Here is a 115343-nt window from a genome sequence, read left to right as displayed (position 1 = left end):
TCACTTATACCAATATTTGTATATAGATAAGATAATGTTGGTCTAACAATTTCTTTTAGTTCATCAATCTCTGAAGAGCGATATCTTTTTTTATTTGATGCCATCAACTTCATTAAGCGATCTTACTCTGACTTAATTATTTTTCCATCTCGTTTCATTAAATAAACAAATGTTCCAAATTCCATGTGCATAGAGGATTCATCATAATCCTTTTCCAATACTCTTCTGAAGCTAGGTAATTGTTTTTCCCAACCTTTGAGTGATTTTAAGATTCCGCCAGTCCATTCAAAAGGATTGTATAATGCTTTTTCTGTTTGTATTATAGCTGGCTCACGGCAAATATTTAAATATTTGTTAAAATCTAGAAGATCAAGAAATCCTTCTTCTTTTAAAATCCTTAATGATTCTTTGAGTGGTTTTAAATAGGTTTTGTCAGAAGAATTGATAAAATCATAATTGTTTTGGTCTATTATCGCTTTTTCAAAAAGCAGTAATGGACCAAAATCAAGATCTATTCCATCTTCTGTCATTCTATAAAGAGGTAGATGCCACCCAGGTTTTGTTATACCTTCTGGAACTTCAGGTACGTTTGATCTAAAAGCAGGTAATATTACTTTCTCCACAGGATTATATTATTTTACTATAAAGTTAACAAATACCTTTAGATTTAACTTCAATATGTAATTTTTCTTACATACGTACAAACTTCATGGTATTAATTAATTTATCAATAACTGATTTCTTGAAGAATATACCTTACGGTTTTCCGTAGTCAACTTAATTTAGCAATCTTGGTAAAGGGACTTCCCTTTTGTATTACCCTTCTAATAAAATAGTATGATATCGGTTAGAGTATATATTTTAATATAGCAACTTAATCCTTAATTACTTTTAAGTATTGTTTGATGTCTCCCATTTCTAATATAACAATATATAATCCACTAGGATACTCCACAAAATCTAATTTCTTTGTTTTTTGAATTTGTGTCTTTTCAAAAATTATGGGACTACTTATTAAAGTACCAATTGAAGAATATACAGTTACTTTTATTTGTCCAATAAAATTATTTTTGATTGTTATAAAGCTGCATTTATCTGTAGGGTTTGGATATATTTGAAAGGTCTCTTCAGAAAATTCAGGTGTACTTAAAGCCATAGACTCCGATTCATGTGCACCTATGTCAATGATAGTGTTGCTAAAAATTCTAAGATTATTGTAGAAATCAGTTTCCTCGGTAGTCGTACCCGCTAAATTTAAACTAGTTCCATAGTAACCATTCAAAAAGGAAGAGGTTATAATTGTTGTATTTGGCATTCCTACATTAATAGCCGAAGATGGGTCAGATATTGTAAAGTCATCATTTGTGGAATCAGCAAAATTTGGATCTCCAAATGAAGAATTCTGATTTTCATTACTTATATCTCCATTTTGTGAACCGTCAGAATCAAAAATCAAATTTTGTGAATTTAGATTGTCTCTGAAAAATAGATTATAGTCCATACTGAATGCTGAAAAGGGCTGATTATCAAAGACCACAAAAGCAAATGCAGGATTACTCATATAAAGAATATTATTATGAAAATCGTTGTTTTGTGACCTACCAATATATACTTCGCCCTGAGAACCGTTTTTATAAAACGTATTGTTGCGAATTAAACAATTCATGACTGTACTGGGAAACCTTCCCACATTACTAGGACTACTATTTAATGAAGAGCCTACATAAAGTCCCGCTCCTGAATTACCAATAATTTTATTATTTATCACCGTTACATTCGAAGCACTTAACTGATTTTCAAAATCCCCACCATTTTCACAACCAATAGAAATACCTACATCACCACCTTTTATAAAATTTTGTTCAATAACTACATCTCTACATCCATCACAATAAATACCTGCATCAGCAAATGTTGGTTGATTATTATTTAATATCGTATTCTTTCTTACGACACCATTTCGTGTTTGATTTTTACCAAAGTCCATAGGAACACAAGGAGGATTTACACTAAAATCACAATCTTGTACCTCCGGATAATGACCAGCAATTGCAATTCCTATATTCCCATTATTGGAAACAACATTATTTTGGATGGTAAAACCATCAATATACCCCGTCACAGTTATATTTTCAGCAAAGCCATTAATCAAATCTGTTACAGAATTATTTTCAACTACAAGATTGGTAATGGGGCCATCATTTTCATTTCCTACAATAAATATTCCACTGGAGCCAGCAGTAGGAGGAGTTTGTGGATTATCAATCCATCTCATTCTTGTAACACTACAATTTCTTATAGTAATGTTATCACCCATTCCGAATACATTTAAAGCTATTCCGCTTTGTCCATAGTTATCTTCAAACACACAGTTATCAATGGTCAAATTGTTATTATATCCTACATTAAGTAATGATAAACCCGAAGTATTGTAGTTGGTACTACCTTGGAATGTTAAATTTCTTATAGTTATATTTTCAGAATCATTTAGTGTAAACATTTGAGTAAAACTCAGTCCACCTGATGAATCTAAAGAAGAATCAGGTCTTATTACTGCGCCACCATCGCCGATGCCATCACCATCAATATCCCATGAATCAATGGTTAGATTATATTTTTTATTAGATCCTCCAATAAAAAGGCTTGTATCAATTTCAAAAGCTCCCTTTAAAAAAAGGGTAGTAGTAGTTCCATTATTAGTGGTTGCGAAAGAAAACCAAAGGTTATTATAAAAATAATCTAAACCATAGGGATTAGTTTGAGTTCCAGCATTTGATTCTGTTGTTGCTGTTCCGTTCTCATCAATATAATACTCAACTTGAGCATTAACCAAGGTAAACGATATTAAAAATATAATAATTAAGAAATAAACCTTACTCATAACTAGATTTTTTAATTTATACAATGATTCACAAATATAATATAAGATAAATTTTACATAAAAATATGTTTACACTTATTTGTTTGTAATTAAAATATTATGAATTTCTCATTTATTGTTCCTTATAAAAATATTCATAGTCGCCTGAATCTTCAACAAGATTGCAAGTTTCTACAAATTTTCATTTCATTACAATTTTTCAACACTTGCGATCTTGCCAAAGGAGACCTTTGGAATCCTCTAAACCTCAAAAAGCTATTCCTACATTTAGAAAAAGCTTTTTTCGTTATCGCTCCAATTCGCGATTGATATTTTTGTCTTTAGATTTTTTAAGACTTTCTAGTCGCTCCTGTTCTTTGGTGAGCTTTTTAAGATGTTCCTTTCCGACTCCAAGTGTGGAAAGTCGAAACTTTTTGTTTCCATACCAAACACCAGTTAATTTGCCGTATCTATAATACGGTTCGATATTATGATTAATTAACTTGGTATGGAGTTCCGTAAAGCTTTTACACTTCTTGGCAATCTTGGTTACCTGAATAGCTAGTAGTTCTTTTTTAGAAACAATACCACTCGATTGCTTCATGAGTTGTTCTTTCTGCGAAAGCTTGATGTTTAAACTTTTTTTTTGGCGTGGTCAACGATGGAATGAGAGAGTTGTGGATATTTCTGATGCTGAAATTCCTGTAACTTAATTTTAAATTCTTTGAATTGTTGTCGTGAAATTCTGGTTGACTTTCCATCTATGCCAATACCTGAAATGATAAAATGGATGTGGATAGCTTCATCATAATGTACACCACACACTCCTATAGATTTTGGAGAACGATGGTGTAAATAGTATTTACTAAAATCTTTTAGGATGTCGCGAGTTAGTAATTTGTTGTCTTGTGGTGCAAACGAAATAATTTCATGTCTTAATACGGTTCGCTTACTATGATTAAAACTCCGTTTGTCGTCATTCTCTATTAATTGATCTATCCATTTATCAATGTCATAACCGCGAATATATTTTTTAACTGTAAGTGATTTTCTTCCAAGATGATCATGTTCCATCTTCTTAGGATCAAATACGTAGTGAATCAATTTCTCAATATTCACTCGTTTTGTTGATGTATGTGAAATGGTTTTTACGATCATGGCAAAAGTTCATATATTATTGTTATGCGGTGTAATAGTTCTGTTACTGAAACTGATTCGCCTTCATATATTGCTTCTTCAAGAGAATCAATAATATTGAGAAGTGATTCCTTGATAATTCCTGTTTCATCAAAAGCTTGTTGCTGTTGTAAAGCACGTTGTTTGATAAGTGTAGTTGGTTTGATATTTTGTTGTTCAGCAATTCTTTTTAAATTTTCATATTCTTGTTTTTTAATTCTAAACGTTACCTGTATATAACGTTCCCGATACTGTTTGCGGTATCGGGATTGATATATTTTACGATACTCTGTCTTTGCTTTTGTAACCATTTCAGGTGTAACATCATCAATGTTTGAAAAACGATATTCCAAATACGCTTGCAGGCTTTCAAAATGTTGTGATTCTTGTATCATCGTTCACGTATTTGTTTCTTTTCAAGTCTATGAATTGTATTAAGTTCAATCAATCGCTGTTTCTTTCGTTCAATACTATATTTGATATGCTCAAAATCATGTAATGCATCGTGTTCTTTTGCAATTTCTTGCAACTCTTTTTGATGTGACTTTCTTTGTTTCTTTTTTACTTTCCTCTTTGTAATGAACTTTTCAGTTTTTTTAATAGACTTAGAAAGAATAGTCTCCATTCTCTTGATAATCTTAGTGTGCTTACCATCTATGATATCTTTAAAGACACTTCCGAATCCTTCAATAGATTTTGAGATTATTTTTTGATTCATCGTAATAAAGCGATCTATGAATTTGCGTATTTTCATTATTCTTCGGTATCATTTTGTGAAGTATCCAATGGTAAATATTGTGCTTGGTACTGTGCTTTCATGATTGGAATGTCCTCTTTGGGTAATTCCGTATTCAGAAAGCGCATATACTTTCCATTCTTGTAATACGGTTTGATTTTGCAGTAGAGTGGAAATAATCCCCCATTTGGTATAACAATAACACGATCTTTTGGCATCGTGCGGATTTCGTTGCTCGTCATCAGAGGTCGCGTGCGTAATACTTTTTTATCCTTATCCGTATAGTATTCGTACTCGCCAAGTGCTTTAGAAATGCGATCACATTCATCATTTAATCCAGTCATGTAGACGCGACATGCATTGTTAAGAATCGTTTTCGCATTGTACTCACCATAGTTTTGATAAAGCTGATTTTCACTTTGGAGGATTCCTAAGATGGAAAAGTACTTTCTCGCATTTGCAATCACTTTTGAAAGACTAGGAATTGGTATGGATGAAAGTTCATCAATTAATAAGAATAGATGATTATCAGAAGCTTTCGGAATCGAGCGGAACAATTCAGTAAATAGTTGCTCAAAGAACAAACCTAACAGTGGACTGTAATATTCCATTTCTGCTGTTCCACAATTCAAAAAAAGTACTGTTTTTTCCTTTGCTAGATTTGAAAAATCAAACGTATCTACTGATGTGAGATTACATAAGTTTGGATCGTTACCAATAAATGATAAATTTCCAATTGCGGAACTGATGATGCTGGCTTTCGTATTTTCACTATTTGCAATTAATGCTTTGAATTGTCGCCACTGTTTTTCGGTAGCTTTTTCTGCAAATAAACCACTTACTGCATCTTCATTCCCTGCTAGATTTTCAAGAAAATAATATACGTTAGCAATATTTTGATAGACTTTTGATGTATGTTCTAAGAGAAAGCTAATGATAAGGCTGATCACTTCAATAGATTTTAACTGCCAGTAATCTTGTGTTTCTTTACTACTTTTTGTGACTAGTAACGAGGCGACTTTGGTAATATCTGATGCATTTCGAATACGATGCAACGGATTATAGTAAATGGAATGTTCGAGATCATTTGGGTCAAAACGATACACCTTATATCCTTTGCTGATAAAAAAGTTCATCATTTCAAGATTTTCTTTAGATGGGTCGTTAATAATCATACTAGAATCAATTCCGTTTTTAGATTGTGCAATGTTCAAGGCACTAGGTACCATGCAAATCGTAGTCTTCCCCAATCCAGTCGGTCCAAAGTACAAGAGGTGTTCTTTTGACTTTTCAATACTTAAAAACTTTGTTCCAGTAATGGATAAACCACCGTGACGTGATGAAAGAAGCGACGATTCTTTACCAAATTTTGCTGATAAAGAAGTATCTTTTTTGGTCATACTTTCGATACCATCAAACAGGAAGTTAAAACCTCCTGTGATGACATCGCTGATTGTATTAAGTAATAGTTGTATCATTTCTGTAATTGTTTAATTCAACATTTTTTCTGTGAGCTTACTGAAGAATCCACTTATGGCTTCAATCAGTTTACTTATAATAAAGACTGCAAGTAGGAACAGTTTCCAGAGCGCTTTGACAATACTTCCAAGCGCATTAAAAAAGATGTGTCCTTTAGTTCTCATGGTTCAATGATATTTGTTTGTCCATGCCAATACGTATCTTTAATCCAGTATCCTTAAATACTGCCTTATAGATTTTACAGAAATCTGAAAAGCGTTGATTTTCAAGTGGCGTAGTAGGATAGTAGTTGATATAGAGTGTAATGCCGTGATAACTATTTGACGGTAATTGTGAACGAAATAAATCAACAATTGCATCAGCATTTTGTTTTTGTGAGTTTTTGTATCCGTTGAAAAGACTTGAATGTTCAACAAGATCAGAATATAGTAGTACAACCTTTTCCGTTGCATCAGATTGTTGCAATGTTTCTAGTTGCTGAATAAGCGGAACGAAAATGTGTGAACGATTGTATTCATATTGTATCGCTTGCTGTCTATGAAAGAGCGTGTCGATAGCATTAAAAAATCTGTTTACCTCAGATTTTCGTTTCAACGTATTTTCAAACATCGAATAAGGAGGAAGCGACAATGTATGTCGCTTATTAATATCCGTATTGCTTATGATTTGATATGAAAATGTTACAGCAGTCGTTACTTCTTTTCCATTTTCAAGAACTTGGTAAATGTCCTGTATAGTTGGCGAAGACATATTATCTGATGTCTTATCAGCCAAAACTGAAATGTATGTGGATTTCTCTGTTCCCTGTTTGCAAGAAACTAATGAAAATCCAATGTAGAGGTATATTAAAATCTTTTTCATGATTGCGTTGTGTTTTCGTTATTGTTTTGGTAATTGAATTTTAGTGCAGGAACATCTTCTGCATCGGTAGAAAAAAGATCAGCGCATTTCCCATTACTGAGAAGATGTAATTCACTTTTAAATTCGTGAAAGCACGCAAGCATGCGTGTTGAAATATCTTGTTCAATCTGCTGTCCAAGTAGCTGTAGATTATGATAATCCAGTAGCTTCTGCCGTAGCTTCGGTTCTAAACTATTTTTTTCAGCGAGATAGGTATCACGTTTCTGTTGTGCTTCTTCAATGCTTTTTAGATCATCACAGTATTTACTGTACGCATTTTTGATAGCAACATTTGGGCGGTATTCAAAAACAAGATACGTAGCGATTAAGTAGGCAAAGAAGTTAATCAGTGTCGGTACAATCGGATTGCTACTATATACGTCTTGCATTTCTGGAGATAGAGCGAGTAGATATGTAACGCGCATGGAACTGAAAAGATAGAATATCACAAAAATTGGAATCGACATTAGTAAGAAGATACCAAGTTGTTTTTTCCAATTCGAGTCACCGAAACGATGAATCAATTTCGCTGTAAGGTGCGCCCACCAGAACACAACAATACCGCTGATAATGGCGATAGAAATTGATGCTAGAATGCCGCCGCCAAGCATATTGTAAATTTCCATGTTCGCCAGAAGTTCAAATCCTGCTACGAAATACAATATCCATAATACTCTTTGCCATCGTCGTATGGTTGATTTATGTTTCTTCGCATCTGCATCAAACTTTGCATTAAGAATATTTAGTTCGTTTTGTGTTTCGTCAACTTTTCGATCAAGTTCTTCGCCTTCTGCTTCCATGTCTGCGGTGTCAGACTTCCCTTTGGCTTGGTGGAGTACACCATTTAAACGCTGATCGGTGTAATCAACTAATTTCTGGAAGTCCATTACAAGTCCCGTAATGTAATCGGTAATGCGTGCCGTCTTTGGTAGCTCGTTGAATTTCAACACACTTAATTTCTGTGCGTGTTTTTGATACTTATTGTGATATTCGATTTCTTTCGTATTAATGTATTCTGAAAGTTCACGATCTACAATAGTGGTAATCTTAGCTGAATTATCAGCTTTTTTGTTAAATAGTTTCATTTGTATAAATTTTTGAATGTTAAAAACGAAAAGCATCCAAAATTGATTTTGGACACTTTATTAAAGATTAATTTCTTGTAACTAATTTTTTGTAGAATAATTCTGCGATATTCAGATTAGCAGAATAGTAACTTTGGTTGGTAGCACCATTAAAAGCGATAAACATTTGACTATTATTAAAATCAAACAGAAGACGAACCTTGTTTTTAGATTCAAGAACCTTCATTTTTTTTAATAATACGGGAGTCATGACTTCCAATTTTCTTGGAAGTTTTTGTTTGTTTTTTCTCTTTCTACCCATTTTGAGTGATTGAGCGTTGTAGAAACCTTAATTTTAGATTTCTGAGTTAGTAAAGATTTATAATTGTAGTATAACTGAATATGTTATTAAACTAGATATGTGTTAACCTTTTTTAGATTCTTTTATTTCTAATAAACCATTAATAACATCTTCAGTGTTTGGTTGTAAGTAAGCTTTTTTGAGCTGATGGAAAAAGATGTTTTTTTGATCGAAATTTTGACTTACAATTAATGATTGAAAAGAAGCTTTAAAGTTTCTAACCAAACCATAGCATTCAATATCATCATCTAAATTGAATTGATGAAGTCCGAGTATATAGGTGTTAATTATTTTTTCTAGAGATTTCATATGACTGATTTTTGTTTGGTTATAGCTATATTTAGCATCCTTACCTGTTTGCAGGTAAGGATGTTAACGTTTTGCTACTGTTTTTAAAATCAACCTTCTTGTAGAACTCTAGTAGCATAAATTTTTTTGCTTCTGATTTTTCGGTAAATGTTTTAATGCATCCGTTAGGTTCGATGACTACAAATAAACCTTCCTCTGACTTATACAGATTCCAGTTGTCTAAAACTTTGATTAGGTGAAGTACTTGCGATTGGTTCATAATATTTTTTTTGAATTGTTAATACTTCAAAATTAGGCATAAAAAAAGTCACTTAAAAGCATAAGTGACTGATTATTAGTAAGTTGTGTAATATTACATGTATTGTGAAACGTAAGGTTACTTGTTACCTAATCGAATGTCTAGATCATTCAATAAAGCTTTAAAGGTATTAATGTGCTTTGCAACTCTAGGCCAAATTATACTTCCTTTCTCTAAAAGTATTTGTCTTACTTTTAATGCATTTTCATTAATGATGAATGTTTTACTTTCTCGATGATATACTCTTAAATACCTGTTGAGTGATGTACGTCCAATAAGCTTATATTCATTTCTCGAATCACTTATGTAAACTTTTTTATTTTTTATACATTTATCAATTTTTAGTATATTATTTTTAAGTTCTTCAATGGAAACTCCTTTTTGATGTAAATCTCCATAAACTACCGCATCTCCTAGTACTCTATAAGTATCTGCTTCTAAGACAGCTTCAATAGCATCGAACTTATCTTTCACATTTTGTAATTCATCTGTAGTAAATTTGCTTTTGATACGCTTTTGAGAATTAGCGACTCCAATATTTATAACATTTTTTAAATCTGAAATTCCCATTTGCAACGCTTCTATGTCTTTATCTAAATAGGCGTCAAAACCGACATGTATAAATTTCAGAATATTTTCTTTGCCGTAGCCAGTAATTAAAATTAAAGTTGCTAATGGGTATTCCTTTCGAATTTCTAATCCGATATCTGCACCAGTCATTGTACTATTATCAAACTTAAAATCGATTAACACTAGATCATAGGTGTGATCTACTTCGGCAATACCGTTTTTAGGATTCGTTTTTATGACAGGTTTATCATCTTCACGATAATTAAAAATTTCTTGAAGTGCTAATCGGACACCAGAAGCATATTCTTTTCTATCGTCTATTATTAGTGTTTTCATTTACAATTAGTTTAATTATTGTTTCTTTTACATTTGATTTAGCATCGATATCTATGTAATTTAACTTTTTTTCAGAATGTTTAATTTGTTTAAAGCCTTTATGGTAATTAAGATCAATCTCTTTTTTGCCATTAAGATAATCCACAAATGGTTTAGCCATATCTGATAAGGTTCTAAATTCTATAATTAACTTCTTCTTATCAGAACTATCTACAGTTATAAAAAACTCCTTGTCATCAGAGTGTTTTCTGGTGTTGCTATATAGATTACTTACAATGTTAAATACATCTAAAAAATCTCCAGAACTTATAGTGTTACACATGTGATTAGAAAATGATTCTAAGTCTAACTTTAAATGTTCTTCATCTTTAAAGGCTAAAGAGCTACTCTTGTGAATAGCCATTATTAAGCCACTTAAACTTTTAATCTTAAACTTCTCATAAACATCTTTAGAGTTTTGCCTATCAAAAGAATAAAAAAGTTGCGAAGCTAAATCGCGAATTATAAGAGTGTTATTAATATTCTCCAATAACTCCATTGCATATTGATCTTCTGATGGTAGATACTTCAGAAGTGTAGCTAGGCTATATCTGAACTCATAATTCTTAATAGTATGTTTATGAGAAGTTGCATAATCCTTAAACGATGTTAGTTCTTTTGTGGTTATTAAGAACTTTTTTATTTGTGATACTAATTCCTGAAGTCCATTGCTTAGTATATATTGTTCAAGTAATAACAGGATATGGTCACATTTATGCTTTGGTAAATCAACATTTAGTATTAAAAAACAGGATAGGTTTACCCGAATTTTATCAAACTGAAAGGTTTCATTAACCCAAAATGAAATCTTACCAAAACCGTTTGACTTTAAATATCGATTCCAATCCTCAAAACCGAATTGTATATTTTTCTGATTCTTATCTTTAGTTTCCTTACTAATGTCAATTTCGTATTGTGATAATTTTAAATTTTTACCTTTATAAAGTTTACAATCTAGTGAATCGTAATCTCTAAAACCTGTATCGTAATTTAAAAGTGATGGTTTTGTTTTCAAATACCCTTGAATAACATCTTGATAAGTATCAATAGCTCTACTTGTATTTTTTCCTACATTAATACCATGCTCTTCATTAAAAAGAGTAAATGCAAAATCAAAAGCAAGAATGTCATCTTTACTTTCATGACCATGACAGATTATTTTTTTTATTTGTTCAATTAAACTATCCTTGACAGTATTTTTATCCAGTTCTTTTTTTACGGAAATATTAGCAGTTGCTTCTTTAAAGTTAAGTTCAGAAGTCGTATCAAAAAATTGTAACTCTTCCATCTCTAATTTATCTTTCCAAAAAGAACTTACGTAAAGATTGTTAAAAAATAACCTTTTGTGATTCGGTGAAGGATATTTAATAACTTCTATGGCCTGTAGTATTTCATGGTAAGTCCCGTTAGAACCAGGCATTCCAAATAAAAAATCGCTAAGTTCAATTACTGTTTGAACACGTTCGCCAATAGAGGAGGTGTTTATTGTCTTGTCTAAATAACTGTTAGGACTTTCTGAAAAACCGCTATACAAGATCCCGTAAGTTTCCAAATAGACATCCTTATATTTAGAAGCTACTAGTTGTTTAGCTCTTTGGCAGATGGTTTTCATAAAACCATCATAGCCTCCAGTTATGATTCTTACGCTATTATGTTTTTGAAATATTTGAATAAGAATAGAATCTACCAATACATTATGCTTTAATGCTATGGAGTCACTACTGCTACCAAAAAATCCAAAAGTAATCATCGTTATTGTTTTTTAAATAAAAAATATTGATATACAGGTTCGCTAAGTTTACAACCTTTATTTAGCCCATCTTTAAAATCAATAAGCGCAAAATCATTTTCTTTAGCCAATCTTATATAATCATTAGGACTATACAAAATACGATGATAATCTGTATCCGAAATGGCACCTTTTGATTTAATAGTTTTTGATATGGATAGATTTGAATCAGTTGACTTATAGAGTTCTAAATAGTTTTCTAAATCATTTAGAGTTTTTGAAACTCTTAAAAGCTCTATTGTTGGATTAAGACCAACGATGATAACAAAACCATTTTCTTTTGTTAAAAGATTTATATTTTTAAATGCTTGATCTAAAAAAGGAGTTTCGATAAGACTTAAGCTGCATACTAATATATCTGATTGGAATTGTTGGAGTTTTTCAAGAGGATACTGCTTTTCAATATCTAATAAATGGAAACTATCTTCTTTTTCAGATAATTTTGAAATAAACTTGACGCAATTATCAACCCCTATATAACTTAATGTGTCTGGAATGATTTTTTTTAACCAACCAGTACCACAGCCTACATCTAAAACTCTAGATAGATTTTTATTCTTTTTATGTAGAGAATAAATTTCTTTAGATAATAGGTTTTCTATATCTATATGAGGAAATCCATTTTCAATGATAAAATCAGCATTTATTTTCCATGAATGCTGATTTAAATCTTTAAATTCATTTTTGTCATTTACTACTCTTACCATAACTATTTTGAATGATAGTTGTTTACAAACGTCATGTCAATTGACTCAGAAGCATTAAATGTTTTTATTACTTCTAATTGCTTCAATATATCTGCCATACCATTCCATGTTTGAGTATCTGAAAATAAGATTTTACCATTTTGACCTTTGAAATAATCCTTTCCTTTGATTAAAGACGCTAACTCACGTTTTTCACTGATTGCGTTATCGTATTGTTTTAAATACGCTATAGCTTGTGATGGATTATTTAAAGCCAATTCCCATCCTTCAGCCATTGCATTTACAAAAGCTTGAACCAATTCAGGTTTTTCTTTAACCATTTTTTTAGTCGTAAAGTAAACTGTCCCTAAAAAATTAATTCCATAATTTTTTGGCTCGATAACAGTATAAGCAACCTCTTGCATATCTAGTGATATCGTTTCATCATATATAAAAGCAGGTCTAACATCATAAGCATCACTTATAAAAGTTCCAAGGTCAAATGGGATTTCAACTTCTTTAATGGAATTATCATCTAATCCTAACTTGTTTTTAAGTGCTTTGTAAACATATTCCGTATTGGTACCAGTGAGAATACCGATGGTCTTACCTTTAAAGTCTGTCGGAGTTGTAATGTTTTTTTCTTTTTTAGCAATAAAACAGGTTGGAGAATTATAGTTTATAACACCAATAGCAACTAGTTCTGCCCCTTTTTGATTTGCTGTTAAGATTCTATCAGCACTTGCTACACCAAAGTCATTCGCTCCACTAATTACCAGCTTAATAGGATCTATATTGTCGGCTCCTGCTTCTAAAGTAATATCAAGGCCTTGCTTTTTAGCTGTTTCATTGATCGCCATAAGTTCTCCCGCATACCCTGCATATGGAAACCATTCTTGTCTTAACGAAATAGATGTAAGCGTATCTTTATCATCCGTCATTTTTTTATTTTCTTTATTATTACAGCCAATAAATACAATTGTTATGACTAAAATAATTGCGAGTTTTACTTTGTTTATTTGAGATACCATTTTCCAATTTTTTTTTCAATTAATACTATACTTGTATACAATAAACCTCCCAATAGAGAGGATAAGATTAAACTTGTCATCATGAGTTCAGGCTCTAGTCTTTTAGCAGCTAAAAATAAATTTTTACCTAGTCCAATATCAGCACCATTAAATTCAGCGACAATAGCCCCTATGATTGCTAATGTTGTTGCTATTTTTAAACCAGACATTATATTTGGTAAGGCTAAAGGAAAATACATCCTTTTTATTCTTTGCGTTATGGTTGCACCATATATAAACATCATTTCATGTATATTTTTATCAATCAACCTTATACCATTACTAAAATTTACGAAAATTGGAAAAAAGCATATTAATGTCGCCATCATAATTTTAGATTTTAGACCGATTCCGAATATAATAATAAATAAAGGCGCAAGTGTAATTAGGGGTATCACTTGGCTAAAAATCATAACCGGTAGGATATAAGACATTAATCGCTTATTATACAGGCATAAGACAATGATTAAAAAACTAAAGCTAGTTGCTATTAATAACCCTATAAAAGCTTCTATAAATGTAGTCCATGTAGCCATTAATAGGTTAAAGGTCTCATCTTGAAAAAACTCCCAAATTAATGATGGTGAGCTTAATAAGAGCCTAAACTCCTTGCTGTTGTTAGCTTGATATTCCCACAGCACTATCAAAACAATAATGAATATTAAATACACTATATTTCTAGTTAAGTATTTCATTAGTTCTCCATTATTAATTTTTTAATTTTTGAATAACTATCTTGTAATGAAAATATAGCATTATCATTAAATACCCTTGGTAATTTTTTGTTAATGTTTATTTTTTCTAAAAGCTTCCCGTTACTATTTAAAACTAAAATATCATTTGATAGTAAGAGTGCTTCTTGAATATCATGTGTAACAATCAAAAGTGTTGCATTAAACTCTGCTCGTAAAGTTTCTAATTCTCTATAAAGAGTAGTTTTCCACTTCACATCCAATGCGCCAAAAGGTTCGTCCAGTAAAATGAGTTTTGGTTTTATAACAAAGGTTCTTGCTAATGCAACTCTAGTTTTCATGCCTCCTGATAACTCAGATGGCAAATAAGCTTTATATGCTGTTAATCCAACTTTGTTTATTAAAACATTTGCGAAATCAAAATCTTTTATACCCTTTAATTTAAGTGGAAGTATTACATTTTCTTCTACGGTTAAGTTGGGCATTAATGTTGGTTCTTGAAACATAAAACCAATATTTCCGTTAAGTGTATTCTCTTTGGGAGTAATAGTATCGATAAGAATACTCCTTTTAATTGAAGTTATATTACCAGATAGTAATCGTAACAATGTGGATTTTCCACTCCCTGAAGCTCCAACGATTGCTATCGTCTTTGTATCTTTATATTCAAACGATATATCAGTTAGTACAGGTTTGTTATTTGTATAACTGTAATTTAAATTATCTACTTTAATAGTCATAATTAACATAATGATCTTTAACAAATATAACTAACTGATTTAATAGAATATACCTTTTTCTATTTCTAGGTGTAAAAAGTATGTAACCTCACAAAATTGTAATCATTATAAATATTTTCTTTTTATTCTAAGTAGTGATGAGTAAGCATCAGCGCAAAAGCATCAAAAATTCCCATTCGATAGTGTTCTGCATTGGGATACTTTCTAATATCTGGCATGTATCTTTTTAATTCGGGATACCATGATGTAATAGTCTTTGAAATGACGTATTTATTATTTCCGTCAAACTGACTAAATACTTCTTTAATGTCATCACGAGAGTATTTGAAAATGGGTAATTCGAGTTCTTTCGCTTCCCTTTCAAAAGCATCTATAACTTTCATTACCCGTTTACTAATTCGATTATCAGAATCAGTATAGTCACGTAGTAATATCAATGCTGGTCGGTATTCTTTAATGAATTTATGAAGTCTTTTTACATATTTATCTTTTGTAAGTGGGCGTATTTTTGCGATGCCGTAATTGATTAATTCTTTTGGTGTTTCGCTGATAACATAGCCCATACCAAATGCATTCGGGTAAAGAGTAACTACAAGAGGATTAGTTTTCATAGTTATTATCAAGTTCAACGAGTCGATCAATAATAGTATCAACAAGGATTAACCGCTTGTCTATGTGTGGTGCTTTCATTTCATTCAGTAATCTATCTTTCAAAGCCATTCCATTCCGTAAGCAGTTTTTAGTAACTTCTGGATAATAATTCTTAAAGAGTTTTTCAATCGGAATTTTTAAAATGATGTGATACGAAAAGAGGATAAGAGTATTAGCATCTAACTTATGATGTTCAATTTTTGATAGGTTTCCAGTATCAATGCCGATCATGGTTGCCATATCTTGGAGAGATACGCCGGTGCGTTCTCGATAACTTTTAAGTAAATGTAATTGTGATGCGTTTGTCATAAAAAATAAAAACGTTGGGATTAATTAAGAGTCCAACGTTGTAACTATTTTATAGCTTTTACTTGTAGAACCATAGATATACCATTTTGTAAATACTACAAAAAAATTTCGCGGTACTGTCATTTTTTGTGGACAGTTTGTGTATAGGTGGTAGTTATGGTTTTTGATGTTTAGAGAATTGTATTTTTTTAAATGCTTGTGAAGTATCTTCACGGTACGTATTTGTATGTTTAATTATTGTAGTGTGAAGTTTCTTCATTGGTTTTCTGCTTGTAAGTTCACTACTTTTTTGTTTAAGAGTACACGAGAAGTATAATTTTGATTCACGTTGACGTTCTATTTTATGAAAAAGCAGACTTCCCTGTTTATTTTTAACTTGTATCAATCGCTTGTATATCAATTTGGAAATGGCAGTCGAAACAGCTCTTGCTGAGAGACCTGTTTTTCTAACGAAAAACTGTTGTGATATCCAATCCCAATGTTTGTATGAATTAGTGCGTTTGTCTTTCCAGCCGTAGGTTTGACGTATGATAACCAGAAATACTTTTAATTCGGCATAGCCTAAATCTTTAAGATAAATATCGAATAGATTATTTGGAACATTGGTGTGATATATATAACTCATTAGTACAGTATAGTAATTTCCTTTGTTTGATTATAGATATACTTATTTGTATTAATCCATATTCAAAGGATGTTTAACGACTTGTGAACGTAAATGCTCTGCTGTTGTAGAAAGATAAATAGTTGTAGTTTTAATATCACTATGCCCCATCATTTTTGATAAACTAAAAATATCACAACCTCCTTCTAGCATTAATGTAGCAAAAGTATGACGAAGTGTATGAATGATAAAATAAATTCCTGATGCTTTTCGTAATTGATTAACAAGAAGTTTTAATCCATTTTCTGAATATCCCTTATTTCTATTTGATGAAACGAAAAATTCTGAACACGTTCTACGCTGTTTTTTACGCTCTAAGAGGTATCTTTTTAAAGATTGAGCCAAAGTATAACTCATAGGTACAATGCGATCCTTATTCCCCTTTCCTTGCCTTACAAAGACGGTTAAATTCTCTAGGTCTACATCTGTTAGTTTTAAATTCAACAATTCATTTTTACGAAGCCCTGTTAATAAGAACATGGAAAATATAGCATGGTTTCTATATTTCAAGGAACGGTGTGTGTATGGATAATTGTAAACCACTTCTAGTAACAATAATGCATCCTTTCTCTTCATCGCTTTTGGTAATGATTTCTCTAGTTTTGGAACTTCAAGAGTTTCGGCAAAATTAGTTTCTAAATACCCTTTTTTAATACACCAACGAAAAAAAACGATAAGTGTCATGTAGTACGTTCTATAAGTTGTCGTTTTCCATTTTTTATTCACTCTTCCCTGTAAAAAATAGTTGTGGACTATTTTTTCGCTGACTTCTTCTATGTTTTTGATTTCCATAGCTCTATAAAAAGCACCTATTTTTTCTCGATAACGTTTTACGGTCATTGGAGAAACTCCTCTGATATAGCTTGAGTAATAACAAAAATCCTCTAGTAATAATTCAATATTCATACTTGTTTTAAGAGCAGATATATCACTATTTCTAAAGGATTTTTGAACCACCTAAGTTGGGCAGGCAATAGGAAAATAATTGCTTCGAACGCCTTGATTGCTCTAAAACGTTAAAAAGTAAGGGGTTTGGTGGACCTGACAGGACTCGAACCTGCCACCTCGTCAGTGCAAGATAGGATATACAACCCCAATTCCCATATAACGTTATTTTATAAAGGTTTTACAGAGTTTTTTGTAGTATTGACAAGGTGATTTACTGCACCACCTCTCTACACAAATTTTATCCAAGAAATAGTAATACATCTACTATAATTATGCTTCTTTATTTTGATAATGAAGCGGTGTTTATAAATGTATCGACTTGAATATTATAGCATTTCCTATTCCTTTTAAAAGGTCATTTTTTCAATAAAACTTCTTGAATTTTCAGCTTTAATTGAGCGAAGATACTGTTCTGTCATTCTTGTTGTAGAATGTCCCATTACGTTCATAATACTTATAATATCAGCATTTTGTTTTGCTAGCTTACAAGCAAAAGTGTGTCTAAATCTGTGTAAATGGAATCGAACACCAGAGAGTTTCACATATTTTTTAACCCAACATTTCAAACCGTATACTGTGTATGGAGTATCAGACTTAGAAGAGACAATTAACATTTCGCATTTTGTTTTTCGTTTTTCTCGTTCTTTTAAATATGTTTTTAATTGAGTTAATAAAGAAAAATGAATAGGGATGTACCTGCTTTTTTTAGATTTTGAAGTAGCACCATTGATGAATAAAGTATTAGTCTGGAAATCAATATCACCAATACGCAAAGCCAAAAGTTCCCCTCTTCGAATTCCAGTATAAATAAGTAGACTAATGATTACTAAATCACGAGCATATATAAAATCATTTTTTCTGGAATATAATGTTATGGAGGCAATTATTTTTGCGATTTCTTCATCAGTTAATGCTCTTTCATCCTCATATACGGGCATTGGAGGTTTTATTATTTTTGGACTTAATTCTTCTTTTATATAATTATAATGTTCGAGCCAACGTATGAAAATAAGTAATTTGTTATAATAAGTTCGAATTGTTGAAGGTCTTATACCTACTACAGTTTTTTTTCCTACGATACGCTTTCTAATACTGATACGTTTAAAAAACTCTTGTAACATTTGAGGATGTAAATCTGAAAGTTCTTTTATCTCTGGCATTATTTTTTGAAAAGTGGAAAACACTTCTCCATAACTTTTAATTGTTTTGGAACTTAACTGTTTAGTGTATCTACACGCGGAAAGGTATTCTTGAAATAACGGTTCTAATTCAGTTAATTCTAATGGATTTTGAGAATATGACATGTCACTATCATATAATACTAGCTATCGATTAATAGGTATGCCTTTACAAAATCATATACCTATATTGTCAAAACATTCTGTACATCTTTTAATATTTTCTTTAAGTTTTTGAGAATACATATAGTATAAAAATTGTTCAGATTAAATGACTTTTAAATTATTAATCAACCGGTAAAAGTTAACTTTTATTAATTCCTCTACTGAATTTTTTTCAACATCATAAAGTTTTGATAAGTAATTAATTATCAATCCAATATTTATAGGCTTTACTGTCTTTCCGCTTAATTCTATAAATGGACCGTCACTTTCTGTTAAGAGAAGATTTTTTGGAATTCTCTCAATAATCTTTTTCCCTTTTTTTGAACTAATCATTGCCGTATTAACAGAAAAATAATATCCAGAACTTACTATTTCATCTATCAATTTTAAATCGCCTGAATACCAATGAAAAATCGCATTTTTAATTTCATAACTCTTCAATAATTCCAACACTTCTTTTTCAGCTCCTCTTGAATGAATACTTAAAATTTTTGGTTTATTCTGGACTGATCTTAAAATTCGCTTAAAACTATACATTTGAAGTTCTTTAGAATCTATTCCTTCTCTAGAGAAATCCAACCCAACTTCTCCGATATAAGATGTCATTTCTAAATATTTTAAGAATAGAGGTAACTCTTTCTTGTGTTCAATAGCCATTAAGGGATGCATTCCTAGAGCTAATCTAACTTTTTTATAACCTTTGACATGATTGATACCTAATTTAAAATGACTAGGTAGATTAGTCATTCCAATCGTTGTTATTCCTAATCTTTCAGATTCATCTATAATTTCTTTTGGATTTGTGTACAAATCGAAGTGACAATGTGTATCTATGAGCATTAAATTCCTAATTCGGTTTTTATAAATTGATTTCCTTTATCTTTAAATAATTGTAATACTTCATTTTTTGAACGAAGTACCATTTCTGCATATTCTTCTAACTCCTCAAGAGGGATACTGCCATTTATTAAGATATCTCTTTTCATTTGTTCGAGGTTAATATCTTTGTTCAAATAGTTTATTAATGCTGGTAAATCGGTATAACTATTTCTAGATAGAGGTTGTGTTATATCTCTACCATAAACTTGGTTGTCCTTTCCCGATTTATTTAGAGATGCTCTACGATATAAACAAGGCATACAGACTCCACAATGATTTGTATTTTTATTTAGCCAAGTTCTATTATGTCCAGGTTTCCCACAAGAAGTAGAAGAGTTTAAAATACCATTAAGAAAATTATTATTTAAACAATTCTCAATCATTTCCCCTTTTGTATAGAAGCTATATGGATTTTGAAGCTCAATATCAATACCTAAATTGTTTAATAATATTTGTAATTTAGATAATACATAAGGGTGAGTTGTTCTTGTACTAAGTGAACTTACTCTGGAAGGGGTCAATGGGTAGTTGATTGAAATTGTTCCATTTTCAGGAATGATTAAATTTGAAGATGGAGATAGGAAACAGCCTAGTCCAATAAAGAAAAAAGAACGACTTCTATAATTACCCTCAGTATAAAACTTTATTCCATTCATGTTTTTTCTATTTAAAGTTAATTTAGTTTGAATCCAATTCTTTTGAATCTTTTCAGGATACTCAATAACCAACGCATTAAATAACAAATTTTGATCTCTATTTGGTCCCGATGAATAGTAATCAAAGTGAGATACTAATAATATTTCTTCATCATTATTTAAAGTTTCTAGCTGGTCTATAACACCTATTAGAGAATCTAATCCTCCTGAGAATAGACTAGTTGTTTTTATATTTTCAGTATTAAAACATCTTCTATTTTTATCCCATCTACCTTTTGTTTCAATATAACAATTCTGCACTGTGTTTAAAACAAAATTAATAGTCCAATGATCACCTGTTAAAAATTTTAGGGCATCTTGTAAAACTTCTTCTTGACCTAACCAACTTTCAAGATTGTAAACAGGAAAGTTAGTTTCTATTTCTCTTGACCAACCGTCATCTGAACAGTATTCTCTATCTAATAAGTTATCAATACCATATACCAATGCTGACACTAAAAATAAATCAAACTTTATAGATTTTATATCCTTTGTTAAATCATAAGCATTGACAAAATTTAGAAGTGACAAACCTACTTTTTCCTCGTCATTGTTGTTTCTAGGGTTATCAAAAACTAAATTAATAGCTGAAAACCGCCCATTAGTTGCTTCGTTAATTTCAATTTTTATTTCCATAACTTATTCAAATACAGTTAAGATATCTTGTTGTATGTTTTTAATTAACTTATCAGCGTCATCTGAACCCCAATTAAGATTCTGTAAAGAATTTACACGCTGTACACTTCTTAAACTTTCAAAAATAAAATCTTTTATTTGCCTAAAAAGATTATTACAGTCTGATTGGTTTTTCTGTTTTATCAATTTCTCATAAAACCACTTATCCAAATGCTCATAAATATAATACCCAAAATATTGGATTATTATGTCTTCTGATGAAGATTCATCAAATTTATTAGATAGTATTTCTTCCATCTCATCAATGCTCTCTGAATTAGAAACAAGTTCTTCTAGTAGTTTTCTTGTGGCTTCCTTTGCTGCAACTTCATCAATTGTTGATGCAGTACCTGAGCAGTATTCAATCAAATGATTTATTACATCTGATACGGATTTGTTTTGTAAGTCAGTTAACCCTGTATTTTCTAAAGTTTCACGAAGATTATTTCCTGAACTTGTGAATGCTCCTATAAAACCACCAATATTTTTTGCTGTCCTAATTCCACTTTTCCCAGCAATTTTAGAACCACCACGACCTGCTTTATTTGCTCCTCCAATTACAGCAACATAGTTTCCCAATATTTTTTTTTTCTTCTCGACAGGAAGAGTTGAAGAATCACAACTAGTAGTTATTGCAGAACTTAGGTCCCCCCAATTTGGCATCATTGCGTGTCGTGTGTCAGAAAATGATTTTGACGTACCCATATTTATTTGCTTTTTAGATTATAAGATTTACTAGCTCTAGTTTTCTTATCTTTAAAAAATTCATTTAAAAATTCACCTAATATTGGATGTGTATTATATTTTCTTAAACTAAGACCAACTGATGCTTCTATTTCTATCTTATTAAGTGTTTTTATAGTTTCGATGTAATAAGATGTAACATTGTCAATATTCTCATCTACAAGTAGGTTAAATATATCAAACCCAATTTTTTCTTTTGGATTCTTTTTAACGTTAATTGATAATAGATTTAAAAACGCATCTTTTTCAAGAGGGACTAATGAATGAAATTTAGCGTTAAATAACTCTTTCCGTGTTCCAGTTGGCATTTCTTGATTTAAGTTTTTAAACAAGGCTTTTACTACTGGAGGAATTAAGCTTGATGCTGATATGGATGTTGCTATTTTATCTCGTGATATCCAAAAATAGTCTCGTAAATCAATTTCAGATAATTTTGGTTCAATTTGAAGCCATTTAAGAATTTTACCCTTACTCCAATCGCTAAAACCCGCTTTTTCTATCTCTTGTAATTCATTTCCTAAACTTTCTCCATTGCAAATCTCTTCTAATTTTTGTATTTCTTTTGGCATACCATCTTGATTTAATTGCCAATCGAATAGCTGTCTAAAAAGTCTAATTTCAGAATACTCTAGTAACATCAATTTCGCTAAAATAGAAGTGTTGAAATCACTTAGTTTTGCTACATTTGATAGCCTTTGCCTCAAAATATATGTGTTAAGAAACCTCTTTATCTGTCTAGGATTACCGTATAGACTTTGAGTTATAAGTGGAACTAATGATGGAATGGATATAATATTTGATTTTACTTTTTCAAAATCTTCTTGAAGAAGAATCGTTTCCATATTCAATAATCCATAGGTTGAATATTTGTCTTTTAATCTAAATTTTTGAAAATTAGAATGTATATTTTTGAATTTTTCGTTCCCTATTTCTCTTTTGCAAATAAGCATAGATATATAAGTCTCGACCTCAGGCTCTGATAGTTTTGGTAATGAATAAGGAAGTTGTATGAGCTTTTCTAAGTAATCTTCAACTATTCTTGAATTATCTTCTTGAATTGGATTAGAACTTCCATATTTATATTCAATTGCATGTCTAACTATTCTGGGATCAGCACCTATTATAAATGCTGTTTTTGGAACATTTACAAATAATTTAATAGCTTCTAAATTTTCTATTATCCTTTCAGGTTTGCATCTATCTAAATCATCAATAATTACTACTAATCTTTTGAATTCAGTAGCTTCTAATAAATCTATAAAGTCGTTCCTGAATTCTGCTACAGGATTACTAGTTGTTTCTTCTTGATCACTTTCGTTTTTTAGAGAATTAAAAAATTCTTCTCCCTCTTTTGAGTCTAGTTTTTCTATTAATTTTTCAGGACTATCAATGTTCCATTCTGATAATTTTTGTAAAGCAAATGGGGCTAAACTTAAGCCACCAGTAAAATAAGCAGCGACTGCTGGTAGAGCTACGTTTTTTAAAACCATACCTGCTCCTCTCATCCAGTTTATTGATTTCCAAAGTTTTTTTGCTTTTTTCTTTACAGTTTCTTTAATTTCATCACTTAACCTTTTATTATTCTCCAACTCCTTTAATATCGAGTCTAGTAAAGCTGCTTTTGCATCATCATACCCTTCAAAAGTCCAACCATTAAAATAGATACAAAGTGTATCTTCATCAGTTGGTTCTCCATTTGAATTTTGAAACTGTTCTTGTATTATTTTAAGTATGCTAGATTTACCGCTTCCCCAATCACCAAAAACACCTATTGTTATTGGTAATACTGAATCATCTTTGATGACATCAACTAATAAATCTGCATGTACTTTAAAGCCTAAAAGGTCTTCTGAGGTTTCGTTATCTGACCACATTTAATTTGTTTTTAAATTAAAACACATGTCTTGCAACGCCAGATATAGTTACAACTAAATATGGGCAACAATGACAAAAGTAGCAAGTAAACAACTTACTAACTTACGGAAATCCGTAATACTAAAAATTCTATAGGGGAGAAAGTTAAATATATGATTTTTTTGAATAAAATCAGAAAATATCTACAAAAGTTAGTTGATCGGATACAGACTTTCAAGATCATCCTATAGTGTTCTGTTAATCAAATATAACGATGTTCAGCCATGTATTGTGTTTCTCTAATTTAACCTTTCACGAATGATGGGACATAGCGATATCAAAACAACCACAATTTATTTATCAGCTACGGCAGAACATTTGCGTAAACAAATTGTAAAGCATCCATTAAATGCAACCTTATAATTTCAAAATGGGAGATCTATATATTTAACTAGAGACACGTAATACTGTGTTTCTATGCAACAACATCTTGATCCACATATTAGCTATTTTGCGCGAGTTGATTTTAGAGACGACAGACGAATGTTCGGTATTTTTCAACATGATCGATTATTCGGTATGTATCTTTTAGGAAAAACTGGAAGTGGAAAAACCAATGTTATGAAAACACTTATGTACCAAGATGTATTACAGCATCGTGGTTTTTGTTTGTTTGATATCAATGGAGATTTATTGAAAGAAGTATTGGCGTTAGTTCCAGAATATAGAAAAAAAGATATTGTGTTACTTGATGCTACCGACCAGAATGTACAGCTCGGTTATAATCCACTTAAAAAAGTGAGTTATGGAAAACGTGCGCTCATTGCATCGAGCATTTTAGAAACCTTTCAAAAACTATGGGGACAACAATCGTGGGGATTGAAATTAGAATACATTCTGCGGAATGTTATCTTAACACTCCTTGATCAACCTAAAGCGAACTTTAATGATATTTCAAGGATATTACTTGATTTGGAATATCAAAAAGAATGTTTGAAAAGCGTTGTCAATAAAAACGTGATTCGATTTTGGCAACAGGAATTTCCTAAATATTCAAAAACAGACATTCTACCAGTACTGAATAAGGTAGGAAGCTTTTTGTCGATTCCAATGTTAAATAAAATATTGGTTGAAAATCAGAATCAGATCTCACTCCGCAGCATTATGGATTCCAAGAAAATATTTTTGGTTAATTTATCAAAAGGAACGCTTGGAACTGATGGTGCACATTTACTTGGTTCATTACTGCTCACTTCCCTTTCGTCTGCTTCGTTCAGTCGTATCAACGTTGAGGAGAATAAACGAGTTCCCTTTTATATCTACCTCGATGAATTCCAAAACTACACAACGGCATCACTTACCAATATGTTTTCAGAACTGCGGAAATTTAAAATTGGATTTGTGTTAGCACATCAATATTTGCATCAGTTACAAACTGATATCAAAAATGCAGTACTCGGAAATATTGGAACGATTATTTGTTTCAAGCTTGGACAAGCCGATGCGAAGTATATGGCGCAAGAATTCTATCCTATATTTCAAACGTCTGACTTCACGAACTTAGAACATTTCCATATTTATTTAAAACTCCTGATCAATGGAAAATCTCCGCAAGCCTTTTCTGCAAAGACAATTACGGTCAATGATATAGATTACAAAAAGGCATATCTATATCAATAATGTGATTTCACTCATACTCGTATCAGAACGAACCTTAAATTTAATACGATATGAAAAGAACCTTACCGAGTACGTGGCTCAATCACACCCACGAAATTGAACTTGACTATGTACGACCACTTTTTGATAAGATGTTTTATATCCGAAGTTCAAAAGATGTTGACTCGTTTCTAAAACGATTTGTGCATCTCAAACAACTAGACTTAAAAGAACGCTTTTGGGCTTTGTATCTCAATAATGCGAATGGTGTGGTCGGCGTATCAGAAATAGCCAAAGGAAGTACGACATCGGTATGCGTAAATTCGAAACACATCTTTCAGTTAGCACTCTTAACTAATGCCGTTGCCATTATCGTGGCTCACAATCATCCTTCGGGAACACTCAAAATTTCAAGTGCTGACAAAGCAATCACGCGAAAGCTAATTAATGCAGGCGACCTTATGAACGTCAAAGTCCTCGATCACCTTATTATCACTTCAGAAACGTATGTTTCTCTGGCTGATGAAAACTTGATGTAATCAACCTTTATCCATCTTCATTACTTATCGTTATCATGAAAACTCCCATAACTTACTATGGAGGCAAGATTACCTTGCTTCATAAAATCCTTCCATTAATTCCAGAACACAAAATATACACTGAAAGTTTCTTCGGTGGTGGTGCAGTCTTCTTTGCTAAAGAGCCAACAGAATCAGAAATCATTAATGATACCAATAACATGGTAATTAACTTCTTTGAAGTATGTAAAACTGATTTTGAAAATCTCAAAACAAAGATTGAAGCTACACTATTCTCACGTGCAACCTATACTGTAGCACACACGATATACCGAATGCCACATTTGTTTAACAAATTACAACAAGCATGGGCATTCTACATCGCTACGAATATGGGTTTTGCGTGTAAAATTGGAAGTTGGGGATTTGATAAGTATGGGAAGCGATTGAAAACAGTGAGGAATAAGAAACTTCGTTTTGATGAAACTATTTCCAAACGCTTGGAGCATACACAAATTGAAAACAACGATGCGTGTAAAGTAATTGAAACGTATGATGCCGATGACGCATTCCATTATGTTGATCCGCCATACTTCAACGCTGATATGGGACATTATGATGGATACAGTAAAGCTGGTTATATCAAACTGTTAGACACGCTATCAAACATTAAAGGAAAATTTCTGCTCAGTTCCTATCCTTCTGAAATACTTGAAGAATATAGTAAGAAGTATGGTTGGCATACGATGATGGTTGATAAACCACTTGTTGCAAGTAATGGCGCACATGAGAAAAAGCGGAAACGCAAGATTGAAGTCTTGACCGCTAATTATCCAATCTAAAAACAAATACAAACCTTTTAAAACTTAATAATTATGAGTAATCACAACATTATCGATACGCTAATACAGAATATTAGCGATGATCAAAAACTGCTAGAAAGCGCAGATGAAAAAATTGAACAAGCCAAAGAAGAAAAGCGATCAATTACCAATCGTATTAAAGAGTATCAAAAGGATGCTACCGCCATGATGAAGTATGCTAGTGATGAACAAATCCAAAAGCTAGAAACGTTGGATTTGGATTTATCAGAAACAAAACAAGGACTTAATTCAGTTGCCACAACAGCTTTTGATATTATGCTTAACAACAAGAAAAAAACGATGACCAATGACGAATTATATTCGGCGTATGTTGATACTTTAGATGATAAAGAGAAAGCAGTTAGCTATACCGCATTCAACATTAAATGTCGTCCATTATTTAACAATCAAAGATTATTGCGAAAAGAAGGAAGTGATCCAAAGTCATCACGTACCAGTATTGTTTCTGTGAATGGAAGTTCTAAAGCTGTGATTAAAAAAGAATAACTAACTAAGATTAAGAACATTCACTTATGTGAATGTTTTTGTAATTAAATGAACTCCCAATCACGAGACGTATATTTACAGGTCTACTTATTATTTTGAAAACTATTTTTAACTACTCAATTTCTATAATATGACTTTCCTGCTCTTACATATTCTACTCTAGAAAATTACATATTTAATAGTAAAATTCGTATTTTTATTTAAAATTCAATAAAAATGAAAATAAGTTTACCTACCCTATTCATTTGTTTTTTCGTGTTTTCTAAAGCACTCTCTCAAGTCAAAATAAAGGGATGCTACCAACCACCTATTTTACCAATAGAAATATGTGTAGATGATAATGGTAATGTGAGTACACATGCTAGTAGTTCATTTGTAACGCCAATAGGTGTTTTTAAAGCAAAAGCAGGAGTGAATATTTATGAAAATGAAGCAGGAGAAGTACTCAAATATGAATCTCAAATCAATAATGCTGTAAAAAGTAATCCAGAAATAAGATATGTAACTACTGAGAAAATAGTTGAGATTCCAAAATTTCAGTATAAATTATATTTAAAATATAATGATGAAATACATGTATATCAAATCAAGAGTTCAAACGAATTAAGAATTGAAACATCTTCGGGTTTTAAAGGAAAGTTCTCACCTAGTATCATTGAAATAGAACTTTCTGATGATAAGGATACAAGAATATATTTTAATAGTATAGATGTTAATAAAATCAATACAGATAATGCAGATTATCCAATCAAGAGAAAAGTGTCTGAGAGTAGATCTGATTTTGAGGAATTTCACAATGGTTTTATGCGTGCTATTGGTACAAACTATGATAATCTAGTCGAACTTCCTAAGGATAAATATTTTTCTAAAGTAGAAGTCACAAATCTAACTAAAAATCCAATGGGCGAACCTATGAGTATCCGTAAAGATTATTATATGATAAGTGATGAAGACTTTAAAAGTAGAAAAGTATTTTCAATATGGTCTGAATTTAAGGGAAATAATAATTATAAAGACGTTTATAGGGTTGAACTGTATTACAATAAATCAACGTATAATTTAACCTCTTATGATAGAAATGAAACTTCATATATAAATTTTTTGGGAATTAATATTCACGAACTTTTAAATTATTTACTAGAACAAGGAGTAAAGCTAGATGAAGATCAGTTAAAAGATTTGAATAGTAAAGAATTATACCCGGGATTTTCTACAACTTATAAGTCTGACAGATGGCGTATAGGTCTATATTCTAGATTCAATAACGATATTACAGATATGATTGCAATTTTCCCTAATGAGTGTGATCAGAGTAATTTTTTTCGAGGAATGAATAATGATTTTGAAAATAGCACTTCACGTTTTGATAATCATCTTAAAGATAGTTATGGCACAAAAAAGTTTATTGAATACTTATCTATGTTAGAAAAAGCAGGAGCGTTTGAAAATGCACATAATTACATAGAACGAAAAATGAGTGAAAATCATCGAAGATATTTCAAATGGAAAAAAAAGTGGTTTGTTTTAAATTTTGCTATAGGTAATGTATTCTTAAATGATATGGAAGATGGTGTCTTTGTAGTATATGATAAAGAAGATATGAAAATTAAGATATTATTTTATGATAATATGAATAATTCATATCGAGAGTTGTTTGATAATATTCAAGTAGAGAATTGGCTAACGAATAATGAACATTATTTTGATGCATCATTTGACACACAAGTTTTTATACTAAATGATCGTTTATATAATCGTTCAAAAGACCCTAGCTTGTTTAGTGAAAATATTTATCTGGCAATCGGGAAGTTTTCAGAAATTAAAAATATAGCTATACGTCCAGGAAATAGTTTTACCGTTGAGAAAGGATTATTTGAGTGCCTCAGCAATATCCAATCGATCTGTTTCGATACCGACAATTTTTATAATTGTAAAGAATGCATAACATACGATAAGAAAAGAGATAAAATGATTATTTTTTATTCACAATCTTTCGCAGATTAAATTTCCTATTTCCTAGAAATATAACTATTTAAAAGATCTCGAATTTCACTACTTTTAGGACTTGGAGCATTTTTATGGATGAGCTGACCATCAGTATCGAATATTAAATATCTTGGAATCGTTTTTAATTGTAATTCCCTAAAAAATGTAGCTTTCGGGTAATTAATTACTAATTGACTATGCCTGTAATATAGAATATTTTCATCTTCAGTAGCTTTTTTCCAACTCTTGAAATTAGTATCGATTGAAATAAATAAGAATACAATATTTTTATTTTCATACTCCTGTATTAACTTCTTTGAATCTGGCATTACTTCTCTACAAGGAACACACCAACTTGCCCAAAAATCAACATAGATGATTTTTCCTTTATGCTCTTGAATGATCTCATTCAATGTTTTTCTCTCCTTTGAGATATTTATCAAATTCACATCAGCAGTTTCAGTTTTAAGTGAAGAAAAATCGAGGAGAAAGTCTTCTAAAATTCTATTTACTAATACTGTGTCTTTTACCTCCTGTTTGAACTTATCAAAATACTTCGTAATCTTAGATTGATCGTAATTCTTTATGATGTTTCTCGTAGTATTGTAGAGAAGATAGTTTTTAATTTTAGTTGAGAATAATGCACTTTTTTCTATGGAATCAAATAACGTCAAATAATCGGGTAAATTTTGATATCCTTTTTTGGAATAGCTAATGTCAAAATTTTTAAAAGTAAAGCTGTTTAAGAAGTGTCTATAGCTTTGAATAAAAAGCAATGAATCATTTTTTAATTCAGCTTCATCAGCATCATAATTAGAATGAATGATTTTATTCTTGTAGTGAATTGTTGTCTTTAAAAAAGAATAATAATCATTTGAAAGTTCCTTTAAATTATATAAAGAATCAAGTGTTTTCTCTTTTTCAATAATATTCTCTTTTAAAACATTTCTATACGTTGCTTTCTCTTTCTCTGTTCTAAATCGTTTATTATTCTCATTATAAAACTCGACAGCCCCTTTATAAATTGTATGAGATAAATTGTAATCTACTTCAGCATTATAATCATTCTTTTTTGTACTGTTTAAAATAGAAACATGAGGAGCATCATTTGGATAGTCAAATACTATTGTATCACCAACATTAAACTTATATGAAGAATCGTAATAAAAATGGTATCTGTGATTAACGATGATAGGAGTATCCGATTTTATAATTATAGTATCGGGTTTACTAATATTATTAGGTTCTATAAATATGTTTTCATACGTTTCCTTGTTCGTGTAAAAAATTGGTCTATCCTTTTTTATGGTATAAGAACCGTTATCGGAATACAAAGTATCTTTTACATACGATCGCTTATTAAAAATCATTACGATTTCGTTAGGCTTCTTATATTCTTCCGTTTTCTTTTTCTGAACGACTTCTTCCTTACAAGAAAGAAATAATATGCATATTAATAGAACAACCGTAATATTTTTCATTCTTATTTTTTAAATGTAGAGAGGGAAATATATCCCTCTCTGTAATTTCATTTTGTTAATGCATCCAACTAGCTGTTGAACATCCTTCACAACACCAACGTCCTCCATTAGCAACAAATGCTTTTGCTTCCTTTTTAGAAACATTGTGTGTGTACTGCCCGCCACCACAAGAATCATCATGGTCTCCAGGAATCGTACAAGGAATAAATGCTGAACAAGTTCCAGTCCCAGTTCCTGCAATAACGGTATTCTGTTCTGCCTTTGTTAAAATAGTAATTCCTTCTAAATTTAAAATGTTTTGTAACATAATTTATGTTTTAATTATTAAAATAGTATTCTTGAACATTTAGAGACACTCAAGATGTATGTCTTTTTTAGCAATACTATTTTTATTATCATGATACTTTTAAATACCACTCATGAAGAAACAACAGTAAATGTTGCTCTATTCATGAGTAAGCTAAAGTTGCTTTAACTTATAGTTTGGCTATGTATAAAGGAAGGTTCTTGCGAGATTGAATTATATGTTAATTCTTATTTAAATATAAATAATAAACTTACATGTTTGTAAGATATTGTATGAACATTCAAAAAAATGTATAAGCGTTACATTAAAAGACGAAATTTAATATCTATCTGATAAAAATATCAAAATCTATTTACTTGATAGCTTCATTTTATAGAGCCTTCCCGTAGTCGCAATAATTAGTTTTAACGTTTCATTATTTTAAAAGCCATACTTCCCTCTTTGGTTTTCAATTTGAGAATATAGAGTCCCGTAGCTACATTTCGCAGATCAATATTATTGTTTGAAAATTCACTCTTTATTTTTTGACCTTGCAGATCATAGAGTTCTGCTTTTGTAATAATTTCATTCGATTCAATGGTAACAATATCAGATGTTGGGTTGGGATAGATTTTAATATTTGCAGTAACTTCTTCTTGACTTTCTATACTTAATGGAATATCACTCGTATTATTCCAAATAGTAAAAGGAAATTTGTTGTTGGAACTAATAACATCAATGTCGCCATCGCCATCAAGATCATCAGAAAGAAGAAGATTTGATCTTACATAATTAGTATTCATAACCTCGCGTATAAAGTTTTGATTTCCATCATTTACCCAAAACGATAATTTTTGTGAATTAAAGCTGTTTGTAGGACAGGATACAAAGTCAATATCTCCATCACCGTCAAAATCTTGTATGGTAAAGATGTCGCCACTATTGGTTGTGTTCCCTGTTTGAATTTGTTGTTCAGTAAAATTTCCATTCCCATCATTTTCATGCCATGCGATAATGTTACTTGAATTAGGAACGTCATAATTGCTTCCAAGTATATCGAGGTCACCATCACGATCTATGTCAAAAAGTTTTCCTTCTGTTGGAAGTGATACTTGTGAAAAATTGAGCGATCCATCATTTTGATAATAGAATGATCCGTTGGTCGAGATGTCTTTAATACCATCGTTATTGATATCAACAAAGTCGGTACACACTTTAAATTCAGGAATGTTATTTACAAATTGCTGTTGATAGTTCCCATTTCCATCATTGATATAGTAAAATATTTGTCCGTTATTGCCAGCAGGTCGGGTAATGATAACATCTAGATGATTATCGTTATTAAGATCAGTTGCAAATGCTCGTTCAACACCTGTAACATTTAAGAATGTAGATTTGGTAAAGTTTAAATTTCCATCATTGGTATATAAGAGAACCTCTCCTTCATTAAAGCCAAATGTTGATACAAGAATATCTTTATGACCATCGCCAGTAATATCATCAACATGCGCATAACTTATGAGTGGTTCAGTAGTATCGATGATCGTTTTAGTAAAGTTAAATGATCCTGTGTTGTGCCATAATACCAATTCATATTCACTACTTGAAGTGCTAACAATATCTTTTAATCCATCATTATCAATATCATCAGTATAAAAGCTTGTTGGTGATACAAAAGAATCATCAAGAATCGTTAGATTAAAACTTCCGCTTCCAATATTTTGATAGAGTCGTGGATCATCAAATGCAGAAGACGTAACAAGGAAATCCATCAATCCGTCAGTATTGTAATCTAAGCTTTGAATACGTTCTCCTTTATCAAGAGTTTCTAAGGTGTTTAAAATAAAGTTTCCGCTTCCATCATTCACATAGAAGCCAAAAGAATCAGTTATATTAGATGCAGAAAATACAACAGATATATCTAAATCGCCATCATTATCAAAATCAACAATGTGCATTGAATCCATATTTGCGTCATTGGTTAATTCTGTTTGAGTGAAATTAAGATTACCATCATTAGTAAACAACACTACACAGCAATTCCCTCTTTTTACAATTAAATCTTTATCGCCATCAATATCATAATCGAGTATTTGAAGATGCTCATTTGATAATGTGTAATTGATCGTATGTTCGGTAAAATTGGCATTGCCATCATTTAAAAGACACAGAATGTGATTCCCTGTCCAAAACCCAGACGATACTGACATAACTAAATCAAGATCTCCATCGTTATCAATATCATTTACTAAGATATCGCCAGTAGAAATTTCTACATTCGTTACAGTACTTTGTTGGAATCCTATATTGAGAATGTTTTTCCAAAATCGGAGCGGTCCGTTTTGTCCTCTGCTTGTCGTGATAAAATCAACATATCCATCTGCATCAAAATCTCCTGAGATGATGTTTGATGATAAACTATTGGCATTGATATAGGTTGGAGAAAAGTTTTCATTTCCATCGTTATAATATATTTCAATAGAACCTTGTTCTGATACCAGAATATCTAAATCAGTATCTCCATCAATGTCAGATACGTCAAAATGATTCCAACTTTTTGGAGTTTCCGCAATAATGATTTTAGTGTAGTTGAACATAGCATCTTTTTTCCACCATGCTATGTTTCCGTCTTTACTGACTGATACTAAGTCATCAAAGCTGTCATTGTCCAAATCAATGACTTTTGGTTGTACCCAGTTGTTAGCATCAGCAATTATGGTTTCATTAAAATTCTGCGAAAAGATCATGAATGGAATGAGTAAAAGAAGTATTAGTTTTTTCATAATGTTCAGATTTAGATTACACGTTAGACAAACATAGTGAAAAAAATAAAAGCGGTCAAAATTGTCCGCAAGTTTTTTAAAGGTTTCCCATACTTTGAAAAATAATTCATTTTCAATGGTTCAATCAAAAGAGGAACAACAAGAATTTTTAAGGCAATTAGGTGAGTATATTGTTTTGTTGAGAAAGCAACAGCAGTTAAAACAAATTGATCTTGCGGACTTGTTGGATATGGATGTTCGTGTACTCAGAAGAATTGAAAAGGGAGAAACAAATATTCAAATTTTGTTAGTATTTCAATTGGCAAAGGTGTTAAACGTACAACCAGAGAGCTTTATTACACTTTCAAAGGACTAACGTTCTTGATCTTTATCCTTCGCTTTATTTCCTTTAATCTTATTCAATTGCTGTAATCGAGATTTACTACGATTCTGTTCATACATACGTTGTCCGTCTTGTAATCCAATAAAGTAATCATTCTGAGTTTTACTTTCAAGAAGTTGTTTAAGTAAGGTCGGTTGATGTTGAGCTAAAATATACGCATGATTCACACCGTTAATGTATTGTTGTTCGTTAGTAATTTCCATAGCTAAAAAGTTGATTTACGGTGAGACTCTAAATATGCCATGATGGAATCATAATCGTAGAGAATAATTTTCTTTTGTGGTTGTGAATAGGATATAGCGCCTGTATCACGAAGTTTCTGAATGGTAGTTCTGCTTTTGATATTGAGAAGTTCCATAGCACGTTCTTGTGATACCCACTTTTCTTGTGGGAGTTTATGCTTTTCCTTCATACGTTCTACAACTTGCTCAACAAGTTCATAAAAGGCTTCATCATGTAAACAGATTACTTCCGTGTTTTAAAGGTACTAAATATTTAAAAGTCTACGACTGCATTCAAAGCTTCATCTTCATCTTTATGCGTAAAGTTTGCTTGGTAATTAATAGTTGTGGTGATGTTTGAGTGACGGTATAGTTTCTGTAAAGTTTGAATCGGTATTTTATCGCCCGAAATATTCCCAAAGGTGTGACGTGCAATGTGCATGGTTATCTTTTTGTCAATCTTGCATTTGGTGGCGATAGAGGCGAGGTACTTACTGAATTTTTTGGTTGCAGTTTTTGTTTTCGCCAAAATATCTTTAGGAGAGTCAAGATTCGCTTTCTTCATTTCGGGAAAGATAAAGTCATCATTACTTCGTTGTTCATCTCGATACTGTTCAATAATTACGATTGCCTTTTGTGGTAATTGAAGCGATAACAATTTATTATTCTTGTTCATGCGATAATGGAGACGACCATCATAAATATCACTCCATTTGGTCTTCAATACATCACCAACGCGCATTCCTGCAAAGTAGAAACTAAAAAGCCATACGTTACGTGCGTGTTGTTCTTGTGGTGATAGTTTATCACTTGTTTCAATGGCTTGTACTTCTTCAATGGAAAGTCCAACTTTTTTAGATTCGGGAAACTTAATCGTTATCTTCCCTTTTCCAAACGGATAGTACTTTTGTTCAACAACACCATTTCTGATGGCACGATTAAATAAGGTGCGTATCACTACAAGATTATTAACAACCGATCGCTGACTAACACCTTTTTCAGTTTTGAGATATGACATAAATTTTCTGATAAACAATTCATCAATTTCACGAAAGCTAAGTGCTGGAGACTTTCCAAATTCTATAACGTAATTGACACGTACTTTATCAGCAGATAACTGATTAAGTTTATTATTTGCTTCAAGTTCGTTGAGGTATTCTTGTCCAAGTTCGTTGAAACTTTTATCATTCATTGGATTTTTGATCTCTTTCTTAATCTGCTGAGAACTTATCTCCATATCATTGGATTGAAGATCAATAAGTCGCTTATTTGCTTCAGCAAGTTTAGCGGCGATGAGATTGTTCAGTCGTGCAGAATTTGGATGTGATTTTCGTACCTTACGTTCGGCTTCGTTCCAATATTTCTTGTCAATATAGTGACCTGTATAGATGTATGAGGGCTTTCGATTTTTGATGATTCTCACCACTAACGGGTACAAGCCTTCTTTGTTAGGTTTGTTTCTAAGGAGTACCTTTACACTTGTTGCCATGTTTGTATCTTTTATCTAAGTTACGAAATTTAGGTTAAACATAGGTAAAACATTTGGCGTTTTTTCTTGGTTTTTTGTGAACAGTGAATTTAGTAAAATATTGGTAATCAATTGATTTTTAGTGTATATACGTTCAAATGAGTTCAAATTGAACTGGATTAAAAATCCAGTTCTTTCGGGAGTGTGGGTTCGATTCCCACCTCGAGTACTGAGAAATTTCTTTTTAATAAAAATCCTAGCAGAAATGTTGGGATTTTTTCATTTATAAGAACGACTGTTTAAATGTTAATTACGGTGTTTCCGTAAGTAATTTCTGAATTATTTTTGTAATTTCTGATTTAATCAAAACCTTATATCATGAAAAAAAAGAATCTAAAATTATTAAAGCTTAACAAAAAGTCAATCTCGCAATTGCATGGGAACTCAATTAAAGGAGGAAATTCTTACTTGTGTACTATTTTTTGTAGTAACAATTGTAATCAAACCGATGCATGCCCTTCAAGTTGGATATTTCTCTGCAATGATTGCGATACTACATCAGAACCAATATAAAAGATGGATTAAACTTCACCAGAAGATAAAATAAGTATGATGATCGATTTCATCTGTAATTATGACTATTATGGATGTCCAAACTAAATATTACCCAAAATGATGGTTTGTATTTTCTTTAGTTGCACTTTAAAAAGTGTTTAAAAACGCATTTATCTACTTCAAATCCTCAAACAAAAAGTCCGATTTTTGATTTGTCAAGCATAATAAGAAGTAAAAAGCCCAACATTTCTGTTGGGTTTTTTACTTTCCACTACTTGCGTCTATAGCAAATGAAAATTCTATAAATAAAAAATGAGCAATTGTTAATACCAATAGCTCGTTTAACTTCAATTTTTAAGTAAACTTCGGTTCGCTTTTTTTATGTTTTACGATAAGTAATATGCTTCAAGTTAAATTTTGTTGATTCACAACGTTTTAAAGAGAAAAAATGCTTTCTACCCTGAAGAATAACGGTTGGTTTTTATGATCGTAATTTATGAATATCGATTATAAATACTTTTATTTTCTATTGTTATTGCCAATATTTAATCCTCAATTAATCAAAAATATTGTTGAAGGCATCGCACCGTCTTGATTATTAAAAACAGCACTTAGTTTACGGTTTAACCGTAGGAGTAAGATTGGCGTAATCTCTACTTTGCAATTCATTCCTGACGCAATTGTAATCATGAATACCATAAGTTTCTCTCATGATTGTAGGTAAGAGTGTTGTGCAAGCATAACTGTATGATATCTCTATCAACTATTTAGAAACAAGAGTTTTTTATCACAAATCCATAAATGTAAATTCTATGAATTCAAAACTACTTTTAGCATACTCAATTTTTTTATGCTTTCTCTTATCCATAACAGAATCAGGAGCTCAAAACATGTACTCTGTAGCCGATTGGAATGTGGGTACGGGGAATACTGCCGACTTTAATCAATATGGAGCAACCAGTTCTAATAGCAGAGAACTTGGGATTACTCATATTGGAAACGAAGAAGTGCTGTGGAAAGCAGTGCCAAATCCGTCAAGTAATGCAGAAGGCGGTATATATGCCGATTATAAAACGATAGATAAAACTAAAACGTATCGATTGTCAGTTTGGATTAAAAAGACAAATTCAACCGATGGGAGAACGTATTTTGGATGTCACAGCAAGGTTGGTAGTACACATCATACACTAAATTTAGACGGAACAACCAATACAAATCCTTATTTCTGGAGTGGAGATCTTCCAAAATTAGACCATTGGTACCTGCTTACAGGATATGTGCATAAGTATAATTATTCAGGACCTATTCTGGGTAAAATTTATGATGGAGCCACAGGCGAAGAAGTAGCAAACTTGCAAAAAGAGTTCAAATTTTCTTCAGGAGCCACCAATTTAATGTTACGATCATTTCTTTACAACGATCCTAACTTACAGGACAGACAATATTTGTACGATCCGCATATGGAAGTAATTGATGGAACTGAATCTACACTTAGACAATTACTAATGGTAAATCCAAATTCTAAATTGTTATTTGCGCATGATAATTCAGGAAATCAGAAACAACGATTTTACTGTGCTTTTGCAACCTGTACTGTACCAACTCCACCAGCAGGAAGAGCCGCAACTGATGACGTCGCTATTTCAAAAGAATCAGACATAACTCAAGAAACAGAGCTTGAAGATGACAATGCGCAACTCGCAAAAGAACTTTCACTCTATCCAAACCCAACAAGAGGAATGGTTCAGTTAAAATTCAATTCCAATTCAGACCTATCATTATCGCACAATATTAACATATATAACAATCTTGGTGTATTGGTAAAAACCATACCGAGCAATGCTAAAAATGAATTAGAACTAGACATAACAGACCTGTCTTCAGGAATGTATTTAGTGCATGTACACCTAAGTAACAATACAAGTATAACTAAACAAATCATCAAAAAATAAAACCAGTTAGATATGAAAATAAAAAATTACTATATAAGTTTAGTGTTACTTTTAATGGGGTTTTCTGGTTTTGCACAAAAAACGCCTGAAGATTTAATCAGAGGAACAGAAAGTTCAAAAAATATAACATCAACGCCAATTTATAGCGACGATCGGAAAGTAACCATTCAAGACAGATCAAATACTGGTCAAAAACCAACAGCAGTTTCAAGTTCTTCCGCTGAAGCATCTTCACAAGTTGGGACAACTCCAGCAGATTTTTCTGTATCCTTATCAGGAGGAGCAACGTACAATATTCCAATTGCAACACCACCAGGAATAAGAGACATTAGTCCAGATGTTGGATTAAACTTTAACAGTCAAGCCTCTAATGGTTTGGCAGGTTGGGGCTGGGGATTTTCAGGAATGTCTTCCATAAGCCGCGTTTCTGCTACGGAATTTTATGATGGTTTTGTAGATGGAGTCGATTTTGATTCCAGTGACCGTTTCGCTTTAGACGGACAACGATTAATCCTCGAATCAGGAAGTTATGGAGCAGCAAATTCTACCTATAAAACAGAACGATTTTCCAATGTAAAAGTGAAAGCTTACGGAACTTCTCCGTACGGAACGTCTTATGGTCCTTCGTATTTTATCGTTTTCTATCCAGATGGATCAAGAGTTTGGTACGGAAGCGGAAGTACAAATCCTAGAAGCCGCTTAGAATGGTCAATTGGAAAAAAAGTTGATCCACAAGGAAACTCTATTTTCTATAACTATATCTCTGATGGAGAATTAAAATTAATCGATAGAATTACCTTCGGAGGAAGCGTAAATCCTAAAGTAGAAATCAAGTTTTATTATAAAAATAGAAAAAGACCAGAAGTATCGTATGTCAACGGAATTACCTTTAGAAGAAGTAAAATTTTAGATAGAATAGAAACTAGAGGCGATAATGTACTATATAGAAAATATGTGTTGACTCATACTGAAACTTCTCTGGGATATGAACAACTAACTTCGGTTAAAGAATACAACAAAGCGAATCAAAGTCTGACACCGATCAACTTTAGTTACGATAGCTCGTCTACAAATCCGAATCCAGATACTTATGCAGGAACTCTCTATCCAGGCTATAACTATAATACAGATAACATACTATCTGGCGAGTTCAATGGAGATGGAAAGCTAGACTTTATCCTATACAACAAAAACACTAGAAACAAGTTGCATGTGTTTGATAATATCTACGAATATTCATATAACAATACAGAAATTGGTCGTACGTATAATGTATCAAACTTCGATGATGTTATCGGAAATAGCATGCTAAATCATCAAGGGAAAAAATTAGCACAACAAGGAATTACACTCATCAAAGAAAACATAAGTGGTTATACAGCTTCGGTTGATTTTAAAAGTTACTATCATGGAGCTGTAGGACTCTATTATCACTACACAAAAACATGGAATGCACCAACCTATACCTATGAAAGTTATTGCGGTAATACAACCAGAAAGAAAATTCCAAAAGAGTACATTTCAGGAGATTTTAATGGCGATGGTTTAACGGATGTATTGGCAATAGGAAAACCATATACCAATAGATATTGTTATGAATACGACTGTCCAGGTGGCGGTGGCGGCGATGATCCTTGGGATGTTGGCATACAACGACAAGGAGAAACAGATGAGCAGTTTGCTGTAAGAAAACAGAAAATAGCAAAACTAAAACAACAGCAACAGCAAAATCCAGAACAAAATTTAGAGCAACAACGAGAAGAATTACTGGTACCAATTGATATTCTTGATCCAGGCGATGGCGGTGGAAATCCAGGAACTTGTTGCTCGTGTAACTCGTATACAAATAATTACAAATCAGCATATTTTATTGATTTAGACAGAAATTTAACCTCAGGATTTTCCAACTGGGCAGGAAGCTTGCAACAACATATCAAAGCGAATGATAGAGTCATGGGCGCCGATTTTAATGGCGATGGAAAAACAGATTTATTTCATTTCACAGAAGGGAAAGCTTTTATTTACGAGTTGAACAGTAACAATCAACTAACGCTCATTCATACAGAAAATGATAGCTATATCAAAATGGATCGACCTATTCTTTTAGGAGATTATAATGGTGATGGGAAAACAGATTTTCTAGCGCCAACAGCAAACAATAGTAAAAACTGGCGCTTCTTTTTGTCAAGAGGTAGCAACGTTTTAAAATATACTAAATACCTTGATTTAATCACGTATGTAGAAAGTCAAGTAGTACAATATTACAATTACAGCCAAGGACCAATAACGGATGCAATTGTAGAAGTAAAATTTATTGCTCAGGATGTTAATGGCGACGGAAAAACAGACTTAATAAAACATTGGATTGCTAGTGGCTACTCCACAAATCATAATTATTCTGAAGATATTGTAAATATTCACGTCAATAAACTTGGCGAAAATGATACAACTCCTACATTTCAACATACGTCAAACTATGTGCAAACCAATACAGGAATCACACGATTTGGGCAACCCATATTTTTAGATTCTCACACAAATTCTGACAATATAGAATATGCTTACGTCAGTGCCAATCACTTATCAGCATACGAATTTGAAGGCGATCATAGAAAAGATGTAACCTTAGAGCAAATACATAACAATGGAACGACGCATCTTATCGATTATGTCGGTCTAACGAATCAAGGAAATGACTATCAACAAATCTATACAGGAAACTATGATGAGGTATATCCGTATGTAAACGCAAATATTGCTCCTTCCATAAAACTTGTGAGTAAAGTTCGAGAAACTGGTAGCGGATCAACACGAACCCAAGATTTTAGATACACAGGCGCAGTTTCGCATGCAAAAGGTCTAGGCTTATTAGGATTTAGGCAAATAAAAAAATCAAATATCTATGGTAGTGGCGTCCAAACATTATGGAGCATTACAGACTTTGACATTCAAAAAAGAGGTGCGCCATCAAGAGATTGGGTGTCTTCAAGCCTTTCCAGTACGCCAAGTAGTTACATAAGCAAAAATGATTACACATATTTTACAGAATTGGCAGGGAATAAAGTATTTACCAATGTGCAAACGCAAATTTCTTCCGAAAATACCTTAACAGGAATTACAAGTACGAAGACTTTTAGTTATGATTCGTATTACAACCCAACAACGATAACCACGACAGTTCCTGGAGGTTCAGAAACTACAACCCAACAATTCATAAACAATACTGCGCCTTTCGATCAAACATATACTGTGGGAAGATTATCTGAAAAAACGACAACAAGTGTGTTAGGCTCAGATTCGTTTAGCGCTACCGAAAAATACTTTTACAATAACAACTTAACCACGCAGGTCAGAAGAAAAGGAAATGGCACACCTTGGATCTATGAATATTACCTGTATGATTCGTTTGGGAATGTGCTTCAAAAGAAAGTAAATGGAAGCGGTGTCTCAGATAGAATAGAAAACTTTGAGTTTGATACAACAGGACGATACATGACAAAATCTATTGATAGTGAAGGACTCGAAACTACCTATCAATACAATACCGCAACAGGAAACCCAACAAGTGTCACCAATGCGTATGGCTTGCCAATACTCTATCAATATGATGATTGGGGAAGAGTCACTAGAGAAACAGATTACTTAGGAAAACATACCTATACAACCTATGCAAATAATTCTACGTACGGTGTTGGCGGAATGCTAAAAACCATCAACCATGAAAAAGGTGAAGATGAAAAAATCTATTACAATGCAACAGGTTGGGTAATGAAACAAGGAATTTTAAGTATCAATAACAAATGGATATTTAAAGACTTTGAATACGATGTAGCAGGAAGAAAGCTAAAAGAAAGCGAACCATATTTTAGTGGATCTGCGGCTACACAATGGAATCAATATGCGTTTGATCAATACAGTAGACCAATATCACAACAATTATATACAGGAAAAGTAATTACAACCGCCTACAACGGTTTATCGGCAACAGTTGATGACGGTACCAAAACAGTAACATCAACGAAAGATGCTTTTGGTAACATTATAAGTATTCAAGATGATGGCGGAACGATCAACTATACATATTATGCCAATGGAAAAATGAAATCTACAGAATATGATAGTCATACGGTAAACATTACCATTGATGGTTGGGGAAGAAAAACAGCACTAACCGATCCATCTGCTGGCACCTACAGCTATCAATACAATATTCTTGGAGAAATGTTGCAAGAAGTAAGTCCAAAAGGAACTACAACATATCAATACAGTCCAATTGGGAAACTAATTCGAAAAGAAGTTGTCGGAGATCAAACACATATGGTTACTGATTATCAATACGACAACACCACCAAACTTTTAAAACGAGTACTTGCTACAGATAACTTAGGAGGAGCAAATTTTGATTACAATTATTACTATGATAGCAATAAGCGAATAAACAAAATCACGGAAGATAACGGAACTGCTACTTTTGAAAAGCAACTAACTTATGATGCTTACGGACAAGTCAATAAAGAAACATACATTACCAATGCCGCAGGTGCAAGCAATACGGTCAGCGTAAAAAATGTATACGATACGGCAACAGGCATATTGCGTGAAATAAGAGATTTCAATTCTAACGTACGCTTGTGGCGAATCAATAGCGAAACGGCTAGAGGAAAATCGTTAAGTATCAGTTTAGGAAACGGAATCACTAAATCAAAACAATATGACTCGTATGGTTTTCTAACCAATATCTACGATCGTAAAGAAACCTTAGTCATCATTGGTAATCCTCCTGTAGATCCTATAGTAGCGCTCAAAATGGACTACAGTTTTGATCATCAACGCGGCATCTTAAACAGTCGAAAAAACTATGCATTTACCAACTGGAATGAAAACTTTTCATACGATACCTTAGACAGATTAACGCAAATCAGTGGTGCTGTAACGCATCAACAAGAATACGATCAAAGAGGTAGAATCACAGACAATTCTCATGTAGGTGCATATGGTTACAACAATGCAAACGCCTACAGATTAGAAGATGTAGAACTCAACACGCAAGGAGATTTATACTATCAGCAAAATAAATTACAGCAAATAACCTACAATGCCTTTAAAAAACCTGTAACTATCTTTCAAGAAGACAAAGGAATCGTAGACTTTGAATACGGACCTTTCATGAACAGAACACATGCGTATTATGGAGGCTTGGAAGAAGACAAAGAGCAGCGTCAATATCACAAACAGTATGCTAGTATCATTCCTGTAGAAATAATTGAAAACAATGATACAGGAACCGTAAAAATAATAAACTACATTGGAGGTGATGCGTACAGCGCGCCAATAGTACATCTAAAACAACAAGGAAGCAGTCCAATAGATGAATATTATTACTTACACCGCGATTACTTAGGAAGCATTCTGGCAATCTCGAATTCAAGTACAGAAATTGTAGAACAACGCCAATTTGGAGCATGGGGAGAAACAAGTCAATTTAAAAACCTACAAGGCGACACAACGTTTAACCACGATTCTTTACTAGGCAGAGGTTTCACAGGACACGAACATTTCTTTGAAGTTGCACTCATTCATATGAATGGTCGTATGTATGATGCCAAACTAGGTCGTTTCCTATCGCCCGATAATTTTATACAAGATCCATACAATACACAGAGTTTTAACCGTTATGGTTATGTGTGGAACAATCCACTATCCTACAGCGATCCAAGTGGAGAAATCATTTGGGCAGCAGTATTAGTAGGAGTTATTGTAGGTGCAGTTTCAGGTGCAGCAGCGTATATTGGTCATGCTATAAAAACAGGAAACTGGAGTTGGGGCGGCTTTGGAATGGCAATACTAGGAGGTGCAATCGTCGGAGGAATCACCTACGGAATTGCTCCGTCCATGGTCTGGAGTACAGGCTCCTTACTGTCCATTGCGGCAGGAAGCTTTGTCGGAGCCTTTTTACCATCGTTCAATATCCCAATAGGTGATTGGAACATCAGTATAAGTCCGTCTATAGCCTTTGGTAATGCCTCAGGAATTGGTGCGAGTTTAAGCGTAAGTTACAGCGACGGAAATTGGAGTTTCTCAGCAGGAATTGGCTACATGAACTATGGAAATTACAATGGCTTCGGTAATGGAGTTGAAATACGAAAATCGATCTTAGCAGCCTATGACGATGGAAAAACAGGATTCTCATACGGTGCAAATTGGTGGAGTGGTAAAGGAAGTATGAGCGAATTCAAACAAAGAACAGGCGTCGTAGGATTTAGAAGCGGAGATTTCAAAGTACGCTACGAAAATGATGGTTCCATTGGTCCAGCGGGAGATGGAGGAGATAGCTTTAGAACCGCTTCTCTGAACTTATCTGTTGGAGATTACTCAGTAGGTTTTCAATTCTTTACTGGATTTAGAGATATCCTAAGTAAAAATGGGGAAAATGCAACATTACCAGGCGGATACAAAGGTGTACCAGGTACCAACTATACTGATTCTTTTGGAAGAAACTTGCCAAACGGAAAAACGATAGAAGGAACGCCACATCGACTAGGAGCGTTAACTTTTGGATATAAAGGATACAAAATTGGGGTAAACTCTGAAAAAGTACGACATGCCATTCAAAATCATGCAATACATAATTTAAGAGTGAAAGTTTTTGGACTCACATTATTTGACAAAAGACAACGTGGATTTGAAAACCAATCGTGGGATTGGAAAGGATATGCACAATACAGAACACCTAATGCATTTACATCATGGTAAAAAAAATGTGGATACTGAGCTTTTTTGTAATCATTTTTAGTTGCATGTCAACTAAAAATGATTACGGAATGGTTCGCTTTAAGCAATCAAGGTTCAGTATAAAGCCCAACAACAACCAAAATTACATTCAACACATTGATACAACCGTATTTTATATGGCTGTTCACTCTAAAGAATTTATTAAAGAATACAAGCTGGAAAACTTTAAAAATGGAATTAAATTTTATGGAAATGGTAAAGTAGGGCATTTTAAAGGCATCGATTTCAACAACGCTGCATCATTTAATCCTAAAAAAGCAACTATGGGATATTACAATTATGATGGTGAAAATTTCTATGTAGAATATATATATGAAATACCTGGTGGGACACATAAACTTGCGAAAAGCGAAATTATACTCCGTAAATCATCTACAGATACTTTGATTGTTAAATCGTTTAAAAGCGCAACAAGTGCTGAAAAAATAACAAAATACGCACGAATGAAAATTCCAGTAGAAGCATTAAATTATAAAGTAGATTGGTAAACTTGCCAACACTATAATTTCTTGAAAACTACATAATAGCCAACATAAAAAAGCGAGCTTCGGTTCGTTTTTTTATGTTTAAAAATAACATACAGATACAATCCATACTTCACAATTCAGTTTTTTGGTATGTATTTTGAGGCACTTCAGGCATAAACCGATTTAAATTGAAAACAAATGAAAACATGTACCAAAGTTTTCATTGCCACCTCGATGACGCTTGTCTCTCTGATGACAAATGCTCAAAACACCTGCAATGAAACACTCTCGTTATTTGCTGGAAACGTTACTTCTAAAAACTTTTCCAAAGCAAAATCACAACTTAATTATTTAAGAAAAAACTGTGCAACAATCAATTCCGCAATTTATGCGCACGGCGAAACAGTACTAACGCACGAACTAAAAAACGCAACCAACAAAAAAGAAGCGGCGTTGGCACTAATTCAACTCTACAAAGACCGAATTGCAAATGTTCCTGCAAAAACAAAAAAAGGACTCATACTGACCAAAATTGGCGGCGTAATGCTGAATTACAAAATAGGTTCGCTAAAAGAACAATATGATGTATTTGATGAAGCCTTTACAAACGATTCAAAAAATTTTAAAAATCCTCGCTATCTCTATCAATACTTTGATTTATACTACCAAATGTATGCTTCAAAGGAATATGGTATTTCACTAGAAAATTTCATTGAAAAATATGAAGCAGTCAATGAAAAATTTGAATACGAAAAACTACGATTGTCAAACATAAAAGTCGATGTATTAGCCAAAAAAGAAAAAAATAAAACACTTACCGCTAAAGAAAAAAATAGGATAAAAGTCGCCACGAAAAATATTGCAGCTATTGATCAATTCACAAAAAATATGGTTTTACTTTTAGAAAAAGAAGTTACATGTGAAACATTAGTGCCATTGCTTGAGGAGAAATTTGAATCCAACAAAACAAATCTTCAATGGTTGCGAAAAGCTGCTGGCAGACTTGATGCCAAAAACTGTACAAAAAGTCCTTTATTTCTCGAATTAGTGATAGCAATCGATATCACTGAGCCAACGGCAGAATCAAAATATTATCTGTACACCATTTACAAAAGAAAAGGCGATGAAGAAAAAGCACAACACTATTTTGAAGCATATCTAAGCTATGAAAATGACGGGACAAAAAAAGCAAAAATAATAACGGCTTTAGGGAACAAAGCGGCGCAAAAAGGACAAAAATCAAAAGCCCGAACACTATTTCTAAAAGCTTTAAAATTCGATCCTACTTTTGGTAGTGCCTACATAAATTTAGCACGATTATATGCGTCAAGCGCGAATGACTGCGGAACAGACGAATTCTCAAAAAGAGCTACGTATTGGAAAGCTGCTGAAATGGCCAAAAAAGCAAAACAAGTAGATGCGTCCAAAAAACAAGAAGCAACGGAACTCATTAATTTCTATATGCAAGCTGCGCCAAGCAAAACGGATATCTTCAATGAAGGATACAAAGGCGGCGAAAAATTACCCATAAAATGCTGGATTGGCGGAACGGTAACGGTTCCAAAACTTTAAAAAATCATTTCTTGCTTGTCATGCATTGTAACATAAGATGTTTGGCAAGCAGGAAATTTTAACGCATTACAAGCTTGTTTTAAAAACAGTATAGCGTTGTTCCAAATCGTTAATATCAGTTTCTAAGACAAAAGAAGTCTTTCCAGTTTTCATCACAATTGCTGCATAATTTTTTAAAACATCAGTGTACAAATTAGAACTGTCAAACTTCATAATAGTGGTCATCGCTTCCATTAACTTAATAATGATAAAAGGACTTGTTTTGCCGTACTGTCGAATCAAATTAAAAGCAGCTTCCAAAAATCCTTCAAACGAATCGTTGATCAATAATACACGAATTTGTCCATCTTCATCCTTAATCGTTGCATCAGGAATATCAGATTGTAACAACTTACACAAAATAGAAGTCAAATTATCAATACAAACAACAGCCGTATACGGATTATTAATACTTGGCGATAAAGCTTTCGAAGCAATCTCCACAATTTGATGAATTCCAAATTCAATATCCTGAAAAAACGTTTTCTTCGTCGCAATTTTAAAAGTTTCAATAAGCGAAAAACTATCATCAAGTGTTTCCTTATTTGATGACTTTTGCTGAAAAATTGCAAAAATAGGTTGACCACAAACAATATAATTCCCTGGTTTGTGCAAAATCTTAACAATTACCTCATGTTTACGGGCTATTTCTACCAACATATCCAAATCAAAATACTGAATATAACCACTAAACTCACATGAAATACTTTCAATTTCGGTTAAATTGCTGGTGGCGTCATCTTTCAAATCTGACAAAACCACATCTTTTTCCACATGTTGCGGATACATGGTTTCAATATTACGTTCAATGCGTTGACGAAGTTCATTAATAATCTTACTTGGCTGAATACTGATGCTAATATTATGAATAAAAATAACGAGTAAAAACACATTAAACACCGCTAAAAAAATGGCAAATATGACGGATAAATTTGGAATAAAAGCATAGCCATCATTGTCGCGTATGGCATTTGCCACAATAATACAATACAAAAACACTCCAACATACTGTCCCAATACTACTTGATTCAGCCGTTTATACATGAAATTTTGAAGCAATCGCGGACCAAACTGCGAAGATGCCAATTGCAATACAACAATCGTTATAGAAAATACAGTTCCAGCAATTCCAACCATGGAGCCAGCAATTACGGTTAATACATTGCGACCAGAATCAGAATTTTCGGAAAAAATAATCTTAAACACACCTTCTGGTGTAAACGGATAGGTTTTATCAACATACAGCAAACAAACAGCACCCAAAATACTCATAACGATAATCAAGGTGGGAACAAACCAGAAACTATCTCTAACTTGTTTAAAAAGGTATTTTAGGTTGAGCATTGTACTAAAATTGGTTGGTTTTTGCTTTCGCGATAGTACTCTAAAGATACAAATAATCGTCTGTCTTTAAGAAGTAAATTAATTTCATTTAGTGCGCTACGCGAGAATTTTAATGTAAATATTTGAAAATCAGAAAAATAAAAACCACAAAAATGATGAGATTTGAAAGCTCTAATGTTTCCAAAGAAAACTAAGAATGCTTGATTTATAGATCAATAATCTTTTCTCAGTAAAAATGATTACCAATGTTTCAATGGCGGAAACAATTGCCAAGTTAAAAATCAAAAATTCAAAACCATAAGTAGTGTTCAACAAAATAGAAGTAAAATGTAGAAATATTATAACCAGCCAAAGTTTGCTCAAAAAGGTTTTTGTAACAACAATACTTTTATATCTGTAGAAAGAAACCACAAAAACAATCATTTTAATAATAAAAACCTCTTTAATTGGGAAGTGAAAAAATGAAATGTCGTTTGGATGTTTAAAATAGTCATAACGTAGCAGTGTAGAAAGTATAATCGAAAAAAATACAATAATCCAAAACAAATAATAAGTCAAAGCTTCAAAAGAAGTTTTCGGATAATTTCTTTTCAGTAAATCAAAAACTAACATGAACAACATAATGCTGAAAGCAAGTAAATCATATACATGCCAAAGTTTTGAAAAAAGTATCAAGGAAAAGAAAAACGCAGCAAACAATCGAAGATAAACTTTCCAGTATGTGTGTAAATGAAATCTAAACTTTTTCATGAAGAATCTTGATTAAATCTGACATTGTAAAATTACTTCATTTTCTACTTTAACGCATCATTACACAAAAAAACTATTTTAAATTTCAAGATTTAACTAACTTCGTTATATGCTAAAAAAGTACCAACACATAGATGCGTTATTAGTAGATGCAACGAAAGAAGAATTATATGAAAAACTCATAGCACAACTCAACAAAGACTTTGCGTTGGCAAACATTGAAGAGTCGTTTTCGTTTGATAGTTCTCCAGAAACACTAAAAAAAGAATTACACGCAATTGTCTATCAGCTCATCCAAGAAAAATTTGCCGAATACTTAAATCTATTATACATCATGGACGTGTCAGAAGCTAAAATAAAAGCACTCGATGGCTCAGATGTGGTAGACCTTTCAGCGCAAGTTGCTTTTCTAATGCTACAGCGCGAATGGCAAAAAGTATGGTTTAAGAATCGGCTCTAAAAAAAGACTCTAACAAACGGCACCAATGCATCTGCATAAATGCTCTTATCATCATCGTGCAATACATTATAACGCACGCCAATAGTTACATTATTTGTAGTATAACCAACGCCAAAAAATACGGCTGGTTGCCAATAATTATCATCCTCAAAAATTGGATCGTCAAAATCACGATTCACGTTCATATATTCAAACTCTGTAGACAATTGAATCTCGCGTAACGGACTGTACAATCCTATAAAACTTCCACCAACAATAGTAGACTTAAAAAAATCATCATCCTTAAAATAGGTGTAATTCAACGAAATTCCCGCTGCAAATTGTGGGTTAAAATCATAAATGGCACTTGGCGCTACCGTAGCACTAAAAATATTATTTCCAAAACTCAACCCAAGACCGCCACCAAAACGAACATTTCTCCAAAAATTACTTCCTTGCGTTGGCGTATTCGATTGCCCAAAAGAGGAAAATGAAATAAAAGCCATAAAAAATGCTAAAACGATAAATTTAGGTTGGAAAAAATAGGAATCTCTCATTTCTGTCAAAAGCTTAAATAATTATCATATAAATATATGTAAAAGATATGATGTGTTTTTTACAAAAGTTGTATTTTTGGTAAAATTTTGTCAAAACAAGACAGGAAGAAAAAAACATGGATAGATTTTCCTTTTTAAATGCAGCGCATACAGCATACTTTGCTGAATTATACGATCAATATTTACAAAACCCAGATAGCGTTGAGCCAAGTTGGCGCGCTTTCTTTCAAGGATACGACTTTGGGACAGAAAGTTACGGAGAAGCGGACGACGCTCCAACGGTAACCGTACCACAAGTAGTCGTACCAGAAAATGTAAAAAAAGAATTTCAAGTTGTAAAACTCATCGACGGCTATCGTACTCGTGGACATTTATTTACAAGAACAAACCCAGTACGAGAAAGAAGAAAATACGAGCCAACATTAGCTTTAGAAAACTTTGGACTCAACAATAGCGATTTGCAAAAATCCTTTGAAGCAGGCGAAATAATTGGTCTTGGAAAAACAACACTACAAAACATCATTACGCACCTAGAGCGCATTTATTGCGAATCTATTGGTGTGGAATATATGTATATCAGAAAACCAGAACAGATTGAGTGGATTCAACAAAAATTGAATGTCAACGACAATCATCCAAACTTTTCTGCAGATCAAAAAAAGCACATTCTTAAAAAACTAAACGAAGCAGTTTCGTTTGAAAACTTCTTGCATACAAAATATGTAGGTCAAAAACGTTTTTCACTAGAAGGAGGCGAATCGTTAATTCCTGCACTAGATGCCGTTGTTGAACAAGCAGCAGAAAAAGGTGTTGAAGACTTTATCTTAGGAATGGCGCACAGAGGTCGATTAAATGTGCTTACGAATATCTTTGGAAAATCTGCCAAGGACATCTTTAGTGAATTTGATGGAAAAGACTATGAAGAAGCAATCTTTGATGGCGATGTAAAATACCACCTAGGACTTACGGCTGATAGAAAAACCGATTCAGGGAAAAAAATCAGCATGAATATTGCACCAAATCCTTCACACTTAGAAACGGTTGGAGCCGTTGTGGAAGGAATTGCAAGAGCTAAGCAAGACAGAGATCATGCAGACAACTTCTCAGAAGTATTGCCAATTGTCATTCACGGTGATGCTGCCATTGCTGGACAAGGTTTGGTGTACGAAATCGTTCAAATGTCACAGCTAGATGGCTATAAAACGGGTGGAACCATTCATATTGTGATCAACAATCAAGTTGGATTTACCACAAACTATCTTGATGCACGTTCGTCTACCTACTGTACTGATGTTGGAAAAGTGACACTTTCTCCAGTATTGCACGTAAATGCTGATGCAGCAGAAGCAGTTGTGCATGCAGCTTTATTTGCATTAGAATACAGAATGACGTTCAAAAGAGACGTATTCATCGATTTATTAGGATACCGTAAATACGGGCACAATGAAGGCGATGAACCACGTTTTACACAGCCAAAACTATACAAAACAATCTCAAAACATAGTAATCCAAGAGACATTTATGCAGAAAAACTCCGCAAACAAGGTGTCATTGATGAAAACTATGTGCGAGAATTAGAAAAAAAATACAAAGACTCACTAGAAGTAAAACTAGAAGACTCTCGTAAAGAAGAAAAAACAGTCATCACGCCATTCATGCAAGATGCTTGGAAAGACTTAGGTCTGGAAAGAGTAGACGAAGAAGAAATGGCAAAAGATATCGACACGACATATCCTGAAGAAAAACTAGCCGAAATTGCAGAGGTCGTTTCCAAACTTCCAGAAAACAAACAATTTTTACGTAAAATTACACGTATTGTTGCCGATCGTCACAAAATGTTCTTTGAAAAGAATGAAATCGATTGGGGAATGGGAGAAACTTTGGCATATGGTTCGCTATTGCGCGAAGGATTTGATGTGCGAATCACAGGACAAGATGTAGAAAGAGGAACATTCTCACACCGTCATGCAGTCGTGAAAGTAGAAGACTCTGAAGAAGAAATAAAACTATTAGATCACGTAGCTGAAGATCAAGGAAATTTCTACATATACAACTCATTACTTTCTGAATATGGAGTTGTAGGATTTGATTATGGATACGCAATGGCAAGTCCAAATACACTCACCATTTGGGAAGCACAATTTGGAGACTTTAGCAATGGAGCACAAATTATGATTGACCAATACATATCTTCAGCAGAAGACAAGTGGAAAACTCAAAACGGATTGGTCATGTTATTACCGCATGGGTATGAAGGACAAGGTGCAGAACACTCTTCCGCACGTATGGAACGTTATTTACAACTCTGTGCGAAAGACAATATGTATGTAGCCGATTGTACAACACCTGCCAATTTTTATCACTTGCTCCGTCGTCAGATGAAAGCAAACTTTAGAAAACCGTTAATTGTATTTACACCAAAAAGTTTATTACGTCATCCAAAAGCAGTATCAAAAGTAGAAGACTTTGCTACAGGAAGTTTCCAAACGTTAATTGACGATGAAAATGTAAAAGCAAACAAGGTAAAAACGTTGGTATTCTGTACGGGTAAATTCTATTACGATTTATTAGCAGAACGCGAAAAACAAGGAAGAGAAGAAGATGTTGCGTTAGTTCGATTGGAACAATTATTCCCGTTACCGAAAACAAAAATCAAAGAAATACTAGTAAAATATACAAATGCTGACGATGTAGTTTGGGCACAAGAAGAACCAAGAAACATGGGAGCATACAGTCACTTACTAATGCATTTAGACGAAGCTAAAAGCTTTAGAGTTGCTTCAAGAAGATTCTATGGTGCACCAGCAGCAGGAAGTGCTGTACGTTCAAAACGTCGTCATGAAGAGGTAATTGCATACGTATTTGACAAAACTAAAGATAACATGCGTTAAGGATTGAGGTTTTGTTGGAGCTCCTCGCAGAGAGCGACTACCGAAAGCCTGACCGAAGAGAAATCGGAGGAAACGCCAAAAAAAAAGTAAAATAAAAACTAAAATATAGAACACGATGATTTTAGAAATGAAAGTTCCTTCGCCAGGAGAATCCATCACTACAGTAGAAATTGCAGAATGGTTAGTACAAGATGGCGATTACGTAGAAAAAGACCAAGCAATTGCTGAGGTCGATTCTGATAAGGCAACCTTAGAATTGCCAGCAGAAGCTAGTGGAACAATCACCTTAAAAGCAGAAGAAGGCGATGAAGTAGAAGTTGGACAAGTAGTTTGTTTGATTGATACAAGCGCTGCAGCTCCAAGTGGAGACGCTCCAAAAGAAGAAAAGAAAGCGGAAGCACCAAAGGAAGAAGCTCCGAAAGCCACAGCTCCAAAAGCTGCTGAACCTGCAAAAACATACGCATCAGGAACTGCATCACCAGCCGCAAAAAAGGTGTTAGCAGAAAAAGGAATGAGCGCCAGCGAAGTAAAAGGAACAGGAAAAGACGGTCGTGTCACAAAAGATGATGCTGTAAACGCACAACCAAGCATGGGAACACCAACGGGTGGAACACGCGGAAGTGAGCGTAAAAAATTATCAATGTTGCGTAGAAAAGTTGCGGAACGTTTGGTATCTGCCAAAAATGAAACGGCAATGTTAACCACGTTTAACGAAGTTGATATGTCGCCAATTTTTGCCTTGCGTAAAGAATACAAAGAAACGTTCAAAGCAAAGCATGGCGTAAGTTTAGGCTTTATGTCTTTCTTCACGCTTGCTGTGGTAAGAGCTTTAAAATTATATCCAGCTGTAAACTCAATGATTGATGGTAAAGAAATGATTAGTTATGATTTCTGTGACATCAGTATTGCGGTTTCTGGACCAAAAGGATTGATGGTTCCTGTCATTAGAAACGCGGAAAACTTATCATTTAGAGGTGTCGAGTCTGAAGTAAAAAGATTGGCTATCAGAGCAAGAGACGGACAAATTACAGTTGATGAAATGACAGGCGGAACATTCACAATATCAAATGGTGGAGTTTTCGGAAGTATGTTGTCAACACCAATTATCAATCCGCCACAATCTGGAATCTTAGGAATGCACAACATTGTGGAAAGACCTGTAGCTGTTGATGGACAAGTGGTAATTAGACCAATCATGTATGTAGCTTTATCATACGATCACAGAATCATTGACGGAAAAGAGTCTGTAGGATTCTTAGTGGCTGTAAAAGAAGCTTTGGAAAATCCAGAAGAACTATTAATGGATAACAATGTGAAAAAAGCGTTGGAACTATAATCCAATCAAAATTATATATTACAAAGCCGTTGCATTTTATGTAGCGGCTTTTTTAGTCATAGAAGGTTTTGCGCATCTGAAGTTAAACATCAACGTGAACTTTTTTAAGATAATGCGCAAAGTTTTTTGTAAATTGTAAAGAAAATAGCACGATTTTTGATGTGTATAAAGTGCTAAATCAACCGATTATGAAAAACATTTTACTACTTCTATCATTTTTGTACAGCACAACCATGTTTGCACAATATACAGTTACACTTGATGCATATGTTTTAGATGCGGAAACCAAACAACCGATTCCGCATGTAAATATTCAATGTGTTGGAAAAGACATCAAAGCTGTGACCAATGAACTCGGACAATTTACAATTACATATGATGATGAAATGGTAACGTCAAATGATAGCTTTCAATTTCAAACAGTAAATTACAATTCCTTTACGATAGATGTGTCAAAGTTGGACAAATACCTTTCCAAAACAAACAAAATATATCTCTCTCCAAAACAAAAAGAAACCTTTCAACATACAATTATGGGAACTGTTTACAACGAAGAAAAACAAACGGTTCAAAATGCAGTAATTCGTGTAAAAAACACCTTTACGGAAGCACAAACCAATGTAGACGGAACATTTACAATACCTGCCGAAGTTGGAGATGTGTTAGAAATTAATTTCATAGGAATGAATCCGCAAGTAGTTATTGTAAAAGATGAAAAACCAATAGCCATTACATTAACGTCAAATGGCGAATTGCTTGATGCCGTTTTGCTTGAAGGTAAAAAAGAGAAAAAGAAAAAAAGGTATGTTGACACAGGATTTGGAAAAGCAGATTTGAGTTATTTTGGACTTGGTTCTGTAATAAAATCGGAAGATATTGGTTGGCATCGTATCAACATTACAAATGTTTTAAGCGGACGAATTGCCGGATTGCAAATTAGTTCCATACAAGGAAATTCAGGACCAAGTGTTGGTACTGGTAATAGTTTTGGTACAGCAAAAAGCAAGAGTCCTGTGCGAGCAGGAGAAACAGTATTGAGGCTAAGAGGACAAAATGTACTTATTTTTTATGATGGAAATCCATTTTATGGCGATATAAATGATATCAATGTAAATACGGTTGATAATATTGTAGTAGTACGATCGCTGTCAAGAACTGTATTATATGGTGGAAGACCAGCTTTATTAATTACTTCAAAAAATAGATTCATTACTACCGAAGGAAACGCTGGCAATAGTGCGTTGGCAACTGGAAATGATTATAAAGAATCTATTTCTATGCTAAAAGAAACAGTGGCAACAGAAGATTACATTGCAGAGTTGAACACGGCAAAAACATATGAAGAAGCGTTGGAAATATACAAAGTACAATCACGCCAAGCGAAAAATCAACATGTACCTTATTATGTAGATGTTTCTGATTACTTTAAAAAATGGAATGTTGAAAAAGCGGTGGAAATTGTTTCAACTATTGAAAAAATTGCAGGAAACAATCCAAAAGCATTAAAAACAGTAGCATACAAACTAGAAGAAGTGCAAGAGTTTGAAAAAGCAAAGTATATCTATCAAAAAATTGCAACACTATTGCCAAATTCGGCGCAATCGTATCGTGATTTGGCGCAAATTTACAAACGCACAGGAAACTATCAAGAATCATTAGATATATATGTGAAAATGTTGACAAATGGATATAAAAATATCGATTGCTCAGGTTTAGACAAACCAATGGTAGCTGAAATTCAACAATTACTCCGCAAACATCGAATTGAGTTAAATTATGATGAAATTCCAACAAACATGCTCACAGCAACATTTAAATATGATGTGCGTATTGTAGTTGAATGGAATGAAGCTGACACCGAATTTGAATTACAATTTGTAAATCCTCAAAACAAATTTTACAATTGGGAACACACGGTAGCAGCGAATAAAGAGCGCATGCTAGAAGAGGTAAAAAACGGCTATCACATGAAAGAATTCATAATTGATGATGTGGAAAAAGCGGGCGAATGGATATTTAATGTAAAAACATTGGAAAACGAAAAACCATTCAATCCTACATATCTAAAGTATACGATATACAGAAACTACGGCGAGCCAAATGAGGAAAGCATGATAAAAGTGGTAAAACTATACAAGCAACAACAAAAAGTAACCTTAGATAAAATACAATATCAGCCAGTTACAGCAGCGCATACACGTTAATGCAAAGACCAGCAACCAATAAAATGGCCTGAATAATAAATAAAATAGTAGTTCGTTTGTTATTTTGAGCTAGGGAATTCATAATAAAAACAGTGTTAGATTTTCTAATACTGTAAAATTCCAAAAAAAAGAAATACTGTATATGCGTGAAATTACCTGTTTATTAATGAAACTCAACTTTGCAAAGCCTAAAAGGCGCATGAAAAGTTGTTAGTTGAATTAACTCCGTTGCAGAACGGCGTCTGTTTTTTCACTTCTAAAAAGTTTAATAACTCAACTTTACAAGCCATTAGAAAAGCTATTTCTCGCAAGCTATCATACCAAAAACCCAAGACCTAAGACCCAAGACCCAAAACCCCAAAAACCATCACTTCAAATACAAACAATTCTTATCATAATCGATAACGGCTTTGCCTTTTCTCAAAATATCTGCGCCAATAATACCGTGTACAGGTTGCGCTTCATGTTGTGTTAACGCAGTATTTACATGATCTAAATTAAACAAAACCAGAGCAATGCGTTGTTTCGACCATTTTCCGATAGAAACTTTATTTCGTTTCGAAATCTGTGTTTCCATATTAATAGCACCAGCGCCAGCAGCTTTAATTTTTGAAGCCTTTGCAACCAAATTAAACGTTTCAATAGCTTCAAAACCCACACACGAAGTAGAAGCGCCTGTGTCTAAAATAAAACTTCCTTCAATATCATTAATACGAGCTTTCACTTCATAATGATTTGTATTAATTCTGTTCAACTTAATACGTTGGTATCCTTTATCTAATAAAAACTTCCGTAAACTCTTGCTCATAACTAAAATGTACTATCAATTTGTGCTAAAATACAAATCAAAACGCACGCCTTATCATCATTTGTGTTATTATTTAACTTGAGTTCAACGTGGAAATTTTGTTCGCTCCTTTTCTTTTCCGCAGTATAGCAGGGATTTTCCGTTAAAAATTTTTGAAACCTTGGAAAAAATTTAGGGAAATTCATGCGGTTTTAGTTTTTTTCAGAAAGAAAAACTAAAAATACCTCTGGAAATGCTGTGCATTCATGAATACTTTAATTTAAAATGTAAATGATATGAACTAAAAGTTCCCTTTCTTTTGTTTCTTTTCTTTGGGAAAGCAAAGAAAATGAAAATAAGACACAGAAAATGTAGTAATTAGCAGAGAGTTTCCAAACTTAATTATAATTTTAAATTGAATTACTTATATCGAACTGACGTTATTTACAAATAGATTCTTCAGAATAAAAACTTTTTAGCTACCTTTATTTCACGTCAAACCAAGAAAATCAGTACTGTTATTTTCGAAAACTACAGCATTCCCAGAAAAATGAATATTGAAACGACAACCGATCCAAAAAAAGAAGACTTAGAAATTATCAGTAAAGGTATCAAAGCGTACAATCAATTGCACATTCCAGATACTGTTGTTTTTGAACCAGATACACGGTTTGCCGTATTTGCAAAAAATGCCAAAGGTAAAACGGTAGGCGGTATCCGAGCAAATGCCTATTGGAATTATTGTATCATTGAATTGCTGTGGCTCTCAGAAGAAACAAGAGGTTTGGGTATTGGTAAAAAACTCATAGAAGCAACTGAAAAATTTGCTTCAGAAAAAGGATTCAACTACATACGAACGGAAACTGTAAGCTTTCAGGCACGGCCTTTCTATGAAAAATTGGGATATACCGTTTTTGGAGAATTGCCAGATTACCCAAAAGGACATACAACCTATTGTTTATTCAAAGCGCTCAGCTAAACTTTTGTAGAAAAACAACAAAAATGAATGCATCGTTGTTGTAAGCTATGCAAACACATAATTTGTGATACTTTTTGAAAGAAGCACTAAAAACTTCAGCTTGAAATGCTATTTTTGCGACATGATACTTACAGATACACATACTCACTTATACAGTGAAGCTTTTGATGACGATCGGAAAGAAATGATGCAACGCGCTATTGATAATGGTGTAACACGTTTTTTTGTACCTGCAATCGATTCTACGTATACAGCACGTATGTTTCAATTGGAAAACGACTATCCAAATGAAGTTTTTTTAATGTCAGGATTGCATCCAACACATGTAAAAGAAAACTACAAAGAAGAATTGACACATGTGGAAGAATTACTTTCAAAACGAAAATTCTATGCAGTTGGCGAAATTGGAATCGATTTATATTGGGATAAAACATTCTTGGCACAACAACAAGAAGCCTTTCAATATCAAATTCAATTGGCAAAAAAATACAAACTTCCAATTGTAATTCATTGTAGAGATGCATTTGATGAAGTTTTTGAAGTATTAGAAAAAGAAAAGTCAGACGATCTATTTGGTATATTTCATTGCTTTACAGGAACTAAGGAACAGGCGGAAAAAGCAATTGGTTACAATATGAAACTTGGAATTGGTGGCGTGGTTACCTTTAAAAATGGTAAAATTGACAAATTTCTCAATGAAATTCCGTTAGAACACATTGTTTTAGAAACAGATGCGCCATATTTAGCACCAACTCCCTACAGAGGAAAGCGAAATGAAAGTAGTTATGTAATGAATGTACTGGAAAAAGTTGCAACGATCTATCAAAAATCTGAAGCCGAAATTGCTGCTATTACAACAGAAAACTCAAAAGCCGTCTTTGGAATCTAAAACATTGAATTTTTAATAAAAAAAGACCCAAGACCCAAGACCTAAAACCATCATTCGTGACAAAAAATATTTAATTATAAATGCTAGACTCAAAATTATAAATATAAAAGTATTTTCGAATAACGAATAACGAATAACGAATAACGAATAACTAACACCTAAGATCCAAAACCCAACCACCATGCAACAACCCAAAATATTACTCATATACACAGGTGGAACCATTGGAATGATCAAGGATTTCGCTACGGGAGCTTTGCGAGCGTTTGACTTTGACAAGCTGTTAGAGCGTATTCCAGAACTTTCACACTTAGACTGTGATATTGAAACGGTTGCTTTCGAAACACCAATTGATTCTTCAGACATGAATACTGGCTATTGGATAAAATTGGCAACAATTATCGAAGAAAACTATGCACTATTCGACGGTTTTGTGGTTTTACACGGAAGTGATACCATGAGTTATACGGCATCTGCGTTAAGCTTTATGTTAGAAAACTTGGCAAAACCAGTCATATTCACAGGATCGCAATTACCTATTGGAGATTTACGAACGGACGCCAAAGAAAATCTCATTACATCCATTCAAATAGCTTCATTACGAGATCAAAATGGCAATCCACAACTCACAGAAGTTGGACTTTATTTTGAATATAAACTTTACCGAGCAAACCGTACAACAAAAATAAATGCAGAACATTTTGAAGCATTTGCGTCTCTAAATTATCCTCCTTTGGCAGAATCTGGTGTACATTTAAAAGTTTTTAAAGAAAATTTATTGCCAAAAACGAAGAAAAAAACATTTCAAGTTCAGAAAAAACTGGATGAAAATATTGCTTTAATAAAACTATTTCCAGGTATTTCATGTGCAAGTTTAGAAGGATTTCTGTTATCAAATTCCATAAAAGCGATCATTTTAGAGACGTATGGAGCAGGAAATGCTCCTACAGAAGCTTGGTTTTTGGAGTTTTTGAGAAAAATAAAGGAAAAAGGCATAATTGTTGTGAATGTAACACAATGTTCTGGAGGAAAAGTAATCATGGGACAATATGAAACTAGTATTGCGCTGAAAAAGCTAGGAATCATAAGCGGTAAAGACATTACAACGGAAGCTGCAACGACCAAATTAATGTATCTTTTGGGGAGAAAAATAAACCATTCTGTATTCAAAACAATGTTCGAAACACCCATAAGAGGTGAAATGACTTAAAAATAGCGAGATATATTTCAAAAACTAAAATATTTTTTGTTATTTGCCCAACGATAGAGAGAGGTGGCCGAGTGGTCGAAGGCGCACGCCTGGAAAGTGTGTATACGGCACAACCGTATCGAGGGTTCGAATCCCTTCCTCTCTGCATAAATTTATCGTAAATAATTATAAATTTTTTATATCTTTAACCCGATTAACTAACAAAATTTAAGTTCAAGAGAAATGAAAAAAGGATTTTCTATTATGGCTGTAGCCATGTTAACGATTTTAAATGTAGGTGTTGCAAATGCACAAAATGCAGAACAAGGTTTTCACCAAATATTAAAAGATTACTTTATTAAAGGTGGTCCAGGATTCATGGGAATTGTATTGTTATGTCTTATCTTAGGATTAGCAATATGTATCGAAAGAATCATTTATTTAAATATGGCTTCAACTAATAATAAAAAGTTATTAGCAAACGTTGAAAACGCATTAGCCGACGGTGGAGTAGAAGCAGCGAAAGAAGTTGCTAGAAACACAAAAGGCCCTGTTGCCTCTATTTTTTACCAAGGTTTAGACCGTATGGATGAAGGAGTTGACAATGCTGAAAAAGCAGTTGTAGCATATGGAGGAGTTCAAATGGGACAATTAGAACGAAACGTATCTTGGATTTCATTATTCATCGCAATTGCGCCGATGTTAGGATTCATGGGAACGGTAATTGGTATGATTCAAGCCTTTGATAAAATTGCAGCAGTTGGATCGTTAGATGCATCGTTAATTGCAAGTTCTATTCAGGTAGCCTTATTAACAACAGTATTTGGTCTTATCGTAGGTATTATTCTACAGATTTTCTACAACTATATTATTGCTAAGATTGATAGTATTGTAAACGATATGGAAGATTCATCTATTTCTTTAATAGATTTATTAGTTCGTTACAAAAAATAATACTGTCAACTTTTTACAATACCATATAATATGAAATCATTAAAATTAATATTAACAATCCTTATCGCAGTCATAGCACTTGTTGGTGTTATACTATACGCCTTGATTCTTGGTGGCGATACAGGAAATGCAATGATCTATGCTGGTGAAGTACTTGTAATAATTACCGCAGCATTAGCACTATTTTTTGGACTCAAAAATTTAGCAACAAATCCACAAGCACTAAAGAAATCCGCAATTTTCTTAGCAGTATTTGCAATCATAACAATACTGTCGTACGTGTCAGCTGGTGAGTCTCCAGTGCAAGTAGGAGATATTTCAATAGATCCAGGTACTTCCAAATTAGTAGGAATGGGGATTTATATGTTTTACTTTTTAGCAGCAATTGCAATTTTAGCAATGGTTGGATTTGGAATAAAAAAATCACTTAATAAATAATTATGGGAAGAAGAAATATACCAGAAGTTAATGCAGGTTCTATGGCAGATATTGCATTCTTACTGCTTATCTTTTTCTTAGTAACTACGACTTTTGAAGTGGACTCAGGTATTAACAGAAAGTTACCACCAATGCCACCTCCAGGAGTAACACCACCAATTATTAAGCAGAAAAACTTATTTACTGTTTTAGTAAACAAGAATAACGATTTGCTTGTTGAAGAGGAAGTAATGGCTTTGAGCGATTTGCGTGAAGCAGCAATTGCATTCTTAGACAACGGTGGAGGAACTAATGAAAACGGAGAGCCTTGTAATTATTGCCAAGGAGATAAAAAAGAAGATTCGTCAGATCATCCTAATAAAGCTATTATCTCCGTTAGAAATGATAGAGAAACTGAGTATGGAACATTCATCTCAGTACAGAACGAGCTTGTAGGAGCTTATAATTTCTTGCGTAACAGAGAAGCGCAAAAATTATATCAGATGAAGTACACATCTATGGATTCCATTGCTACAAATCCTCAAACCAGCGAAAAGCTAAAAGAAGATTTAAAAAAGAAAATGGATGTAATAAAGGATATGTATCCTTTAAAAATATCGGAAGCAGAAACTAGTAATTAAAAACGTAGCTACTATGTCTAAATTTAAAAAGAAAAAAAGTGGTGAATTGCCACCAGTATCTACAGCAGCTTTACCAGATATCGTATTTATGTTATTATTCTTCTTTATGACGGTAACAACATTTAAGAAAGACGATTACAAGGTAAAACAAGAATTACCGTATGCAAATCAAGTACAAACACTTGATAAGACAGACAAAGTAATTTATATCTATGCTGGGAAACCAAGTGAGCGATATCAAAAAGAATTTGGAACACAGGCAAAAATTCAGTTAAATGATAAATTTGCAGATGTTTCTGAAATCAAAGATTACTGGTTTAATACTATTAATAATGATCTAGGGCAAGAATATCAAAACGTTGCTATTACTGCCTTAAAAGTAGATAAAGAAACGAATATGGGATTGATATCTGATATCAAACAACAACTTCGTGAAATTAATGCTTTAAAAATTAATTACACCACTAGAAAAGGTGATGTAAGCCAGAATTAATAATAGAAGATCTTAAATTTTTATATCAAAAAAGCACTCTACATAGAGTGCTTTTTTTGTAGTATCTTAGTTGTAAATATCTACAAACTAGCGTTAGAAATGAACGAAATGACAAAACGAATCTGTGTCGGAATACTGCTCATAATCATAGGTTTTCAATATGTAACTGCGCAAGAAGAAGTTGAAAATACTATACCTGTCATGGATACACTTCCTGATGCAAACTACCGTGAAGATCAGTTTTATATTGGTATTACGTATAATATTCTTCAAAATAGACCTAGCGGAATTTCACAAAATAATTTATCAAACGGATTGCATTTAGGTGTCATCAGAGATTTTCCAATCAATAAAAAGCGAAACAAAGCTATAGGAATCGGTTTAGGATATTCATACAATGCTTACTTCCATAACTTAAAAGCTACACAAACCGACAACGGAATTACCTATCAAGAAATTGAAAGCGATGAGAATTTCAAACGAAACAAATACAGAACGCACATCGTAGAACTTCCTATTGAATTTCGTTGGAGAACTTCCACGGCAGAGACATATCAATTTTGGCGTATTTATGCAGGATTTAAAGCAGGATACGTCTTGTTGGCAACTTCGAAATTTGTGGGAGACAGCGGAGATTTAAAATTTACCAATGATGACTTCAATCGATTTCAGTACGGACTAACGCTAAGCGCAGGATACAATACATGGAATTTTCATGTCTATTATGGATTAAACCAACTTTTTAAGGACGAAACAAAAACCTTAGAAGGCGAATCTTTTGACATGAACGCCATCAAAGTAGGACTGATGTTTTATATATTATAGTTCAAGCGAATCTCACAACACCAAAGACCCAAGACCCAAGATTAAAGACCCAAGACCCAAGACCCAAAACCCAAAACCCAAAACCCAAATTACCAATACGTAACCAACAACTGCGGAATCCAGCCAATAAAAAAGCCAATAACAAGTTCAGTAAAAGTGTGTGCTTTCAAAAATAATCGGGAAGTTGCTACAAGTCCAATCATAAAGATTAAAATACTCAATGCAAAGGTAATATTCACTTGATACGAAATACTCAAGACGACTAAAAACATGACCAATCCTGAAATTCCCATCATGTGCATGCTTGCCTTTATTCTAAAAAATACTAACATAAGACAGATTACAGAAGAAATTAATGTGGCCAAATAAAAATCGAATAACTCTGCAAAAATAGATTTTGTAATCACTTTGGTAATGATTAAAAATAAAATCAGGATGTAAATATATAGCGGTACTTTACGCTGAGAAACCTCTTTCAAAAAAATAGAATCAATCATTTTAAAACGCCTCAACAAGATAAAAATCAGCATCGGAATACAAATAGTAAAAATAACGGTCGTGATAGAAACATCAATCTTAAAATTAAGATCATACATCCTTGGCGTGACTAAAAAATAGCCAACTGTTGCCATAATTGGAATAAAAATAGGGTGAAAAAGGTATGATATAAACTTTAAAAAAGTGCGCATCTATATCTTCTTTCGTAATCGTGCCACAGGAATATCGAGCTGTTCTCTGTATTTTGCAACAGTTCTACGCGCAATTGGATATCCTTTTTCTTTTAAAATAGTGGCCAACTTTTCGTCTGTTAACGGTTTTTTCTTGCTCTCATCTTCAATAACCGTTTCCAGAATCTTTTTAATTTCTCGTGTAGAAACATCTTCTCCTTGCTCATTTTTCATCGATTCAGAGAAAAATTCTTTAATCAATTTTGTGCCGTAAGGTGTATCAACATATTTACTATTTGCCACACGCGACACGGTAGAAACGTCCATGTTAATCATATCGGCAATATCTTTCAAAATCATTGGTTTTAGCTTGCGCTCATCTCCCGTAAGGAAATATTCCTCTTGATAATGAAGAATGGCATTCATCGTCACTAAAAGTGTCTGCTGACGTTGTTTTATGGCGTCTATGAACCATTTTGCAGCATCTAACTTTTGCTTAATGAACATTACGGCGTCTTTCTGTGATTTCGTTTTTTCACGCGTGTCTTTATAGCCTTTCAACATGTCATTGTATTCTCTAGAAACATGTAATTCAGGTGCATTTCGTCCGTTTAGCGTCAACTCTAAAATACCTTCTACAATACGAATGGTAAAATCTGGAACAATGTGTTCTATAATTTTTGTATTTCCGCCATACGATCCACCAGGTTTTGGATTTAAACGTTCAATTTCTAAAATTGCATCGCGTAAATCTACTTCTGTGATATCAAATTTCTGTAATAGCTTCTTATAATGTTTCTTGGTAAAATGCTCAAAAGACTTGTCTAAAATATCAATTGCCAAGTCTATTGATGGCGTCGGATCTTTTCTGCGTAGTTGAATCAACAAGCATTCTTGTAAGTCACGTGCGCCAACTCCAGCAGGATCGAGATCGTGTACAATATTTAGTATTTTTTCAACGTTTTCGTCCGTTGTAAATATATTTTGCGTGAAGGCTAAATCGTCTACAATATCTTCCAAAGGTCTACGGATATAACCGCTTTCGTCCACACTTCCAATTAAAAACTCTGCAATTTCTCTGTCTTCGTCAGAAAGCCTGAAGGTGTTTAATTGTGTTTTTAAATATTGATTAAACGAAGTTCCTGAAGCATACGGAACACTCTTTTCATCATCATCCGCACTGTAATTATTTGCTTGCAAACGGTAACTCGGAATTTCGTCATCGCTCAAATAATCGTCAACATTAATATCTTCGGCAGCAATCGTTTCATTGCCATAATCGTCTTCATATTCGTTAGACAAGTCACTATCATATTCTTCAAGCTGTTCTTTTCCGTTATCGAGCGCAGGATTTTCTTCTAATTCTTGCTTTAAGCGTTGTTCAAAAGCCTGTGTAGGCAACTGAATCAACTTCATCAACTGGATTTGTTGTGGAGATAATTTTTGAGATAATCTAAAATTGAGTTGTTGTTTAAGCATATGAATTGGTTGGTTTCCTCAAAAAGAACCGATTTTGACTAACGTTTTTAGTGTACTGTTTCTACACGTAATCTATAAACGAAATCTCTCTTGTTGATGGTTTTAATTTTCCAATCAATCAAAAACGATACCGTTTTTGCATAAATCAGACTTCTGTGATTACACAAATATAAAAAACCTTGCATCGTAATGGAAGCTCAAGCGGAAAAAATTGGTGCTGTTTTAATTGTAAAGATGATGAAAATTATTGAAAATATACTGTGAAAGTCTATTTAGCATGAATTTGAGATTACTTTAGTTCTCGCAAAAAAAAATACACTTTTGGGGAATAACACCCTTTTTTAACTTTTGAAAAAAAAGTTATTTTAAATAGTATTAAAAATCGTATTGCATGCAACTACTTCTTTTCTATCAAAGGCGCATTCTTTTATTTGTATTTTTCTTTTTAGGATGCTCAAAAATGATGAGTTCATCACAAGAGCTTTATGAAAAATATTTACAGCGATTTGCTGAAATAGCATATGTAAAGCAAGATTCTGCTTTGTACTATTTAGAACAAGCAAGACTGGTATCAATTGAAAAACCAGATCATTTGATAACCGTGTATTTGAAATTGAGTGATTTTTATGCTTTTGTAAAAGAAGACCTAGAGAAAAGCTTGTACTATTTAGTTGAAGGCGATAAGTTACTTCCGCAACTCAGTGACGGTTTGTACGAAGCTCGTATTTGTAACCGCAGAGGTTTTGTATTACGGCTGCAAGGACACTTAAAAGAAGCTATCAAAAATTATAAGAAAGCCATCGAAATTGTGAAAATTTATGACAATGATCGTGTTTCAATAAACAGCCATGTAAAGTTGGCAAGCGCTTTGGTAGAACTTGGATTGCATGAAGAAGCAATTATTTACTTTAAAAAGGCACTCGATTTAACAGAGAAAAATCCCAAGTTGGACAAAGCATTTGTATACCGTAAAATGTCTGCATATTATACAAAATTGAAAGCATACGGAGAAGCGGAACTTTACTTGTTGGAAGCCTTAAAAATTGTTACTGAAAGAGTGCCAACGCTAAAACAACAATTTCATTTGGTATTGACAAATACAGAAATTGCAAAAGTATATTATTATACGGGAAGATACAATGAAGCGTTACAAACAGCATTGATTTGTGCCGAATGGGTTGAAAAATTTAAGAAAAAAAAGAAAATTGCGGGACTTCATTTATTGCTTGGGCAAATTTACTTTGAATTAAAACAATATGAAGTCGCGTTGCAATATGCCCAAAAATCATATGATAAGTTGCAAAAAAGCATGTATTCTAGTAATAAGATGAATTGTACGTATCTAATTTCTAAGATTTATGAACAACTGCATGACTATCCAAAGGCATTATCGTTCTCAAAAAAATACCAACAGTTAAAAGAAGAAGCGTTGCTAATGAAAGCTCAGAAGGAATTTCTGAAAGAAAAATACATCAGCGAAATTCAAGCGAAAGATGAAAAAATTAAAATTGTACAGCAAGAAGCCAAAATCAAAAAATTACAGACAATTTTAGTAATCATTTTAGCTGTTGTGTTATTTGGCGTTGTGTTTTTTCTTTACAAGCGGAGAAAACAATTTTTATTAAATCGAATTGCACAAAGTACATTGGTCAATAAGAAAATCCAGCATAAACTTACCAAAGAGCGTAAAAAAACGGTGCAAATTCAAAATGAATTAGATGCGTATGTTCGATTGCAATCGGAAGAATTATTCACAGAAAAAGATCAAGAAACATTTCAAAGTACAATTCAGAAATTATACAACTTTAAAATCTTAACCGAAGATGATTGGTTGACTTTTAAATCACTTTTTCAACACATATATCCTCACTTTTTTAAAAGCTTCAAAATAAGTGTGCGTTCATATTCTATGGGCGATTTAAAACTTGCCACTTTAATTCGACTCAACTTTAACACCAAAGAAATTGCAAACATATTAGCCATTTCACCTGAAAGTGTCCGCAAAGGAAAATACCGATTGCGTAAAAAAATGACCTTGACTTCTGAAAAAGAATTGCAAAAATTCATTCATAGCTTATAGTGTGTCACGTTTTTGTCTCGTTTTATTGGAAAATCCTTACTCTTATTAGGATTGTCCCAGTTTTGTCATTGTAAAAATGATGTTACAAAAAGCGAAGTTTTCTAGTTTTGAGAAACGAAAGTAGGTTGTTAAAATTCATTTTCAATAGACTATTTCTAGAAATAAAGGTGCTAGTTTTTCGATACAAACACGTGAAAACGGATTTTACAACTACTTCGTGATTTACAAATTATAAACCTAATTAAAACAGAACAGGTATGAAAAAACGCAAAATGAATTTGAAGAAACTAACACTTCAAAAACGAACCATTTCTAATTTGGAAATTGCACACGGTGGAGCGCAGCAAACACAAATTATTGTGATTTGTAACACATTGATCAATACAGATATATTGACAATCACTGCTACAACTACAAATCCTCCGATAATTTCAGAACAAAAGACAAAATGCATCTCGTGCGAAGGTTTTGTGTGTCTTAGTAGGGATTTAGTAACATGTGCATGTCCATTTGACCCAAATAAAACGGTATTTTGTTAGCATTTAACCTTACTAAAAAACCGTCAAGAAAATCTTGACGGTTTTTAATTTTTATATCACTTTTTACATTGAACTCGTTTAAGCTTTTCAGATTTAGGCGAAAATTAGCAGTTTTAAGTTCTGTTGACAGCTTTTTTGAGTTTCATAGCAGCGCTACGGAACGAAAAAAAGGTAAAAACAGGGCTGAAAAGAGCAATTTTTTAGCAAATTAAAAAAGTTTAAACGAGTTCATTTTAAAATTCTGCGTTTAATGGTGTTCTTGGATAAGGAATTACGTCTCTAATATTGCTCATTCCTGTAGCAAACATAACCAAACGTTCAAAACCTAATCCGAAACCTGAATGTACAGCTGTTCCGTATTTACGTAAATCTAAATACCACCAAAGTTCTTCCTCAGGAATATCTAACGCTGCCATTTTTTCTTTCAATACATCCAAACGCTCTTCACGTTGCGATCCACCAACAATTTCTCCAATGCCAGGGAATAAAATATCCATAGCACGAACTGTTTTTTCATCTTCGTTCAAACGCATGTAAAATGCTTTGATATTTGCTGGATAATCAAATAAAATTACAGGACATTTAAAGTGCTTTTCTACTAAGAAACGCTCGTGTTCACTTTGTAAATCTGCGCCCCATTCGTTGATTAGGTATTTAAATTTCTTCTTCTTATTTGGTTTCGAGTTGCGTAAAATATCAATTGCTTCCGTATAACTTACACGTTTAAAATTATTATCAACTACAAAACGCAATTTCTCTGTCAATGTCATTTCGCTACGTTCAGCTTGTGGTTTTGACTTGTCTTCTTGAATCAAACGATTTTCTAGAAACGCTAAATCATCTGTATTGTTTTCTAACACATACGTAAGCACTGATTTCATAAAATCTTCTGCCAAGTCCATGTTTCCAGCCAAATCCATGAAGGCAACTTCTGGTTCAATCATCCAAAATTCTGCCAAATGACGTGACGTATTTGAGTTTTCAGCTCTAAATGTTGGTCCAAATGTATATACTTTTCCTAACGACATTGCGTAGGTTTCTGCTTCTAACTGTCCAGAAACCGTTAAGTTGGTTTCCTTTCCGAAGAAATCTTGTGAATAATCTACATTTCCTTCTTCATCCAATGGCGGATTTTTAGGATCTAATGTAGTTACTCTAAACATTTCTCCCGCACCTTCTGCATCACTTCCCGTTACAATTGGCGTATGTACGTGGTAAAAACCGTTTTCTATGAAATATTTGTGTACTGCAAACGATAAGGAAGATCGCAAACGCATAACGGCACTAAATGTATTGGTACGTGTGCGTAAATGTGCTTGTTCTCTTAATTTTTCTAACGTGTGCCTTTTTTGCTGAAGAATCGTTTTTGATACTTCTTCTGGATCTGCATCTCCTAAAATTGTAATGTCAGTTACAGCAACTTCTACTTTTTGTCCTTTTCCTTGACTTTCAATCAATTCTCCTTTAATAGCAACTGCTGCACCAGTATTGATACGTTTTAAGGTTTCTTCATTGGTATTCTCAAAATCAACAACACATTGAATATTATTAATTGTAGAACCATCATTTAAAGCAATAAAACGATTTGCTCTAAACGTTCGTACCCAACCTTTTACAATAACTTCTTGTACTAATGTTTCTGAGCTCAATAACTCAGCTACTGTGTATGATTTCATCTCAATAATAATTTAGGCGACAAATATAGTTCATTACCTAAAACTAATGAAAAGTGAACGGATAAAAATGAGCAAGTGTTTGTAAGAAGTGTGTGTTATTTTTGTGGAATAATTCGTAAAAACGTAGAAATACCTGAAAATAAAAGGGATTTACCTACCAAAAAGGGGAATTTTCCCCTTGTCTAAGAGCTTGTACTTAACCTATATTTGTCATGGCTATTAATCAATTGTAATCTTAATTTGTCTTCAATGATTAAGTAAATTAAGGTAGGTTTGGGGGAACCTAATAGAGTCTGAATGCTGTAACAACAGCTTCAGGCTTTATTTTTTTATATACTTTCCGTAGTATCTTCGTCTTTTTTTTGTGTATGTTTAGAAAGCTTTCTGTTTTCCTTTTCAGGAATTATTCTAAAATTTGGCTCTTTTAAAACACGTTTATTGGCAATGCTTCGTTCTAGCGAAAGCAATAATGAAGGCAGTAATAATAAGTTAGCTAACATTGCAAAGAGTAATGTCGCTGAAACCAATCCGCCCAAAGCAACCGTTCCACCAAAACTAGAGATCATAAATACTGAGAATCCAAAGAATAATACAATAGACGTATAAAACATACTTACGCCCGTTTCGCGCAATGCCGCATATACTGATTTGCGAATCTTCCAGTTGTTACTGCGTAATTCTTGTCGATATTTTGCTAAGAAATGTATCGTATCATCCACAGAAATACCAAAAGCAATACTAAACACCAAAATGGTTGAAGGTTTGATAGGAACGCCTAAAAAGCCCATCATTCCTGCGGTAATGAGTAATGGAAGTAAGTTTGGTACCAACGAAATTAAAATCATTCGGAATGAACGGAATAAATACGCCATAAATAACGAAATTAGGAAAATAGCTAGCGATAATGACATGATTAAGTTATCGACTAAATATTTGGTTCCTTTTAGGAAAACAAGCGCTTTTCCTGTCATGGTCACTTTGTAATCTCCTTTAAACGTTTTGTCTATTTGCTTTTGTAAATTTTCTTCAATACGCTCCATTTTGTCCGTGCCAATATCTTTCATAAACGTTGTAATACGTGCATATTGACCTGTAGAGTCGACAAAACTGTTGAGCAAGTTCGTATTCGATTTTGATTTTACTGCATATGCCGAAATAATATTATTTTCCAAAGTTGAAGGTAAGCTATAATTTTTGGCTAATCCACCAAAGAATGCTTGTCTTGAATATTTTGCCAAACTTACAATAGACATAGGTTTTGAAAGTTCGGGTGTTTCTAAGATGATTTTTTCAAGCTTTTCCATACGTTTTAAGGTCGGAAGTTTAGTAACGCCATTTTTACGATCTGTATCAATCATAATTTCCAACGGCATGATTCCGTCAAATTCTTCTTCAAAAAATCGAATGTCTTGAAAGAAATCAGCGCGCTGTGGCATATCTTCAATCAAACTTCCTGAAATACGAATTTGATATATTCCTATAATACTTAAAGTCAGTAACAATACAGAAGTCATATATACAGCAACTCTGTGGTTGCGTACCATGTTTTCCATCCAACCGACAAAACCACTGATCCAACGTTTGTTTAAGTGATTTAGGTGTTTTTGTTTTGGCAATGCCATAAAGCTATAAATGGTTGGAATGATTAATAGCGATAGTATAAAAATGGCAATTATATTGATAGACGCTACAATACCAAATTCTTTCAATAACTTACTTTCTGTGATGATAAAGGTTGCAAAACCAGCTGCCGTAGTTACGTTAGTCATCAACGTAGCGTTTCCAATTTTAGAAATAACACGTTGCAATGATTTGGCTTGGTTTCCGTGTTTTTTTATTTCTTGCTGATATTTATTGATGAAGAAAATACAGTTTGGAATTCCAATAACGATGATCAACGGAGGAATTAATGCCGTTAATACTGTGATTTCGTAATGCAATAATCCTAAGATTCCGAATGCCCACATGACACCAATAATGACCACAACCATGGAAATAAACGTAGCGCGGAACGAACGGAAAAAGAAGAAGAATATTAAACTTGTAATGAGCAATGCAGCGCCAATAAACAAGCCAATTTCATCCACAATATTTTGCGAATTTAGTGTCCTGATGTACGGCATTCCTGAAACCCGTAAATCGAGTCCTGTTTCGTTTTCAAAGTTTTCAATGAGTGGCAACACTTCATCATAAATAAAGTCTTTACGGACAATGGTATTTACAATTTCTTTGTCAAGATAAACCGCCGTACGAATGGTTTGTTCATCATTAAACAGTAAACTTTCGTAGAATGGAAGATTGTTAAAGAGTTCGTTTTTTATTTCGTCAACTTCGGCTTGTGTTTTTACTTCTCCTGAGACTAAATCTTTCAGCGTAAAGCTTTCATTTTTGTCATCTTTGATAAGTTTTTTTAGATTTTCGGTAGAGATTACCGCAGAAACTTCAGGTTTTGCATTAAATTGTTTACTAAGTCGATTCCAGGCGTTAAATTTTTCGGGAGTAAATACAGAACTGTCTTTTACAGCAAGAATGATAAGATTTCCTTCTTCGCCAAAAATATCAAGAAATTTGTTGTATTCTATATTAACAGGATGATTATCAGGAAGTAAATTGGCTTCTGTGTAGGAAAATCGCATGTTTTCCCATTGACTTCCTAAGAAAATGGTCATGGCAACTACAAGTGATAAGATGATAATTCTGTTTCTAAGAATCAATCTAGCAACACTTGCCCAAAACCGCGTATTTATCCATTTAATCATTGTATCATTTTTGCTCATGCAAATTTAGCAAAAACGAATGAAGTCGTGCTTAAAATCCTAAACTAAAATAATACGTGAATTTAAATGATACGTTATCTTCAAATTTTGGCAAATTGTAGGCGCCATATCTGTACATAAAACTCAATCCGAAACCAGCAAAAAGTTTGTTGATTTCAAAACCAGATTCCGAATATCCGTGTTTTAGTGAATTAAACTCTTGCCCTAAGTGACGTTCAATATTTTCAGCGTCACCAATTGCAAAACGTGTAATTAACGTCATTTCAGGACGGAAATTTTTCGTGATTTTAAACGGTTTAAACTGATGTTTTGCTTGAAACATCGCATATTTATCAGAGAAAAACTCATTGAAATACATGGTTTCAAAACTGTTTCTTCCAGCAATTGAAAAACGCTGTAAAAGCACATCTTTGTTAGGATTGTTTGGCGAAGTATGGTATAAATGTGAAATTGGAATGTCTCCAATTCCCAAACCACCTTTTACCAAAAATGAAGTGACACCTTTGTCAATTGGACGAATTTCATGCACAATTCGGGCATCTAGTTTTGTATAGTTGAAATCGCCACCAAGAAAACCATCAAAACTTTGCGTTGCTTGAAAAGCGAATTGTGGAAAACCACGTTTTATTTCTGTACGTCCGTGACGCGTTTGCATATATTCGCTAAACGGATTCCATTGTACCGAAAAAGTAGCTTCTACGATGTCGTATGCGTTAAATATTTCGCCGTTGTTTACAAAACCATAATCATAGGTCGATTCTACATTGCTTCTGGAAAGCATCAAATTGGCATGTGTTTTTGCGGTAATTTGATGTTCTATATTGGTCGTTAAACGTTTTACTTCATAAAATAAATCAATATTGAATAAACGCGGTTCAAATAGTGAAAATGCACGTCTGTCTGTGATGAATCGCGAACTTCCTGTTTCCACTAAATCATCTGTATACGATATTCCAAACCAAGTTTGCGTACGCTTGTCCAATCGTGCTGCGCCGCCAACTCCAAATTTAAAATCTTTATCACGTGTTCCGTATACTCCGTAACCATTTAAACGATATTTGGTAGAAAAGTTTGCATTGGTTACACCACCAAGTCCTAAACGAAAGGCTTCGTAGTTGTTGTATTTTACCAGATAGCGCAAGTCTAAATCGATGTACTTTGTTGGATAGTAGCCTTTTAGAAGTTTTCTAGCCAAATAGATATCTTTTTCAACGCCGTCTTCGGCAATAATACTGTCCAACACAACATAGGTTTCTTTCCCACGTTTGGAAATGCTGTCCGTTCGGTACTGATTCCAAAATTCTTCTGTTCTATCATGTGCTTGCTCGTCAATTTCAATAGCCAAACCACGTCCTTTTATGGAAACTTCTGTGTTGATGGCTAAGTCAAAATTCTTTGTTTTTGAACTGAGATAAACAAAGTCGCTGGCATCTTGTTTGTTTGTGCGGACTACTTTTGTACTGTCTTGCGGATTGCCACGTTGAACTTTTACCGTACTTCCTAAGATAGAAACGGAATCGTCTGTTTTTCCTTTGCGGATATTGATTTCTTTATCGGTTGGAAACCAAACTTCAAAGGTTTGATTGTACTCAAAATTTTGAACGGCTTTGATATCAATAACACCTTTTATTTCTGCAATTGCTTTTTGCAACGCGTATGATTGTTGGTCAACATATAAAATACCTTCCAAGCCAGATGTTTTTCCTTTCTTTTTTGGACTGTAGTAAATCATGTATGCATCTCGGTTGTTATTGGTAACCGTATCTAATATTTTGTAATTGTACGTTGCCAACGCATTGTTTGCTAACGGACCTGCATACGAAGTTCCAAATAAATCATATTCGTTTTTGTAGAAAGAAAATGACTGAATTTTGAGTCCTAATACTTCATAAATAGGTTCTTTGAAACCTGCCATGCGCGTAGCTAGAATTTTTTCGCGTTTCCCTTTGGAGGAACTAAACGATACTTCACTCACTTTTTCGGTCATGTAAATATGACTTCGCGTCATGTCTTTCTTGAAACTATAATTTGAAGAATCAACTTCTTTAAAAACAAGTTTTCCATCTTTTTTGGTGTAGATAGAATCTATTTGTCCGTTAATAGAATCAGGATTGGCAGTTACTAAAAGTTTGTTGTATGAGTTGAGTTTAAAGGTATTTAGTTTCCGTTCTGGATCGTTATCATTTTTGCGTTTAATGGCATCTCGAATAATCTGTAATGCAGGATTTTCCTTATTGTATAATACAACAGCGTCTAATGATTCTTGAGAAGGTTCTAAGCTTATTTTAAGGAAAGAAGTATTTTCATTAATCGGAACCGTTTGTGTTTTATAGCCAATGTACGAAACACGAATAGTGGTTGTTCCTTTTTTCAGGTTGAGCGTAAACTTACCTTCGGCATCTGTAATTGTTCCTTTTGATGCGGAAGTTAATACGTTTGCAAAAGGAAGTGATTCTTTTGTTTTCTTATCAATTACAATTCCTGAAACTGTTTGTTGTGCAAACATAGAAATAGTGGAAAACAATAAAATAAAAATCAGTAAAGATTTTTTCATCTGTTGAGTTAATTTTTAGATGTCAATTAGGAATGTATTTGTCATTAGAATAGTCGTGATAACTTCTTAATTTACGCAAATTCCCAACATGCTTTAAGGTATAACGAATACTTTGGTATAATGTTACAAAAAATAAAGCGACTGAATGTCGCTTTATTATTAGTTTATTATAAGTTTAACGTTTTTTAAACCGTCATAATTTCTTTTTCTTTCAACACGTAAATGTCGTCAATCTTCTTTACGTATGAATCTGTTAGTGATTGCACATCTATTTCTGCGTTCTTTTTAACGTCATCAGAAACATCCAAACTTTTAATTTCTTTGTTAGCATCTTGTCGCGCATTACGCACTCCAACTTTTGCATGATCAGCTTCACTTTTTGATTGTTTTGCTAATTCTCTACGGCGTTCTTCCGTTAATGCAGGAACATTGATAATTACAGACTCACCATTATTCATTGGATTAAATCCAAGATTGGCAACCATAATACCTTTTTCAATTTCTTGAATCATACTTTTTTCCCAAGGTTGAATGGTAATTGTACGTGCATCTGTACTGTTTACATTGGCAACTTGTGATAACGGTGTTTGCGAACCGTAATAGTCAACCATAACACTTGATAGCATTGCAGGCGAAGCTTTACCAGCTCTAATTCCTAATAATTGCTTGTTTAAGTGTGTAATGGCATTATCCATTGCTTCTTTTGTGGAATCTATAATAAATTTTATGTCTTCGTTCATATTGTGAAAAATTATTAATGAAAGTAGTCATGGTACTTTCTATATCATTACTAATTTAAAAATATTTTTTGTTATTGTTCGATTAAAATCAAAAACTACGCCATATTCTATTTTACAAGTTCACTTTTGTTCCAATATTTTCACCTGAAACGACTTTGAGAAGGTTTCCTTGCGTGTTCATATCAAATACAATGATGGGCAATTCGTTTTCTTGACTTAGCGTAAAAGCAGTTGTATCCATTACTTTCAATCCTTGTTTTAATACTTCATCAAATGAAATATGATCAAACTTTACGGCAGACGTATTTTTTTCAGGATCTTCATTGTAAATACCGTCTACACGCGTTCCTTTCAAAATGACATCTGCATGTACTTCAATAGCACGTAAAACGGCTGCTGAATCGGTTGTGAAGTATGGATTTCCTGTTCCTGCACCAAAAATAACAACACGTCCTTTTTCTAAATGACGAATGGCTTTTCGTTTGATGTACGGTTCGGCAACTTCTTTAATTTCCAATGCAGTTAGTAAACGCGTGTGTACATCTGCATCTTCCAAAGCACTTTGTAGTGCCAATCCGTTGATTACAGTAGCTAGCATTCCCATATGATCGCCTTGTACTCTGTCCATACCATTGCTGGCACCAGCAACACCTCTAAAAATATTTCCTCCGCCAATAACGATGGCTACTTGTATTCCTAAATTGACTACTTGTTTAATCTCTTCGGCATATTCGGCTAAACGTTTCGGATCTATTCCATAGTTTCTTTCGCCCATGAGCGCTTCGCCTGATAATTTGAGTAAAATTCTTTTGTATTGCATTGCTTCTAATGATGAGTTTTGCAAATATAATAAATAATGAAGCGTGTAAAAATGTTTTTAAAAGAGAAGATTCAATTTAGTACAAACCAAAGTAATTACTAATGTTAAAGTGTGAAAGCATTAATAAAGCTTATGTATTTGATAAAATCTTTAAATATTTATAAGTAATTTCTTATGAAAATATTAACAATTTGTGAGAATGAGTCTAGATATCTTTGTTTTGAAAAAGATCAACAAATAAAAATTATTATGAAAAAGCAAAATTTTAAATTAGGATTGAACAAAAGAAGTATTTCAAATTTAAATTCTTTAAAAGGAGGAAATGATACGAGAATTGGAAGTTGTACTTGTCCATTCATTGATACTACGGGTAATACTAATGAATGTCCAAATACAGAATTGACAACTTGCCATTCAGGAATACCAAAATGTGATCCAGATCCAACAGGAAATTGTCAAACGCACGAAGCAACTTGCGTATGTTTTTACACTGAAGGAGTACCTTGCTAAACTTTTGTAACATATTTTAAGTATGTAATACGCAAGCAACACACATTTATCCAAATTAAAAAACACTTTTTATTTTGAAATATTAGTACTGTAATAAGTTTATGTCTTTATATTTTACTTACTGCTATGAAAAAGAAAATAAGATCGAAATATAAAGTTTACTAATAACGACAATTTAAAGTAAGAAGTGTTTTTATAGACTCAAGAGAAATGAGGCTTTCTGAAAAAGTGGTTACAACGTCATTTAAATCCAGTTCGGTTTGACGAAATCTATATTTTTAGTCAGCCTCATTTTTTCATTACTGCTACTAATTTTAAATCAACTTACCATGAAAAGAAAAAAAATAACACTAGGATTGAAAAAATTGAATATTTCAAATTTGCAAAACTTGCACACAATAAAAGGAGCTGGAAGTATTAGACTATGTAGTGACAATAATTGTGGAGAAACTGCATATTGTGAAACACAAGGCGGTTTTGAATGCGGCGAAACGTTGGCGTCAGATTGTGGGTTTAATTCGCATATGAATACTGATTGTACTATATTCACATACAATCAATATTGTTAGCATATCGTATAAATCGTTACCATATAGAAGTTGTCATTAGTTTGACAACTTTTTTTTATACTACTATTTTGTAGTGTATATACGTACAAAAGTTAAAATTTTAAGTAAATAATCAACGTTTACAAAAAGTGTTCGACGCTTATAAAATCTGTAGTGTTCTTTAGTATCGTTTTCCATAGTTTTGAAATATGAAAAAGGTGCACAATTTTTCAAAGTATTAATTATTTAAAAATTAAAATTATGAAAAAACAAAAATTAAAATTAGGCTTAAACAAGATTGACATCTCTAACTTGTCCAATATTCATGGAGGAGGACCAAAACAAGCCTATACAATTACACAAGTAGGAAACATGTGTTGTCCAGTTTTAGGATCGGAAGAATGTCCAAATACACAGGAAACTACTTGTTGGTCAGGTCACCCAGGATGTCAGGATCCAGACCCATCTTTACACTGTACGGCAACAATAACCGTAGTAGGGATTGGATGCTAATGACATAGTCAATTTTTAAAACAAAAAGAGGTCATTTTAATAAATGACCTCTTTTATTATATTTGAATAAGATAGCTTATCCTAAAGATACACGTTTGAAACCTGTTACTTCAACATCTCCAAAAGAAGAAACGTATTTTGCAACGGTAGACTTTTCATCTTTGATAAAGTCTTGGTCTAATAAACATTGTTCTTTGTCTAACGTAGTATTGTCAGAAATGAATCTTTCCATTTTTCCTGGTAAGATACGATCCCAGATTTTTTCTGGTTTTCCTTCAGCAGCTAATTGAGCTTTTGCATCTTCTTCAGCTTTTGCTAAAACTTCTTCTGATAACTGAGACATAGAAATGTACTGAGGAACATTTTTCAATGTTTTTCCTAAACGTACTAATTCTTCGTTTTCTTTTTCAATAGCAGCAATTCTTGCTTCTGTTTCAGAGGCAACGAATGCAGGATCAAAATCTTTGTAAGATAATGTAGTTGCTCCCATAGAAGCAATTTGCATTGCTAAGTCTTTCGCTAATGTGTCAGCGTTGTCAACTTTTGCACTTAATCCAACAACAGCGGCAATTTTGTTAATATGAACGTAAGAACCAACATAAGCAGCTTCGATTTTTTCGAATGCATTAATGTCAATTTTTTCTCCAATAACACCTGTTTGCTCTGTTAACTTTTCAGCAACTGTCATTCCACCGAAATCAGCAGCTAAAAATTCTTCTTTTGAATTGTAGTTAATTGCTAGCTCAGCAAAATCTTTCGCTAAAGAAACGAAGCTTTCGTTTTTACCAACGAAATCAGTTTCACATCCTAAAACGATTGCTACACCAGCAGTATTGTCTGCATTTACTTTTGCAGCAGCAACACCTTCTGAAGAGTCACGATCTGCTCTTTTAGCAGCAACTTTCTGACCTTTCTTACGAAGAATATCAATTGCTTTATCGAAGTCACCTTCTGCTTCAACTAATGCTTTTTTGCAGTCCATCATTCCTGCACCTGTAGCTTTTCTTAATTTACCTACTTCTGCGGCTGTAATTTTTGCCATTTTATTTTTGTTTTAATGTTTATGCGTTAATTCGACATTTTTTAAAGAGGCAGCAAAACTACGATTCTTCATATGGCAAATTAACGCATCAACGTTAAATAATAATTATTTTGTTTCTTCTTTTGCTGGAGCTTCCGCTTTTGCAGGAGCTTCTGCTTTTGGAGCAGTAGCTTCTTTCTCAGCTTTTTTAGCTTCCTTTTCAGCTTTTCTCTCAGATAATCCTTCGATTACAGCATCTGTAACGTGAGTTAAGATATTCTCGATTGATTTAGAAGCATCATCATTTGCAGGAATTACATAATCAACCTCTCTTGGGTCAGAATTTGTATCAACCATTGCAAAAATTGGAATGTTTAATTTTTGAGCTTCTTTAATCGCGATGTGTTCACGTTTGATGTCTACTACGAACAATGCACCTGGAAGACGTGTCATATCAGAGATAGAACCTAAGTTTTTCTCTAATTTTGCTCTTAAACGATCAACTTGTAAACGTTCTTTCTTAGATAAAGTCATGAACGTTCCATCTTTCTTCATTCTATCAATAGAAGCCATTTTTTTAACGGCTTTTCTGATCGTTACAAAGTTTGTTAACATTCCACCTGGCCATCTTTCAGTGATGTACGGCATGTTAGCATTCCCTGCTTTTTCAGCAACGATGTCTTTTGCTTGTTTTTTGGTAGCTACGAAAAGTATTTTTCTACCAGATGCTGCAATTTTCTTTAAAGCTTCGTTAGCTTCGCTGATTTTTGCTGCAGTTTTATATAAGTTAATGATGTGGATTCCATTGCGCTCCATGTAGATATACGGCGCCATGTTTGGATCCCATTTTCTTGTCAAGTGACCAAAGTGTACACCTGCATCAAGTAAGTCTTTTACTTCTATGTTATTTGCCATTTTTGTAAATAGTTTACGTTCCGTTGAATTAGCAATAGGTAAGTAGCAATTGTATTTTGTAATTGGTCTTCTCTATTTAGATGCTAAACTAAATTTCGCTGTATGCGAAACAACGACAACATGTTTTTTAATTTCAATAATAAATGAACTATACGTTTTGTGAAAAAACGAGATAGATTAACGTTTCGAGAACTGGAATTTCTTACGAGCTTTCTTCTGTCCAAATTTCTTACGTTCAACCATTCTAGGATCTCTTGTTAATAATCCTTCTGGTTTTAGTGCTAATCTGTTTTCAGCATCGATCTCACATAATACTCTTGAGATTGCCAAACGAACAGCTTCAGCTTGTCCAGTAGCTCCACCACCATATACGTTTACGTTTACGTCATATGTGTCAACAGTTTCTGTTAAAGCAAATGGTTGCTTTACTTTGTACTGTAGTGTTGGTGTTGGGAAATACGTTTCAAACGCTTTCTTGTTTACGGTAATGTTTCCAGTTCCTGGAGTAACATATACACGAGCAACAGCGGTCTTTCTACGACCAATTTTGTGAATAACTTCCATGTTACATTAAATCATTTAAGTTAATAAGTTTTGGTTTTTGAGCTTCTTGTCCGTGCTCAGAACCAACATAAACTTTTAGGTTACGGAATAATGCGCTACCTAATTTGTTTTTTGGTAACATTCCTTTCACTGATTTTTCCACTATTTTTGCTGGATCTTTTTCGAAAAGTTCCGATGCAGTTAGTGATCTTTGTCCACCTGGATAACCTGTGTGACGAATATAAGATTTGTCCGTCCATTTGTTTCCAGTTAAGTTGATTTTTTCTGCATTGATAATTACAACATTATCTCCGCAATCAGCATGTGGTGTAAAGCTAGGCTTGTACTTACCTCTAAGTAATTTTGCTACCTTAGAAGCCATACGCCCTAGCGTCTGTCCTTCAGCATCAATCAAAACCCACTGCTTGTCTGCAGTTGCTTTGTTGGCTGAAATTGTTTTGTAGCTTAATGTGTCCACACTAATTTTTTTTAATAATTAAACATTCCTATCTCTTAAAAAGAGTCTGCAAAGGTAAGATTTATTCTGTAGATAACAAATACATTGCAAAGAATACTGAAAATAGTTAAATGTATTGATTTTCATTAGCTTACTTTTTCAGTTTGTAGCTTTGTATTCCTAGTTGTATCGATATAATTTTCTGTTGATCGTCTGGTCAGATTTCAATCGCACAAAAAATAATTCAAAAACGTAATTTTAAAACTATCTTTAGCGAAAGTTTTGTAGATGAAATTTTTACCAAAAATAAAGAAGTTTTGTATCAATACCGCGATTATAGTGTTGGTCACTTTTGTATTGTTTGAAATTTTGTATCGAAATTCTGTGATTGACTTTTATAAAGCTGAAACTTCGCATTTGAATAGTGAAGATGATTTGGTAACACCTTCCGTAGATTTTTTAGTATTTGGCGATTCGTTTTCAGCAACAGCGAAAGACATTAATTATATAGAAAAGATAAAACAAGCGCATCCAACAACTACTATTGTCAATGTAAGTGTACCAGGAATTGGAATTAAGCAAGTGAATACCTTCGCGAAAGCAAAAATTAAAAAACACCAACCGAAATCAATTATTTATCAAATTTATGTTGGAAACGATTTGATTGATGTGAATCATTTATGGAGTTGGGAAAAGTTTTCCCTTGCTCGAAATTTGTATTGGGAAGCTTCCGATTATTTTATGAGTATTTCTTACCTGAATCATAAAGCTTCTGTGTTTAGTTCGCGTATGAATAGTAGAACGTATACAATGGCGACAGATACGTTTAAGGTAGATTATTATGATGCGCGTACAAAACGGTTTTTAAATTTTGACAGTTCGTATTTGACCAAAACATTTACGTTACAAGAGCCGTTTGCGAAACGTTATGATGATTGGCTTTCTGAAATGCACTATTTTTTAGAAACGATTCCAGCAGATATTCCTGTGTATTTGGTTTGGATTCCACATTGTACACAAGTCAATGAGTATTATGTAACTAATTTTGAAAGGTTGGGCGCTACTTTTGATATTGATAAAAATATTAAAGAAGTAAATTATCCATTCTTTGCGCAAGCAACAAAGGATTTAACAGCATACACAAATGTGACACTATTAAATCCTTTACAGACTTTTCAAGCGAACGATACTTCTGGTTATCGTTTGTATTTTGCCAACGATCCACATATTAATGATCGTGGAAATGTGGTATTGAGTGATTTTTTACAAACTAAGATCACTTTTGAATGATTTCCTATAGATTCCTGCCTGCGCAGGAATGACATTCGGTCTTTGAATTGTCATTTCGCACTTGATGCGAAATCCACTTTAAAAAAAATACGGATTCCTGCCTGCGCAGGAATGACAAAGGAGAATTTAAACCGTCAAGCTGAACTTGATTCAGCTTCCCATAACAGTGAGCAAATCAAAAATCGTAAATCAACTATCTTTTTCCTCAGCCGCATTATTTATAGCTTCTTTCTTCGCTAATAAATTCTTTTGGTAACGACCTTGTACAATATCAATGATGACTAACGTAATAATGACAAAGTAGAATGTTGTTTTGCTCATTGGCGTGACATAGTTTCCAAACAATTGTAAATGTGCAATGTGTCCACCTTCTGATAGTAACATGATTCCCACAATGAAAAGGATAAATAATCCTAGTACTTCATACATTTTGTTTTTCTGCAAGAAGTTAGATACTTTATCTGCCATCACAATCATTAACAATCCACCTAAAACAATAGCAATTGTCATTAATATTAATTGCGGCGTTTCTTCCATGTCGCTTGTGAGTGCCATAGCGCTCAAGATAGAATCAAACGAGAACACCAAGTTCATTATTACAATCCAAGTGATGACACTTTTTACAGATTTCTTCTTTACTTTTTCATTGCTTTCGTGTTCTTTCATCAACATCATATGCCAAATTTCCTTCACAGCTGTATATATGATGAAAATACCACCGGCTAACACAATTAAACTATGTCCATTAAAATCAAATTCTAAGATTGAATTATTGTGCATTGTTAAAAAAGGTTCTTGGAAAAATTGAATCAGTTTTACCAAAATAAACAGCAATACAACACGTAGAATAATTGCCAAACCAACACCTAATTTACGCACATATGATTGTTTGTCTTTCGGTGCTTTTTGAGATTCTAAAGAAATGTATAATAAGTTGTCGAATCCTAATACAGCTTGCAATAAGACAAGCATAAATAAGGTAAAAAGACTATCTAAAGTTAAAAGTTGTTCCATGTTTTTTATTGGTATAATTATTTATTGACCTCTGTTAGTTGTTCAGTTTCAGGGTTTGTTACAGGATCTTGTGTTTTTGGGGCAAAGTGCCATTGTATGTTTGCTAATATTTTAGTAGCAATCAATTCATTTCCAAGTTCTCCCGTATGGCAAAAATCGAAATAAATAGTTTTCTCAGTGTTGTCAAATGCATTACTGATATCTAAAAAAGTAGGATCGTTGATCATGAGTGAATCTTTACGAACCATGTCATAAGATAATCTGTATAGGTTTTCATAATATTGTTGCGAGTCATAGTAACGTTTCTCAGCTTCGGTTAAGAATTTCTTCGAATAAATATTAGGTTGCATAAAGTTGTATACTTTAAAACCGTATTCATTTTCCAAACTTTTTGAGAGTTTAACCAAACCGATATAATTGTCTGCAATGTCTATCGCTAGCGCATCCGAACGCGATTCTAATTGAATGTATGCTGAATTTGTAAAGAGTTTGCGTTGCATCGTAGTGATAAAACGATACAAGTTGCTCGAATATACCATTAAAGCAATACGTTTCTTGTAGCTATGTGCAATTTTAAATTCTTTCTTTCTATTGTACGCATTTGTTGGCGATCCAGCTTCGTTATTTTGATGTCCAGAAATCACTTCGTTGACGCCATCATAAAAAATAACAATGTCAGGAATGTTCTTTTTTACCAATTCTCGCTGTAGCTGAATGTTCTCTGTGGCGCGTGTGTAGCCATGACAACCAAAGTTGGTAACTTCTACATTCTGCTCAGGGAAATATTCGTGGATTAATCGTGATAATTCGGATGGAATTGTATGTTCGTCACGCGCACCAGAACTATACATGGTAGAACCGCCAAAGCAAAATATTTTTAAGGCTGTAGCCGAATCTTTTAAACTCGGATTGGCTGTTTTTCGAAGTCCATTTTCATAAATTGTATTGTGTTTGCCTTTCATCGGTTTAAAACGATAATGCAAATATGGTTCCCATTGCATGTCTTGTTGACGAAGTTCTCGGTAAATTTCTTTGATGGCTTCATCGTCCAAATCACTATCATCATACAAACCTGAAGCAATAATATATTCAGTGTTTCCATCAATACCACTTTCATCATGGTAACTATAAAAAATACCGAGTCCAATTTCTAATAAAAGAAAAGTGATGAGTACATTTCTGAATAATATATAGGCAAATTTGAGTTTACTTTTCACGAATACAAAGGTTTATAAAATATACTTTACTTTTTTATTGAGCAGCATCAGCAAATAACTTGCAACTCCAGCTAGCATAATTGTAATAAAGGTTAAAGGTGTCGAATCTAATTTAAAAAAACGAAGAATTAAAAAAATAATTAATGGATGTATTAAATAGAGCGCTATCGAATAGGATGATAACAACTTGCTATTAAGATTGGATATACTTTTGAAAGTAAACGCAGTAATGAGTAATGCGGGCGCCAAAAATACATACGAAACATACGTATTGAGAATGGCTTCTCCTGTAATGAAATAATAGGTAACCAAATTTTCTGCAACTAACAGTATCAAACTAATCACAAGTAATTTTATTACAAATGATTTGCTGAGATTGTTGTGAATATTTGTGCGTTTAATTACATAACCAATACTTAAAAGAGGTAAGGCAAACAATAGAAAATTTCGATGTAAAGGTGGATAATTCATCAACTTGTCTACTGTCGGTTGATGTGAAAACACATGCAATTCGCCCACATATTGAATAGCAATTCCTATCAAGAATAAAACAGATGTCGTTATAATTAATAGTGTATTTGAAGTATCCCGAAGTAGATAGAGTATCAATCCGCCAACAAAAAGCGCGGCTAAATACCATAAATGATTAAAGCCAAATACAAATGTTGAAATCATTTTCAGTAAATTGAAATCGTCTAAATGTACCCAAAAATAAGTGTATATCAACATCCAAATTACATATAAAATACCAACGCGTTTCAACCAAGTTTGTATGCGATTATTTTTAAATACAGTAAATAAAAAAAAGCCATTGACACAGAAAAAAAAGGGAACGGCAATCCTGAAAATTCCGTTTGTAACAATTTGAGATGCCACTTCGCTATATTCAAACAAAAAGCCACAATGTGTGCCAATTACAAATAGTGCAGCAATAACTTTAAAAATATCCAATAGTATGTTTCGCGAAGTAGTTTGCAACTCTTTTATGATTTTTGAATCTTAAAGATATAGTTTTTCTCCTTTACGACGCTTTTTTCTAAAATCACTTCAAAAGAAAGTCCATTTTTTGCAGCTAACTTTTTTATATGTTCTATTTCGCAATCTTCGGATAAAATCATCCACGTATTGGGCGCAATGTGTTGTGGAAGTTGTGTAAATAATTTTTCAAAATACTCAAAATTTTCTCCGCAAAACCATGCGCGCTCTTTGGTATTTTTTGGTGCTTTTGGATAATATGGTGGATTGATGATGATGTAGTCAAATGTCTGCTCTGCTAGATTTTCAAACAAATCAGAATACACAACTTGTAAAGAAATAGCATTTGCAACAGCCGCTTTTTCAAGTTCATGAATTGCCACATGATTGATGTCGGAAGCAGTTACATTGGCACCTTTGGAAGCCGCAAACAATGAAATGATTCCAGAGCCACAACCGAGTTCTAAAAAGTGCTTATTGGTTAAATTTAATGGTTTTATATATTCTAAAAGGATTTTGGTGCTTATCGTAAAATGTGGTGGAAATACTTCTGCACTAATTTGTACCGTAATATCTTCGTACGTGTAACTTCGTTGCTTTAGCGTGTATTTATCAAAGAAAAATTTCGCAACTGGAAATATGATCTTTTTAAGTTTCTTAAACATATTGCTACGAATTATTCTGAGTAGAAGCCTTCAATTTCTGGTTGACGATATTTCCAAATTTTGTGTAAAACCTTGATTTCATACGGAAATTTATACCAGCCATATTTAAAACGATAGCCTGAAACTAATTTTAGCAATGCTTTTTTGTAGCCTTTGATTCTAAAATCGGAAGCAGTTGGATAATATCCATTCAATACCGTTTCAAAATTTTGAATTTTGTCAATCATATACGGTTTCAACCAAGGCGTTAACGGATTTCTTCGCAAATCGAACTTTTCCCAACTTGGTTCAATCCATTCTTCTAATTTTGATGGAAAAGAAAATCCTGCGTCTACAATTTGTTGGTACAACTCAGAACCTTCCGTTGGAACAGGACTGTATAAGTAAATGATAATTTCTGCGTCAGCGTTGATCGATTTAATTTCACGAATAAAATTGATATCCCATAAAATTTGCTCGTATACTTTCTTCTCGTTTGGTCCTGGCAATCCTAATACAAACGACAGTTCAGGAATAATGTCTACATCTTTCATGCGTTTTACAAAATCCTTAATCATTTGACCCGATTGTGTGCCACCTTTGTTCATTTGCTTCAACACTTCGTCATTTCCCGTTTCAGCACCTAAAAACATCATGCGACAACCTGCTTTTCGCATATAATGCAGTTCTTCGTCAGAATATTTATTAATTGTATCAATTCGTCCTTCGCCCCACCATTCAATATTATCATCCATGACGAGCTTGGAAAATTCCATCACTCGTTTACGAGAGGTAAAAAAGTTATTGTCATGAAACTCTACGGCATCAATATTATACTTTTCTTTAAAATACTTTAAATCTTTATAAATAGTGGAAGCAGCTTTTGCCTTCCATTTTGCATTGTAAATCGGCACCACGGCACAAAAAGAACAACTAAACGGGCAACCCATACTAGAATGATACGCAAAAGTTCGTTGTCCCATAAATGTCTTTGCCAAATAATTTTCTAGCGGATAAAACGTATTAAAATATTCGTATGGATATGGTGGTAATGAATCTTGATCGAGTAGTGCTTCTTTTACGGTTTGCACAATCTTACCTTCTTCATCTTTAAAAATCAAATTGCGGATGAGTGTTAATTTCTCATCACTTTTTCCTTCTATATAATCTAATAATTTTGGAAATGTATTATCGCCAGGACCATTGATAATGTAATCAACATAACCTGAATTTAAGCATACTTTATATTGGTTGGATGCAAAATATCCGCCCCAAATATTGATCGCATCAGGATACAATTCTTTAATCTTTCTTGCATACGGAATCGCTTGTTTCAATTGCGGTCCAGGCATTACTGTGAGACAGAAATACTTGAATTCGCCAGTAGCAAAATATCCTGAAATCTTTTCCCAAGGATCGGTTTCCATGTTTCCATCTACAAAAACGTAGTCATACTTTCCGTGAATTGCCGCGCCAACCTGAATAATGGTATTTGGCAAACGATGCTTTGCATTCGCGCTTCTCGGATTGAATATGATGATTTTATTTCCCATGAATTAAATATGCTTCAATTTTTACGAGTCAATTTGAAGTTTTGACAAAACGCACTTTAAAATGTTGTAAATCTACAAATCTAAACGGGAAATACATGATCAAATTTGCAATTTAAGTGTAAAAAACACGACATCTATCTGAAGTGAATCTAAATTGAATACTTTGTTGAAGATTTACTCTTGTATGTAAAACAACAATTCAATAAAATTCATTTTTTTTAATACTGTATAAAGAAGTTAAGTGACTTAGTTTGCTAACTTTTGAATGTGAATTTTTACTATTTTACAGCTTCTTACAAATGTTTCTATCGGTCTACTTTTATTTTACTTTGGGCGTAAAATATTGATAAACAGCACTAAAATTCGCATTGGCAACTCGTTCACGATGCGCTGCAGCTACTTTTATGATTCTTAATTTTTCATGCAATATAAATTTTGTTGTGAACTATAAATGTAATAGCAAAAGAAATGTTAGCATGGCTTATTTTTTCATATTTCGTATAAATTCTTTTCGAAGAGACTGTATATTTGTTGAAATCACACCAACGACCAAAGAAACAGTTTTGCTTAAAAAATACCTCTTTAAACCCTTAAAAAACCTGATCATTATTTTCGGGATTACGTTTATTTTGCTTGAAGTAATTTTGGCAATTTATATTCGTACAGCTGAAGTGAAAATAGAAATTCCTACCTATACATTTCAAAATACACATCGTTTTTGGTACGATTTGGATGAAAATTTTGGCACATTACATTTACCGAATGATGAATATCGACAGAAAAAATATTGCTTTGATGTCGTGTATCAATCCAATTCAAAAGGACTTCGTGATGTAGAACGCGAAGAAAATGCTACAACCAAACGCGTAGTTGCTTTGGGCGATTCCTTTACAGAAGGAATTGGTGTACATATGCAAGATCGTTTGACCAATTTGTTAGAAAAAGAAACAAATATTCCACATTTAAATTTTGGTTTGGCAGGTAATTTTGGTCCCACACAATACATGATGATGTACAAATCATTGGCAAGTAAACATTCGCATGAAGCCGTTTTGATTGGTATTTTACCATCAAATGATTTTATAGATGATGATTATGAAGTAGGCTTGAAAGTTGGTGGCGACAGATATCAGCCGTTTTTAAAAGGCGCATATCCAAATTATGAATTGGTATATCATGCAGATAGTTTGCACAAATCAAGAGCAAAACCCATACAACCTAGTTTTATCTACAAGTTTTTAAAGAACTTTACGCATGCTTACAATATGTATCGATATTTGAGTGTATTGCAGCGAGTAAAAGCTATTCCAGAAGACAAATTGTTGGATGCTTCAAAAGTACCAAGCTATTTCAATTACACTGAAAAACAATTCAACCGCATGCGTTTTTCTATAGAAGAAATCAAACGCTTGGCGGGCGATCGTCCTGTAATGGTTTATAGCATTCCTATTGAAAAAGAAATCAAAGCCTATCGCGAACACGGAAAAAACCCGTTGGCAAAACGATTGCAAGCGGTTTGTGACAATATTGAGGTAGAATACTTAGACTTATTACCCAAAACAGCAGTTTTTTCAGAAGCAGAATACAAAGCTTTATTTCTATCCTGTGACGGACATTGGAGTGAAGCAGGAAATGCATTCGCAAAAAAGGAAATTGAATCATTTTTTACATATTACAAACCATAAAAATGACCAGATTAGATACTATATACACAGAATTACTTGTAATGGCGCAACAAATGAGTCGTGAAGACATTTGGATGGAAGGCAAACTAGAAATCCGTGTTAATTCAGGAAGAGTCTACGAAGAAGGAGATATGGTAGATGCTAATTTACTATTAGAAAGTATCGAAAAAGCAGGAACATATTTTCTTTTTTCATGTCTTTGTGGCTCGCCTCAATGTAGCGGTTGGGAACAAGGAGTAGAAGTAATTCATGAAGAAGATATAATTGTGTGGAATCTGTTAGATCATGACAAAATTTATCGGTTTGATCGTAAAAGTATTGAAGGAGATCTAAAAGAAGCAAAGAAAGAAGTTGAAATATATAAGGCGTACTTTGCTGAAAAAGGCATCAAGTATGTTGGTTTTGGCTTTAATGAAAATTTTACGATAGATGAATAGTTTCCTCAAAGAATATAAAGACCATTTAGGATTATTGGTGTTGTGGTTGCTTATCATTGCAATCATTAATCCTGCTGGAGATTTCCCATTGAATGACGATTGGTGTTACGGGAAATCAGTCAAAACCTTGGTGGAAGAAGGCTATTTGAAATTGTACAATTGGGGCGAAATGACGTTGGTGGGACATGTGTATTGGGGCTATGTATTCACTAAAATCTTTGGTTTTTCCTTTACAGTTTTGCGTTGGTCAACCTTAGTCATGGGATTTGCTACACTCATCGGAATTTACGAACTCTGTAAACTCGCAAATATTTCACGTTGGATCACCTTAATTGGTGTATTGTTATGTATGATGAATCCGATATTCTTATCCTTATCATTTTCGTTCATGACCGATGTGCCTTTTTATTGTGTCACCATTTGGGCGTTTTATTTCTTCGCGAAAGCGTTACAAACAGACAAATGGCAACCTTTACTGTTAGCCGTCGTTTTTTGTTATTGGATGTTTCTCATTCGGCAATTGGCTTGGATTTTCCCCGTAGTTTGGTTCATTACAATCATAATAGTCAAAAAGCGCACACGTGTACATTTGATAAAAGCTGTTTTTCCATTACTCGCGTTATTGATGTTTTCATTACTATTCTCCTACATAATGGAAGCGAATGATTTGTTACAAGATCGGTACAACACCAAGTTCAATTTGATGTTAGATACCATCATTCATGTAGATACGGGAATCTTTCTAAATTCCGTTTCGTATTTCTTTAGATCAATGGCGTATATAGGATTTTTATTAGTGCCAATACACTTGCTATATTTCAATCGATACACATTTAAAGGCTATAAAATATCCGCGATTATTTGGACAGTATTGGTGACGTATTTTTTAATAAGAACAGGAAGAGAAATTCCAAGTTTAGATAATATTTGGATCGATTTCGGAGTAGGACCAACAACATTAGCAGATCATGCAGGAAACTTTACCACAAGTCCTGATCCGAGAGCGCCAAAATTACTTTGGCAAATTATTACAGCGATCGGAGTTTTTTCTAGTGTAACGTTGATGTTTCACATAAAAAGATTGATTTTTTCGGTATTGAAAAGGAAAAATGTATCTTCCATCGTAGTGTTTGCATTTGTATTTTCAGTAGTCTATCTCACGCCATTTTTAATTGTGGGTGTCTATGATAGATATTTACTGCCATTGTTTCCAATAATAATTGTGTTTTTAGGAACAAATGCAGCTGTAAAAGTGCCCAAAAAGGTATATCAATATCTTACGTATACCTGTATCGGAATATTTACTTTATTTTCAGTCTGCGCAGTACACGATCATTTATCTTGGAATCGTCTGCGTTGGAATGTATTAAACGAATTGACCGAAACCATTCCTAAAAATCAAATACAAGGAGGCGTAGAATATGTTACATGGAATTTCTTTTCAGAAGATCAAGAAAAATGGTGGGAAAACGTGACACCTGTCTACACCTTAGTTTTTAAACCTGCGGAAGATCAAAAAGTGCTTCAAGAATATACATATTCTCGTTGGTTGCCAGGAAAAGGTGTAATGTATTTGGTAACAAATTAACAGTTTTAATTAGATGTACAAACGTAAGTTACTTCAAATCAATTTTATCAAACAAAAAATTACCAATCAGTTCATGTGCTTTTGGATTGATGTGTAAATCTTCATCCCAATATAACTTCTCAGTTGAGTCAAGCAATGCAGGTGTCAAATCGTGATATTCAATCTGTTGTTTTTGAAGGAAATCAATCAACATTGCTGTCAATTCTTTATTGGTATCCATGGTTTCTGTATCAAGATTGAATAGGGTTTGAATTTTGTCATAAAACGCAGGTTTTACTTCTGCTCTTGAAGGTAATAAAGTAACAATAAGTCGAATATTTTCCTGTTTGCACAACGCTATAATTTCCAAAAGATATTTCTGAGCAATAGTCATCGTACGCTCTTTTTCACTAGGAAACGATTCATAATATAGCAATTGTTCTATACCTTGTATATACGGGAATTCTTGTGCTGCGGAAGATTGAAACTTTCTGCGAACGCTCATTCGCATACTTTTATAAATATTCGAAAAGCTCGTGCGGTCGTCTTCGTAAAGAGCACATTCGCGAAAATCATTTCCTGTAAAAACATTAATGACAAATACGTCAGGTTGTAAATAGGCATACTTCTTTAAAAAACCGTGGTAATTACGAAACGTATAATATCCAACGCCACCATTGATACAATTATAATAAGTCGTTGTATCTTTTGCATTGAGCTGTGTTTCCCAGACATTGATAAAAGATTCTGTATTGTGTTTCAAAACGCCGTCCGTATGCGAATCGCCTGTTACAAGGACACGAAGTTCATTTTGTTTCTTGGCCAAGACATCATCATCATCTCGGAAACCTAAATTATTTGTGCGTCGTTCCGTAGATATTTTTTGTTCTGGTGTTCCCCAATTATCGTAAATGTGAATATTGGGTTTATGAATAAAAAGCGCTGTAGAATCTGGAATGTAATATTGTGCCTGAAATTCGCTTGTAAACTTAAAAAAGGTAGTAATTCGATTGTATTGTACAAAATATAAAATCACGGATAAGATAAACAACAATCCACACAATACAAGTAAATTGATTCCAATAAGGCGTTTATATTTCATAAAATTCCATTTCGTACAAAGGAACAAAAAATAAAAAAAGCACACAAAAATCCATTTTGATGTTTCAATATTTTCAGTACATTTAGCGTGCAAATACGAAAACCAACCCATGATTTTTGATTATTCAAAAAGAAAAGCCACTTTAACTGACGATATACAAAGTTATCAATCCGCGGCGCCGTATCCACATATTATTTTAGACGATTGTTTAACGTCGGAAGCAGCCGAAAAAGCATTGGCAGTTTTTCCTAAAATTAAAGATGAAGGTTGGATTCATTATGTACATGTAAATGAAAAAAAACACGGACTGAATAAGCTAGAATTGATTCCTGAATTTATTCGCGATGGCGTTATCAAAGAGTTGAATTCGCCCGAATTTATTCGCTATTTGGAACAATTGACAGGAATTTCTAACCTTTTGCCTGATACTACCATTGAAGGTGGCGGAATTCATCAAAGTGAAAATGGCGGATATTTGAATATTCATGCTGACTTTACCGTGCATCCACACAAAAAAACATGGCGACGTCGTGTAAATGTATTGGTATATCTCAATAAAAACTGGCAAACTTCTTATGGTGGCGATTTAGAATTATGGGAAAAAGATATGTCGAAATGTGCGGTAAAAATCGCGCCAATTTTTAATCGAATTGTCATATTTAACACCGATGAAGATTCGTATCACGGCTTTCCCGATCCGATAACTTGTCCAGCAGATACAACTCGAAAATCAATTGCTTTGTATTATTTTACAGAAGAAAAAACAGGTTCGTTCAAACGACGATCCACCAATTATCGTGCGCGTCCAAATGATGGATTCAAGTCGGTTTTAATTTGGTTAGATAAAAAACTCATTGCTATTTACACATGGATTAAAGGTACGTTTGGTATCAATGATGACTTTATTAGTAAAGTGTTGAATTTCTTTAGAAGAAAAAAATAGTATGCTTTCATTTTACACTAATAGAAGCAAAGTACAATCAATAGTTAACGTTTGTTTGAAAATTTCCAGTGCAACTTATATACAATCAGTACAACCCATTGCGTAATGCATACGCTAAGTAACACACCAAAAAGTTCGTACGTTTCAATAAGAAGTAAAATAAAGCTTACACACACCAAAAAACCTAAAAAGGCAATATAAATAACGGTACGTTCTTGATGACTTTTCATAAGTTCCATGATATTTAAGGTGTAAAAATAACAAGGCAAAGCAATCAATCCGCCAAGAATATAGTGTTCATAGCTAAATCCTAATTCGACAAAATTTTCCATGATCCACCAAATGAAGAATCCGCCAAAAATGGTAAGTGGTAACGAAACTGCATAGAGTTTGTATTTTATTTTGCGAACGACTGTGTCGGAAACGCGATACACATGTTTTGTAAACGGAATGGTAATATAAGCCGCTAATGCTTGTAACATTAAAAAAGCAGTAATCAATAATTGATATTCGGCTAACTGTGATTTTTCTAAGTAGAAATCTACAGCATAAATATCTACTTTTGAAAGTAGCCAGCCACTCAGTCCAAGAATAAAAAATGGCAATCCGGCTTTAAATTCTTGGATAGAAATTTTTATAGAAAAAGGTGCATTCCAAAGTTTTAGTTTGCTGCTAAGTACAATTAATTTTACCAAAACTGAAACGACATACAGTTGTAAAAAAGTCTCAAGATGAAACGTTTCAACATAAAAAATACTTCCAAAGATAATGGTAAAACCGATAATTTCCGCGATCAATTGTGCGCCAAACTTTTGATGATATACCACTAATGTGCTCAACGATGCGTACATAAAAATTAGTACAATCAGTGCAATTGTCCAAATGGCTATTTGTACAGGAAAAAATACAAATAATAGTAAAGAAAAAGGCAGTAGCAAACAACGTGAAAAGAAGTTGCTAAAAAAAGCATGATACATTTTTGAGGGTGCTTCACTATACTTTCGAAGCAAATAATCACGATTTCCCCAGCCAAAAAGGAAGCAAATAAAAAATACCCAAATCATCACGTTGATCAAACTTGCCCAATCTGATTTCCCGAAAATTTTTACACCAAATACGACAATCAAAAAGTTGAAAGCAGGACTTGCAAATCCTTGAATTGTGTTTACACCTATAGTAATCAATTTACGCATGATACAAAGATAAATATGCGTTGATGGTTTCAGTTTCTGTACTCAATGTTATGCGTTCTTTCTGTTCGTTTTCACGAGAAAACACTATTTCACAAGCTTCAATCAATTCAGCTTTCTGATTACATACAGACCAATGTTTGGAGGCTTTTGCCAAGCCTACGTTGTACGATACAATGTGCATTCCTGAGTATAATGCTTCTAAAAATACAAATCCAAACGATTCGTACAAGCTTGTATGCAATAAGATTTTTGATGTTGCCATTTTTTGAAAAACATCCGTTCGCGGTAGCTTTCCAAGAAGTGAAATTGTATTTTCTAACTGTAAATTCTGAATCTTAGTTTTGAGTTCTTTTTGCAATGCGCCATCGCCAATAATAGCAACGTTGAGGTTTTTATACGTTTTTGTTAAAGAAGAAATAACATCGATGAAATCTTCGTAATTCTTAATCGTATTTAGCGAACCGACACCCAAAATATCAATGGTATTTTCTTGTAAAGCTGGAAATTCGGTAACGTCCAAATGCCAAGGAATAATAGTAGCATTTAAACCGTACGTTTTTTTCAAAGCTACTTTGTGATTCTCTGAAAGCGTTACAATTGTTGCTTTCGAATGCATCAAATAATTAGCAAATGTATTTTTTACAACAGCATCTTGTCCCATAACAGTCACTATATGATTGCTATTGTATTTGTCTGCAAATTGCTGTCCAATTCGTGCGCATTCGCCAATCCAAAAACTATGAATCGTATCAATTTTCTGTTTTGCGTGAAGTTTTTGCAGTGTTTTTGCGGCTTTTTTCCAAGTCCACAATTTCTTCAAACGTTTATTTTGCCCGTTTAGCGGAATTATTTCTATGCCGTGCCAATCGTAACTTTTCTCTGTAAAAGGAAACTGAAACGAAAGTAGTGTCAGCTTTGCATGCGGCAATGCTTTTCGTATATTTTTGAGAAACACTTGCAACGCAGGAATTGTAGTAGAATCATTTTCTGACGCTGCAAAACCTGGTGTTAAAAATACGATATGTTTCCTTGTTTTTTTCATCTGTAATTCCCGCGTAGGCGGGAATCTGTTTTGTTATTTTAGATTCCTGCCTTCGTAGGAATGACATTCAGTTTATCATTTGTCATTCCGCACTTGTTGCGGAATCTATTTTCTGGTTTTATTTTTTATTTTGGATTTCAGCTTTCGCAGGAATGACATTCAGTTTCTCTTCTGTCATTCCGCACTTGTTGCGGAATCTATTTTCTGTTTGTTATTATTTGAGTTATACTTCCTCTTTTATGCTAGGATTTAGATTCCTACCTTCGCAGGAATGACATTCAGTTTTTCATTTGTCATTCCGCACCTGTTGCGGAATCCATTTCTATAATTGTTGTTATTTTTTTTATGATTTCACTTCCATATTAATATTTAGATTCTTGCCTTCGCAGGAATGACATCTAGTTTCTCATTTGTCATTCCGCATTTATTGCGGAATCTATTTTCAGCTTATTATTATTTGAGTTATACTTCCTCTTTTATGCTAGGATTTAGATTCCTGCCATCGCAGGAATGACATTCAGTTTCTCTTCTGTCATTCCGCACTTGTTGCGGAATCCATTTTCTGCTTGTTATTATTTGAGTTATACTTCCTCTTTTATGCTAGGATTTAGATTTCTGCCTTCACAGGAATGACATTCAGTTTCTCATTTGTCATTCCGCACTTGTTGCGGAATCCATGTCTATTGACCAATCCAAAGCTAAATCATTCCAGTCAGGATTTTTTTCTTCAATTAAATTTATTTTCCATTGTCGTTTCCATTTCTTCAATTTTTTCTCTCTTGCTATTGCCTCATCCACAAATTGAAATATTTCAAAATATACGAGTTTTGTCAAATTATACTTTTTAGAAAACCCTTCAACTAATTTATACTTATGTTCAAATATTCTTCTTTCTAAATTGTTAGAAATACCAATGTATAATGTTCCGTTCTTTTTGTTAGAAAGAATATACACATAATATTGATGAATTGTTTTGTACATATGTTTACTTGTGGATTCCTGCCTTCGCAGGAATGACATCTAGTTTCTCATTTGTCATTCCGCATTTATTGCGGAATCCATTTTCAGCTTATTATTTTTTGTTTTCACTTCCAGACTGAAATTTAGATTCCTGCCTTCGCAGGAATGACATTTAGTTTCTTATTTGTCATTCCGCACTTGTTGCGGAATCTACTTTCTGATTTTATTTTTTATTTCCACTCCATATTCGTAAACACCAAATCCGTTTCCTTAATCAACTCAGGTTTTTGTGCTAAATCATCAAAAGTAATGACTGTGCCATCACTTTTATAAATGTATGTATAGGTTTTCAAACTATCATATAAGTTGGTAATTTCTTTTCGAATTTTACGCTTATACAATGAAAATCCAAACGTGTTTTCCAATCGCATCAAGAGCTTATTCAAAAATACAGATGGAATGTTTTTGTGATACATATGCTCATTCAAAAAACTATAATGAAACGAAACATACAACGTAGGATAGTTTACTTTTTCCAACGCTTTTCCAATAGTTGGTAAAATTTTAAATTCGGCACCTTCCACGTCCATTTTGATAAAATCTACCTGCTGTATAGCTTCTTGTTCTAAAAAATCAGCTAAGGAAATTGTTTCCAATTCCAACGAATTTTCTGTATCACGTTTGCGTTCCAAAATACTACTCGATGAAGCTCCATAGGTTTCACGAGCAGACAAACGAACCGTTTCTTTGTGAGCAGAAATGGCAGTTTTGTACGTTTTTATTTTTTCAGCTACAGCTGGATTCAATTCTACATTTGTATTCAACTCACTAAAACACACAGGATCAGGATCAAGCGCATGTACTTCTTTGGCAGTTTTTGCAGCATATAAGGTTAATACGCCACTCCACGAACCAATATCTAACACAACTGAATTTTCATTGACGAATTTGTCAAAAATAGCAAATGTATGCGGTTCCCAATCAACGGAATTGATATAGCTCCAATAATGTTTGTTTTGTCCAGGATCAATCTGAAACGTATGATTTTTAAGCTGAATTTGCATCTAAAATGTATCTAAATCTGAATAGGTAAATATAAAATCTTTTAAATCGATTTCTGGATCAAAATCCAAATAACCAACCAACCACGATTCTTTTGGTTCGGTAATGGTTTGTAATTGTGTCGCCATTGTTGAAGTGGCATCTACTTGAAAAAGAAACTCTGTAATTCCTAAGAAAAATGCTTTTCGCTTCAGTTTTTTGATGGCTTTTTGTAACGCTTCCGCAGATGGAGCATAGAACATTCCAACATGAATAATGGCTTGAATCTTCAGCCAAAACACACAACCTTCAATTTCAATACAGTAATGACTTGTGAAACTATTTTTATAATCGATAAACTTTTCATCAAACTTCAATCGGAACTTTTCTTTGTGCTCAGAAGTCAGTTTGTCAATCGCTTCTTGCGAAACTTCTTGGTTGAAAAACACATTGTATATATTTGTCCAACGCAATTTATTCAACACTTTTCCAATCGGAAGTGTATTGACTTTGATGTGAAATCTTTGCAAATGTTTGTGTTCTTTCCAACCTAATTTTTTAGTGCTTCGATACGTATTTGCACTGTGAAAAGCATATACATATTTCATGTCGTGCTCTTTCATAATTTCATATGCAAATGTTGCCAATGCATTATGCAATCCTTTTCGTTGATGACTTGGCAATGTATACGAATCGCACGCATGTGCAACAAATATTTCACGATCGTTGTTCTTGAATTTTTGTGGAACGGCGCCATAAAACGCCACAGGAATTTCATCACAATAGGCAATGCTGCAAATGTAATTGACACCTACATACGAAGTATTATATTTATTCTGTAAATACTTAAGTGTGACTTTCTTTTTGAAGACTTTCCAAAACAATTCTTTAATTGCAGGAAAATCATTATTGTCCACACGTTTGAGACGATAAATTTCTTTGTATAGCATATATTTTCTAAAAGTAAGAACCTTTTAACAAACATGCCAATTGTTGCTCCATAGAAATGTACGGATTCATGACAAAACGAGGTTGAGATGCTTCGTTTTTAACATCTTCTTTTGTATTGTAATCAACCAATAATAAGCGTTTAAAACCTATTGCTAAGCAATAATCTACCAATTCCTGATTGTAATAGCCAAATGGAAATGCAAACTCTGTAATTGGTTGTTGGCAAATTTTTTCAAGGGTTTCTTTACTGTGTAAAATTTCTTTTTTAGCTTCTTCTAGCGGAATATCAACCAAACTTGCGTGTGTTTCGCTATGAGCGCCAATGGTAAATAACGGATTGTCTGCAATTTCTTTGATTTGTTTGGCATTCATCAACATCCAATAATCTTCGTGTTTTAGTGGTGGTAAGGCTTCCCAGTCTTCTTTGAAAATTTCATAGATCATTTTTAAAACATCGTATGGTAGTGCTTTGGCAACATTTTTCATGGAAATTCCATTCCAAATAAATTCATTTCGATCATTTTTTTGATACAAATTTCGTTCTAAAATGACTTCTTCTTTATCTGTATGATACGAAACTAAATCAAGAAAATCTGCCCATAAATACGGTGCTTTTTCATGAATGGTTGTAATGTAAAAACATGCAGGAACGTTGTATTTTTCTAAAATTGGAACAGCATATTTGTAATTATTCAAATAGCCATCGTCAAATGTTAAGGCAATATTGAGTGTGCCTTTTTTGAATTTCTTCTGATAGAAATCATCCAAAGAAATCACATTATAATGTGTGGTAATGTACTTGATGAATTCTTCAAAGAAAGCTTTTGAGATAAATCGGCTATTGTATTTGGTTTCGCCAACTTCATCAATTCCATGATACACCAAAATGCGTTCGCCATAGCGATCTTTCAACAACAATTTCCCAAATCCAAGTTTGAACAGAACCGTTTTGTAGAGTAATCCTAATCGATATTTAATACGCATCCAAAGCATACTTCTTCTTTATTTGTTAATGATGTCATATTGAGCGCAGTCGAGATCCATTTTTGTTATTTTTTATCCTGAATTTGATATAACTTCCAACCTTCAGGATGCGTTTCTAGTATTTTTAAACTATAATTCTGATCAATGAATTCCCAGTTTTGCATCGGTGTTTTATCTTTCCATTGTACTTCATAACGCGCTGGATCAAACAAAATTAAATCGTTTACTTGAAAGTTTTCGTAACGTTCTAAAAACATATTTTTATACTCAAAATTCAAACCGCGACCTTGCATTGCCAAATCTACATCAAAACTATATAAGGTGTTGCCTTCATAGGTTTTTATCATTGTTGCCAGTTCTTTTTCAACAATCGTACGTTCATATATGCGTTTGAAAGTCATGGTAAAAAATACCAATTGCAACACCACACAAGCTATTCCGATTGGAATATAGAAACGTTTGATGCGTTTGAGTTGCATCAATTTTACAAAAGAAGGAAACAAGAAAATTAAAATTAACGGAAATACCAATCCTAGAATACGTGGATTTTGAAACGGAATTCCAGCCAAAAATAAAATATACAAACCACTACACGTAAGAAGTATTTTTTGATGAAAGCTAAAAAGCGATTTGTAATTTTTAAGTGCAATTACACTCAGAACACTTCCCAAAAAGATAAATCCTGGATGAAAAAACACATACAATGTATAGATCAAGTTGGGAAAGGTGTAACTCGTAGTACCATCTCCTGTGGTGAAACTCATTTTGAAATAATTTCCAACTGACCAAACTTTCAAAAAAGGATTCGATGTTGCTTCAAACAATGCGCCCCATTGAAAAGTAAGAAACGGAATTGATACGAGCATACTTACGATACTTGCAATGATAAACTGTGTGAATTTTTTGCGTTTCCAAATCAAATATAACGCATAGGTTATTATCGGAAAAGTGATGAATAATGAAGCATAGCGTGTCATCAATGCACACGTTGCAAATATGAAAATAGGAGCGAGGCTTGTATTTTTTTGATACGATTTAAAAAAGAAATAAAATGACAATACGACAAAAACCAGCGCTAGTGCGTCCGACATGACAAGTATGCCCATCTTTAACAAAAACGGACAAAAAGTGGCAAAAAGTAGTACATAAAAAAATCGAAATGGTGCTTTTGGATACAACAGTCGAATTGCTTTCAAAATATACAGACATGCTACAGAAAAACTCAAGCAACTAATCAGTTGTAACGCAAGCGCAGTTCCAAAAATAAAACCGACAATGCTACCTAATGTCGGGTATAAAACTGGCCAAAAATAATTTCCAGGATGTACACCATTTGAAAAATATGCTTGAATTGCATTTGTATAGCGCAAATATTCATAAGAATCTTGTCCATATAAACCGTCAAAACCAACAAGTCTCAATATGAATACAAAGAGAAGTGGTATGGAAAAAACCGTCAAGTTCTTGTAAAAAAAGGGCGTTAATTTAGAAGGTTTCAATATAGTTTTGTTTTGCGTATCTAAATATAGTTGTTAAATTGTCGTTCGTAAAAAAATAGGATTCTTTTTTACATTTTTTACCAAATTAAGCGATAAATCCATGATCAATTCTAAGAAAATAATTATTGTACTTCCTGCCTATAATGCTTCGGAAACGTTGCAAAAAACGTACAACGAAATTCCGTTCGATATTGTAGATGAAGTGGTTTTGGTAGACGATAATAGTACAGATGAAACCTTAGCAGTTGCTAAATCATTAGGGATTAAATATGTGATAAAGCATGATAAAAATAAAGGATATGGTGCGAATCAAAAAAGCTGTTATCAAAAAGCATTATCGTTAGATGGCGATATTGTAGTAATGTTGCATCCTGATTATCAATACACGCCCAAATTGATACATTCTATGGCATATTTGATTGCAAATGATGTGTATCCTGTTGTGATGGGATCAAGAATTTTGGGCAAAGGTGCGTTGCGCGGCGGCATGCCTATGTATAAGTACATTGCGAATCGTTTTTTGACATTATTTCAAAATATTGTAATTGGTCAAAAGTTATCCGAATACCATACAGGTTTCAGAGCTTTTTCTGCGGAAGTATTAAATTCGTTGCATTTGGAACACAATTCAGATGATTTTATTTTTGATAATCAAATGATTTGTCAAATTTTCAATAAAGGTTTTGAAATTGCCGAAATTACTTGTCCCACAACCTATTCAAGCGAAAGTTCATCAATCAATTTTCAACGAAGCGTAACGTATGGTTTGGGTGTTTTGAAGGTATCAATTCAGTATTATTTGCATAAAAAGAAACTAAAGTCATTTCAAATATTTAAATAGTCAGTATATTTATAACTAAAATTGCCCGTTTTGAAAAAGCATAAAATCTTATTATACAATCCAATAGCCGTGTTTTTTGACATGCCACTTGCTTTGCTTGCCATTGGTTCTGTGTTAGACCCTGAAAAATACGAAGTCATTATTGTAGATGGTCGAATTGATGAAAAACCGTTGGAAACTATTGAAAAACACATTGATGAAGCTTTGTGTTTTGGAACAACGGTGTTAACGGGAAGACCTATAAAAGATGCGCTAAACGTAACGCAGGCTGTAAAAAAGATGCGTCAAGATATTCCTATAATTTGGGGCGGATGGCATACTTCATTATTTCCAAAACAAACCTTGAAAGACGAAATTTGTATTGATGTGACGGCACAAGGACAAGGAGAAGATACATTTAAAGAATTGGTGGAAGCGTATGCTACTACTGGAGATGTTTCTGCTGTAAAAGGAATTTGTTACAGAAATGAAGAAGGCGAAATAATTAAAAATCCGCCACGTGTCATTGTTGCCATGGATACCTTTGCAGACATTAATTATGAGTTGATTGATGTAGAAAAATACTTTGAAAAGAAAGGAAGAAGACAACTTGATTATATTTCATCGACAGGTTGCTATTTTAGATGTACTTTTTGTGCAGATCCTTTTGTATATAATAGAAAATGGACGGCAATTTCGCCAGAAATTATGGTAAATAAACTGGCGGAACTTCATGAAAAATATCAGTTTACCGATTTGAATTTGCAAGACGAAACCTATTTCACGTATCGAGATCGTGTGATTGAAATTTCTGAACGCATGATTGAAAAAGGACTAAATATTACGTGGGCAGCTACGATGCGTGCCGATCAAGGTTCTAGAATGTCCGTGGAAGATTTTAAAATTTGTGCAAAATCAGGATTGCGTCGTTTGTTAATTGGAGTCGAATCTGGTTCGCAAGAAATGATGAATTGGCTCAAAAAAGATATCAAAGTTGAGCAAGTGTACATGTGTGCCGAACGTTGTAAAGATTTAGGGATTGCTGTACAGTTTCCGTTTATTGTTGGTTTCCCAGAAGAAACGGACAAAAGTATTGAAGAAACGGTAAAAGTTGCGCTCGATTTGAATAGCATGCATCCAAATTTTCACACACCAATTTTTTACTTTAAACCCTATCCAGGAACGACCATTACAGATAATGTAGTGAAAGAAGGTTATAAATTGCCTGAAACCGTTCATGAATGGTCAGATTTTGACTTTGTAGGTTCGTCAGGACCTTGGGTGAGTAAAGAAAAGTACGATTTCTTTGAAAAATTTAAATTCTACCTAAAATTCGCCTATTCGAATCAAAAGTGGATATACAAACCATTACAACTGATTGCAAGATGGCGTTGCAAGCGAAAATATTTTAAAGCGCCAGTTGAAAAGAAAATTGTAGATACCTTCTTTAAGAAACAACAGTTAGCGTAATTCGGATACGCTTTGCTTTTGGATTGCTTTGCTTTTGGATTGCTTTGCTTTTGGGTCGCTTTGCTTTTGGAACGCTTCGCTTTTGGATTGCTTTGCTTTTGGGTTGCTTCGCTCTTGGAACGCTTTGCTTTTGGCTCGTTTTACTTTTGGGTTGCTTTGCTTTTGGAATGCTTTGCTTTTGGAACGCTTTGCTTTTGGGTTGCTTTGCTAGTTAGATAGACTTTTGTCATTCCTGCGCAGGCAGGAATCCACAGATAAATCATTTTATTTCAAAACTATTCCAATACTTTGCGCAATGCTTCTGAAAGTTGTTCCGCAGTCAATTTAGCTCCAGATTCATTAAAATGAAAATCATCATAAAAAGATTCTGTAGTTTTTGGCAATTGTAAATCGATACAAGCAATATTTTGTTGTTTGCAAATTTCTTTTAAACGTTCATTAAATACTTCCATACCTTCGTAAAGTGCTGGTGTACTGTAAAATGCTTCGTTATTCTCAAATCCGCTTGTAATCATTAATTCCTCATATTTTGGTTCTAAATCTGGTCGCCACATAGTTGCTTGCGTCACAAAAACGAGTCTAATATTTTTAGCTTTTGCTTGTTCAATAAGATCAAGAATATTTTTCTCATAGTGAGCTAAACCAGCTTCTAAATTTGGCAATTCGGATACAATTTTTGACTTCTTTTTTAACGCTCTGATATCTAAAGATGTTTGCGTTAAGTAATCTTTATGTTTAAAATAAAACGTAATATTTTGTTTGGCCCTTGATGCTAACTGATATAAAGTCAGTCGTTTGTAAAATGGCAGATGATCATTTGGAACATGCTGAAAAGCAAAGCGTTTCAAGTTGTTTTCAGGAAGATGCAAATAGCGATCTGGAGAAATTAGATATCCAACAAAATCATTCACACCTAACATCACTACTACCGTTTTTGCATCACTCAATTGCGGTTTGTCAAGCGTATACTTAAACTGTAATGCATGATGACTGCTATTGTTTCCAGGTCTTCCAAAATTTCCAACCCAATAGGAATCGCCCAATTCCTTTTCCAGCAATGCTGGCCAGGTTTTTTCTTGTGTCAGCGCAAAACATGCCGTCGTACTTCCACCAAAGACAACAATTTTATGATTGGCATCTTCGTAATTAGAAATAGAACGCGCGCCCAATTCGTCAAAAGAAACTTCTGAATCTTGTTGAATTCCTGTGATTTCATCTGGATTGATTTTCCAAGTAAATCCTGAGTTTGGTGTATTTACATAGTAATTGGTTGGCACCACTTCAAGTAGTGACAATATAATTTCAGCAATAATCAATAGGATGATTGTAAAAATGCTGTAATATTTTAATTTTTTAACGAAGCTTTTACGTGCCATTGGTTACTTTTTTATAAATCGATACCAAGAAAAAGGAGACTCTTTTTTACCTAAAATCTTGTGAATAATATTTCGTTTGTATGTGTATAAGATGTCAAAATCTGCGACTAATTTTTTATCATGATGTACATAATTTTTAGTCATTTCAGGAACTCCAATTGATTCATAATATTCCTGTGTCCGTTGTTTGGCTGCAGGAATTTCATCTGTTGCATAAAAAGGACTGTCAATAATATGAATTTCGCCATTTGGTGTTAAAAAAGAGGTTAAAAGTGTCATTAACTCTTTAAAATCTTTAAAATATTGAATCGCGCCATTGAGTGTAATGATGTCAAATTTGGCTTCAAACATATCGGAAACGTTGAAAATATCAGCATACACAAAATGAAGATTTTTAGTTTTAAAAATACGCGCGGCTTGTTCCAATTCATCACGATTTACATCTAAACCAATAACTTCGTTTTTAGAAGAAACTTCTGCAATTTTATTAGAAAACCAGCCATTTCCACAACCGATTGTCAACATATGTAACGTTTCAGTTTTTTTACTTATATAGGATAAAAAACGTTCGGTAGATTTGATACGATATGGCCATTCATCACGTTCCAAATAAGGTAATTTTCGAACTTCTGGATCTGTTAAAATTCGTTGTTCTTTTTCGCGCACAGCGAGATAATACTGAGAAAAACCAGCATCTTCGGGCGTTAAATAATATACATTTTGTTGTTGGGTAATGCGGCTAAAATCTAATCTCATTTGTAAATTTTCATTCCAGTTTGAGCTAGAATTGATTTTGTTTTTAGTTTTACAGATGCCAGCAAGCTACGATTTTTTCCTTTAAGTTTTTCCTTATTATAATTTACTTCATTCACAATATGACGCACTGCAAAATCATAAAATTTGCGAGAATATGTACGTTTAAAATCAATTTCACGATCTGTTGACGTATTCCATGCTGGTTGTACCGTAATTTTGTCTTCAATTTCATTGTACAAAGATGTTCCCTTAATTGGATACGCAACAGTAATGGTAAAATGTGTCGGATTTGCCGCTTTTAGATATTGAATGGTTTCGCTGATGTCTTGTTCGTCTTCGCCAGGATAACCCACCATGATAAATGTTCCCGTTTCCATGCCAAGTTCATTGGTTTTTTGAATGGCAGTTTTAACGACATCTACATCTACACGACGATCCATAGCGTCAATTATTTTTTGTGAACCACTTTCGGCGCCAATCCAAATGCGATAACAACCTGCTTCCTTTAGTAATTGCAAAATATGATCGTTCAAGCGTTCAGCGCGTGTAATGCATTCAAACGGAATTATCGCATCTTGCTTTATAACTTCTTCATGAAAAAGTTCAATCCATTTGTGACTTACACTAAATACATCGTCTACAAACCAAATACTATCAGGATTGTAGGTTTCCTTCAACATTTTTAACTCTTCGGCAACCATATTTGGCGGACGTCTTCTATAACTTTGTCCATAAACAGCCGTACTACACCATTTGCATGTATACGGGCAACCGCGCTGCGTACTTACCGTCATAGAACTTTGGCCGTGATGTGTTTTCCATGTTTCCAAGTATTTCTCTACAGGAATTGCAGCTCTGTTTGGCAACGGCAATTCTTTGAGACTTTTCATGCGCATTCGCGGTGGCGTTTTAACCACTTCATCATTTTCCAGATATGCAATTCCATGGATTTCGGTAAAATCATCTTTGTTTACAATTGCTTTGTAGAGTTCTAAGGTAGTTTGTTCGCCTTCGCCAATAATTAAAAAATCGGCACCAATATTGAGGTAATTTTCTAGATTATAAGTAATATCGGGTCCGCCCAAAATTATCTTTGGAAAACCATAAAGCGCGTCATTTTTTAAAATTTCAATCAGTTTGACAACATTAATTTTTGTCATCAAATTGGTGTAAATAGCAACCGCTTTTGGTTGTTTTTCTTCAATAAATCGCAACTGCGCTTCTTTGGAATAAAATGTAGCATCGTACACATGATTTTCTACTTTATGTTCATTCAAATAGGCAGAAATATACAACAAACCCAACGGCGCATATGGACGCATGATGCTTTGTTCTTTCACATCTTCAAAAAGGTAATAAGTATGTGTGAGAATGATGCTCATTGGTTGTTACTGGTTTCAGGTTATTTTAGTATTCCAACTTCTATCTACATATGTGATAAACTTGTTGATTTGTTTACCTAAAATTATGTATGATTCCAACATAGGATTCAGTTCATTTTTTTTATTATGAATTTCTGCTATGCAATGTAAATGATTTATGGTTTCGTCACAAGAAGCCTGTGCATAAACCAAGAATTTAATAAAATCAGCTTTATATCTATTTCTGCCATAACCTTCCACAATATTTGCTGTGATTGATTTAGAAGACCTTCTTACTTGACTGCCTTGTTCATATAATTCATATTTAGGCAATGACAATGAAATTTCATGAACTTGTAAGCTTAAATTGAAAGCTTTTTTATAAATATCTAAGTCTTGATAACTTTTTTTCTCCATAATAATTTACATCTCAAATATACTAACCAAAGAGGACAAACTAATAACCAAAAACAAGAAAATAGCTTATTTAGAATACAAAAGTTTTACGATTTATAAGTTTTGCAAAAAAAAATACAACTTAACCAGAAACCAGAAACCAGAAACCAGAAACCAGAAACCAGAAACCAGAAACCAGAAACCAGAAACCAACACTACCCTTTCTTTTCTAAAATAATTAAAAAATGATCAGCGTACTTCGCTAAGGAAGAAGCTGTCAAAATTGAATCGAATCCTTTGAAAATAGGCAACATCGGAAATTTAGCTAGAAACGATTGTTCTAAATAAGATGGCGGAATCGTCACACCAATCGGTTTTACTTTAGTAGTGATAAAAAAATCAGTTGCTAAAGCAGCAATATCTTTCGGATTGTAATACCAAGTTTCTACACCAACGCCATCAACATTGGCAACTACACTTTCGGTTGTATTTCGTCTGGTAGCTTTTGTTTTATCGCCTTTTAAGGTGAAATACAAACGTTCCCATAAACAATTTTTTGGCATTAATACAATGGCTAATTTTCCGTTTGGTTGTAATAAATCAGCGGCGGTTTGAAAAAATGTTTTCAATTGCGCTTGTGATAAACAATTGATACCACCAAAGTCTGAAAAAATAAAATCGAACTTTTTAGCAAATGTATCTTTTGTAATGGTTGTAATATCTTGAACTTTAAACTGTAAATTTTTCGAATGTGGTTTTGCTTTTGCAACTTCAATCATTCCCGAAGAAATATCGGTAGCAATTACATCGTGATTTAGTTTTGCAAATTCAATTGCATCAGCGCCTGTGCCACAATTTAATTCTAAAATAGATAGGTTTTTACCTTGTTTTATGATCGAATTTATATGCCTAAAGACAAGTTTTCGTTGTGCTTTTCCAATATTTGAATACGTGAAAATATCATCGTATTGTGGTGCAGCTATATCAAAATCACTATGCATGGGTATTCTCCATATTTTTTAATTGCAACTTATCTACAAACGCGGAAGGAATATAATATCCTAACAAAATCATGGAGCGTAACTCTGATTTTGAAATTGAAAACGGATTTTTAAAGAATTTTTTAAAGTTCTGGACTGCTTGACTTTTCCGAAATTCTTTGTGAACGTAGCGTTGTAGTTTTCTGTAAAATTGTGTGTTGTACGTACCTTTAAACATCATTGCCAAATCGTCGGAATCTGTCCAATTTGCTTTTAATTGTAAGTCATCTTTGACTTTATCGTAAAATTTAGTTCCTGGAAGCGGATACGAAACAGAAACTCCAATATTATCAGGAACCAACTCTTTAATCATGTCAATTGTTTTTTGAATGTCTTCTTTCGTTTCTTCCAAATAACCAAACTGAATAAAAAACGCTACACGCACATTTTTTTGTTTCAATAAGCGTGTCGCTTCATAAATTTGTTCCACTTTCGTTTCTTTATCCATGGCATCCAAAATGGCTTGCGAACCACTTTCAGCACCAACCCAAACTTCTTCCAATCCACTTTCAGCTAAAGCTTCTATGGTATCTTCTTTTAATAACAAATCAACGCGACTTTGTATGTAATAGGAAATGGAAAGTTGTGCAGATTTGAGTTCTTTGTTAAAATTCTGAACCCAATTTGGCTTTAAGCCAAAAATATCATCACACATCCAAAAACGATTCACATTATATGTGTCACTCAAATATTTAATGTGTTTTGTAATGTATTCGGGCGAATGCGAGTTGTAGCGATTTCCATAAATTGGCTTTGCGCACCAATTACATTTAAACGGACAACCACGCGTTGTTGCCATATTTAGGGTAAATTCATTGCCACCATTTTCCCAAATTTTTCGATAGGGTTCAATGTCAATTAAATCCCAAGCTGGCATTGGCAATTCGTCCAAATTACGCAATACAGGATGTTTTGGATTCTTGACAAATTCGCCATCTTTTTCAAAAACCAATCCTTTTATTTTTGAAGTATCTTCATTGTTGGATAAAGCATCTACCAATTCTTTTAAAGAGATTTCGCCTTCTCCTTGAATGACAAAATCAGCGCCAGCAGCCAAATATTTTTCATAATGATCTGTAGAATCTGAGCTACAAATAATGACATGACAATCTAGATTTTTGGCAATTTTAATCATTTCAAAAGCGGCTTCACGCATCGTCGTCAAGCACATTTTTGTCAAGTAATTAAAGCCATCATCGTAAATTACAAATGTATTTGGCTTTTTTTCTTCCAAATAAGGTTGAATAGTTTTTGGATCATCCAAAAGATTGGCGTCAAATACACCAACAGTATATCCGTTTTCACGCAAATAAGAAGCGGCATACAATGTTCCTAAAGGCGGATAAGGTGTTTGATTTTTCCATTGTTTGGCATCAAACTTATAATAATACGAGTGTGAAAAAACAACATCAAGCATGCTTTTCGGGATATTTCAAATTGTACTGTTTTATAACTTCATCGTAACGCTCGTTCAGTCGTGTAATTACCTTGTTTTGATAGTTTTGCGGATGATGTTTAGATACATGTCTTGTTGATTTCATGGCAATATTAAAATCTTCTTGCGCTAAGTGTTTAAATTTACTTCGCCACTTTTTGATTGTAAGTTTTTGTAGATATTGATCTATTTTTAATCCAAAAGCACCATTACATATGTTTTGAATCAGCTTAGAGAAACCACTTTTTTCAGTGTCTCTAATCGTACTCATTTTAGGAGCTGGTTTGTTTGGAAAATATGGAGTAGCCCATTGATTATTAACCAAGAAATCTTTAAATGTATCTTTTCCATACAATGGAATGAGTGTAGCAATCTCAGTGGCAGTAAACAAGTTTTGTTCTGAAATTTCTAGTTGATCTGTGCTGATAAAATAGTTGACACAAAAGTATTTTTTAGAGTTTAGTAAAAATATCTTTTTGTACAAAACGAGTAAGGTTCTAGCGATCCACAAACGATTTGGTTTTGTAATGATGAAAAAGTCAAAATCGCCCTCATCATCGTAAAAACCTTTTGACAAAGCACCAGATAAACAAACCGCTTTTACGTATGGGAATTTGGCAATTTTTCTAGAAACTTTTACCGCTTTGGGCATAATGTTTCTTGCCATTTCGTTTCCTTTCAACCTGCGTTCTATACGATCAGGATTATTTACATCAATATAAAAACCATCAAAATTATAAATGACACCTTTTTCCAATAGCAAATCAATTTCACTATCAATCTCCTTTTGATTCGTGTTATCCGAAAATTGAAAAATTTCAGTTCGGGTCAACGGATATTTAAAGAGGGAAAAATATAATATGGTTTTTAAGGCACTCACAATTTATTGTTTTCATTCCAAATGTAATTAAAATAATAGTTTCCTAACTACGTGTATCCAATAAAAAAAGGAAGTATTTCTATTTATTTTCTTTCTGAATAAGTGTTAATTTTTGTCAAAAATAGGCGCAATTTTACAAGGTTTATTACTTTTATAACAATCAATCAATCAAAAAACGACTAATGAAACTTTCCCTATGCACAATTATAGGCTTTTTTTGCTGTTTTTTTCTCGGATTTGCTCAAGAAACGACAAAATCTATCCCCAAACGAATATACACAACGAATACATTTACAGGCGAAGCACCCAAAATTGATGGAGTGTTAGATGACGCGAGTTGGAATGCAGTTGACTGGGCTACAGATTTTATTGAGAATAGACCAGACGAAAATACACCACCAACAGAACAAACGAAGTTTAAAATTATGTACGATGCGAAATTTTTATATGTAGCAGTTCGTGCCATTGATGCAAATCCTGATCAAATTGTAAAACGCTTGTCTCGTAGAGATGGTTTTGATGGCGATTGGGTTGAAATTAATATCGATAGTTACCATGATTTACGGACAGGATTTTCATTCACGGTAACCGCAGCTGGTGTAAAAGGAGACGAATTTATTTCAAATAATGGGAACAATTGGGACGGAAGCTGGAACCCAATTTGGTATACCAAAACAGCTATTGATAGTGAAGGTTGGACAGCGGAAATGAAAATTCCTTTGAGTCAATTACGCTTTGGAAAAAGCGAAGAACAAATTTGGGGCTTGCAAGTACAACGTCGTTTTTTTAGAAAAGAAGAACGCTCCACTTGGCAACGAATTCCATTAGATGCACCAGGTTGGGTAAGTGAATTTGGCGAATTGCACGGTTTGAAAAATATAAAACCACAAAAACAAGTTGAAATTCAGCCGTATGTAGTCACCCAATTAGATACGTATCCTGAGGAAGCTGGCAATCCGTTTCGTGACGGAAATGATTTTACATTGAATGGTGGATTGGATGGAAAAATTGGCGTGACCAACGATTTGACATTAGATTTTACTATTAATCCCGATTTTGGACAAGTAGAAGCAGATCCGGCAGCAATTGCATTGGATGGTTTTCAGATTTTCTTCCGAGAACAACGACCATTTTTTGTGGAAAATAAAAATATATTTGACTATCAATTTGCCAACGACCAAGACAATGTATTCTACTCACGACGCATTGGACGTAATCCGCAAGGCTTTCCAAATACAGCTTCACAAGAATTTGTAAATCAACCTCAAAATTCTACCATTTTAGGTGCTGCAAAATTTAGTGGAAAGACGAAAAACGGATGGTCTATTGGTGTGCTCGAAAGTGTTACAGGAAGAGAATTTGCCGAAATAGACAACAATGGAACACGCAGGCGAGAATTGGTAGAACCATTGACCAATTATTTTGTAGGACGCTTGCAAAAAGATTTTAACGAACGAAATACGTTCATTGGTGGAATTTTTACAGCGACCAATCGTCGATTGGAACCAAATTTAGATTTCCTGCACAGAGCTGCATATACAGGCGGATTAGATTTTACGCACAATTGGAAAGACCGAACGTATTATTTACAAGGAAACGTTGTGGCAAGTCATGTGCAAGGAAGCAAAGAAGCCATTGCGAGTACGCAAAACTCATTGACACATTTATTTCAACGTATTGATGCAGGTCACGTGAATGTTGATCCAAATAGAACCTCTTTAACAGGAACAGGAGGAAAGCTCGAATTTGGAAAAGCAGGTAGCGGAACGTGGCGTTATGACGCAGGACTTATATGGCGTTCGCCAGAATTAGAACTCAATGATATTGGATTTTTACGTCAGGCAGATTTAATTCGTCAGTATGCAAATATTAGATATCAAACTACAAAATCTTTTGGGAATTTTAGAGGTATTTCTGCGCGATTTTCACAATATACAACTTATGATTTTGAAGGAAACTTTAATCGAATTCAATACGAATTTAACACCAATTTTCGATTTTTAAATAACTGGTTTATTGATATCGGCGGCGCACACAAACCACGAATTTACATCAATACATTTTTGCGTGGTGGACCACGTTGGCGATTTTCACAAGAAAACTTTGGCTATGCATTTTTTGGCACTGACGAACGTAAAAAACTCCGAACCAGTTGGGGAATGGTGTATTCGAAAGCTAAACAAGACAATTTTACGTTCATTGAAGTAAGTGGCGATGTTACTTATCAACCAACGGATGCCATGCGAATTTCAATCAGTCCGCAGTACAATTACAATCCGAATAAAACACAATATGTAACACAAGCCGATACTAACGGAACTACACGTTATATTTTGGGAGATATTGACAATCAGACATTAAGTGCGGCAATTCGTTTCAATTATACGATCAATCCAAACTTGTCGATTCAATATTATGGACAGCCGTTTGTGTCAATTGGCCGTTATAAAGATTTTAAATACGTAACGAATTCCATTGCGGATGATTTAAATGATCGTTTTTATCAATATCAACCCAATGAAATTAGCTTTGATGCGGCTTCTGATTCCTACGCAATTGATGAAGATGCTGATGGAAATATAGATTATTCCATAGGAAATCCTGATTTTGCTTTTGTGCAGTTTCGATCTAATTTGGTGTTGCGTTGGGAATACATTCCTGGATCAGAATTATTCTTAGTATGGTCGCAAGGAACGACAGGTTTTGGAAACACGCGTGATCATTTATTGCGCAGTTTGGACAATCAAATTTTGGGACAACAACCTGAAAATATCTTTTTAATGAAGTTTACGTATCGATTTGTACTTTGATGAGTATTTTTTGTCATTCCTGCAAAGGCAGGAATCCACTATGTTCATAACTTACGCTTGTAAATAAATGATTTATTATTGAATTTTAATATTTAATTGGAAGAAGGTGCGATTAGGTAATTTTTTTATATTAATTTCGACTCGCATTTTGACAAAAAGATGCCATTACACATTAAACATTATTAAAAAATAGTATGAAAAAATTAGTATTACTTACCGTATTGAGTATTTTTTTAATCTCGTGTTCGTCAGATGACGATGCCGCAGCAGAAATTACGCTTACAGGAACTTGGAGAATGACTTCATTTGAAGTTGAAAACTCATATGACTTCAATGGCGATGGAACAGCAAGTAGAGATCTTATTTCTGAAACCAATTGCTACCAAAACGAAACTATTTTGATCAACGCAAACGGAACAGCTACTGCAACATCAACATCATATTTAGACGTAACAGCAGAGTTGGTTGTTGGGACAACAGATGAATTTACATATACATTAGACTGTGTAAATGAAACAGATATTTTTCTTCTAAATTGGTCGTCAAATGGAAGTTCTGTAACTTTTCAAGATGAATATGGAGACATAGTTAATGCTACATTTGATCTAAACAATCAGTTTTCATTTGTAATTCCACAAGGATTCGAAATCTTTTCTGACGGATTTAGTGTAGTAACTGAAGAAAATGTTAGAGTTGTATATACAAGACAATAAGCTATAATATTACCTGAAAGTTTATAAAAAAGCACTAGAAGTTTTAACTTTTAGTGCTTTTTTTAGTATATCTCTTTAAGGAGATTTATGGGTTGTAATTATATAGAGGTCAATTCTACAACTTTCTCTTCCAAAGCAATTAGAACGCTAAGCATATGATGTTTTATGTTATCATTTATAAAACGGATACATTGGATGCCATATTTTTCAAGCTGATTTTGTCGTTTCTGTAAAGGTTAAGTAATTCGTTGACACT

Annotated in this window: 105 protein-coding genes and 1 tRNA gene (1 of these 106 running past the window's edge); 37 read left to right on the top strand and 69 right to left on the bottom strand. The window is 33.3% G+C overall.

The genetic code is table 11. From position 1 onward, the window contains the following. The 29 genes from AA089_RS08340 to AA089_RS08205 all read right to left on the bottom strand — a co-directional run. Positions 1 to 104, bottom strand: the 5' end (the start) of a protein-coding gene (locus tag AA089_RS08340; RefSeq protein ID WP_156168951.1) for a hypothetical protein. 478 nt of this gene lie to the left of the window's left edge; the window shows 104 of its 582 coding nt (coding positions 1-104); it begins with the start codon at positions 102 to 104; its stop codon lies off the left edge, out of view. 18 nt (positions 105 to 122) lie between these two features. Then, the gene (locus AA089_RS08335; protein ID WP_156168950.1) at positions 123 to 623 is read right to left on the bottom strand and encodes a hypothetical protein; all 501 of its coding nucleotides are present in this window, start codon (positions 621 to 623) and stop codon (positions 123 to 125) included. 251 nt (positions 624 to 874) lie between these two features. Next, positions 875 to 2881, bottom strand: a complete 2007-nt coding sequence (locus tag AA089_RS08330; RefSeq protein WP_046756486.1) for a right-handed parallel beta-helix repeat-containing protein — start codon at positions 2879 to 2881, stop codon at positions 875 to 877. Positions 2882 to 3167: 286 nt separating this feature from the next. Further along, entirely contained in the window at positions 3168 to 3464 is a 297-nt protein-coding gene (locus AA089_RS08325) for a hypothetical protein (RefSeq protein WP_046756485.1), read from the bottom strand. A gap of 29 nt (positions 3465 to 3493) precedes the next feature. Continuing rightward, entirely contained in the window at positions 3494 to 4018 is a 525-nt protein-coding gene (locus AA089_RS08320; RefSeq protein WP_046756484.1) for a relaxase/mobilization nuclease domain-containing protein, read from the bottom strand. Next, complete coding sequence (locus AA089_RS08315) at positions 4015 to 4431, bottom strand: hypothetical protein (protein WP_046756483.1); 417 nt, start codon at positions 4429 to 4431, stop codon at positions 4015 to 4017. Before AA089_RS08315 ends, AA089_RS08320 begins: the two co-directional genes overlap by 4 nt. Next, on the bottom strand, positions 4428 to 4790 hold the full coding sequence (locus tag AA089_RS08310; protein ID WP_046756482.1) for a hypothetical protein: 363 nt from the start codon (positions 4788 to 4790) through the stop codon (positions 4428 to 4430). Before AA089_RS08310 ends, AA089_RS08315 begins: the two co-directional genes overlap by 4 nt. Then, entirely contained in the window at positions 4790 to 6250 is a 1461-nt protein-coding gene (locus AA089_RS08305) for a type IV secretory system conjugative DNA transfer family protein (protein ID WP_046756481.1), read from the bottom strand. Before AA089_RS08305 ends, AA089_RS08310 begins: the two co-directional genes overlap by 1 nt. Positions 6251 to 6262: 12 nt before the next feature. Beyond that, positions 6263 to 6415: a hypothetical protein gene (locus AA089_RS24670; protein ID WP_156168949.1), complete on the bottom strand. Its 153-nt coding sequence runs from the start codon at positions 6413 to 6415 to the stop codon at positions 6263 to 6265. Then, entirely contained in the window at positions 6405 to 7112 is a 708-nt protein-coding gene (locus AA089_RS08300; protein ID WP_046756480.1) for a hypothetical protein, read from the bottom strand. Before AA089_RS08300 ends, AA089_RS24670 begins: the two co-directional genes overlap by 11 nt. Continuing rightward, on the bottom strand, positions 7109 to 8236 hold the full coding sequence (locus AA089_RS08295; protein WP_156168948.1) for a hypothetical protein: 1128 nt from the start codon (positions 8234 to 8236) through the stop codon (positions 7109 to 7111). The genes AA089_RS08300 and AA089_RS08295 overlap by 4 nt, the downstream gene beginning before the upstream one ends. 67 nt (positions 8237 to 8303) lie before the next feature. Next, entirely contained in the window at positions 8304 to 8537 is a 234-nt protein-coding gene (locus AA089_RS08290) for a hypothetical protein (protein WP_046756478.1), read from the bottom strand. A gap of 102 nt (positions 8538 to 8639) precedes the next feature. Then, a complete protein-coding gene (locus tag AA089_RS08285; protein WP_046756477.1) occupies positions 8640 to 8885 on the bottom strand; it encodes a hypothetical protein in 246 nt (81 codons plus the stop codon). A gap of 40 nt (positions 8886 to 8925) precedes the next feature. Beyond that, positions 8926 to 9144 (bottom strand): hypothetical protein, encoded by a 219-nt coding sequence (locus tag AA089_RS08280; RefSeq protein WP_046756476.1) that lies wholly within the window; start codon positions 9142 to 9144, stop codon positions 8926 to 8928. A gap of 117 nt (positions 9145 to 9261) precedes the next feature. After that, on the bottom strand, positions 9262 to 10089 hold the full coding sequence (locus tag AA089_RS08275) for a DNA-binding transcriptional response regulator (protein ID WP_046756475.1): 828 nt from the start codon (positions 10087 to 10089) through the stop codon (positions 9262 to 9264). Further along, positions 10064 to 11878: a hypothetical protein gene (locus AA089_RS08270; protein WP_046756474.1), complete on the bottom strand. Its 1815-nt coding sequence runs from the start codon at positions 11876 to 11878 to the stop codon at positions 10064 to 10066. Before AA089_RS08270 ends, AA089_RS08275 begins: the two co-directional genes overlap by 26 nt. Before the next feature lie 2 nt (positions 11879 to 11880). Continuing rightward, entirely contained in the window at positions 11881 to 12624 is a 744-nt protein-coding gene (locus AA089_RS08265; RefSeq protein ID WP_046756473.1) for a methyltransferase domain-containing protein, read from the bottom strand. A 2-nt stretch (positions 12625 to 12626) separates the two neighbouring features. Then, complete coding sequence (locus AA089_RS08260; RefSeq protein ID WP_046756472.1) at positions 12627 to 13634, bottom strand: ABC transporter substrate-binding protein; 1008 nt, start codon at positions 13632 to 13634, stop codon at positions 12627 to 12629. After that, positions 13619 to 14368 carry an ABC transporter permease gene (locus AA089_RS08255; protein WP_046756471.1) on the bottom strand — a complete coding sequence of 250 codons (750 nt, stop codon included), beginning with the start codon at positions 14366 to 14368 and terminating at the stop codon, positions 13619 to 13621. Before AA089_RS08255 ends, AA089_RS08260 begins: the two co-directional genes overlap by 16 nt. After that, complete coding sequence (locus AA089_RS08250; RefSeq protein ID WP_162200426.1) at positions 14368 to 15105, bottom strand: ABC transporter ATP-binding protein; 738 nt, start codon at positions 15103 to 15105, stop codon at positions 14368 to 14370. Before AA089_RS08250 ends, AA089_RS08255 begins: the two co-directional genes overlap by 1 nt. Before the next feature lie 122 nt (positions 15106 to 15227). Continuing rightward, positions 15228 to 15716: a hypothetical protein gene (locus AA089_RS08245; RefSeq protein WP_046756470.1), complete on the bottom strand. Its 489-nt coding sequence runs from the start codon at positions 15714 to 15716 to the stop codon at positions 15228 to 15230. Continuing rightward, positions 15706 to 15996, bottom strand: coding sequence for a hypothetical protein (locus tag AA089_RS08240; protein WP_046756469.1), 291 nt, complete (start codon positions 15994 to 15996; stop codon positions 15706 to 15708). The genes AA089_RS08245 and AA089_RS08240 overlap by 11 nt, the downstream gene beginning before the upstream one ends. Positions 15997 to 16219: 223 nt before the next feature. Then, entirely contained in the window at positions 16220 to 16690 is a 471-nt protein-coding gene (locus AA089_RS08235) for a replication protein (RefSeq protein ID WP_046756468.1), read from the bottom strand. 51 nt (positions 16691 to 16741) lie between these two features. Beyond that, on the bottom strand, positions 16742 to 17635 hold the full coding sequence (locus AA089_RS08230; RefSeq protein WP_046756467.1) for a tyrosine-type recombinase/integrase: 894 nt from the start codon (positions 17633 to 17635) through the stop codon (positions 16742 to 16744). 389 nt (positions 17636 to 18024) lie between these two features. Beyond that, positions 18025 to 18981: a tyrosine-type recombinase/integrase gene (locus AA089_RS08225; protein WP_082113234.1), complete on the bottom strand. Its 957-nt coding sequence runs from the start codon at positions 18979 to 18981 to the stop codon at positions 18025 to 18027. 141 nt (positions 18982 to 19122) lie between these two features. Further along, positions 19123 to 19860, bottom strand: a complete 738-nt coding sequence (qatD, locus tag AA089_RS08220) for a Qat anti-phage system TatD family nuclease QatD (protein WP_046756465.1) — start codon at positions 19858 to 19860, stop codon at positions 19123 to 19125. After that, on the bottom strand, positions 19860 to 21230 hold the full coding sequence (qatC, locus tag AA089_RS08215; RefSeq protein WP_046756464.1) for a Qat anti-phage system QueC-like protein QatC: 1371 nt from the start codon (positions 21228 to 21230) through the stop codon (positions 19860 to 19862). The genes qatD and qatC overlap by 1 nt, the downstream gene beginning before the upstream one ends. 3 nt (positions 21231 to 21233) lie before the next feature. After that, positions 21234 to 21974 (bottom strand): hypothetical protein, encoded by a 741-nt coding sequence (locus AA089_RS08210; RefSeq protein ID WP_046756463.1) that lies wholly within the window; start codon positions 21972 to 21974, stop codon positions 21234 to 21236. A 2-nt stretch (positions 21975 to 21976) separates the two neighbouring features. Beyond that, positions 21977 to 23887 (bottom strand): KAP family P-loop NTPase fold protein, encoded by a 1911-nt coding sequence (locus AA089_RS08205; RefSeq protein WP_053002274.1) that lies wholly within the window; start codon positions 23885 to 23887, stop codon positions 21977 to 21979. Between the two features lie 457 nt (positions 23888 to 24344). Here AA089_RS08205 and AA089_RS08200 point away from each other — a divergent pair, with 457 nt between their 5' ends. The 5 genes from AA089_RS08200 to AA089_RS08180 all read left to right on the top strand — a co-directional run bounded on the left by AA089_RS08200 (position 24345) and on the right by AA089_RS08180 (position 29418). Further along, on the top strand, positions 24345 to 25547 hold the full coding sequence (locus AA089_RS08200) for a type IV secretory system conjugative DNA transfer family protein (protein ID WP_046756462.1): 1203 nt from the start codon (positions 24345 to 24347) through the stop codon (positions 25545 to 25547). A gap of 50 nt (positions 25548 to 25597) precedes the next feature. Continuing rightward, the gene (locus AA089_RS08195; protein WP_046756461.1) at positions 25598 to 26065 is read left to right on the top strand and encodes a JAB domain-containing protein; all 468 of its coding nucleotides are present in this window, start codon (positions 25598 to 25600) and stop codon (positions 26063 to 26065) included. 35 nt (positions 26066 to 26100) lie between these two features. Next, on the top strand, positions 26101 to 26886 hold the full coding sequence (locus AA089_RS08190) for a DNA adenine methylase (RefSeq protein ID WP_046756460.1): 786 nt from the start codon (positions 26101 to 26103) through the stop codon (positions 26884 to 26886). Positions 26887 to 26919: 33 nt separating this feature from the next. Continuing rightward, the gene (locus AA089_RS08185; RefSeq protein WP_046756459.1) at positions 26920 to 27414 is read left to right on the top strand and encodes a hypothetical protein; all 495 of its coding nucleotides are present in this window, start codon (positions 26920 to 26922) and stop codon (positions 27412 to 27414) included. A 216-nt stretch (positions 27415 to 27630) separates the two neighbouring features. Next, complete coding sequence (locus AA089_RS08180) at positions 27631 to 29418, top strand: hypothetical protein (protein WP_046756458.1); 1788 nt, start codon at positions 27631 to 27633, stop codon at positions 29416 to 29418. A gap of 5 nt (positions 29419 to 29423) precedes the next feature. On the opposite strand, the gene AA089_RS08175 is transcribed toward AA089_RS08180, so the two are convergent. From AA089_RS08175 to AA089_RS08165, 3 genes are all read right to left on the bottom strand, one after another. Beyond that, on the bottom strand, positions 29424 to 30881 hold the full coding sequence (locus tag AA089_RS08175) for a TlpA family protein disulfide reductase (protein ID WP_046756457.1): 1458 nt from the start codon (positions 30879 to 30881) through the stop codon (positions 29424 to 29426). 55 nt (positions 30882 to 30936) lie between these two features. Continuing rightward, on the bottom strand, positions 30937 to 31188 hold the full coding sequence (locus tag AA089_RS08170; protein WP_046756456.1) for a hypothetical protein: 252 nt from the start codon (positions 31186 to 31188) through the stop codon (positions 30937 to 30939). A 404-nt stretch (positions 31189 to 31592) separates the two neighbouring features. After that, positions 31593 to 33950: a T9SS type A sorting domain-containing protein gene (locus AA089_RS08165; protein ID WP_082113233.1), complete on the bottom strand. Its 2358-nt coding sequence runs from the start codon at positions 33948 to 33950 to the stop codon at positions 31593 to 31595. A 61-nt stretch (positions 33951 to 34011) separates the two neighbouring features. Between AA089_RS08165 and AA089_RS08160 the strand changes: the two genes are divergently transcribed. Continuing rightward, on the top strand, positions 34012 to 34305 hold the full coding sequence (locus tag AA089_RS08160) for a helix-turn-helix domain-containing protein (RefSeq protein WP_162200425.1): 294 nt from the start codon (positions 34012 to 34014) through the stop codon (positions 34303 to 34305). Here the strand turns inward: AA089_RS08160 and AA089_RS08155 are convergent. From AA089_RS08155 to AA089_RS08145, 3 genes are all read right to left on the bottom strand, one after another. Beyond that, positions 34302 to 34535, bottom strand: a complete 234-nt coding sequence (locus AA089_RS08155; protein ID WP_046756453.1) for a hypothetical protein — start codon at positions 34533 to 34535, stop codon at positions 34302 to 34304. The two genes, AA089_RS08160 and AA089_RS08155, sit on opposite strands and share 4 nt — an antisense overlap. A gap of 2 nt (positions 34536 to 34537) precedes the next feature. Further along, a complete protein-coding gene (locus AA089_RS08150) occupies positions 34538 to 34744 on the bottom strand; it encodes a helix-turn-helix domain-containing protein (protein WP_082113232.1) in 207 nt (68 codons plus the stop codon). Positions 34745 to 34827: 83 nt separating this feature from the next. Beyond that, the gene (locus AA089_RS08145; RefSeq protein ID WP_046756451.1) at positions 34828 to 36042 is read right to left on the bottom strand and encodes a site-specific integrase; all 1215 of its coding nucleotides are present in this window, start codon (positions 36040 to 36042) and stop codon (positions 34828 to 34830) included. Between the two features lie 1346 nt (positions 36043 to 37388). Here AA089_RS08145 and AA089_RS08140 point away from each other — a divergent pair. The 4 genes from AA089_RS08140 to AA089_RS08125 all read left to right on the top strand — a co-directional run bounded on the left by AA089_RS08140 (position 37389) and on the right by AA089_RS08125 (position 47359). Beyond that, complete coding sequence (locus AA089_RS08140) at positions 37389 to 38528, top strand: T9SS type A sorting domain-containing protein (RefSeq protein WP_082113231.1); 1140 nt, start codon at positions 37389 to 37391, stop codon at positions 38526 to 38528. A 12-nt stretch (positions 38529 to 38540) separates the two neighbouring features. Then, on the top strand, positions 38541 to 45281 hold the full coding sequence (locus AA089_RS08135) for a polymorphic toxin type 23 domain-containing protein (RefSeq protein ID WP_082113230.1): 6741 nt from the start codon (positions 38541 to 38543) through the stop codon (positions 45279 to 45281). A 44-nt stretch (positions 45282 to 45325) separates the two neighbouring features. Next, complete coding sequence (locus AA089_RS08130; RefSeq protein ID WP_156168947.1) at positions 45326 to 45808, top strand: hypothetical protein; 483 nt, start codon at positions 45326 to 45328, stop codon at positions 45806 to 45808. Positions 45809 to 45985: 177 nt separating this feature from the next. After that, positions 45986 to 47359 carry a tetratricopeptide repeat protein gene (locus tag AA089_RS08125; protein ID WP_046756447.1) on the top strand — a complete coding sequence of 458 codons (1374 nt, stop codon included), beginning with the start codon at positions 45986 to 45988 and terminating at the stop codon, positions 47357 to 47359. Between the two features lie 66 nt (positions 47360 to 47425). Here the strand turns inward: AA089_RS08125 and AA089_RS08120 are convergent, their stop codons facing one another. Continuing rightward, positions 47426 to 48742 carry a DUF2254 domain-containing protein gene (locus AA089_RS08120; protein WP_046756446.1) on the bottom strand — a complete coding sequence of 439 codons (1317 nt, stop codon included), beginning with the start codon at positions 48740 to 48742 and terminating at the stop codon, positions 47426 to 47428. 859 nt (positions 48743 to 49601) lie between these two features. Between AA089_RS08120 and AA089_RS08110 the strand changes: the two genes are divergently transcribed. Beyond that, entirely contained in the window at positions 49602 to 49952 is a 351-nt protein-coding gene (locus tag AA089_RS08110; RefSeq protein ID WP_046756444.1) for a hypothetical protein, read from the top strand. Here AA089_RS08110 and AA089_RS08105 read toward each other — a convergent pair. Then, positions 49949 to 50437: a hypothetical protein gene (locus AA089_RS08105; protein ID WP_046756443.1), complete on the bottom strand. Its 489-nt coding sequence runs from the start codon at positions 50435 to 50437 to the stop codon at positions 49949 to 49951. The two genes, AA089_RS08110 and AA089_RS08105, sit on opposite strands and share 4 nt — an antisense overlap. Before the next feature lie 167 nt (positions 50438 to 50604). Here AA089_RS08105 and AA089_RS08100 point away from each other — a divergent pair, with 167 nt between their 5' ends. The 3 genes from AA089_RS08100 to AA089_RS08090 all read left to right on the top strand — a co-directional run bounded on the left by AA089_RS08100 (position 50605) and on the right by AA089_RS08090 (position 56919). Then, entirely contained in the window at positions 50605 to 53379 is a 2775-nt protein-coding gene (locus AA089_RS08100; RefSeq protein ID WP_046756442.1) for a 2-oxoglutarate dehydrogenase E1 component, read from the top strand. Positions 53380 to 53494: 115 nt separating this feature from the next. Further along, the gene (gene odhB / locus AA089_RS08095) at positions 53495 to 54715 is read left to right on the top strand and encodes a 2-oxoglutarate dehydrogenase complex dihydrolipoyllysine-residue succinyltransferase (protein ID WP_046756441.1); all 1221 of its coding nucleotides are present in this window, start codon (positions 53495 to 53497) and stop codon (positions 54713 to 54715) included. Between the two features lie 188 nt (positions 54716 to 54903). After that, complete coding sequence (locus tag AA089_RS08090) at positions 54904 to 56919, top strand: carboxypeptidase-like regulatory domain-containing protein (protein WP_046756440.1); 2016 nt, start codon at positions 54904 to 54906, stop codon at positions 56917 to 56919. 367 nt (positions 56920 to 57286) lie between these two features. Here AA089_RS08090 and AA089_RS08085 read toward each other — a convergent pair whose 3' ends face one another. Then, positions 57287 to 57727, bottom strand: a complete 441-nt coding sequence (locus AA089_RS08085) for a retropepsin-like aspartic protease (protein ID WP_046756439.1) — start codon at positions 57725 to 57727, stop codon at positions 57287 to 57289. Positions 57728 to 58256: 529 nt separating this feature from the next. On the opposite strand from AA089_RS08085, the gene AA089_RS08075 reads away from it, so the two are divergent. From AA089_RS08075 to AA089_RS08035, 9 genes are all read left to right on the top strand, one after another. Then, entirely contained in the window at positions 58257 to 58685 is a 429-nt protein-coding gene (locus AA089_RS08075) for a GNAT family N-acetyltransferase (protein WP_046756437.1), read from the top strand. Between the two features lie 121 nt (positions 58686 to 58806). Beyond that, positions 58807 to 59574: a TatD family hydrolase gene (locus tag AA089_RS08070; RefSeq protein ID WP_046756436.1), complete on the top strand. Its 768-nt coding sequence runs from the start codon at positions 58807 to 58809 to the stop codon at positions 59572 to 59574. A gap of 181 nt (positions 59575 to 59755) precedes the next feature. Then, on the top strand, positions 59756 to 60784 hold the full coding sequence (locus tag AA089_RS08065) for an asparaginase (RefSeq protein WP_046756435.1): 1029 nt from the start codon (positions 59756 to 59758) through the stop codon (positions 60782 to 60784). Positions 60785 to 60841: 57 nt separating this feature from the next. Further along, positions 60842 to 60929, top strand: a tRNA-Ser gene (locus tag AA089_RS08060). Positions 60930 to 61006: 77 nt separating this feature from the next. Then, positions 61007 to 61717, top strand: coding sequence for a MotA/TolQ/ExbB proton channel family protein (locus AA089_RS08055; RefSeq protein WP_046756434.1), 711 nt, complete (start codon positions 61007 to 61009; stop codon positions 61715 to 61717). A gap of 30 nt (positions 61718 to 61747) precedes the next feature. After that, on the top strand, positions 61748 to 62155 hold the full coding sequence (locus tag AA089_RS08050) for a hypothetical protein (protein WP_046756433.1): 408 nt from the start codon (positions 61748 to 61750) through the stop codon (positions 62153 to 62155). Positions 62156 to 62157: 2 nt separating this feature from the next. Beyond that, a complete protein-coding gene (locus tag AA089_RS08045; protein ID WP_046756432.1) occupies positions 62158 to 62775 on the top strand; it encodes an ExbD/TolR family protein in 618 nt (205 codons plus the stop codon). A gap of 13 nt (positions 62776 to 62788) precedes the next feature. Beyond that, on the top strand, positions 62789 to 63268 hold the full coding sequence (locus tag AA089_RS08040; RefSeq protein ID WP_046756431.1) for an ExbD/TolR family protein: 480 nt from the start codon (positions 62789 to 62791) through the stop codon (positions 63266 to 63268). Between the two features lie 108 nt (positions 63269 to 63376). Beyond that, the gene (locus tag AA089_RS08035; protein WP_046756502.1) at positions 63377 to 64093 is read left to right on the top strand and encodes a porin family protein; all 717 of its coding nucleotides are present in this window, start codon (positions 63377 to 63379) and stop codon (positions 64091 to 64093) included. Positions 64094 to 64182: 89 nt separating this feature from the next. Here AA089_RS08035 and AA089_RS08030 read toward each other — a convergent pair whose 3' ends face one another. Both AA089_RS08030 and rpoN read right to left on the bottom strand, forming a co-directional pair. Further along, positions 64183 to 64725, bottom strand: a complete 543-nt coding sequence (locus tag AA089_RS08030; protein ID WP_162200424.1) for a hypothetical protein — start codon at positions 64723 to 64725, stop codon at positions 64183 to 64185. A gap of 57 nt (positions 64726 to 64782) precedes the next feature. Then, the gene (gene rpoN / locus AA089_RS08025; RefSeq protein ID WP_046756429.1) at positions 64783 to 66240 is read right to left on the bottom strand and encodes an RNA polymerase factor sigma-54; all 1458 of its coding nucleotides are present in this window, start codon (positions 66238 to 66240) and stop codon (positions 64783 to 64785) included. A 391-nt stretch (positions 66241 to 66631) separates the two neighbouring features. Here rpoN and AA089_RS08020 point away from each other — a divergent pair, with 391 nt between their 5' ends. Next, a complete protein-coding gene (locus AA089_RS08020; RefSeq protein ID WP_082113229.1) occupies positions 66632 to 68320 on the top strand; it encodes a tetratricopeptide repeat protein in 1689 nt (562 codons plus the stop codon). Between the two features lie 257 nt (positions 68321 to 68577). Further along, the gene (locus AA089_RS08015) at positions 68578 to 68859 is read left to right on the top strand and encodes a hypothetical protein (RefSeq protein WP_046756427.1); all 282 of its coding nucleotides are present in this window, start codon (positions 68578 to 68580) and stop codon (positions 68857 to 68859) included. A gap of 233 nt (positions 68860 to 69092) precedes the next feature. On the opposite strand, the gene asnS is transcribed toward AA089_RS08015, so the two are convergent. The 5 genes from asnS to pyrH form a co-directional block, all read right to left on the bottom strand. Beyond that, positions 69093 to 70535 carry an asparagine--tRNA ligase gene (gene asnS / locus AA089_RS08010; RefSeq protein WP_046756426.1) on the bottom strand — a complete coding sequence of 481 codons (1443 nt, stop codon included), beginning with the start codon at positions 70533 to 70535 and terminating at the stop codon, positions 69093 to 69095. A 329-nt stretch (positions 70536 to 70864) separates the two neighbouring features. Continuing rightward, on the bottom strand, positions 70865 to 73294 hold the full coding sequence (locus AA089_RS08005) for an efflux RND transporter permease subunit (RefSeq protein WP_046756425.1): 2430 nt from the start codon (positions 73292 to 73294) through the stop codon (positions 70865 to 70867). Between the two features lie 49 nt (positions 73295 to 73343). Continuing rightward, positions 73344 to 75866, bottom strand: coding sequence for a DUF5686 and carboxypeptidase-like regulatory domain-containing protein (locus tag AA089_RS08000; protein ID WP_046756424.1), 2523 nt, complete (start codon positions 75864 to 75866; stop codon positions 73344 to 73346). Between the two features lie 185 nt (positions 75867 to 76051). Continuing rightward, positions 76052 to 76606: a ribosome recycling factor gene (gene frr / locus AA089_RS07995; RefSeq protein WP_046756423.1), complete on the bottom strand. Its 555-nt coding sequence runs from the start codon at positions 76604 to 76606 to the stop codon at positions 76052 to 76054. A 112-nt stretch (positions 76607 to 76718) separates the two neighbouring features. Next, positions 76719 to 77426 (bottom strand): UMP kinase, encoded by a 708-nt coding sequence (pyrH, locus tag AA089_RS07990; RefSeq protein WP_046756501.1) that lies wholly within the window; start codon positions 77424 to 77426, stop codon positions 76719 to 76721. A 249-nt stretch (positions 77427 to 77675) separates the two neighbouring features. Here pyrH and AA089_RS07985 point away from each other — a divergent pair, with 249 nt between their 5' ends. From AA089_RS07985 to AA089_RS07975, 3 genes are all read left to right on the top strand, one after another. Continuing rightward, a complete protein-coding gene (locus AA089_RS07985) occupies positions 77676 to 77936 on the top strand; it encodes a hypothetical protein (protein WP_046756422.1) in 261 nt (86 codons plus the stop codon). A gap of 329 nt (positions 77937 to 78265) precedes the next feature. After that, on the top strand, positions 78266 to 78505 hold the full coding sequence (locus AA089_RS07980; protein WP_046756421.1) for a hypothetical protein: 240 nt from the start codon (positions 78266 to 78268) through the stop codon (positions 78503 to 78505). Positions 78506 to 78745: 240 nt separating this feature from the next. Beyond that, on the top strand, positions 78746 to 78997 hold the full coding sequence (locus tag AA089_RS07975) for a hypothetical protein (RefSeq protein WP_046756420.1): 252 nt from the start codon (positions 78746 to 78748) through the stop codon (positions 78995 to 78997). 76 nt (positions 78998 to 79073) lie between these two features. On the opposite strand, the gene tsf is transcribed toward AA089_RS07975, so the two are convergent. The 4 genes from tsf to rplM all read right to left on the bottom strand — a co-directional run bounded on the left by tsf (position 79074) and on the right by rplM (position 81954). Next, on the bottom strand, positions 79074 to 80039 hold the full coding sequence (gene tsf, locus AA089_RS07970; protein ID WP_046756419.1) for a translation elongation factor Ts: 966 nt from the start codon (positions 80037 to 80039) through the stop codon (positions 79074 to 79076). A gap of 105 nt (positions 80040 to 80144) precedes the next feature. Next, positions 80145 to 80933, bottom strand: a complete 789-nt coding sequence (gene rpsB, locus AA089_RS07965) for a 30S ribosomal protein S2 (RefSeq protein ID WP_046756418.1) — start codon at positions 80931 to 80933, stop codon at positions 80145 to 80147. Positions 80934 to 81110: 177 nt separating this feature from the next. Further along, positions 81111 to 81497: a 30S ribosomal protein S9 gene (rpsI, locus tag AA089_RS07960; protein WP_046756417.1), complete on the bottom strand. Its 387-nt coding sequence runs from the start codon at positions 81495 to 81497 to the stop codon at positions 81111 to 81113. Between the two features lies 1 nt (position 81498). Beyond that, positions 81499 to 81954, bottom strand: a complete 456-nt coding sequence (gene rplM / locus AA089_RS07955) for a 50S ribosomal protein L13 (protein ID WP_046756416.1) — start codon at positions 81952 to 81954, stop codon at positions 81499 to 81501. A 267-nt stretch (positions 81955 to 82221) separates the two neighbouring features. On the opposite strand from rplM, the gene AA089_RS07950 reads away from it, so the two are divergent. Continuing rightward, entirely contained in the window at positions 82222 to 83223 is a 1002-nt protein-coding gene (locus AA089_RS07950) for a hypothetical protein (RefSeq protein ID WP_046756415.1), read from the top strand. Between the two features lie 189 nt (positions 83224 to 83412). Here the strand turns inward: AA089_RS07950 and AA089_RS07945 are convergent, their stop codons facing one another. Genes AA089_RS07945 through AA089_RS07925 form a run of 5 tightly spaced genes read right to left on the bottom strand, consistent with a single transcriptional unit; the run spans position 83413 to position 88626 of the window. Continuing rightward, positions 83413 to 84237, bottom strand: coding sequence for a TerC family protein (locus AA089_RS07945; RefSeq protein ID WP_046756414.1), 825 nt, complete (start codon positions 84235 to 84237; stop codon positions 83413 to 83415). A 17-nt stretch (positions 84238 to 84254) separates the two neighbouring features. After that, positions 84255 to 85454 carry an SGNH/GDSL hydrolase family protein gene (locus tag AA089_RS07940; RefSeq protein WP_046756413.1) on the bottom strand — a complete coding sequence of 400 codons (1200 nt, stop codon included), beginning with the start codon at positions 85452 to 85454 and terminating at the stop codon, positions 84255 to 84257. Positions 85455 to 85466: 12 nt separating this feature from the next. Beyond that, entirely contained in the window at positions 85467 to 86405 is a 939-nt protein-coding gene (locus AA089_RS07935; protein WP_162200423.1) for an acyltransferase family protein, read from the bottom strand. 32 nt (positions 86406 to 86437) lie between these two features. Further along, positions 86438 to 87094 carry a methyltransferase gene (locus AA089_RS07930; RefSeq protein ID WP_046756411.1) on the bottom strand — a complete coding sequence of 219 codons (657 nt, stop codon included), beginning with the start codon at positions 87092 to 87094 and terminating at the stop codon, positions 86438 to 86440. An 11-nt stretch (positions 87095 to 87105) separates the two neighbouring features. Then, positions 87106 to 88626: a B12-binding domain-containing radical SAM protein gene (locus AA089_RS07925; protein WP_046756410.1), complete on the bottom strand. Its 1521-nt coding sequence runs from the start codon at positions 88624 to 88626 to the stop codon at positions 87106 to 87108. Positions 88627 to 89102: 476 nt separating this feature from the next. On the opposite strand from AA089_RS07925, the gene AA089_RS07920 reads away from it, so the two are divergent. From AA089_RS07920 to AA089_RS07910, 3 genes are read left to right on the top strand one after another with little or no spacing between them, the layout of a single operon-like run. Further along, complete coding sequence (locus AA089_RS07920; protein ID WP_046756409.1) at positions 89103 to 90311, top strand: SGNH/GDSL hydrolase family protein; 1209 nt, start codon at positions 89103 to 89105, stop codon at positions 90309 to 90311. A 2-nt stretch (positions 90312 to 90313) separates the two neighbouring features. Beyond that, positions 90314 to 90748 (top strand): hypothetical protein, encoded by a 435-nt coding sequence (locus tag AA089_RS07915; RefSeq protein WP_046756408.1) that lies wholly within the window; start codon positions 90314 to 90316, stop codon positions 90746 to 90748. Next, positions 90741 to 92336, top strand: a complete 1596-nt coding sequence (locus AA089_RS07910; RefSeq protein ID WP_046756407.1) for a glycosyltransferase family 39 protein — start codon at positions 90741 to 90743, stop codon at positions 92334 to 92336. The genes AA089_RS07915 and AA089_RS07910 overlap by 8 nt, the downstream gene beginning before the upstream one ends. A 28-nt stretch (positions 92337 to 92364) precedes the next feature. Here AA089_RS07910 and AA089_RS07905 read toward each other — a convergent pair whose 3' ends face one another. Continuing rightward, a complete protein-coding gene (locus AA089_RS07905) occupies positions 92365 to 93417 on the bottom strand; it encodes an SGNH/GDSL hydrolase family protein (protein ID WP_162200422.1) in 1053 nt (350 codons plus the stop codon). A gap of 109 nt (positions 93418 to 93526) precedes the next feature. On the opposite strand from AA089_RS07905, the gene AA089_RS07900 reads away from it, so the two are divergent. Further along, on the top strand, positions 93527 to 94360 hold the full coding sequence (locus AA089_RS07900) for a 2OG-Fe(II) oxygenase (RefSeq protein WP_046756405.1): 834 nt from the start codon (positions 93527 to 93529) through the stop codon (positions 94358 to 94360). Positions 94361 to 94404: 44 nt separating this feature from the next. Here AA089_RS07900 and AA089_RS07895 read toward each other — a convergent pair whose 3' ends face one another. The 7 genes from AA089_RS07895 to AA089_RS07865 all read right to left on the bottom strand — a co-directional run bounded on the left by AA089_RS07895 (position 94405) and on the right by AA089_RS07865 (position 102030). Next, entirely contained in the window at positions 94405 to 95553 is a 1149-nt protein-coding gene (locus tag AA089_RS07895; protein WP_046756404.1) for a lipopolysaccharide biosynthesis protein, read from the bottom strand. Beyond that, the gene (locus AA089_RS07890; protein ID WP_046756403.1) at positions 95546 to 96595 is read right to left on the bottom strand and encodes a glycosyltransferase; all 1050 of its coding nucleotides are present in this window, start codon (positions 96593 to 96595) and stop codon (positions 95546 to 95548) included. Before AA089_RS07890 ends, AA089_RS07895 begins: the two co-directional genes overlap by 8 nt. 651 nt (positions 96596 to 97246) lie before the next feature. Beyond that, positions 97247 to 97576, bottom strand: coding sequence for a GIY-YIG nuclease family protein (locus AA089_RS07885; protein ID WP_046756402.1), 330 nt, complete (start codon positions 97574 to 97576; stop codon positions 97247 to 97249). A gap of 209 nt (positions 97577 to 97785) precedes the next feature. After that, positions 97786 to 98619 carry an FkbM family methyltransferase gene (locus AA089_RS07880; RefSeq protein ID WP_046756401.1) on the bottom strand — a complete coding sequence of 278 codons (834 nt, stop codon included), beginning with the start codon at positions 98617 to 98619 and terminating at the stop codon, positions 97786 to 97788. Continuing rightward, the gene (locus AA089_RS07875) at positions 98620 to 99546 is read right to left on the bottom strand and encodes a GNAT family N-acetyltransferase (protein ID WP_046756400.1); all 927 of its coding nucleotides are present in this window, start codon (positions 99544 to 99546) and stop codon (positions 98620 to 98622) included. It abuts the gene before it with no gap. 7 nt (positions 99547 to 99553) lie between these two features. Further along, the gene (locus tag AA089_RS07870) at positions 99554 to 100531 is read right to left on the bottom strand and encodes a polysaccharide deacetylase family protein (RefSeq protein ID WP_162200421.1); all 978 of its coding nucleotides are present in this window, start codon (positions 100529 to 100531) and stop codon (positions 99554 to 99556) included. A gap of 65 nt (positions 100532 to 100596) precedes the next feature. Next, complete coding sequence (locus AA089_RS07865; protein WP_046756398.1) at positions 100597 to 102030, bottom strand: ArnT family glycosyltransferase; 1434 nt, start codon at positions 102028 to 102030, stop codon at positions 100597 to 100599. 100 nt (positions 102031 to 102130) lie between these two features. Here AA089_RS07865 and AA089_RS07860 point away from each other — a divergent pair, with 100 nt between their 5' ends. Beyond that, complete coding sequence (locus tag AA089_RS07860; RefSeq protein WP_046756397.1) at positions 102131 to 102871, top strand: glycosyltransferase family 2 protein; 741 nt, start codon at positions 102131 to 102133, stop codon at positions 102869 to 102871. A gap of 30 nt (positions 102872 to 102901) precedes the next feature. Beyond that, entirely contained in the window at positions 102902 to 104320 is a 1419-nt protein-coding gene (locus tag AA089_RS07855) for a B12-binding domain-containing radical SAM protein (RefSeq protein WP_241479978.1), read from the top strand. Positions 104321 to 104595: 275 nt separating this feature from the next. Here AA089_RS07855 and AA089_RS07845 read toward each other — a convergent pair whose 3' ends face one another. From AA089_RS07845 to AA089_RS07815, 7 genes are all read right to left on the bottom strand, one after another. Next, positions 104596 to 105696 (bottom strand): SGNH/GDSL hydrolase family protein, encoded by a 1101-nt coding sequence (locus AA089_RS07845; RefSeq protein ID WP_046756394.1) that lies wholly within the window; start codon positions 105694 to 105696, stop codon positions 104596 to 104598. A gap of 3 nt (positions 105697 to 105699) precedes the next feature. Then, positions 105700 to 106452, bottom strand: a complete 753-nt coding sequence (locus AA089_RS07840) for a class I SAM-dependent methyltransferase (RefSeq protein ID WP_053002272.1) — start codon at positions 106450 to 106452, stop codon at positions 105700 to 105702. Beyond that, a complete protein-coding gene (locus AA089_RS07835) occupies positions 106449 to 107834 on the bottom strand; it encodes a B12-binding domain-containing radical SAM protein (RefSeq protein WP_046756393.1) in 1386 nt (461 codons plus the stop codon). Before AA089_RS07835 ends, AA089_RS07840 begins: the two co-directional genes overlap by 4 nt. Positions 107835 to 107849: 15 nt before the next feature. Beyond that, complete coding sequence (locus AA089_RS07830; RefSeq protein ID WP_046756392.1) at positions 107850 to 108230, bottom strand: four helix bundle protein; 381 nt, start codon at positions 108228 to 108230, stop codon at positions 107850 to 107852. A gap of 194 nt (positions 108231 to 108424) precedes the next feature. Continuing rightward, entirely contained in the window at positions 108425 to 109210 is a 786-nt protein-coding gene (locus AA089_RS07825) for a class I SAM-dependent methyltransferase (RefSeq protein WP_046756391.1), read from the bottom strand. Then, positions 109203 to 110666, bottom strand: a complete 1464-nt coding sequence (locus tag AA089_RS07820; protein ID WP_046756390.1) for a B12-binding domain-containing radical SAM protein — start codon at positions 110664 to 110666, stop codon at positions 109203 to 109205. Before AA089_RS07820 ends, AA089_RS07825 begins: the two co-directional genes overlap by 8 nt. Next, entirely contained in the window at positions 110659 to 111564 is a 906-nt protein-coding gene (locus AA089_RS07815; protein ID WP_156168945.1) for a nucleotidyltransferase domain-containing protein, read from the bottom strand. The genes AA089_RS07820 and AA089_RS07815 overlap by 8 nt, the downstream gene beginning before the upstream one ends. A 182-nt stretch (positions 111565 to 111746) precedes the next feature. Between AA089_RS07815 and AA089_RS07810 the strand changes: the two genes are divergently transcribed. Then, on the top strand, positions 111747 to 114374 hold the full coding sequence (locus tag AA089_RS07810; RefSeq protein ID WP_046756388.1) for a DUF5916 domain-containing protein: 2628 nt from the start codon (positions 111747 to 111749) through the stop codon (positions 114372 to 114374). 194 nt (positions 114375 to 114568) lie between these two features. Further along, a complete protein-coding gene (locus tag AA089_RS07805) occupies positions 114569 to 115087 on the top strand; it encodes a hypothetical protein (RefSeq protein ID WP_046756387.1) in 519 nt (172 codons plus the stop codon). Positions 115088 to 115343: the final 256 nt, after the last annotated feature.

It is taken from the genome of Kordia jejudonensis (assembly GCF_001005315.1).
GTDB lineage: Bacteria > Bacteroidota > Bacteroidia > Flavobacteriales > Flavobacteriaceae > Kordia > Kordia jejudonensis.
Note: the sequence above shows the minus strand (reverse complement) of the source record. Positions and strands in the feature narration are given on the sequence as shown.

Excerpts from the sequence above, each read along its gene's own strand:
- AA089_RS08130 (WP_156168947.1), top strand. The coding sequence starts at position 45,326 with ATGTCAACTAAAAATGATTACGGAATGGTTCGCTTTAAGCAATCAAGG.
- AA089_RS07870 (WP_162200421.1), bottom strand. The coding sequence starts at position 100,531 with ATGCGTATTAAATATCGATTAGGATTACTCTACAAAACGGTTCTGTTC.
- AA089_RS08235 (WP_046756468.1), bottom strand. The coding sequence starts at position 16,690 with ATGAGTTATATATATCACACCAATGTTCCAAATAATCTATTCGATATT.
- AA089_RS07920 (WP_046756409.1), top strand. The coding sequence starts at position 89,103 with ATGGCTTATTTTTTCATATTTCGTATAAATTCTTTTCGAAGAGACTGT.
- qatC (WP_046756464.1), bottom strand. The coding sequence starts at position 21,230 with ATGGAAATAAAAATTGAAATTAACGAAGCAACTAATGGGCGGTTTTCA.
- AA089_RS08205 (WP_053002274.1), bottom strand. The coding sequence starts at position 23,887 with ATGTGGTCAGATAACGAAACCTCAGAAGACCTTTTAGGCTTTAAAGTA.
- AA089_RS08270 (WP_046756474.1), bottom strand. The coding sequence starts at position 11,878 with ATGATTACTTTTGGATTTTTTGGTAGCAGTAGTGACTCCATAGCATTA.
- AA089_RS08165 (WP_082113233.1), bottom strand. The coding sequence starts at position 33,950 with ATGAAAAAACTAATACTTCTTTTACTCATTCCATTCATGATCTTTTCG.
- AA089_RS08245 (WP_046756470.1), bottom strand. The coding sequence starts at position 15,716 with ATGAAAACTAATCCTCTTGTAGTTACTCTTTACCCGAATGCATTTGGT.
- AA089_RS08055 (WP_046756434.1), top strand. The coding sequence starts at position 61,007 with ATGAAAAAAGGATTTTCTATTATGGCTGTAGCCATGTTAACGATTTTA.
- AA089_RS08035 (WP_046756502.1), top strand. The coding sequence starts at position 63,377 with ATGACAAAACGAATCTGTGTCGGAATACTGCTCATAATCATAGGTTTT.
- AA089_RS07835 (WP_046756393.1), bottom strand. The coding sequence starts at position 107,834 with ATGAGCATCATTCTCACACATACTTATTACCTTTTTGAAGATGTGAAA.
- AA089_RS07820 (WP_046756390.1), bottom strand. The coding sequence starts at position 110,666 with ATGCTTGATGTTGTTTTTTCACACTCGTATTATTATAAGTTTGATGCC.
- AA089_RS07875 (WP_046756400.1), bottom strand. The coding sequence starts at position 99,546 with ATGCTATACAAAGAAATTTATCGTCTCAAACGTGTGGACAATAATGAT.
- AA089_RS08065 (WP_046756435.1), top strand. The coding sequence starts at position 59,756 with ATGCAACAACCCAAAATATTACTCATATACACAGGTGGAACCATTGGA.
- AA089_RS08200 (WP_046756462.1), top strand. The coding sequence starts at position 24,345 with ATGCAACAACATCTTGATCCACATATTAGCTATTTTGCGCGAGTTGAT.
- AA089_RS07895 (WP_046756404.1), bottom strand. The coding sequence starts at position 95,553 with ATGCGTAAATTGATTACTATAGGTGTAAACACAATTCAAGGATTTGCA.
- AA089_RS08185 (WP_046756459.1), top strand. The coding sequence starts at position 26,920 with ATGAGTAATCACAACATTATCGATACGCTAATACAGAATATTAGCGAT.
- AA089_RS07975 (WP_046756420.1), top strand. The coding sequence starts at position 78,746 with ATGAAAAAACAAAAATTAAAATTAGGCTTAAACAAGATTGACATCTCT.
- rpsB (WP_046756418.1), bottom strand. The coding sequence starts at position 80,933 with ATGGCAAATAACATAGAAGTAAAAGACTTACTTGATGCAGGTGTACAC.
- odhB (WP_046756441.1), top strand. The coding sequence starts at position 53,495 with ATGATTTTAGAAATGAAAGTTCCTTCGCCAGGAGAATCCATCACTACA.
- AA089_RS07915 (WP_046756408.1), top strand. The coding sequence starts at position 90,314 with ATGACCAGATTAGATACTATATACACAGAATTACTTGTAATGGCGCAA.
- AA089_RS08090 (WP_046756440.1), top strand. The coding sequence starts at position 54,904 with ATGAAAAACATTTTACTACTTCTATCATTTTTGTACAGCACAACCATG.
- AA089_RS08000 (WP_046756424.1), bottom strand. The coding sequence starts at position 75,866 with ATGAAAAAATCTTTACTGATTTTTATTTTATTGTTTTCCACTATTTCT.
- AA089_RS07950 (WP_046756415.1), top strand. The coding sequence starts at position 82,222 with ATGAAATTTTTACCAAAAATAAAGAAGTTTTGTATCAATACCGCGATT.
- AA089_RS07890 (WP_046756403.1), bottom strand. The coding sequence starts at position 96,595 with ATGAAAAAAACAAGGAAACATATCGTATTTTTAACACCAGGTTTTGCA.
- AA089_RS08275 (WP_046756475.1), bottom strand. The coding sequence starts at position 10,089 with ATGAAAACACTAATAATAGACGATAGAAAAGAATATGCTTCTGGTGTC.
- AA089_RS08005 (WP_046756425.1), bottom strand. The coding sequence starts at position 73,294 with ATGATTAAATGGATAAATACGCGGTTTTGGGCAAGTGTTGCTAGATTG.
- AA089_RS08110 (WP_046756444.1), top strand. The coding sequence starts at position 49,602 with ATGCTAAAAAAGTACCAACACATAGATGCGTTATTAGTAGATGCAACG.
- pyrH (WP_046756501.1), bottom strand. The coding sequence starts at position 77,426 with ATGCAATACAAAAGAATTTTACTCAAATTATCAGGCGAAGCGCTCATG.
- AA089_RS07840 (WP_053002272.1), bottom strand. The coding sequence starts at position 106,452 with ATGAGATTAGATTTTAGCCGCATTACCCAACAACAAAATGTATATTAT.
- AA089_RS08190 (WP_046756460.1), top strand. The coding sequence starts at position 26,101 with ATGAAAACTCCCATAACTTACTATGGAGGCAAGATTACCTTGCTTCAT.
- AA089_RS08030 (WP_162200424.1), bottom strand. The coding sequence starts at position 64,725 with ATGGCAACAGTTGGCTATTTTTTAGTCACGCCAAGGATGTATGATCTT.
- AA089_RS07805 (WP_046756387.1), top strand. The coding sequence starts at position 114,569 with ATGAAAAAATTAGTATTACTTACCGTATTGAGTATTTTTTTAATCTCG.
- AA089_RS08315 (WP_046756483.1), bottom strand. The coding sequence starts at position 4,431 with ATGATACAAGAATCACAACATTTTGAAAGCCTGCAAGCGTATTTGGAA.
- AA089_RS08325 (WP_046756485.1), bottom strand. The coding sequence starts at position 3,464 with ATGAAGCAATCGAGTGGTATTGTTTCTAAAAAAGAACTACTAGCTATT.
- AA089_RS08180 (WP_046756458.1), top strand. The coding sequence starts at position 27,631 with ATGAAAATAAGTTTACCTACCCTATTCATTTGTTTTTTCGTGTTTTCT.
- AA089_RS08150 (WP_082113232.1), bottom strand. The coding sequence starts at position 34,744 with ATGAAGGAAAAGCATAAACTCCCACAAGAAAAGTGGGTATCACAAGAA.
- AA089_RS08075 (WP_046756437.1), top strand. The coding sequence starts at position 58,257 with ATGAATATTGAAACGACAACCGATCCAAAAAAAGAAGACTTAGAAATT.
- AA089_RS08295 (WP_156168948.1), bottom strand. The coding sequence starts at position 8,236 with ATGAAACTATTTAACAAAAAAGCTGATAATTCAGCTAAGATTACCACT.
- AA089_RS08250 (WP_162200426.1), bottom strand. The coding sequence starts at position 15,105 with ATGACTATTAAAGTAGATAATTTAAATTACAGTTATACAAATAACAAA.
- AA089_RS08045 (WP_046756432.1), top strand. The coding sequence starts at position 62,158 with ATGGGAAGAAGAAATATACCAGAAGTTAATGCAGGTTCTATGGCAGAT.
- AA089_RS08085 (WP_046756439.1), bottom strand. The coding sequence starts at position 57,727 with ATGAGCAAGAGTTTACGGAAGTTTTTATTAGATAAAGGATACCAACGT.
- AA089_RS07880 (WP_046756401.1), bottom strand. The coding sequence starts at position 98,619 with ATGCAAATTCAGCTTAAAAATCATACGTTTCAGATTGATCCTGGACAA.
- AA089_RS08280 (WP_046756476.1), bottom strand. The coding sequence starts at position 9,144 with ATGAACCAATCGCAAGTACTTCACCTAATCAAAGTTTTAGACAACTGG.
- AA089_RS07860 (WP_046756397.1), top strand. The coding sequence starts at position 102,131 with ATGATCAATTCTAAGAAAATAATTATTGTACTTCCTGCCTATAATGCT.
- AA089_RS08125 (WP_046756447.1), top strand. The coding sequence starts at position 45,986 with ATGAAAACATGTACCAAAGTTTTCATTGCCACCTCGATGACGCTTGTC.
- AA089_RS07925 (WP_046756410.1), bottom strand. The coding sequence starts at position 88,626 with ATGGGAAATAAAATCATCATATTCAATCCGAGAAGCGCGAATGCAAAG.
- AA089_RS08135 (WP_082113230.1), top strand. The coding sequence starts at position 38,541 with ATGAAAATAAAAAATTACTATATAAGTTTAGTGTTACTTTTAATGGGG.
- tsf (WP_046756419.1), bottom strand. The coding sequence starts at position 80,039 with ATGGCAAAAATTACAGCCGCAGAAGTAGGTAAATTAAGAAAAGCTACA.
- AA089_RS08260 (WP_046756472.1), bottom strand. The coding sequence starts at position 13,634 with ATGGTATCTCAAATAAACAAAGTAAAACTCGCAATTATTTTAGTCATA.
- AA089_RS08170 (WP_046756456.1), bottom strand. The coding sequence starts at position 31,188 with ATGTTACAAAACATTTTAAATTTAGAAGGAATTACTATTTTAACAAAG.
- AA089_RS08070 (WP_046756436.1), top strand. The coding sequence starts at position 58,807 with ATGATACTTACAGATACACATACTCACTTATACAGTGAAGCTTTTGAT.
- AA089_RS08100 (WP_046756442.1), top strand. The coding sequence starts at position 50,605 with ATGGATAGATTTTCCTTTTTAAATGCAGCGCATACAGCATACTTTGCT.
- AA089_RS24670 (WP_156168949.1), bottom strand. The coding sequence starts at position 6,415 with ATGAGAACTAAAGGACACATCTTTTTTAATGCGCTTGGAAGTATTGTC.
- AA089_RS08330 (WP_046756486.1), bottom strand. The coding sequence starts at position 2,881 with ATGAGTAAGGTTTATTTCTTAATTATTATATTTTTAATATCGTTTACC.
- AA089_RS07945 (WP_046756414.1), bottom strand. The coding sequence starts at position 84,237 with ATGGAACAACTTTTAACTTTAGATAGTCTTTTTACCTTATTTATGCTT.
- AA089_RS08300 (WP_046756480.1), bottom strand. The coding sequence starts at position 7,112 with ATGAAAAAGATTTTAATATACCTCTACATTGGATTTTCATTAGTTTCT.
- AA089_RS08265 (WP_046756473.1), bottom strand. The coding sequence starts at position 12,624 with ATGGTAAGAGTAGTAAATGACAAAAATGAATTTAAAGATTTAAATCAG.
- AA089_RS08145 (WP_046756451.1), bottom strand. The coding sequence starts at position 36,042 with ATGGCAACAAGTGTAAAGGTACTCCTTAGAAACAAACCTAACAAAGAA.
- AA089_RS08105 (WP_046756443.1), bottom strand. The coding sequence starts at position 50,437 with ATGGCTTTTATTTCATTTTCCTCTTTTGGGCAATCGAATACGCCAACG.
- AA089_RS08195 (WP_046756461.1), top strand. The coding sequence starts at position 25,598 with ATGAAAAGAACCTTACCGAGTACGTGGCTCAATCACACCCACGAAATT.
- AA089_RS08210 (WP_046756463.1), bottom strand. The coding sequence starts at position 21,974 with ATGGGTACGTCAAAATCATTTTCTGACACACGACACGCAATGATGCCA.
- AA089_RS07830 (WP_046756392.1), bottom strand. The coding sequence starts at position 108,230 with ATGGAGAAAAAAAGTTATCAAGACTTAGATATTTATAAAAAAGCTTTC.
- AA089_RS08155 (WP_046756453.1), bottom strand. The coding sequence starts at position 34,535 with ATGGAAATTACTAACGAACAACAATACATTAACGGTGTGAATCATGCG.
- asnS (WP_046756426.1), bottom strand. The coding sequence starts at position 70,535 with ATGAAATCATACACAGTAGCTGAGTTATTGAGCTCAGAAACATTAGTA.
- AA089_RS08320 (WP_046756484.1), bottom strand. The coding sequence starts at position 4,018 with ATGATCGTAAAAACCATTTCACATACATCAACAAAACGAGTGAATATT.
- AA089_RS08050 (WP_046756433.1), top strand. The coding sequence starts at position 61,748 with ATGAAATCATTAAAATTAATATTAACAATCCTTATCGCAGTCATAGCA.
- AA089_RS08020 (WP_082113229.1), top strand. The coding sequence starts at position 66,632 with ATGCAACTACTTCTTTTCTATCAAAGGCGCATTCTTTTATTTGTATTT.
- AA089_RS08305 (WP_046756481.1), bottom strand. The coding sequence starts at position 6,250 with ATGATACAACTATTACTTAATACAATCAGCGATGTCATCACAGGAGGT.
- AA089_RS07905 (WP_162200422.1), bottom strand. The coding sequence starts at position 93,417 with ATGAAATATAAACGCCTTATTGGAATCAATTTACTTGTATTGTGTGGA.
- AA089_RS07885 (WP_046756402.1), bottom strand. The coding sequence starts at position 97,576 with ATGTACAAAACAATTCATCAATATTATGTGTATATTCTTTCTAACAAA.
- AA089_RS07930 (WP_046756411.1), bottom strand. The coding sequence starts at position 87,094 with ATGTTTAAGAAACTTAAAAAGATCATATTTCCAGTTGCGAAATTTTTC.
- AA089_RS08225 (WP_082113234.1), bottom strand. The coding sequence starts at position 18,981 with ATGTCATATTCTCAAAATCCATTAGAATTAACTGAATTAGAACCGTTA.
- AA089_RS07980 (WP_046756421.1), top strand. The coding sequence starts at position 78,266 with ATGAAAAGAAAAAAAATAACACTAGGATTGAAAAAATTGAATATTTCA.
- AA089_RS07900 (WP_046756405.1), top strand. The coding sequence starts at position 93,527 with ATGATTTTTGATTATTCAAAAAGAAAAGCCACTTTAACTGACGATATA.
- AA089_RS07845 (WP_046756394.1), bottom strand. The coding sequence starts at position 105,696 with ATGGCACGTAAAAGCTTCGTTAAAAAATTAAAATATTACAGCATTTTT.
- AA089_RS08285 (WP_046756477.1), bottom strand. The coding sequence starts at position 8,885 with ATGAAATCTCTAGAAAAAATAATTAACACCTATATACTCGGACTTCAT.
- AA089_RS07910 (WP_046756407.1), top strand. The coding sequence starts at position 90,741 with ATGAATAGTTTCCTCAAAGAATATAAAGACCATTTAGGATTATTGGTG.
- AA089_RS08175 (WP_046756457.1), bottom strand. The coding sequence starts at position 30,881 with ATGAAAAATATTACGGTTGTTCTATTAATATGCATATTATTTCTTTCT.
- AA089_RS08230 (WP_046756467.1), bottom strand. The coding sequence starts at position 17,635 with ATGAATATTGAATTATTACTAGAGGATTTTTGTTATTACTCAAGCTAT.
- AA089_RS07810 (WP_046756388.1), top strand. The coding sequence starts at position 111,747 with ATGAAACTTTCCCTATGCACAATTATAGGCTTTTTTTGCTGTTTTTTT.
- AA089_RS08255 (WP_046756471.1), bottom strand. The coding sequence starts at position 14,368 with ATGAAATACTTAACTAGAAATATAGTGTATTTAATATTCATTATTGTT.
- AA089_RS07825 (WP_046756391.1), bottom strand. The coding sequence starts at position 109,210 with ATGCATAGTGATTTTGATATAGCTGCACCACAATACGATGATATTTTC.
- qatD (WP_046756465.1), bottom strand. The coding sequence starts at position 19,860 with ATGCTCATAGATACACATTGTCACTTCGATTTGTACACAAATCCAAAA.
- frr (WP_046756423.1), bottom strand. The coding sequence starts at position 76,606 with ATGAACGAAGACATAAAATTTATTATAGATTCCACAAAAGAAGCAATG.
- AA089_RS08040 (WP_046756431.1), top strand. The coding sequence starts at position 62,789 with ATGTCTAAATTTAAAAAGAAAAAAAGTGGTGAATTGCCACCAGTATCT.
- AA089_RS08290 (WP_046756478.1), bottom strand. The coding sequence starts at position 8,537 with ATGGGTAGAAAGAGAAAAAACAAACAAAAACTTCCAAGAAAATTGGAA.
- AA089_RS07985 (WP_046756422.1), top strand. The coding sequence starts at position 77,676 with ATGAAAAAGCAAAATTTTAAATTAGGATTGAACAAAAGAAGTATTTCA.
- AA089_RS08140 (WP_082113231.1), top strand. The coding sequence starts at position 37,389 with ATGAATTCAAAACTACTTTTAGCATACTCAATTTTTTTATGCTTTCTC.
- AA089_RS08310 (WP_046756482.1), bottom strand. The coding sequence starts at position 4,790 with ATGAAAATACGCAAATTCATAGATCGCTTTATTACGATGAATCAAAAA.
- AA089_RS08240 (WP_046756469.1), bottom strand. The coding sequence starts at position 15,996 with ATGGCAACCATGATCGGCATTGATACTGGAAACCTATCAAAAATTGAA.
- rpoN (WP_046756429.1), bottom strand. The coding sequence starts at position 66,240 with ATGCTTAAACAACAACTCAATTTTAGATTATCTCAAAAATTATCTCCA.
- AA089_RS08015 (WP_046756427.1), top strand. The coding sequence starts at position 68,578 with ATGAAAAAACGCAAAATGAATTTGAAGAAACTAACACTTCAAAAACGA.
- AA089_RS08120 (WP_046756446.1), bottom strand. The coding sequence starts at position 48,742 with ATGCTCAACCTAAAATACCTTTTTAAACAAGTTAGAGATAGTTTCTGG.
- rpsI (WP_046756417.1), bottom strand. The coding sequence starts at position 81,497 with ATGGAAGTTATTCACAAAATTGGTCGTAGAAAGACCGCTGTTGCTCGT.